This window comes from Acidovorax sp., from assembly GCF_027492855.1.
Taxonomy (GTDB): Bacteria; Pseudomonadota; Gammaproteobacteria; order Burkholderiales; family Burkholderiaceae_C; genus Acidovorax.
Genome location: NZ_JAPUDY010000026.1, coordinates 1 through 106,318, shown reverse-complemented (window position 1 = coordinate 106,318; position 106,318 = coordinate 1). Strand labels below are relative to the sequence as shown.

The window sequence follows — 106,318 nt, the reverse complement described above, 5'->3', positions numbered from 1 at the left end:
GGCCGCTGAACTTCAGCATGGCCGGCCAGAACAGCGTGTGGAAGGTGATGATGTCTTTGCCGATGAAGTGGTACTGCTCAAGCAGCGGGTCGGCCATGTAGGCGTCGTAGTCTTCGCCGCGTTGGTTCAGCAGGTTCTTGAGCGATGCGAGGTAGCCCACGGGCGCATCCAGCCACACGTAGAAGTATTTGCCCGGCGCGTCGGGGATCTCGATGCCGAAGTAGGGCGCGTCGCGGCTAATGTCCCAGTCGTCCAGGCCTTCACTGGTCGAGCCATCGGGGTTGGTGCGCACGCCAAACCATTCCTTGATCTTGGCGGCCACCTCGGGCTGCACATGCACGCCGTCCTGCGTCCAGGTGGTGAGGAACTCCACCGCACGCGGGTCCGACAGCTTGAAGAAGAAGTGCTCGGACGTCTTCATCACCGGCTTGGCACCCGACAGCGCCGAGTAGGGGTTGATCAGGTCGGTGGGCGCATAGACGGAGCTGCAGACCTCGCAGTTGTCGCCGTACTGGTCTTTGGCGTGGCAGCGCGGGCATTCGCCCTTGATGAAGCGGTCGGGCAGAAACATGTTCTTCTCGGGGTCGAAGAACTGCTCGATGGTGCGTGTTTCGATGAAGCCGGCCTTTTTCAGGTCCAGGTAAATTTGTTTGGACAGCTCGTGGTTTTCCGGGCTGTCGGTGTTGCTCCAGTTGTCGAAGGCGATGTGAAAGCCGTCGAGGTACTGCTTGCGGCCCGCTGCGATGTCGGCCACGAACTGCTGGGGCGTTTTGCCTGCCTTCTCGGCGGCGATCATGATGGGCGCGCCGTGGGCGTCGTCGGCCCCCACAAAGTTGACCGCGTTGCCCTGCATCCGCTGCGCACGCACCCAGGTGTCGGCCTGGATGTATTCCATGATGTGGCCGATGTGGAAGTTGCCGTTGGCATACGGCAGGGCGGTGGTAACGAAGAGTTTGCGGGCGGATGGCGTCATGAAAAGCGGCTTTCTCAGGCGGAACCGGTGATTTTAGGCGGTTGGCTGTGCCATGCTGGCGGGCATTCCAAATCTAACCAGGAGATAACACATGGGCAAAACATGGGCAAAACGGGTGGGATGGGGCGTAGGAGGCGCCGTGCTGGCGGTGGCGGCTTACCTGGCTTGGTGGCCCGTGCCCATACAGCCCGTGGCCTGGACCGCACCCGCCGCGCCGGGCTACCAGGGCGTGCATGCGCCCAACCAGCGCCTGGCGGGGCTGCAGATGATCGACCTGAAGGGCGAGGTGGGCCCCGAGCACATTGCGCTGGGCAAGGACGGCAAGCTCTACACCACGGTACTCAGCGGCAACATTCTGCGCATGAACCCCGATGGCTCGGGCCAAGAGGTGTTTGCCAACACCGGCGGGCGGGTGCTGGGGTTCGACTTCGATACGGCGGGCAACCTGATTGCGGCCGACGCGGTCAAGGGCCTGTTGTCCATCGCGCCCGACGGCAAGGTCACGGTGCTGGCCGACAAGGTGGGCGATGACCCCATTCGCTATGCCGATGCCGTGGTGGTGGCCCAGAGCGGCAAGATTTACCTGAGCGATGCCTCCACCCGCTTTGCGCCCAAGGACTGGGGCGGCACCTTTGAAGCCAGCGTGCTCGACATCCTGGAGCAGGCCAGCACCGGCCGCGTGATCGAATACGACCCAGCCACCCGCGCCACACGCGTGGTGGCCCGAGGCATCAGCTTTGCCAACGGCGTGGCGCTGAGCCAGGACGAAAAATCCCTGTACGTGAACGAGACCGGCAAGTACCGCGTGTGGAAGATTGCGGTGGATGCCAACGATCTGGACATCGGCCAGGTCAATGGCCGTACCAGCAGCAAGCCCAGCCCGCAGGCCAGCGTGCTGCTCGACAACCTGCCCGGCTACCCCGACAACCTGATGCGCGGGCGTGATGGCAAGGTGTGGCTGGGTTTTGCCAAGCCGCGCAACCCCACTATCGACAACATGGCGGGCAAGCCCTGGCTGCGCAGCCTCACGCTGCGCCTGCCACGTGTGCTGTGGCCTATCCCCAAGGCCTACGGCCACGTGATCGCGTTCACGGATGACGGCAAGGTGGTGGCCGACCTGCAGGACCCAAGCGGCGCCTACCCCGAGACCACGGCCGTCACCGAGACGGCCGACCGGCTGTATGTGCAGAGTCTGCACGCGCACGGCCTGGGCTGGCTGCCCAGACCGTAGGCAATTCAGGCCTCTGCGCCGTGGTGCCGCACCTGCACTTCGGCGCCGGTATCCGTCCAGCCGAAGAAGCGGCACACCTCGGCCCGCATGGCCAGGGTGTCGGTCCGGCCCAGGGCCATCAGCTCTTGTGTGTAGCCCGCCTCGAACAGCAGGTAGCTGGCCAGCGCCGCGCCGCGCACGTCGGCCATGTTGGAGGTCACGCCCAAAGCACCCAGCATGGTGCGCACGGGCCCTGGCAGGTCGCCCACGTGGCGCGCGGCCACGGCGTCCAGGCGCTGCGATGGGGCGATCACCAGCAGCTCGATGGGGCGCAGCGCGCTGTGCAGGCGCTTTTCCTCGGGGATGAGGGACAGGGTCTGGTTGATGCGCTGCACGCGCTCCACGTCCACCGCCAGGGCATCGAGAAAGATGTTGGACAGCGCGTGTCCGGCGATCTGCGCAAGGGTGGGATAGGTGGCCGTGGGGTTGGCGGCGGCGTCGCCCTTGGGTTCGTGCATACGACCGGCGCCGATCACCAGGATGCGCTCGGCCCCCAGGTGAATGGCGGGGGCGATGGGCGCCGACTGGCGCATGGAGCCGTCGCCAAAATACTCGACATGGTCGTCCACCTCGATGCCCTTGGCCGGAAAGATGAACGGAATGGCCGAGGACGCGAGCAGGTGCTCGTGGGTGATGCGGTCGCGGGCGGCTTTGCGCTGCGAGCGCACCCAGGGCTTCACTGGTTCGGCCGATTCAAAGAAAGTGACATGCTCGCCCGAGCTGTAGCTGGATGCCGTTACCGCCAGCGCCGTGAGGTGGCCCTGGCGGATGAGCCGGGGCAGGCGCACCAGCGGCACCATCTTGATCAGCAGTTTTTCGAGCGGCGAGTTGTCCAGCAGCGAGCGCGGGCGCATGCGCCGCCAGCGCGCCAGCGCCCAGCCCATCGACACCAGCGTGAGCCAGCGCGCGCCGCTGCGCATCACGCTGAGCGAGTCGGCGCCATACACCTGGCTGGCGTGGAACTGCCGCCACACACGCGCGATGCGGCGCACTGCACGGTCGAAGTTGTCGGCCCCGCAGGCCAGCGCAGCAGCGTTGATGGCACCGGCCGATGTGCCGGTGATGATGGGAAACGGGTTGGGGGCATCGCCCTCGCCACAGGCGTGGCGGATGTCGGCAATGGCCTCCAGCACGCCCACCTGGTAGGCGGCGCGGGCACCGCCGCCGGTCAGCAGCAGGCCGGTGGCTGGCGTCTGGGGCAGTGTGCCGGGGGTATCCGATGAAGAAGAAGGGGCTGTGGGTCGCATGGCGGGCGTTGCAATCTGATGCCCCGAGTGTGGAGGGGTGCCCCTACCGTTTCACGTGGGAAAACCCGCATGGAACCACACCGTGTGCAGCGGCGTTCAGCCCTTGAGCAGCAATTGCGCCACGGCGTCGCCCTGCAGCACCACGATGCCGTGGTCGCGCGCATAGATGCGGGCGTTGTCGCTGACCTGCCCCAGCGCCGCCACATACACCCCGGCTGGTGCATCGGCCGCCGCCATGGCCGCCTGCAGCTCGCGCAGGGGCTCCACGCCGTGGGTGGCGGCCTTCCAGCGCTTGGCGCTCACCAGCGTGGTCTTGCCGCCCTGGGTCAGGCGCATGTCGGCCCCGGGGGTACTGGCGCTGTTGATCCGCTCCACCGTGTAGCCCGCGCGGCCCCAGGCCGTGGCCAGGGTGTCTGCAAAGGTGCGCCAAGGCATGTTGCCCACGGCTTCCAGCATCTCGACGACCTTGGCCGGGTTGGGGGCGCGCAGTTGCTTCCAGGCGGCGATACAACCCACCACAAAGATGGGGAAACCGGCCAGCGCGCCCACCACGAAGTATTCCTTGGGGAGCAGTGCGCCTGCGGCCAGAACGATGATGCCGACCACCAAAAAGCTGATCCACCACGGCGAGCGCAGCAACATGGCGAACAGGGATTTGTCGGACATCTTGAATTTCACGGGAGACCTTTTTGGTGGAGAGCGACGGTGCAGTGCGGTGCGCATTGTCCTGCACTTACAGAGGTTGGAGCGCTTGGATAGACTACCCGCCCCACAGGAGTTATTTGCATGGCAGTCACCGAACAGGGCCTTTTGGCCGCACTTTCCAGCGTGCTGGACCCCCATACCGGCAAGGATTTCGTCAGCACCCGCGCGCTGCGCAACCTGCAGATCACCGGTGGCGACGTGGCCTTCGACGTGGAGCTGGGCTACCCCGCCAAGAGCCTGGTGCCCGAGCTGCGCCGCAGCCTGGTGGCCGCCGCCAAGGGCGTGGCCGGGGTTGAGAACGTCTCGGTCAACATCACCACCAAGGTCATCGCCCATGCCGTGCAGCGCGGCGTGCAGCTTTTGCCTCAGGTCAAGAACATCATCGCCGTGGCCTCGGGCAAGGGCGGCGTGGGCAAAAGCACCACCGCCGCCAACCTGGCCCTGGCGCTGGCGGCCGAGGGCGCCAGCGTGGGCGTGCTGGATGCCGACATCTACGGCCCCAGCCAGCCCATGATGCTGGGCATTAACCGCCGCCCCGAAAGCGACGACGGCAAGACCATGGAGCCGCTCGAAAACTACGGCGTGCAGGTTATGTCCATCGGCTTCCTGGTGGACCAGGACGAGGCCATGATCTGGCGCGGCCCCATGGCCACCCAGGCGCTGGAGCAGCTCTTGCGCCAGACCAACTGGAAAGACCTGGACTACCTCATCATCGACATGCCCCCCGGCACCGGCGACATCCAGCTTACCTTGAGCCAGCGCGTGCCCATGACCGGCGCCGTGATCGTCACCACCCCGCAGGACATCGCCCTGCTCGATGCCAAGAAGGGCATCAAGATGTTCGAAAAGGTGGGCGTGCCCATCCTGGGCATCGTCGAGAACATGGCCGCCCACGTGTGCAGCAACTGCGGCCATGTGGAACACATTTTCGGCGCCGATGGCGGCAAGAAGATGGCCGCCGAATACAACATGGACTACCTGGGCGCGCTGCCGCTCGATATGAGCATCCGCCTGCAGGCCGACAGCGGCAAGCCCACCGTGGTGGCCGACCCGGATGGCGATGTGGCCAAGATCTACAAAAAGGTGGCCCGCGACGTGGCGGTGAAGATCGCCCAGCAGGCCAAGGATTTTTCGAACAAATTCCCGACGATCTCGATCAGCAAGAACACGTGAGTTGGTTTTGCTATTAAATTAATAGCTGTTTGCGCTTTGTTGGTGGGCGCTAGTGGCTAAAAAGACCTAAAACCCATGAGCGAAAAGCCCGCTGGCCTGATGGATACCCCCGCCGGATATGCCGACTGGCTGGCCGATTTGAAGGGGCGCATCCACACCGCCCAGCAGCGGGCCACGCTGGCGGTAAACCGTGAGCTGGTGCTTTTGTACTGGCAGATCGGCCAGGACATCCTGCAGCGCCAGGCGGCGCAAGGTTGGGGCGCGAAGGTGATCGAGCGGCTGGCGCTGGATTTGCGTGCGGCGTTTCCGGACATGAAGGGGTTTTCTCCGCGCAACCTCAAATACATGCGCGCCTTTGCCGAGAGCTGGCCGGACGGGACATTTGTGCAAGGGGTGCTTGCACAATTGCCCTGGTATCACCAACTGGCGCTGCTCGACAAATTGCCTGGCCCGGGGACCCGGAAGTGGTACGCAGCCAAAGCCATCGAGCACAACTGGTCGCGCAACGTGTTGGTGATGCAAATCGAGTCAGGTTTGCTGGAGCGCAGCGGGGCAGCTGTGACCAATTTCCCCACCACGATGCCCAAGCCGCAATCTGATTTGGCACGCGAATCCGTCAAGGACCCGTACCGTTTCGATTTCCTGGGACTGACGGGGGAAGCCCAGGAGCGCGAAGTTGAGCATGCTCTGGTCAAGCACGTCACAGAATTTTTGCTGGAGTTGGGAGCGGGCTTTGCCTTTGTGGGCCGACAGGTGCTTCTGGACGTGGGCGGCGACGAGTTTTTTATCGACCTGCTTTTCTATCACCTCAAGCTGCGCTGCTATGTGGTGATCGAGCTCAAGGGCGGCAAGTTCAAGCCCGAGCATCTGGGCCAGTTGGGCTTTTATCTCACGGCGGTGGACCGCCAGGTCAAAAGCGAGCAGGACAACCCCACCATTGGCCTGCTGCTGTGCAAGACCAAGAACAAGGTGGTGGCTGAATACGCCCTGGGCGACAAGGCGCAGCCGATGGGCATTGCTGAATACAGGCTTCTGGAATCCCTTCCTGCAGAGCTGCAAACCAGCCTGCCGAGCATCGCTCAGATCGAGCGTGAACTGGCGGGCGGCGGTGCCCTGCCAGAGGCAAAGGCTTGACCCCATGAACCTGCTCACCTCCCTGCGCTACCTGGTGGCGCTGAATGAGCACCAGCATTTCGGCCGCGCGGCGCAGGCCTGCCACATCACGCAACCAGCGCTGTCCAACGCGCTGCGTGCGCTGGAGCGGGAGTTTGGCGTGGTGGTGGTGCGCCGGGGCCGCACCTTTGAGGGCCTGACGCCCGAGGGCGAGCGCGTGCTGGCCACGGCCCAGCGCATGCTGCATGAGCACCAGGTGCTCAAGCAGGCGCTCAGCAGCGATGCAGCCCACCCGCGCGGCACACTGCGCCTGGGCGGCGTGCCCACGGCCATGCCCATCCTGGCGCGGTTTGCGGCGCAGTTGCAGGCGCGGCATCCGGGTATCGTGCCCGTGGTGCTGTCGATGAGCTCGCAGGCGCTGGAGGCGGGGCTGGAGAACATTTCGCTGGACCTGGCCCTGGGCTACACCGACCGCATGCCTGCGGGTGGCGGGCCGCTGAAGACCTGGCCGCAGTATGTGGAGCATTACTTTCTGCTGCGCCGGGCGGCTCCGCTGGATGGGCCGCAAGAGCCACAGAGGCCCCGAGGCCGCAAGCTGCAGATCGGCGCCCCTGTGCACTGGGCCGAAGCGGCCCGCCTGCCGCTGTGCCTGCTCGCGCCAGAAATGTACAACCGCAGCCTGATCGATGCCGCGCTCCTGAGCGCGGGCGTAACGGTGGAACCCGCCATGGAGACCGACTCGGTGCTCACCCTGGCCCTGAGCGTGATAGCGGGCGGGCTGTGCAGCGTATTGCCGGGCGCGTTGGTCGATGTGGTGCGCGGTGACGACGAACTGGAGGCACGACCCCTCATCAGCCCGGTGCTCACCACGCCCATCGGTTTCCTGTCGCACCGCCAGGTGCAGCCCACGCGCGCGCTTGATGCGGCGCTGGCCCTGGCGCAGGATGCCCAGTGGCTGGAGCACGCCGCGGCGCACAGTGGATTGCTGGCTGCGGACCGATAGTGACTTTGGGTGCGGTGTGGGGATAAGATTAATTCGCAAAAAGAATGATTTTTTGAGAATTCATTTATTTTTCTGATCGATACATGTGCGTAAGCAATTTGACGCACGCGGCAACCCTGCCCGAAACTGCGTCAAACACCGCGTCCTATGCAGACGCTTTACAAGACAACGCAGCCCACGCACCCGGCCCATGAACATTGCTTCCGACCTTCCTATCGTCGCCACCCTGTCGGTCAACGACATGCGCGAACGCATTCGCCGCAAAAGCCACCTCAAGGGCCGCCAGCCCGAGGATGCCGCCATGGCCGAAGTGGCGCAACTGCTGGGCCCGCGCCCGGACGCGGGTTTTCGGCGCGACCTGCTCATCGAATACCTGCACCGCCTGAACGACCACTTTGGCGTGCTGCACGACCGCCACCTGGTGGCACTGGCGCGGCAGATGAACCTGCCGATGGCCGAGGTGTATGAGGTGGCCAGCTTCTATCACCACTTTGAGATCGCGCGTGGCGAGGGCGCAGAGGCCCCGCGCCTGGTGCTGCGCGTGTGCGACAGCCTGAGCTGCAGCCTGGCCGGTGCGCGCGAACTGCTGGCCGTGCTGCCCGAACGCCTGCGCGCCGCAGGGCAGGGCGATGTGCAGGTGCAGGCCGTACCCTGCGTGGGCCGCTGCGAGCAGGCGCCCGTGGCCGTGGTGCACCAGTGCCCGGTGCCGCGTGCCACGGTCGATTCCGTGCTGGATGTGGTGAATTCCAAGCCAATTAGGGCTGTAGCGCTTCATCCGCCTGGGCTGGTAGCTATCAATTTTGATGTTTCTGCGTTGGCCGAGAAAAGCGTTCCCGCGCAGCCGTACGTCATCAGCCCCGCCCACACCGACCTCAAAACCTACCGCGCCCACGGTGGCTACCAACTGGCGGCGGCGCTGGTCAACGGCGAGATGGAGGCCGAGGCCGTGCTCACGGCGATGGAGGATTCGGGCCTGCGTGGCCTGGGTGGTGCCGGTTTTCCCACAGGGCGCAAGTGGCGCATCGTGCGTGACCAATTGGCGCCGCGCCTGATGGCGGTGAACATCGACGAAGGCGAGCCCGGCACCTTCAAGGACCGCACCTACCTCGAGCGCGACCCGCACCGCTTTCTGGAGGGCATGCTCATCGCCGCCCAGGTGGTGGGCACCGAGGCCATCTACATCTACCTGCGCGACGAATACCACGGCTGCCGCGCGCTGCTGCAGGCTGCGCTCGACGACCTGCACGCCGAGCCGCCATGCCCCTTGCCGTACATCGAGCTGCGGCGCGGCGCGGGCGCCTACATCTGCGGCGAAGAGTCGGCCATGATCGAAAGCATCGAAGGCAAACGCGGTGAGCCGCGCATGCGCCCGCCCTACATCGCGCAGGTGGGCCTGTTCGGCCGCCCCACGCTGGAGCACAACTTCGAGACGCTGTACTGGGTGCGCGACATCGTTGAAAAAGGCCCGCAGTGGTTTGCCGGTTTTGGCCGCCATGGGCGCAAGGGGCTGCGCAGTTTCAGCGTGAGCGGGCGGGTGAAACACCCCGGCGTCAAGCTCGCGCCCGCAGGCATCACGGTGCAGGAACTCATCGACGAATACTGCGGCGGCATGCAGGATGGCCATCAGCTCTACGCCTACCTGCCCGGCGGCGCCTCGGGCGGCATCCTGCCCGCCCACCTCAACCAGATACCGCTCGACTTCGACACCCTGCAGCCCTACGGTTGCTTCATCGGATCGGCCGCCGTCATCGTGCTCAGCCAGCACGACCGGGCGCGCGATGCGGCGCTGAACGTGATGCGGTTTTTCGAGCACGAAAGCTGCGGCCAGTGCACGCCCTGCCGCGTAGGCACGGCCAAGGCCGCCACGCTGATGGAGGCGGGTGAGTGGGATGCCACGCTGCTTGATGACCTGGCGCAGGTGATGGGCGATGCGTCTATCTGCGGGCTGGGGCAGGCGGCGCCCAACCCCATTCGTAGCGTGCAGAAGTATTTTGCGCACGAGGTGGCTGCATGAACGCGCGCACCCTTCCAATCCCCGTGGGCGATATGACGGCTGAACAGGCCATCGTTTTTGAACTGGACGGCCAACCCGTCACCGCCCACCCCGGCGAAACCATCCTCAAGGCCGCACAGCGCCACGGTGTGGACATCCCCCACCTGTGCTACACCGACGGCCTGCGCCCCGACGGCAACTGCCGCGCCTGTGTGGTCGAGATTGTGGGCGAGCGCACGTTGGCCCCCAGCTGCTGCCGCGCCCCGGCGCAAGGCATGAAAGTGCAGGCCGCCAGCCCCCGCGCCCGCAAAAGCCAGCAGATGGTGGTGGAGATGCTGCTGTCGGACATGCCCGACAAAGGCTACCGCTGGAACGATGGTGAAAAAAATACTCCTGAATTGATAGCTGGTAGCGCTTATTCATCAAGCGCTAGCGGCCCATTTGATTCAAATATTTCAGCCACAGTGGGCCAGCACGGAGAGCTCAGCGCCTGGGCCAGCCGCATGGGCGTCGCGGTGCGCCCGGCGCTCAAAGGCCTGCGCCGCGAGCAACCCGCGCCCGACCTCAGCCACCCGGCCATGGCCGTCAACCTCGATGCCTGCATCCAATGCAACCGCTGCGTGCGCGCCTGCCGCGAGGAGCAGGTCAACGACGTGATCGGCTACGCCCAGCGCGGTGCCGAGAGCAAGATCGTCTTCGACCTGGACGACCCCATGGCCGAAAGCACCTGCGTGGCCTGCGGCGAATGTGTGCAAGCCTGCCCCACGGGTGCGCTCAGCGCCAAGACGCGCATCGGCTCGCAGGTGGTGGACCGCAAGGTGGACTCGGTCTGCCCGTTCTGCGGCGTGGGCTGCCTCGTCACCTACAACGTCAAGGACGAAAAAATCGTCAGCGTGGACGGGCGCGACGGCCCGGCCAACCATGGCCGCCTGTGCGTCAAGGGGCGCTTTGGTTTTGACTACGCCCATCACCCCGACCGGCTCACCATGCCGCTGATCCGCAAGCCCGGCGTGCCCAAGGAAGTGCGCCCCTACGGTGCCGACTGGCGCGACACCTTCCGCGAAGCGACCTGGGACGAGGCGTTGGACTTGGCAGCAGCCCAGCTCAAGGGCTTGCACGGCACACACGGCCCCAAGGCGCTGGCGGGCTTTGGCTCGGCCAAGGGCAGCAACGAAGAGGCTTACCTGTTCCAGAAACTGGTGCGCACCGGCTTTGGCAGCAACAACGTGGACCATTGCACGCGGCTGTGCCATGCCTCCAGCGTGGCCGCGCTGCTCGAAGGCGTGGGCTCGGGTGCGGTGAGCAACCCGGTGAATGACGTGGAGCGTGCCGAACTGATCCTGGTGATCGGCTCCAACCCCACGGCCAACCACCCCGTGGCGGCCACGTGGATGAAAAACGCCGCCCAGCGCGGCGCCAAAATCGTGCTGGCCGACCCGCGTGTGACCGACATCGGCCGCCACGCCTGGCGCACCCTGCAGTTCAAGGCCGACACCGACGTGGCCATGCTCAACGCGCTGATCCACACGGTGATCGACGAGGGCCTGGTGGATGAAGCCTTTGTGCGCGACCGCACCAGCAACTTCGACGCCCTCAAGGCCAATGTGATGGCCTGCAGCCCCGAGGCCATGGCCCCGGTGTGTGGTATTCCGGCCGAGACGCTGCGCGAGGTGGCGCGTGCGTTTGCGCAGTCCAAGGCGTCGATGATTCTCTGGGGCATGGGCGTGAGCCAGCATGTGCACGGCACCGACAACGCGCGCTGCCTGATCGCGTTGTGCGCCGTCACCGGCCAGATCGGCAAGCCCGGATCGGGCCTGCACCCGCTGCGCGGCCAGAACAACGTGCAGGGCGCAAGCGATGCGGGGCTGATCCCCATGATGTTCCCCAACTACCAGCGCGTGGACAACGCCGGGGCGCATGCCTGGTTTGAAGACTTCTGGGGTACCAAGCTGGATGAAGCGCCCGGCTACACCGTGGTCGAGATCATGCACAAAGCGCTGGCGCCGGACAGCGACCCGCACAAGGTGCGCGGCATGTACATCATGGGCGAGAACCCCGCCATGAGCGACCCCGACCTGAACCATGCGCGCCATGCGCTGGCCAGTCTGGAGCACCTGGTGGTGCAGGACATCTTCCTCACCGAAACCGCCTGGCTGGCCGATGTGGTGCTGCCCGCCAGCGCCTGGCCTGAAAAGGCGGGCACGGCCAGCAACACCGACCGCATGGTGCAGATGGGCCGCCGCGCGCTGAACCCACCGGGCGGTGCGCGGCCCGACCTGTGGATCATTCAGCAGATCGCCACGCGGATGGGGCTGGCGTGGGCCTATGAGGGTGAGGAGTCGGGCGTGGCCGCCGTGTACGACGAAATGCGCCAGGCCATGCAAGCCAGCATTGGCGGCATCACCTGGAGTCGGCTGGAGCGCGACTCCAGCGTGACCTACCCCTGCCTTGCCGAAGACGACCCAGGCCAGCCCATCGTTTTTACCGAGCAATTCCCCACGCCCACAGGGCGCCTCAAGCTGGTGCCTGCCAATGTGATCTCGGCCGCCGAGACGCCCAATGCCGACTACCCCCTGGTGCTGATCACCGGGCGCCAGTTGGAGCACTGGCACACAGGTAGCATGACGCGGCGCAGCGCCGTGCTCGATGCGATCGAGCCCATGGCCACAGCATCCTTGCACGGCGAGGAACTGGCGCGGCTGGGCGTGCAGCCCGGCACGATGGTGGGCATTCGCTCGCGGCGCGGCATGGTGCAGGTACGGGTGCGGCGCGACGACGGCACGCCGCGTGGCGCCGTGTTCATGCCCTTCGCCTACGTGGAGGCGGCGGCCAACTTGCTCACCAACGCCGCGCTGGACCCATTTGGCAAGATCCCGGAGTTCAAGTACTGCGCCGTGGCCGTCGAACTGTTGCCAGGCAGCAGTGCCGGAGCTTGAGGGCTTTGCGGGTATTGCCGCGCGTGGCCGCATGCCGGGGTAAAGTGGGTGCCCATGACAGAGCGCCCCTACACCGACGTTGCCGTGACCATGCGGTGCGAGCACATCGACAACCGCTGGCAGCCCTGGCGCTGGTCGCTGGCCGAGGTGGTCATCGACCAGCCCGCCTTTGGCACCGCGCCGCGCCAGTTGCTCAATGACGAGCGCGAACAGCGCTGGCTGTTTCCGGGCTTTCGCGTCGAACTGTTCCGCGACGACGCCGAGGGCTACCACCTCAACCTCACCTCGCCCGCGCCCTGCTGGTTTGTGATGTGGCGCCGCGATGAAGACACCGGTACCGGCGAGATCCCGCTGGCCCGCCCCGTGGCCGTGAGCCTGAGCTACCACGACGCTGGTCGCTGGCTGGACGCGCAGGAAACCGTCGAGCAGGTGCCCGCTGCCCCCGAGGTGGTGGAGGCCCTGCGCGCCTTCGTGGCCGAGCACTACCAGCCCGAGCCCAAGCGCCGTAAGCGCCCCGACAGCTTCCGGTCGCTGCAGGACCGGTTTGGCAACCCGGCCTCGGTGTCCACCGAGAAACTGCGCGGTGGCGGTACAGGGGGAGGCGGCCATGGCTGACGGATTCCTTGGGCGCTGGTCGCGCCGCAAGCAGGATGTGCTGGCAGGCAAGCCGGTCAAAGAGCCGCCAGCGCCTGCCGTAAAAGCACCTGTACCGGCACCCGCAGCGGCCACACCCCTGGCGGCGGGGGCGCAGGATGCCGCGCAGCCAGCTTCCGGTGACGGCGCCCCGGTGGTGGATGCGCTGCCAGCGCCTACTTTGTCAGACGCCCAGGCCCTTACACCCGCGTCAGACTTCAAGCCCTTTGTGGACCGTGCGGTATCGCCCGAGGTGCGCAACCTGGCGATGAAAAAACTCTTTGCCGACCCCCATTTCAACGTGATGGACGGCCTGGATATCTACGTGGGCGACTACACCCAGCCCGACCCGCTGCCGGAAGGCATGTTGCGCAAGATCGCCAGCGCCCACACCATGGGTTTTTTCGACCACGAGAAGAAGCCTGCAGAGGACGCGCTAGAGCCCCTGCCGGACGGCGCGCAGGCAATAGCCCCGGCTGCCACTCAGCCTCGGGATGATGCGGAGGCGGATGGTGCCGCAGACGTGGCACAGTCCGGGGTATGCAACGCTATTCCTAGCGCTTCCTCCAGCGAGCCTGAGGTGGCCGCCTGCTCCCCTGCCGGGGACGTGGCGGCCATGCCAGCCAGCCACAGCCACAATGACCACGACGCTCCTTTGCGACTGCAACCAGACGATGCCCCTCAACGCCAAAGCGTTGGGCGAGGCGCTGCATGAAGACCTGACCCTTCACTCCACCCTGTGTCGGCGCGACGCGGGGTCGTTTCAAAAAGCCATCCAGTCCGGGCAGGATGTGGTGGTGGCCTGCACCCAGGAACAACGCCTTTTTGGCGACCTGGGCCAGCAAACCGAGGGCGCGGTGTCGCCCATCCGCTTTGTCAACATCCGCGAAACCGGCGGCTGGAGCCGCGATGCCGCCAAGGCCAGCCCCAAGATCGCCGCATTGTTGGCGGCCGCGCGCCTGCCCGATCCGGAGCCCGTGCCCACGGTCACCTACAAGAGTGCAGGCCGTTTGCTCATCATCGGCCCGCTCGACCAGGCCGAGCAGGCGGCAGCCCTGGTGTCGGATGTGCTTGATGTCACGCTGTTCACCCAAGGCCCTGGCAATGCCGGTGGCGCCCAGGCCCGGCGCTACCCCGTGCTGGGCGGGCGCATCACCGGCCTTACGGGCTGGTTGGGCGCGTTCGAGCTGGAATGGGCGGCCGACAACCCCATCGACCTTGATCTGTGCACGCGCTGCAATGCCTGTGTGGCCGCCTGCCCTGAAAACGCGATTGGCCTCGACTACCAAATCGACCTGGCGGCCTGCCAGTCGCACCGCTCCTGCGTGAAGGTGTGCCAGGTGGCCGGTGCCATCGACTTCACCCGCGAGGCCACCGCGCAGACTGAGCGCTTTGACCTGGTGCTGGACCTGCGCTCGGCCACCGCCACGCCCACCTTCTTGCAGCACGCGCTGCCGCAGGGCTACTTCCGCTGGGACGGGCGCGACCTGTCGGCTCTGCTCAAGCTGCGCGAGCTGGTGGGGGAGTTCGAGAAGCCCAAGTTCTTTGCCTACAAGCAAAAGCTCTGCGCCCACAGCCGTAACGCCACTGTGGGCTGCAACGCTTGCGTGGACATCTGCTCAGCCGAGGCGATCAGCAGCGACAAGGGCCGCCAGCGCATCGTCGTCAACCCCAATTTGTGCGTGGGCTGCGGCGCCTGCACCACCGTGTGCCCCACGGGCGCGCTGACCTATGCCTACCCTAGCGCCACGAACCAGGGCACCAAGCTCAAAACCCTGCTGTCCACCTACACCGCCGCAGGCGGCAAAGATGCCGTGCTTCTGCTGCACAGCCAAGAGCGCGGCCAGGCGCTGGTGGAAGAACTGGGGCGTGCTGCCCAACTGAAGCTGGCGCACGGCGTGCCCGCCAACGTGATTCCGGTGGCGCTGTGGCACACCGCCAGCACGGGGGTGGACCTGTGGCTCAGCGCCGTGGCCTATGGCGCGTCGCAAGTGGTGGTGCTGGCCACGCACGAAGAGGCGCCGCAGTACCTCGATGGCCTGCAGGCGCAGATGGATGTGGCGCAAGCCATCTTGCGTGGCCTGGGCTACACCGGCACGCATCTGCAAATGCTGCGCGCCACGCACCCCACCGAGCTGGATGCCGCGCTGCAGGCCCTGGGCCAGACCCGCCAGAAGACCCCCGCCGTGGCCGCGCGTTTTGCCGTGGCGCAAGAAAAGCGCAGCACGTTGGAGATGGCGATCGATCACCTCATCGAGCAGGCCCCGATGCCGGTGGCCGACCGGCCCGAGGCCATTGCCTTGCCTGCTGCTGGCGCGCCACTGGGCGCCATTGAGGTCAACAAAGACCGCTGCACCCTGTGCCTGAGCTGTGTGAGCGCCTGCCCCGCCAGCGCGCTGCAAGATAACCCCCAGTTGCCCCAACTGCGCTTCATCGAAAAGAACTGCGTGCAGTGCGGCCTGTGCGCCACCACCTGCCCCGAAGACGCCATCACCTTGCAACCGCGCCTGCTGCTGACGCCCGAGCGTGCGCAACTGCGCGTGCTGAACGAGGCCAAGCCCTGGGCCTGCGTGCGCTGCAGCAAACCTTTTGGCACGGTGAAGGCCATCGAGGCCATGCTGGGCAAGCTCTCGGGCCATGCCATGTTCCAGGGCGATGCGCTGGAGCGCCTGAAGATGTGCAGCGACTGCCGTGTGATCGACCTGTATTCCTCCCAAAGCGAAACGAAAGTGACCGACCTGTGAGCGCCCAACCTGCTTCTTTGACGCCGCCCGGCGGCAGCTCCGCGCTGGACGAAGAAACCGCGCGCGCCGAACTCTATGGCCTGTTGTCGCAGCTGTACTACGCCGCGCCCGACCCCGAGCTGCTGTCAGCCCTGCGCGTGGCGGTGACCGAGGCACCCGCCGAGGGCGGTTTTTTGCAAGAGCCCTGGCAACAACTGGTGGGCACTGCCCGCGCATTGGATGGGGCGGTCATCACGCAGGAGTTCGATCGCCTTTTCGGTGGCGTGGGCAAGCCCGAGGTGTACCTGTACGGGTCGCATTATCTGAGTGGCTTTTTGAATGAAAAACCACTGGCCCGGCTGCGCACCGACCTGGACCGATGGGGGCTGGCGCGTGGCGACACCATGCCCGAAACCGAGGACCATATTGCCTATCTGTGTGAGGTGATGCGCTACCTGATTGCGGGTGACGATGTAGCTGTCTGCAACCTTACGAATCAGCGCGACTTTTTTGCCACACATCTGCAGCCCTGGGTGCTGTTGTTGTGTGATGCCTTGCAGGCCCATCCACAGGCCCGTTTTTATGCCGCATTGGCCCAGTTCACACGGGCCTTTGTATCGGTGGAGACCCAGGGATTCGACATGATGGAGTGACCTCAAAGGTCCGCAGAAACCCTGATGCGGGCGCTATAAAAGATGAGTGCATTAGTGGGAGGTGTAAAGCGCGATTGCAGGCTTTTACACACTGACATAGACTCGTATGAATTACGTTTCATAGCTGCCAGCCATTCTGGAGACAAGCATGCAGAACCGCCAGCCAAATTCTTCCTCACGCCGGAGCTTCTTTTCCGGTGCCGCCACCGTAGGGGCTGCTGCCGCAGCCGTCGTGGCTCTCCCCCAGGTTGTTCCCTCTGATGCCACGGTGTCTGAGCCTGCCCGCGTGGCGCCAGAAAAGGGTGGTGGCTACCACCTGTCTGCCCACGTCAAGCAGTACTACAAAACCACCCAACTCTGACAGCGGGGCGTTCCATGTTGCTCACCAAAAAGTCCTCCCACGCTGCGCAGGCCGTTTCGGCGTCTGCCTCTCCTTTTGTCCACAGCCTGCGCCGTGGCCTGTCGCAGGCCCTGCCCACCATGGACCGGCGCTCCTTCCTGCGCCGCTCTGGCCTGGGTGTGGGCGTCGGCATTGCTGCGTCGCAACTGACGCTGGTCAAAAAATCCAACGCCGCTGAAGGCGCCAAGGTCGGTATCGGCGACAGCAAGATCGAAGTGCGCCGCACCATCTGCAGCCACTGTTCGGTGGGCTGCGCGGTCGATGCTGTGGTCGAAAACGGCGTGTGGGTGCGCCAGGAGCCTGTGTTCGATTCGCCCATCAACCTGGGCGCCCACTGCGCCAAGGGCGCTGCGCTGCGCGAGCACGGCCATGGCGAATACCGCCTGCGCTACCCCATGAAGCTCGTCAACGGCAAGTACGAGCGCATCAGCTGGGACACGGCGCTGAACGAGATCACCGCCAAGATGCAGGAGCTGCGCAAGGCCAGCGGCCCTGACAGCGTGTACTTTGTTGGCTCGTCCAAGCACAACAACGAGCAGGCTTATCTGCTGCGCAAGTTCGTGAGCTTCTGGGGCACCAACAACTGCGACCACCAGGCGCGCATCTGCCACTCCACCACCGTGGCCGGTGTGGCCAACACATGGGGCTACGGCGCCATGACCAATTCGTACAACGACATGCAAAACAGCAAGGTCGCCCTGTACATTGGCTCCAACGCCGCCGAGGCCCACCCGGTGAGCATGCTGCACATGCTGCATGCCAAGGAAACCGGTTGCAAGATGATTGTGGTGGACCCGCGTTTCACCCGCACGGCCGCCAAGGCCGACGAGTACGTGCGCATCCGCTCGGGCACCGACATCCCATTCCTCTTCGGCCTGCTGTACCACATCTTCAAGAACGGCTGGGAAGACAAGAAGTACATCCACGACCGTGTCTATGGCATGGAAAAGGTGCGCGAGGACGTGCTGGCCAAGTGGACACCCGACAAGGTGGAAGAGGCCTGCGGCGTCAAGGAAGCGCAAATGCTCAAGGTCGCCAAGATGCTGCATGACAACAGCCCTGGCACCATCGTGTGGTGCATGGGCCAGACCCAGCACACCATCGGCAATGCCATGGTGCGCGCATCGTGCATCTTGCAATTGGCGCTGGGCAATGTGGGCAAGAGCGGCGGCGGCACCAACATCTTCCGTGGGCACGACAACGTGCAAGGCGCCACCGACGTGGGCCCCAACCCTGATTCGCTGCCCGGCTACTACGGCCTGGCCGAAGGTTCGTGGAAACACTTCGCCGCTGCGTGGGGTGTGGATTTTGAGTGGATCAAAAAGCAGTACGCAACGCCCGCGATGATGTCCAAGAACGGCATCACCGTTTCGCGCTGGATTGATGGTGTGCTGGAGAACAACGAGCTCATCGACCAGGACTCCAACCTGCGCGGCGTGTTCTTCTGGGGCCATGCGCCCAACTCGCAAACCCGTGGCCTGGAAATGAAGCGCGCCATGGACAAGCTGGACTTGCTGGTGGTGGTGGACCCTTACCCATCCGCCACCGCCGCCATGGCCGCCATGCCGGGCAAAGCCGAAGACTTGAACCCCAACCGCGCTGTGTACCTGCTGCCTGCGGCCACGCAGTTCGAGACCAGCGGGTCGTGTACGGCGTCCAATCGCTCCATTCAGTGGCGCGAAAAAGTGATCGAGCCGCTGTGGGAAAGCCGCTCGGACCACATGATCATGCACCAGTTCGCCGAGAAGCTCGGCTTTGCTGCCGAGCTGTCCAAGAACTACAAGATGCAGAAGGTCAAGGGCATGGACGAGCCCATGGTCGAGGACATTCTGCGCGAAATCAACAAGTCGGTTTGGACCATTGGCTACACCGGCCAAAGCCCTGAGCGTCTGAAGGCGCACATGAAGAACATGAACGTGTTCGACGTGAAAACCTTGAAGGCCAAGGGCGGTAAAGACAAGGAAACGGGCTACGACTTCACGGGCGACTACTTCGGCCTGCCATGGCCATGTTTTGGCACACCCGAGCTCAAGCACCCTGGTTCTTCCAACCTGTACGACACATCCAAGCACGTGATGGACGGCGGTGGCAACTTCCGCGCCAACTTCGGTGTGGAGAAAGATGGCGTCAACCTGCTGGCCGAAGATGGCTCGCACTCGCTGGGCGCTGAAATCACCACCGGCTATCCCGAGTTCGACCACGTGCTGCTTAAAAAGCTGGGCTGGTGGGACGACCTCAGCGACGCCGAGAAGGCCAAGGCCGAAGGCAAGAACTGGAAGACCGATTCCTCGGGGGGCATCATTCGCGTGGCCATGAAGCACGGCTGCCACCCCTTCGGCAATGCCAAGGCGCGGGCCGTGGTCTGGAACTTCCCCGATGCCATCCCGCAGCACCGTGAGCCTTTGTACGGCACCAAGCCTGAGCTGGTCGCCAAGTACCCCACGCACGACGACAAGAAGGCCTTCTGGCGCCTGCCCACGCTCTATAAGAGCGTGCAGGAGAAGAACGTGGCCGACAAGGCCTACGAGAAATTCCCGCTCATCCTGAGCTCGGGTCGCCTGGTCGAGTACGAGGGCGGCGGCGAAGAGACGCGGTCCAACCCCTGGCTGGCCGAACTGCAACAGGAGTCGTTCGTCGAGATCAACCCCAAGACGGCCACCGATCGTGGCATTCGCAACGGCGAGCGCGTGTGGCTGAGCTCGCCCACGGGTGCGCGCATCAATGTGCAGGCGCTGGTCACCGAGCGCGTGGCCCCCGATACCGTGTGGATGCCCTTCCACTTCTCGGGCCGCTGGCAGGGTGCGGATTTGCTCGCCTACTACCCCAAGGGCGCAGCGCCCGTGGTGCGTGGCGAGGCCGTCAACACCGCAACGACGTATGGCTACGACAGCGTGACCATGATGCAAGAAACCAAGACCACGATCTGCAACGTGGAACGCGCTTGATCGCGGAGCGAGGAGACACGACATGGCACGAATGAAATTTATCTGTGACGCAGAGCGCTGCATCGAATGCAACGGCTGCGTGACCGCCTGCAAAAACGAACACGAGGTGCCCTGGGGCGTGAACCGCCGCCGCGTGGTCACACTCAACGACGGTGTGCCTGGTGAAAAATCCATCTCGGTGGCCTGCATGCATTGCAGCGACGCACCTTGCATGGCCGTCTGCCCCGTCAACTGCTTTTACCGCACCGAAGAGGGTGTGGTGCTGCACGACAAGGACGTGTGCATCGGCTGCGGCTACTGCAGCTATGCCTGCCCGTTTGGCGCGCCGCAGTTCCCGTCGCAAGGCACGTTTGGCGTGCGCGGCAAAATGGACAAATGCACTTTCTGCGCCGGTGGCCCCGAGGCCCACGGCAGCCAGGCCGAGTTTGAAAAATACGGCCGCAACCGCCTGGCCGAAGGCAAGCTGCCAGCCTGCGCCGAAATGTGCTCCACCAAGGCCTTGCTGGCTGGCGATGGCGACGTGGTGGCGGACATCTTCCGCAACCGCGTGGTGCAACGTGGCAAGGGTGCCGAGGTGTGGGGCTGGGGCACGGCCTATGGTTCACAACAGGCAGGACAGCCTGCAGGAGGCAAGTCATGATGATCCAGCGTCTTGTTCCTACGGCCTTTATCGCCGCCGTTGCCCTGGTGGCGCTGACTGCCTGTGGTGAAAAGCCCCAGACGGGCGCAGGCATCCGTGGCGATGCACCGCTTTATGCGGGAACAGGCAGCAACTTCATGCAGCCCGGCTGGAAGCCCGGAGACAAAGCCAGCTGGGAGGCGGAACTGAAGGCACGCCAGCTGTACAGCCAGAACGAATACACCCGCACCCCCGCAGCGAAGTGAGGCCCGCCATGAAACACATCATGTGGTCCCTGGCGTTGCTGGCCGGCCTGGCCGGTGGGCCAGCAGGCGCCCAGGCTCCGGCGGCTGTGGATGCGGCCGCCGCACCCGCACCTGCAGCGGCCGGTGGCATCCAGAGCCAGAACATCTTCGAGGTCAAGCCAGACGCCGACGCCAATCCCCAATACGCCGAGCAAACCAACGGTGAACGCATGAAGGTGCAGCCCGGCAACAACGCACCCATGTGGCGCCAGGTGGGGCAGGGCGTGACGGGTTACAGCAGCCTGCCCAAAAGCGAAGCACCCGAGGCGGGCAACCTGATCCAGCCTTTTGTGCAGTATCCCGGCTCACGCGTGACCAATGCGGGCGAGGCCTGGCGCCAAGTGCGCAATCAGTGGATCATTCCTTACGGCGCTGCCCTGTTTGCCATTGTCCTGCTGGCGCTTGGCATCTTCTACTTCGTCAAAGGGCCGCTGGGGCATGCTCACCCTGAAGGGGCACCCGCCCGCCGCATCGAGCGCTTCACACCGTTCGAGCGCGCTGCGCACTGGGCCAACGCCTTTGCCTTTATTGCCTTGGCCATCTCGGGCATCGTGATGGCTTTTGGCAAATTTTTCCTGTTGCCGTTGCTGGGCAGCACCTTGTTTGGTTGGTTGACCTACGCGCTCAAGAACGTGCACAACTTCATGGGCCCGTTGTTTGCCGTGTCGTTGTTGGTGATCATCCTCACCTTCGTCAAGGACAACATCGCCAACCGGGCCGACTTTGTATGGCTGGCCAAAGGCGGCGGCATGTTCGGCGGCGGCCACCAGCAGGTGCCCTCGCACCGCTTCAACGCAGGCGAAAAAGGCCTGTTCTGGTGGGGCATCACCATTCCCGGCATCTTTGTGGTGGCTACGGGCCTGGTGCTCGACAAGCTCATCCCCGGTTTTGGCGACGTGCGCAGCGACATGCAGATCGCCCACATGATCCACGCCACCCTGGCCATCTGGATGATGGCGCTGATCTGCGGCCACATCTACATGGGCACGGTGGGCATGCATGGTGCCTACAAAGCCATGAAGACAGGCTATGTGAGCGAGGCCTGGGCCAAGGAGCACCACGAACTTTGGCTCGACGATGTGCAAGCCGGAAAAATCCCCCGCCAGCGCAGCGCCAGCGAGCCAGCGGCCGATGCTTCTGCTGCAGCCAAACCATCTGCGGGCCAGCCCGCGCAGGTATGAGATGAGGACACGCACCATGACGATGATGAAGCCACTTTTCTCTCGCCCCTCCGTGCTGGCGCTGTGCGCGGTCAGCCTGTGCACCTGGGCCACGCTCGCATCGGCCAAGCTGCCCGCACCTTCGCCTGAGGCCGCAGCCAAGGCCGCAGAAGCTGCCGCCAAGGCCGCCTGGGCGGGCAAGGTGGGCGGCTACCAACTGTGCCTTTCCCAAGACCGCGTAGCAGCCTACTACCGCAAAACCACCCCAGCGGCCAAGCCTGCTGCGGCAGGGCTTGCCGCTTGCGCGGACCCAGGGCCTTTTGCCTACACCCCACCTGCGGCCCAGCCCGCGCCACCGCCCGCAGCAGCAACAACAACGACACCGGCAGCAGCGCCCAAGTCCTGAGCGTTTTGTACCTGTTGGTCTGAAGGCCGCGCACGGTGTACTGTGCGCGGCTTTTTCATTGTGGGTGTGCACTAGCGGGCCTGTGTGGGCACCTGACCTCTACGGGCGGACCTTTCGTCGATGTCCCCTCACGACCTCATGCCTGCTCTCACTCCCCATGGAGCGGGAGTGCGTATATTTGCACCATGATCCAAGCTTCGCCTTCTGCTCCAACCGTTGTTGCTACGCCCGTGCTGCCACGCCTCACCCAAGCCCAGGCGCCCCTCACCCACCACGTGAACGTCATCAACGAACGGGGTGAAAGCGAGCAGTTGCAGATCCCCGCCGAGCGGCCCCTCACCATCTATGTGGACAAGCGCGAGCTGGTCACCCTCATGACGCTGGGCGCGCAGCCCGAGCTTCTGGTGCTGGGCTACCTGCGCAACCAGCGCCTGGTCGAGTCGGTGTTCGACATCGAATCCATCACCGTGGACTGGGAGGTCCACGCCGCCGCCGTGCGCACGCGCCACGGCATCGCCCGCATCGAAGAGCGCACCGCCAGCAAGGTGGTTACCACCGGCTGTGGCCAAGGCAGCGTGTTCGGCGGCCTCATGGACGAGGTGGACCGCATCGCATTGCCCGAGGCGCAGCTGACGCAGGCCCAGCTCTATGGCATCGTCAACGCCATCCGCCTCAAGGAGACCACCTACAAATCCGCAGGTTCGGTGCACGGCTGCGCCCTGTTCCAAGGCGAAGAACTGCGGACCTTTGTGGAAGACGTGGGCCGCCACAACGCCATCGACACCATCGCCGGGTGGATGTGGATGAATCCCGACAGCGATGCCGCACCCATGTCCGGTGCCGACAAGGTGTTCTACACCACAGGCCGCCTCACCAGCGAGATGGTGATCAAGTCCGCCCAGATGGGTGTGCCCATTGTGGTCTCGCGCAGCGGCATGACACAGATGGGCCACGCGGTGGCCCAGCAACTGGGCCTGTGCGCCATCGGGCGGGCCACCAACCGCCGGTTTGTGTGCTACAGCGGTGCGCAGCGGCTGGTGCTGCAGCCGGAGCTGGCGCAGCAGGCAGTGGTGCCTGTGGTCGGGGCGGGTGGTGGGGGTGATTGAGGGAGAAGGAGCTTTCGACCCATTGCAGTTATCGGCCCTAGATTGAGTGTGCGCGCTGACGGCTCTGTAGCGGACTCCTGCCCTTCGGCCCAGCTCAAACGATGAGCGATGTTTCAGAAACTGGTTTGGCTCGCGGAAAATTCACTCCTTGCGCGTTGCGGTAACCTAACGAGCTTCCATCACCACTACCTTGCGACCCGTCCCATGCTCACAACGCAACAGCCCGTGACCGTAGGACAACTCGCGCGCCAACTGCAGGCAGCCGATCGCGGCGGGCTCGAAATCGAGCTCCCCGCCGATGTGCAGTTCGATCCCCCCTTCACTCCCGGTGCGTCGGTCGATGGCGGCAAGTTGCGTTTCGCTCGCCTTGAGGACCGGAACTCGGCAGCGGCGTTGGATGTCTTGGCCGAGTTGGGTGATCCTCCCTTCGACGAGCAGGTAGTGTGGGCCGCAGCCTATGACCTGTGGCGCCGCGAGATTGGCAACACCGACATGGCTAGCGGAAGGTTCCTGGCGGCTGTCCACCCATGGGTCAGCGTCCTGCGCTTAGCGACGCCCCTCATCACGTGCCCGGCCGACGTCTTCGACGCCCTGCATCTCGTTGAGGCCACCCTGCCCTACCTTGAAGCGGTCGAACTGCCCGATGTGGTGGCGGTTTGCGATGCAGAGCAGCCGCACACGGTGAACGACCTCGCCGGCGGGGCCTTCTATCACGCGCTGTCGAGTTGGTTCGGCCGTAAGCCAGCTACTGCACGCGACATGGTCGAGCTACTGCTGGCACAGCCGTGCAAAACGCGTGGCAACCTGCTGGGCGCGGCCTGGATGGCATGGTTCGCATCGGACCCGCAGGCATCGGTCTCACGCCTGGTAGACGTAGACATACGCTCCGACTTGACCGAACTTCACGAGGTCACCTGCTGGATCGCCGGCCGTATGCTTACGGAGCCAAGCCTGTCGGCCGAGCTGGCACCGGCGCTGGAAGCATGCGTCCTGCTCCGGATAACCAACGAGGATGTCGTTCAGCGCCAGGCCGGACTGCGCGCTGCCAGCGCAGTCCTCCACCTGCGGCGCACCTTTGATGAAGCCTTGCGTGCACGCATCGCCGCAGGCGACCAAGATGCGGTCGGGTGCGTTGCGCAGTCCTTGTCACGCAACGACGGAGACTTGCTACAGGCAGGCATCTTCTTCGATTGGCTTCCGCTGTGTGTCGGGCTAGGCCATGGGTTCGACCGTGTAATAGACGAGCTGGACTACAGTCTCTCTCGGCTATTGCACACCGAGTCGGCACACGCCGAACCAGTACTTGAGTTCCTCGAAGCCTGGGTCCGCGCCCATCTCGGCTCGACAGTAGGCAAGCGTGAGTTCGCGGATCGCTTCGATGCGTGCACGCAGGCTCTGCGCTCCCATCCCCCGTTGCTAGCCCGCGTGTTCACCCGCTGGATGTTCGCCGAAGGCCAAGCTACTGCGAATGCGGCGGCGGGCATGGTCGCAGATGTGCGCTCCGATGGCCATACGGCGATCAAGTTTGATCGAGCGTTGCTCGACACTGCCACGGAGGCCGACCTGTTGTATGTGGTCAGGCGGATGCTTGGCTTCCTGATTGAGCCCAAGCAGATGATCACGTTAGCTCTGTCCTTGCTGGAATTGCGCAACGCAAAGGAGCGCGTATTGCCCTTTCTTCGTTGGGTTCTCTACGAAGAAATCGGCTATGACTACCCAGGAACAACGAGCGATGCACTAAAACAACGGGCCGCACATGAGACGGACAATGACGTGAGAGAACTGCTGGGCAGCATTGCAGCGCAGTTGGAGGCTGACATGTCGGCGCTGGAGACGCTCCCGCGCCTGCGCGAACTCAAAGTTCCGATGGCCCTGCGCCGAGATCTCGCTAAAGCCCGAGCGAAGGAGATGCAGAGTTCAATTCACGAGGCGCAGAAGCGATCAGTCTTTGCGCAAATCGTCACGCAGGTGCACATCAAGGCTGGTGAGACCAGCTTTCAGCACCATGGCGAATCGTGGACCGAGCCCATGCACTTTGCATCTCACTCTGTGTCGTTCGAGATGCCTCGGCGCGAGGTGCTCGATCCCGTTGGCAATGCCTATCGAAGACTGCAATTGCGCACAGCCAAGCGGGAGCTCACATGAATGCCAGTAACCCAATGCGTCTGGCGCTCTCGCACTACCTACGTACGCTGCGAGAGCGCGACGAGTTCGACCGGCTGCTGCCAGAACTGTTAACACAGATGGGGTACGTACCACTGGTCAAGCCCAAGGCCGGGGTGCGCCAATTCGGCGTCGATTTCCCGGCGGCAGGCCGATCTCTGACGGATGGCGTCAACGAGCTGCTGCTGTTCGTCATAAAGCAGGGCGACATCGGCCGGCGCACTTGGAGCGGGGATCCCAATGCTGTGCGTGAGAGCATGGAGGAGATCATCGATGTCTGGCTCGCCAGCCATGTGCCGCCCGAGTACAAAGACCACCGCAAAGTGATCGTGGTTGCAACCACAGGTGACCTTGGGCAGGAAGTGCAGCCCAACTGGGTGGGCTTTGCCACGCGCCATCCCCAGCTCAACTTCGAGTTTTGGGGTGCGGACGAGGTATCCGACTTGGTCGAGGCGCACCTGCTGAACGAACACCTCTTTGACGGCCAAGACCGTGCCGACCTGCGCAAGGCACTTGTGATGGGCGCCGACAGCGACTACCGTTTTGAGCATCTCTGCGGACTCATGCTTCGCCAACTGGGCATCGCGCCCGACGGCCAGTTGGATGGGAAAGGCGCTCAGCAAACCATCCCGGCACTCCTCAAATCGCTGCGCCGGGTCCACCTGGCTGCATTGGTGTGCTCACACTGGGCCGATGGCGAGAACGAGCGCCGCCAGGCGCTCTGGGTGATGGAGCGCACGCTGCTGTGGTGCTTCCATCGTGTCGTCCTGCAATCATTACAAGAGCGGCAGGACGTCCGTGAGGTAGTGGGAGATATCTGGCGCTCCTACCTGCAAGCGGCCAGCCGCTACTACGACGCTGTGGCTGCACACATCCGCGTAAAGGACGGCCTGTCGGGGTACACGCGGGAAGGCGCTGAGTATTCGGTGCTGCTACTCGAACAGGTTGGCCTCCTCGCTTCAATCGGGCTCTCGGCTGCCTTGATTGAGCCGGGCCAGAATGACGCGTGGCGGGCGCGCTCCAGTGAATTCGCGACTGCGCTTGCCGCCATGCTGCGCAACCACCAAGCGGCAGCCTCCCCGAGACTGGACGGACAAGTGATCGACATCTGTCTGGCGCTGGTGCTGTTCATCCAAACGGGGCAGCACGACCTAGCCCGTTGGTGGACTGCCGAGATCACGGGGCGCCTGAATTTCGTGTTCAGGATCGGCCGTATGTTCCCGGTGGGTTCCGACTCCCTCGACGATTTGGTCGAGCTTGAGGTGCGTGGCAACGACGAGTTCAAAGGCCTTATGCGCCGCCACTCGTGGCTACTGGCCACCATGGGGTCCTGGTGTGCGATGCAGGGCCAGGACAACGTATACCAGGGTCTCGCAGAGAGCCATGCCAAAGAATATCCCGATGTAGGCAGTCAGCTCTGGCATCCAACTGCCGATTGGGCATCAAACTGGTATTTTGGGCCAGCACACCAGGGAAGCGGTAGCACTGAAGCTCCTTACGCCTTGCCAGCATCTGCGCAAACTTTGCGCGACCGCATCGCGCAATTCAACGCAACTGGCCGCCTTAGATGGGAGGAAAACTCGCCAGCCCTGGCAATGGGCTTGTGGCCGATAGACTTCATCGCTTGTCGGCATTTCAGAACACCCCTGCCAGCATCGATGTGGTACTACCTAGACAGCCAACCGCCGCAGGGCGGAGAAGAGGTCATAGGGCCTCCCACGCTGTCTCTCTGAGATCCCGTGCGTTTAAGCACACCGGGCCGTACCTGCCAGGAGCAGCCACTCGATAATGGCTGCATGCAGCGCATTAAAAAAATCGACGGCGAACTCACGAAACTTTTTCGCGGCTTTGAGCAAACAGCGCAAGGCCTTGAGTTCGAGCTGTTGGGAGACCTCCTCCAAGTTGACTTGAAGTCCATCCAGTTTTCCGGGCTGTACTTCTTCGAAGTGTGGTCTATCCCCTATGGCGCCGCAATGCTTGATGACTGGCTCTCTTGCTTCACGGCGACGTGGGATCAAGAGGAATTCAAGAAGTCATCCGTGCCCTCGTGTCAGAAGGGTCGTATGGCGAAACACACGGCCGTTCATGAGTGGATGCCCCTGTACTTAGGCAAATCTGAAAAGCTCGGAAAGCGCGTCTGGGAGCACATCCATCTGGCAGCAGATAAGCGCACATTCGCCTTGAAGCTGAAAGCGCGCAATCTTCTAGAGGGCAATCGATATCGCCTGTCCGTGCTACGCCTGGACTTGGCGAACTATCCCGTGCTCGCGCCCAAGATCGAAGCAGCGCTCCGTCGAAAGCATTTGCCGCTTGTCGGACGGCAGTAGGAATTCATAGACTCTTGGTGGAGCTCTTGCCGGCCAAAAAAGCACGACTGCATTGGGTCGGCACGAGCCTGTCACTGCACGCAGAAGCGGTCTTCCGTGCAGGTACTCGGCTGACCACGCAATCGAGAGGCTTGTTCCGAGGGCGAAGTGGCTGTTTAAAACCGGCGACGTTCAACGGCTGGTGCTGGCGGATGCTGCCGTTCAGGCATTGGACCGTGAATGACTCAGATCAGCCTGAACCAGCCCTCCCAACCCCCCGTTCCGACCAGCAGCTATTCAGTCACCAGTTACCGCCCCCACAACCGTCATCCCCCAATGGCATGATGCGCGCATGAAAGACCTGAACGCCAGCAGTAGCAGCACCTGGGCCGACACCTTGCCCAGCCAGTGGGGGCCAGAACTTGCTCAGACTGAGATCGAAGTCCCGCTGAATCAGTCTCCGCAAGACCCGCCACCGCAACCGCTGGCCCGGCCCATGGCGGCTTCCGGGCGCCTTTCGCTGTGGGGCTGGATGCGTGAGGGCCTGCGCGCTTCGCTGTTTCTGCCGCCCCGCACGGCGGCGGCCGCGCCCACGCCGTGGCAGTTGTTGGTGCTGTCGTTGGTCAGCGGCGCCTTGCTGGTGGCGGCGGCGCGTCTGAATGTGGTGGGGCCTGCGCAGTTCAATCTGCGCGGCTGGCTTGCGCCGATGTGGAGCGGCCTGGTGCTGCTGTGGCTGGCCTGGTGGGCCATGGCGCCTGCACAGCGTGCGTCTGCTGCACCAGCAGTCTCGTCGGCGGCAGGTGTGCCCGCGCCCACGGGTGGGTTGGCCGCCTGGTATGCGCTGACGGCCTGGGCGCCGTTGGTGCCTACGCTGGGGCTGTATGCCACTTCGGTCACGGCCCTGCACTGGCCTGATTGGTGGAGTGGCCCAGTGGCGTCCATTGTTTTCTGGGTGATCTATGGTGTGCTGCTGGCGTGGGTGCTGGCCGCCTTGGTGGTGGTGAGCGCACGCTTCATTCGCTCGCGTGTGCGCACGGCGGCTTTTGCGGTGGCCATGACGGCGGTGATCGGGGTGGGGATGTGGCAGTTTCAGGACCAGCCCTGGGAGTTGGACGTGGAGGCCATGGCGGCGGCCTCTGCCGCATCCGGCGACGAGGCAGAAGCACACGAGCCTGTGCCGCTGGTGCTGACGCAGGCCGTGTTTGAGGGCCAGCAGGCGTTGTGGCTGCGGCAAATGGATGCGCTGGCGCCCGAGCGCCCTGGTGTGGTGGATGTCTATGGGCTGGTGTTTGCCCCGTATGCCGACGAAAACGTGTTCCGCCGCGAGAGCACCATGGTCAGCACCTTGCTGCAAGAGCGTTTTGATGCCCAGGGCCGGGTGTTGCACCTGCTCAACCATGCCGAAACCGCCCAAACCCATGCCTGGGCGACGCCCGAGAACCTGCGGCGGGCCGTGGCCGTGCTGGCTGCGCGCATGGACCGTGAGCACGATGTGCTGGTGGTCTATATGACCTCCCACGGGGCAAAGGACCATGCGCTGGCCGCTTCGCACTGGCCGCTGCAGGTGGAGCCCGCCACGCCCGAGATGCTGCGCGCGGTGCTGGACGAGGCGGGCATCCACAATCGGGTGATTGCCGTCTCGGCCTGCTTTTCGGGCGGCTGGATCGAGCCGCTGGCCACCGACAGCACCCTCATCATGACGGCGGCCGACGCCACGCACACCTCGTATGGCTGTGGCCGGATGTCGGAGCTGACCTTTTTTGGCCGCGCCGTGTTCAATGAGCAACTGCGCCAGACGCATTCGTTCACCGAGGCGTTTGCCAAGGCCGTGCCGCTGATTGCCCAGCGCGAGGTGGAGGCGGGCAAGGCCGATGGTTTCTCTAATCCGCAGATACGCGTGGGGGCGCAGATAGCGCCGGTCCTCCAGGCGCTGGAGCAACGCCTGGGAGCCATCGGCGTGGAGGCCGGTGCGCAGGCGCCTGCTGCTGTGGCCGCCCCTGGGGGCGATGCCCAGTAGTAGCCCAGTGGGCCCAGCGCCCTTGAACCCCGCCCCAAACACCCCACGGCCAGCCAGCCCGTTCGCTTTGCGCTAAGGTTCCATGCCATGAATCTGTCATTTTTGCGCCTTGGCTGGCGTACCCTGGCCCGGGACCTGCGCGCGGGCGAGCTGCGCTTGCTGATCGTGGCTGTCACGCTGGCGGTGGCGGCGCTCACCTCGGTGGGCTTTTTTGCCGACCGCCTGCAGGGCGGACTGCAGCGCGATGCCTTGCAACTGCTGGGTGGCGATGCGGTGGTGGCCAGCGACAACCCGACCCCGGCGCCGTTTGTGGACCGCGCCAAGGCGCTGGGGCTGCAGTCGGTGACCACGCTGGGTTTCCCCACCATGGGCCGCGCCAGCGACGCGCAGGGCGGTGCCAGCAAACTGGTGGCGCTCAAGAGCGTGCAGCCGGGCTACCCGCTGCGTGGCAGCCTCACGGTGGCCGATGCCCCCGGCGCGCTGGAGCAGCCTACGCGCGACATCCCCGCGCCGGGTGAGGTGTGGGTGGATGCCCCCCTGCTTGAATCGCTGAACCTCGCCATGGGCGACAAACTGCTGCTGGGCGATGCGCAACTGCGCATCGCGCGCATCATCGTCATCGAGCCCGACCGGGGTGCGGGCTTCATGAACTTTGCGCCGCGCGTGATGGTCAATGAGAGCGACCTGCCCGCCACGGGCCTGGTGCAGCCCGCCAGCCGCCTCACCCACCGCTTCGCCGTGATCGGCCCCGCGCCCGCCGTCAAGGCGTTCAGCGAGTGGGCGGCGGTCGAGGCCAAGAAACCCGAGGTGCACGGCGTGCGGGTGGAGTCGCTCGACAGCGGCCGCCCCGAGATGCGCCAGACGCTGGACCGTGCGCAAAAATTCCTGAGCCTGGTGGCCCTGCTGGCCGCGCTGCTGTCGGCCGTGGCCGTGGCGCTGGCCGCGCGCGGCTTTGCGGCCGAGCACCTCGATGCCTCGGCCATGCTGCGCGTGCTGGGCCAGAGCCAGCGCACCATTGCGGGTGCCTACACCACCGAATTCGCGCTGGTGGGGCTGTTTGCCAGCGCGCTGGGCGTGCTGCTCGGCTACGCGGTGCACCACGCCTTTGTGCTGCTGCTGGCGGGCCTGGTCGAGTCGGCCCTGCCGCCGCCCAGCCTGTGGCCCGTGGCGTTTGGTGTGGGCATGGGGCTTACGCTGTTGTTCGCCTTTGGCCTGCCGCCCGTGCTGCAACTGGCCCAGGTGCCGCCGCTGCGCGTGATCCGGCGTGACGTGGGCGGGCTCAAGCCCGCCTCGCTGGCTGTGTTGGGCGTGGGCATTGCGGGGTTTGCCGCGCTGCTGCTGACGGTGAGCAGCGACATCAAGCTGGGCCTGATCGCCGTGGGTGGCTTTGCCGGGGCGGTGGCATTGTTTGCGGGGCTGTCGTGGGTGGCCGTCAAGCTGCTCAGAAAGAGCGTGAATGAAAGTACCGCGCCGCGCTGGCTGGTGCTGGCCACGCGGCAGATCTCGGCGCGCCCGGCCTATGCCGTGGTGCAGGTCAGCAGCCTGGCCGTGGGGCTGCTGGCCCTGGTGCTGCTGGTGCTGCTGCGCACCGACCTGGTGGACAGTTGGCGCAAGGCCACCCCGCCCGATGCGCCCAACCGCTTCGTCATCAACGTGATGCCCGACCAGTCCGAGGCCTTCCAGCAAACGCTCAAGGACGGCGGCGTGGCCCGCTACGACTGGTATCCCATGATCCGTGGTCGCCTGGTGGCTGTGAACGGCCAGCCCGTGGGCCCCGACAGCTACGCCGACGACCGCGCCAAGCGCCTGGTGGACCGCGAGTTCAACCTTTCCAACGCGGTGGAGGCCCCGGCCCACAACCAGGTCGTGGCCGGGGCGTGGACGCCGGGCGAAGAGGGCGCCATCAGCGTCGAGGAGGGCATTGCCCAGACGCTGGGCCTGCAGATGGGCGACCGCCTGACGTTCGACATGGGGGGCATGCAGAACGAAGCGCGTGTCACCAGCCTGCGCAAGGTGGACTGGGGCTCCATGCGCGCCAACTTCTTTGTGATGTACCCGGTGGCCGAGGTGAAGAACGCACCGGTCACTTACCTGGCGGCCTACCGCGCGCCTGAGGCGCATGGCTTTGACAACGCCCTGGTGCGCCAGTTTCCCAACATCACCAACGTGGACATGGGCGCCACCATTGCCCAGGTGCAGCGGGTTTTGGAGCAGGTGATCCGTGCGGTGGAATTTCTGTTCGCGTTCACGCTCGCCGCCGGGCTGGTGGTGCTGTTTGCCGCCGTCACCGCCACGCGCGAGGAGCGCGCCCGCGAGTACGCCATCATGCGCGCCGTGGGCGCCCGCGCCAGCCTGCTGCGCCAGGTGCAGCGGGCCGAACTGGTGGGCGTGGGCCTGCTGGCAGGTTTTCTGGCCAGCGCGGTGGCGGTGGGCGTGGGCTGGGCGCTGGCGCGCTACGTGTTCGACTTCACCTGGACAGCCGCGCCCTGGGTGCCCCTGGCAGGCGCCGTGGCCGGTGCGGTGCTGGCGCTGGCGGCTGGCTGGTGGGGCCTGCGCGAGGTGCTGCTGCGCCCTGTGGTGGATACGCTGCGCCGCGCCGCAGAGTAAGTACGCCCCGTACCATCAATTGATATGAATTTGATAGCTGCTAGCGCTTGATATATAAGCGCTAGAGCCTGTTTTTATATGAATTCTGACGTAGACACAAACACCGGCGAAACAACCGCCGCCCCAGCCGCTGCCACGCCCTTCGACTGGATCGGCGGCGAAGAGCGCGTGCTCGCCCTCACCGAGCGGTTTTACGACCTCATGGACCTGGAGCCCGCCTATGCCGAGCTGCGCGCGGCCCATGGCAGCGACCTGGGCCAGGCGCGGCAGAAGCTGTTCTGGTTCCTCTGCGGCTGGTTGGGCGGGCCGGACCACTACCAAAGCCGCTTTGGCCACCCGCGCCTGCGCATGCGGCACATGCCGTTCTCTATCGGCGTCAAGGAGCGCGACCAGTGGGTGGCCTGCATGGACCAGGCCATGGGCGAGACGGGCGTGCCCGCCGAGCTGCGCACCCGCTTGAAGGAGAGCTTCATGGGCACGGCCGACTGGATGCGCAACCGGTAGACAGCAACCGGTTGCAAGCAGGGAGGTAGCGCTTCGTCAGACTTGGTGCTACCGTGGGCACCCTCTCGATCTGACGAAAGGTGCCCCAGCCATGAAAGCCCCCCTGATTTTCTGCACGGGCCTTCTGGCCTGCATGCTGTCGCAGGCCCAGCCCCAGCCCGCGTCACCCGCAGGTGGTGACACCTGGAGCAACGTGCCCAGCGCCTCGGACGACCGCTTCACCAACCCCAAGAGCAAGCTCTACGCCGGCCCCAACGGTTGGCACAACTTTGGCGAGGTGCGCGCCGAGGTTGCGGGCGCGGCGGGCAAGCGCTACGCCATGAAGACAGGGCTGAATTACCTGGAGACCCCCAAGTCCTTCGTGTTCGCCAGCAACTCGCAACTGCAGTTGACCGAGATGGATTTCGGCACCAACAAGCCCGCCCCCGGCGTGTATGAGGTGGGGGCCAAGCCCAATGCCGCCCAGAAGACGGCGGCGGTGTCGTTCATGGACTCGTCCGGCGGCAAGCTGCTGGGCTGGAAAAGCGCCGACAAGGCCGGCACCGTGACCGTGTCGCAGGTCAACGGCTACCTGTACTTCAAGGCCCGCGGCCTGCGCCTGGTGCCCGAGGGGCTGCACAACACCGGCGACCTCAAGCAGCCCATGGTGCTGGGTGTGGAGGGCGCGGTAGCACCTGAGCGATGAGTTGCTATATTTTGTATAGCATGTTGCGCTTGATGGATAAGCGATAGCGCCTGTTTTGTCTGATGGTTGGTGCTGACGCACATACCGGCGAAGAGCGCATGGGCGCCTTGACCGGGCGTTTTCGCGACCTCGTGGGCCTGGAGCCCGCCCATGCCGAGATCGCAAACACGTTCTGAGGGTTTCAGCCTTGCAACGAAAGGGTGGGTGAATGCTCTACCACGAGTCTCAGCGGCTTGGCCGCGCGACCATCGTTGGGTTTCTGGCCCTGACGCTCATCATCCTTTTCCAGCTGGGTTTCAGTGGCTGGACCTTGCACCGCATGCACAGCGAAATGAGCGTGACGCTGGTCAATCTTTCGGACATCCAGATCGAGTCGCTGGAGCTCAAGTCCACGGTGGGCGAGCTGCGCCGGTTTGAAAAAGACATTCTGCTGGCCGGGCGAGAGGACGCGCAAGGCTTGGCGACCGCAGAAAAGCGCTGGGCTGAAAGCCTGGAGCGAGCGCTTGCTCTGGTCGAGAAAATCCGCCTGGAGGGCAAGGCGCACGGAGACAGCGTTGCGATAGACGCCGCCGCCCTGGAGCGCGCCCTGACCGCCTACGGCCAAGGCGTGCAAGCGCTGGTGCCGGAGCTCAAGGCAAACGGCGATTTGACGGCGCAACAGGCCAACGCCAGGTTGTTGCCAGCTAAGCAAAGTGCTTACGCCCTTTCCGAAGAACTCGATCGCATCGTTGAAAAAGCCGAGGAACAGGAGCAGGAGGCGATCGCCCGCCTGGTGCACCAGCGCCGGTGGCTGATGGGGGCTTTGGGGGCCATCGGTGTGATCAGCCTGCTCATCAGCCTTGCGCTTGGGCTCAGCGTCACCCGCTCCAGCCTGCGCATCAGCCGCAGCCTGGAGCATCAGTCCCTGCACGACACGCTGACCGGCCTGCTCAACCGGCGCGGCTTGACCGCAAGCATGAATGCCTACCTTGCGCTGGGTGGTGCGCTGGCCTACGTTGACCTTGACCGCTTCAAACTGGTCAACGACCTGTGCGGCCATACGGCGGGTGACGATCTGCTCGTCGAACTCACCCAGAAAATCAGCACCGCCTGCCAGCAGCGAAATGCCCAGGTGGCGCGCCTTGGCGGCGACGAGTTCGCCATCTGGATGGGCGGGGAGACGACGCTGGAAACCATCCGTCCGCTGGCGCAAGAAATCGTGCAACTCATCGAAGCGCACCATTTCGTCTGGTTGGGGCAACCGATGCTTTTGGGGGCTTCGATCGGACTGGCCATGGCCCAACCCGGCGACCTGCACCGTGAAGCCATCGCCCGCGCCGACGCGGCCTGCCGCCTGGCCAAACAACCTGGGGGCGCCAAAGTGCTGGTCTATGAAGAGGCCGATCCGTTTTTGGTCAAAGCGCGCCAGGAGGAGCAATGGGCCGTGCGGCTGCCGCAGTTCATCCGCGACAACCGTTTTCTGCTCTACGGCCAGCGCGTGTTTTCGCTGCAGCCGCACCGCCCGGCTCAGCGTGGGCATATCGAGGTGCTGCTGCGCGGCCTGGATGACCAGGGGCACATCGTCAGCCCCATGACCTTCATCACCGCGGCCGAGCGTTTCAACCTGATGCCGAAAATCGATCGCTGGGTGATCGAGACGCTGCTCGCCAGCCCGCTGCATCCCGATTGTGATTACGCGGTCAACCTGTCTGGGCAGACCCTGATGGACAAAGACTATTTGCCCCACCTGGAGGCGCTGCTGCGCGCTTCGGGCCGTGCCCGGCAAATCAGCTTCGAGATCACAGAATCGGCAGCCATGAGCAGCATCGAAACGGCCAGGGATTACATCCGCAGGCTCAAGGTGCTGGGCTGCCGCTTCGCGCTGGACGACTTTGGCAGCGGGTTCTCTTCGTTTGCCTACCTGCGCGATCTGCAGGTGGACTACCTGAAGATCGACGGCAGCCTAGTGCGGATCCTTGGGCGGGACGCTGCCGATGCTGCGCTCGTCGAGGCGATCGTGCGGATGTCCCAGGCGCTTGGCCTTCAAACCATTGCGGAGTTTGTTGAGACGGACGCCATTGCCGCCCAGCTCACCAAAATGGGTGTGGACTACGGCCAGGGCTATGGCCTGCACCTGCCCGAGCCGTTGGCCGGGATAGGACCTGGCATGCCGCTGGCAGGGCGCGCGTAGTGGCGCGCGCAATGGTGTGATTTGCCCGCACGCATGTCTGCTGCGGCGGCAGCGGCAATCACCTTCTTGCGCCCCCGCTGGGCTGCAGCAGCACCACCAGCGCCCCCGCGCCGCCGTCCATGGGCCGGGCCTGCACAAAGGCCAGCACCTCGCTCTTTTGCACCAGCCAGCGCTGCACGCGGCTTTTGAGCACGGGGCTCTTGCCGGGCGAGCCCAGCCCTTTGCCGTGCACCACGCGCACGCAGCGCAGCCCTGTCTTGTGGGCGTGGCGGATAAAGTCGCCCAGCGCCTCGCGGGCCTCGTCCACGCGCAGGCCGTGCAGGTCGAGCTGGCGCTGAATGCTCCAGTGGCCGGAGCGCAGGCGGCGCGTGATCTCCACGCCGATGCCGGGGCGTCGAAAGCTCAACTGGTCGTCGGTGTCGAGCAGGGTGCTCACGTCGAAATCGTCGCTGATGGATTCCTGCAGCACACGTTCCTCATCCAGCCAATGCTGCAGGGGCAGCGGCTCGGGCGGTTCGGGGCTGTGCCAGTGCCGGTCGTGGTACTGGCCCTTGAGCGCCTGCACGGTGCCCACGGCGTCACGAAACAGGTTGCGCTCGGCTTGGTTGCGCCGCTGGGCCTCGCGCAGCAGGTGCTGGCGTTCGGCCTCGCGCTGCGCGGCCTGCGCCAACGCCTGGCGCAGCGGTTTCAGGTCTTGCAGCGATTTGGCTTTCACGATCATGGCGGCTACTACGACTACTGCTACTGCAGATACTCCACGGCGATGAATTGCGTGACCTGGGCAGGGTTGAAGTTGTCGTCGCTCACAAAAACCAGCACACGCGACCCGCTGGGCAGCGGCGGCCCCCAGGCCATGGCCTCGATGTTGTCGATGTGTTTCAGGCCCAGGTGGGCAAAGTCGGCCACCAGGGTCTTGGGGGCAGGGGTGTGGTTGCCGGGCGCCAGCGCGGCCAGGCCCAGGGTGTCGCTGACACCGGCCAGTGGAATGCGATACAGCCGGACCGAATTGCCCACGCCCAGCGTGTAGGAGCGCTCCAGCACCAGCAGGTGGTTGGGGCCGTCTGCCAGGATCTCGCTCACACCGTTGGTGGTGTAGCCGCCGGGCAGGGGGCTTTTGTGCGGCACGGCGTCGGGCTGGTAGGCGATCTGGCGCAGCACCCGGCCGTTGTCCGCATCGATGGCGGTGATGCGCACCGGCGCGCCGCCGTTGGCGGGCGTGGCGCGTGGGCCATCCTGCAGCCAGGGGCCTTCCATGGCGACCCAGGCGGTGCGGCCGTCGGGCATGAGGGCCAGGCCCTCCAGTGTGGCGTTGTCGCGCGGGCCGGTGCCTGCTGCCCTGCGGGGCTGGAACGCCTCGGGCAACGCATGGTCGCGCTGCAGCGCGCCATCGGCTGCACGTGTCGTGCGCAGTGCGGGGCCAAAGCCGCGCGCAAAGTCGCCCTCGCTGGTCCACAGAAAGGCCTGGCCGCCGGGCAGCCAGCGCACGGCCTCGGGGTCGGGTACATCCAGGCCATCGAGCGCGCGGCGCCTGGGCGGGTAGGGCTGGCCGCTGGGGCTGAGCAGGGAGGTGACACCCGTGAATCGCGGCGTGTCGAGCGTTTGGGCGGTGTAGTGGATGCGTGCGGTGTAAAAGCGCGCGTGGTCTACGTTGGATCGGTCGTCGCTCAGCAGGATGTAGCGGTCCTGCGCTGCGTCGTAGTCGATGCCGGAGAGGCCGCCCACGGTGGTGCCGTCAAAGTTCCAGCCCTTCTCCAGCGTGGCCTCGCCGATGAGGCGCAGGCAGGGGCAGGCCTGGGTGGGCAGCGGCAGGGGTGGCTGGGGCTCTGGTGCGGGCGCTACGCATGCCTGCAGCAGTGCAACGACAGCCAGCAGGGCCGCTGCAGCGAGGCGGGAGGCTTTCATATCAGGCCCTTCTCCGCCATCGACAGTGCCTGGCCCGGCGCCACGATGACGTGGTCGAGCACACGCACATCCACCAGCGCCAGCGTGCTTTTCAGGGTCTGGGTCAGGGCCTCGTCGGCGCGGCTGGGCTGCACGTTGCCGCTGGGGTGGTTGTGGGCCAGCACCACGGCGGCGGCTTGGTGGTGCAGGGCGCGCAGCACCACCTCGCGCGGGTACACGCTGGTCTGGGTGAGCGTGCCGCGAAACAGCTCCTCCAGCGCCAGCAGCCGGTTTTGTGCGTCGAGGAACAACACGGCAAACACCTCGTGCCCTTTGGCGGCCAGGTGCAACTGCAGGTAGTGCCTGACGGCGTTGGGCGAGTCGAACACCTCGCGCTCGCGCAGTTGCTGAGCCAGGGCGCGGCGCGCGAGCTCGAGCACGGCCACCAGCTCGGCGCGTTTGGCGGGGCCCAGGCCTTTGATGCGCTCAAGGTCGGCTGCGCTCGTGTGCAGCAGCCCGGCAATGCCGCCAAAGCCGCCGGAGACGGCGCCCGTGGCGGGGTCGATGCCGGGCGGGTCGAGCAGCTCTTGCGCCATCTGCAGCACGCCTTTGCCCACGATGCCTGTCCGCAGCAGGATGGCCAGCAGCTCGGCATCGGCGAGGGCGGCGGGGCCGCGCGCCAGCAGTTTTTCGCGGGGCTGGGCGTCGGAGGGCAGGTCTTTGAGGGGCATGGAGCAGGGTCTTTGACACCCGTCAGGGGGCAACGGGCGTAGGGCTTTGCCCGGTTTTCTACAATTGGGGCAGTTTATCGGGACTCTCATGACTACTATCGCCGCCCCCCTTCCTACCGTTCAGCCGGGTTCTTTCCTCACGCTGCACTACCGCCTGGCCGGTCCGGCGGGCGATGTGATCAACACCTTTGCCGACAAGCCCGCTACCCTGTCGCTGGGCACGGGCGAGCTGTCGCCCGCCGTGGAGCAGCGCCTTCTGGGCCTGGCCGAAGGCACGCGCACCACGTTTGAGTTGCCTGCGGGCGAAGCTTTTGGCGAGCGCAATGCCGACATGCAGCAATGGGTGGCGCGCAAGCTGATGAATGAGCTGGGCGACCCTGATGAAAAATACAGTGTGGGCGATGTGGTGCAGTTCCCCACGCCCGACGGGTTGGGCAGCTACGCAGGCGCCGTGATGCAGGTGCGCGACGATGGCGCGGTGCTGTTTGACTTCAACCACCCGCTGGCGGGCCAGCCGGTGACCTTTGAAGTGCAGTTGATCGGGATCCTGTGATGATGGTGATGCTGTCGCCGCAAGAGATTCTGCTGGCCGAGCCGCGCGGCTTTTGCGCGGGCGTGGACCGCGCCATCGAGATCGTGGAGCGCGCCATCCAAAAATTTGGCGCGCCCATCTATGTGCGCCACGAAATCGTGCACAACACCTACGTGGTGAACGACCTCAAGGCCAAGGGAGCGATCTTCATCGAAGAGCTGTCGGACGTGCCACCCGGCGCCACGCTGGTCTTCAGCGCCCACGGGGTGAGCAAGGCCGTGCAGCAAGAAGCCGTGGCGCGCGGCTTCAGCATTTTTGACGCGACCTGCCCGCTGGTGACCAAGGTGCACGTCGAGGTGGCCAAGCTGGCCAAAGAGGGCTACGAGTTCATCATGATCGGCCACAAGGGCCACCCCGAGGTCGAGGGCACCATGGGCCAGCTCGACCACGGCATCCACCTGGTGGAAGACGTGGAAGACGTGGCCCGCGTGCAGCCCGCACAGACGGAAAAACTGGCCGTGGTGACGCAGACCACGCTGTCGGTGGACGACGCTGCCGAAATCTCGGCCGCTGTGCGCGCGCGTTTTCCGAGCGTGCGCGAGCCCAAGCAACAAGACATCTGCTACGCCACCCAGAACCGGCAGGACGCCGTCAAGGTGCTGAGCCCGCAGGTGGATGTGGTGATCGTGGTGGGCAGCCCCACCAGCTCCAACAGCAACCGCCTGCGCGAGCTGGCCGCCAAGCTGGGCACCACGGCCTACATGGTGGACAGCGCCGACGAGCTCAAAGGCGAATGGTTCGACGGCCTGGCGCGTGTGGGGCTCACGGCAGGCGCATCGGCGCCCGAAATTCTGGTGCAACAGGTTATCGACCGCATCAAGGCGCTGGGCGCGGTGTCGGTGCGCAGCATGGCGGGCATCGAGGAAACCATCAAGTTCCCGCTGCCCAAGGGGCTCAAGATTGACGCAGCCACCGGCCTGGAGATTCGCCAGCGCACCCCCGAGACTGGCCTGGGCTCGCACTGACGGCAGCGGGTTTCAGGGCAGACGGAGCCCGATAGCGCTCTGAATGCTATAAAATTAATAGCTGCTAGTGCTTATCTATCAAGCGCTAGCAGTTATTTTTATTCAAATTCCCGATACATGCTGTCATAGCGGCATTGCTGGCCCGCTCCACAGGTCCAGTGGTGGGTCGGCCGCCACCGCGCGCAGGATGTCGGTGCGCGAGATAAAGCCGGAGAGCACGCCCACCTCGTCCGTCACCGGCAGGCCCGGCAGGCCGGTATCCAGCAGCACGGCGGCCACGCGGCGCAGTTCCGTGTCGGCCGATACCGTGGGTACGGGGCTCACCATCACCTCGGCCACCGGGCGGCGCGCCAGGTCGATGGCCTGCTTCACTGCGCCGGGCTCGGGCAGCAGGTCGAGCGGCGCCATGTCGGCACGCAGCAGCAGGCCAATCACGCGGCCCAGCGCATCTACCACCGGGGCCTGCGCCACCTTGTGCTCGGCCAGGGTTTGCCAGGCATCGTTCACGCGCGCATTCGGCTGCACGCTGAGCGCGCCGGGGGTCATCACGTCGCTGACGCGGGTCAGGGGCTGGCGCGCCAGTTGAGGGCCTTGCTCGGTCTGCGCGTAGGCGCTCACGGCGTCGTGCATGCGCAGGTTGACCACGGGCGGCGGTGGGGCGGCTTCGTCCGCCGCCGGGCGGGGCGGGGCCTGGAAGGCGGGCGCGGGCTCGCCCTGCGCGTCCAGCGCACGGGTGCGCAGCGCCTGGGGCCTTTGCACGCGCCGCACGGGCGAGATGTGCGACAGGTTTTCGGGGCCGCCCCGGTACATCTGCCCCGACGGGCCGAAGACAAAGAACATGTTTTCCTCCTGCAGGCAGGCCCGCGAAAGGCGTTCGCTGGGGGCTGAGCCATCCCATGTTATCGGCAGTTGCCGGGCGCGCCTGCAGCGGCTGTTGTATTGGTGTGTTGCGGGCAGCCCCTACACTGGCCCTTTCCTTTTTTCTGCCCCACGGAGTCCTTGCATGATCGACCGCGCCGCCATTGCCGCCGCCCGCCGCCAATTGGCCACCCAGCCCGACTTTTTGCGCACCACGCCGTTGATGCGCGTGTCCGGCCGATCCCTGGGCGTGGACTGCGGCGAGGTCTGGCTCAAGCTGGAGCACCTGCAGGTGGGCGGCAGCTTCAAGGCGCGCGGCATGTTGTACCGCTTGCTGGCCAACCCCGTGCCCGACAGCGGCGTGATCATCGCCTCCGGCGGCAATGCGGGCATTGCCGTGGCCGCCGCCGCCCAGGCGCTGGGCGTGCGCTGCGAGGTGTTTGTGCCCGAAGTCTCGCCCGAGGCCAAGCGCGCCCGCCTGCGCACGCTGGGGGCTGAGGTGGTGGTGACGGGCGCTGCATATTCCGAAGCATTCGAAGCCTGCGTGGCCCGCCAGAAGACCACCGGCGCGCTGCAGGCCCATGCCTACGACCAGCCCGAGGTGGTGGCCGGTGCGGGCACCTTGGCGCTGGAGATGGAAGAGCAGGGCGGCCGTCTGCCCGACAGCGTGCTGGTCAGCGTGGGCGGTGGCGGCCTCATCGGCGGCGTGGCCGCCTGGGTGGAGAGCCGCGCCCACGTGGTCGCGCTGGAGCCCGAACGCGCGCCCACCCTGCACGCCGCCCGCGCTGCAGGCCAGCCGGTGGATGTGGCGGTGAGCGGCGTGGCCGCCGACTCGCTGGGCGCGCGCCGCATCGGCGCCATTGGCTGGGAGATCAGCCAGCGCCACGTACACGACGCACTGCTGCTGCCCGACGAGGCCATCCGTGCAGCCCAGCTGTGGCTGTGGAAAGAACTGAAACTGGCCGTGGAACCCGCTGCCGCGCTGGGCCTGGCGGCCCTGCAAACAGGCGCCTACAAGCCCCAGCCGCAGGAGACGGTGGCCCTGATCCTGTGCGGCGCCAACTTCGACCCTGCAAGCCTCGCCTGAGCCGAGACCGACCACCCCTTTAAAATCCCACAATGCTAGATATTCTTCTCCTCCGCAAAGACCTCGACACCGCCATCGCGCGCCTGGAAACCCGCAAAAAGCCCCAAGCCTTCCTGGACGTTGCCGCCTTCCAGGCCCTGGAGTCCGAGCGCAAGACCCTGCAGACCCGCACCGAAGAGCTACAAGCCCAGCGTAACCAGTTGTCCAAGCAGGTCGGCATGCTGATGAGCCGGGGCGACAAGGACGGCGCCGAGGCCATCAAGGCCCAGGTGGCCGCAGGCAAGGTCGAGCTGGAGCAATCCGCCGCCCGCCTCGAGCAGATCCAGGCCGAACTGCAGGCCATGCTGGCGGCCGTGCCCAACCTGCCGCACGAATCCGTGCCCGTGGGCTCGGACGAGTCGGGCAACGTGGAAGTGCGCCGCTGGGGTTCGCCCGCCACCTTCGCCTTCGAGGTGAAAGACCACGTCGATGTGGGCACCCCGCTGGGCCTCGATTTCGACATGGGCGTCAAGCTCTCGGGCTCGCGCTTCACGGTGATGAAGGGCCCGATCGCCCGCCTGCACCGTGCGCTCAGCCAGTTCATGCTGGATGTGCAGACACAGGAGCACGGCTACACCGAGTGCTACGTGCCCTACGCCGTGAATGCCGACTCGCTCAAGGGCACCGGCCAGTTGCCCAAGTTCGAGGGTGATTTGTTCGCGGCCAAAAAGGGCGGCCAGGACGGCGAGCCTGTGCCCGACAACGCGGCGCTGTACCTCATCCCCACCAGCGAAGTGCCGCTGACCAACTTTGTGCGCGATGTGGTGGTGGCCGAGGCCGAGCTGCCCATCAAGCTCACAGCCCACACGCCCTGCTTTCGCTCTGAAGCGGGCAGCTATGGCCGCGACACGCGCGGCATGATCCGCCAGCACCAGTTCGACAAGGTCGAGATGGTGCAGATCACGCACCCCGACAAGAGCTACGAAGCGCTGGAAGACATGACCCGCCACGCCGAGGCCGTGCTGCAAAAGCTGGGCCTGCCGTACCGCGTGATGAGCCTGTGCACCGGCGACATGGGCTTTGGCGCCGCCAAGACCTATGACCTGGAAGTGTGGCTGCCTGCGCAGAACACCTACCGCGAGATCAGCTCGGTGAGCAACTGCGAAGCCTTCCAGTCCCGCCGTCTGCAGGCCCGCTTCAAGAACGCCCAGGGCAAGAACGAACTGGTCCACACCCTGAACGGCTCCGGCCTGGCCGTGGGCCGCACGCTGGTGGCAGTGCTCGAAAACTACCAGCAGGCCGACGGCAGCGTGACGGTGCCTGAAGTGCTGCGTCCCTATCTGGGCGGCATGGCGGTGTTGGCGCCATAAGGTTCGTGGTGGCGCCCGTTGCCGACGGCGGTTGATGTGATGAGGGATGCCATTTGCTGCGCTGGCGGGCTCGGTTCCTGATGGAAGGGCGCGAGCGGCGCGGCAGTATTCAGGCACCCCAACGCGGTTATTTGGTCACCGCGAACTTGCCCTTCATCAACCCGATGTGGCCGGGGAACGAACAGAAGAAGCTGTAGGCCTCGCCCACCTTGAGCTTCGACGCATCGAAGCTGACGGTGTCGCTCTCGCCGCCGCCGATCAGCTTGGTGGCCGCCAGCACGCGGGCATCACCGGGCTTGAGATAGCCCTTGTCCGCGCCGGCCGGGATCCCATCATTGGCCACGGCCTGCATGTCGGACGCTTTGACCAACACCCAGTTATGGCCCATGGCGGCCTTGGGCAGCTTGCCCGTGTGTACCAGCTTCAGCGTGACCTTTTTGCAGCTGGCGGGCACGCTCAGGCTTTCCTTGCTGAATTTCATGGCGTCCGTGCTCTCGATCTCGAGATCACACGGGCCTGCAATGGCGGAGCCAGCAGCAAACACAGAAGCGGCAACGACGATGTGTGCGAATCGCATGGTAAATATCCTTGGAAATAGTGAAGAGAGGCGATGTGTCTTTGGCGCGCAGAGACTGCTGGCTGCGCAAGATCGTGCCACCGGGCTCTTTGTTCACCAATGACTTGCGTCAAGACGCAGCTGGACGGCGCACAGGTGCGGGTGATTTCCATGGCCCGTCGAGGGGCCTTCTGGGAGGCGTATTGGCCGAGCGTTTGTCGTCCAAATCCTGCTATAATCGCAGGCTTCGACACACAGGAGAGGTGGCAGAGTGGTCGAATGTACCTGACTCGAAATCAGGCGTAGTAGCAATACTACCGTGGGTTCGAATCCCACCCTCTCCGCCAGTAAGCAAGCAAACAAGCGCCTTTCGGGGCGCTTTTTTGTTTCTATCTACCAATCTTTACACCATCAATGGCTCGCATTGCGATGGATCTGGTTGGACGGTACTGGACTTAAACCCGACGTGCCTGCTTCCGTTTGCAGCAGAGCTTCATCAACAGGCGCTGGGTCGACATCTCAATCTCTCTTGACTTCCTGGGGTCTATCCTTTTAAGATGAAAGCTCGTTGAGCAGACGTTCAGGTGTGTCTTCAAGGCACAGGCCAATACTCCGGACACAAAGGGCCGGAAGGCTCCGAAAACGTTTGAAAAACGTCCACACAAGGGGGACGAACTCGTCTTTATTGGCGTTGTTGGAGTTCGTCCCTATGGTTTGTGTAAGTTCATCTTTGGGCTCTCGTAATAGTGTCCCACTCAGCGTTGGCTCTGTACTCGCTGTGAGAGTTCCCGCCTCGGCTTTGCCTGTTGGCAAAGACATTGAAGCGTTGCCAGATGCGGCGTTTGCGGCTAGTTGTGAAAACTGCCCTCATGCTGAGCACGACGGTCGGCGCTCCAGACTCACCTCCCTTTTGCGCGTTAGTGAAGTCGCCAAAATTCTTGGCATTTCGCGTTCTACTATCTATGCGCAACTCCAGCAGCGTGGCGATCAACCGCACTCTGACTTCCCCCGCCCCATACGCCTGAACGCAGGCCCACGCTCCTCTGTGCGTTGGCGTGCCGATGACGTACAGGCCTGGATCGACTCTCGTCAACGCGCTCCGTAGCGCGCTCTCTTTTCCTCCGTCCCGACGTACCTGCCCCATCGACTGTGGGCTGGCGGAGCTTTGCATGCCAAAGCTCTGGGCAAGGCGAAGAAGTTCGTGCGTTCTGACGAATCGCCGGCCGCGTCGGATCTGTACATCCAACGCATGGGCGCAAGCATGAGCTTGAGTTGAAGAGGGGAGTTCATTGGCTGCCGTCGATGTCCACGGTACTGCCGATACCAACTGCGGAGTTTCTTAATTCGCGCAGAGATCCAGCTATCCGGAAATGCGAGCTAGCGCATGTACCGGCAACTTGCCCGTTTGCTTTCCAAGCGGCGGGCCACCTGAGGATTGAAAAATGTACGAGCGAAAGTACCACCCGAAAGTCCATCTTGAAATGGCCCCGAAGCTCCTACGGCATGCAGTTCACGCCGCTGACCTTCAAACTCAAGCGCCGATAGAGATCGCCTTGGTCTCTGCGCTGACTGCTATGGCGCTGTGCTGTCAAGGAGTGATCGACGTCAGGTCTCCCCCTGGTTTCCTGTCGCCTGTGAATCTGTTCTTTTGGGTAATCGCCATGTCGGGGGAGCGCAAGAGCGCCACTGACAAGCTATTTTTCCAACCCATCGTCGATCGGGAAATACTCGCTGAAGCACTCCGCGCGGCGCTGAAGGACCGTCATGAAGCTGCCTTCACAGTGTGGCTGATTCGACTGAAACAGTTAAAGGCGGACTTGGCGCAAGTTGTGAAGGCGGGCAAAGACTGCACAGGCTTGGAAGAGGCGATTGCTGAGCATCGCGGCACCAAGCCAGTGATGGAGATCCATCCCCGATGGCTTTATCACAATACAACCATCGAGGCTCTATTGAGGAATTTGCGCGATGTCTGGCCCTCCGCGGGGCTTATCAGTGCGGAGGGCGCGATCATTGCGAACAGTCGGGTAATGCAGCACTTGGGCTCGCTCACGGAGCTGTGGCAAGCGCCGGAGCTTATGCGAGTCGACCGTATCACGACGGGAGGCCTTTGCCTCCAGAGTCCTCATTTGACGTTCTCCATCATGACGCAGCGCGCTGTCTACGACGAGTTCATCCGTCGCAACGACGGTATGGCTGTGAAGATGGGGCTCACCTCTCGCATGCTGTTGTGCGAGCCGATTTCTCGCCAAGGTGAGAGGGAGGTCACCGTGGCAACTGCCGAGTCCACCCAAGCGCTTGAGGCCTTCCACGCCCGGACTGCTGAATTACTGGAGGAAAGCGTTGCCGCGATTAAAGAGCGCAGGCCTCGAAAGGTGGTCACTTATACCCCTGAAGCCGCACAGGTTTGGTACGACAGGGCTAGGGCTATTGAGTCGGATTTGCAGCCCGGGCGGTTCTTTCACGATATCCCTGGTTTTGCCTCGAAGATCGCGGAAAACGTTTCAAGAGTAGCGGCCCTTCTGCAATATTTCTGCAATGGAACCACTGAAATTGACGTTGATACCCTTCAGGCCGCTCGGGATATTTGCCAGTTTTTTGTGGATGAAATGAAAGAAATATCCACGCCATACGATCCTATGGAGAACGCTGCTATGTACGGGCAACTGCTTGAGGAATACTTGATTCGGTATCAGCGGACCACGCGCCGCACGGAGGTGGATATTAATAACCTTAAACAGTATGGACCGAACAGGATACGCAACAAGGAAAAGATGTGGATGGCTATCAATAATCTTTGTTGGTTGAACCGTGTCCACACCGAGCAGCGTGGACGCAGAACGGTTATCGTGCTTCATTGGGGCTACATCTAGTCGATAGGGCGTTGCTAAAGCCGCTATTAGCAGCTTTAGCAGCTCTTTTGGCCATGCTCAGGCGTCCTGTGTCCTTTTGGAAGGGGCGCTTGAACACAGTTTCGGATGTAAGTGATTTGATGAAAATTAGTATTGACGCTACCAATTTTGGAATTTTCTTCGTAATTCCTTAGACTATTTGGTGGACTATTTTGATAGTCTTGATTAATTTTCTGGGATTGTATGTTATGAATATTATTAAAGTAATAGACGATGGCCGTGTGAGTGCTAATGGTCAGATGAGAATGGCTGATGACTCTGCTAAAGAATCACTAAATGCAAGTGTTAAATTTCCTCTTCAGGAGGGGTTGGAGCTCAGCTTTGAGAATGCTTTACATTCCTCATTGTCGCCAGGTATTGTGATCAACGCAATAGATCACCAACTCTGCGATGGGCAGAAATCACGATCAATAGTGGAGATCGAGATTCGGTGGCTGGCTGAGATTCATGAAGCTGCAGTGAAGTGCAAAAGCAATAAGCGCAAGCTTATGGTTGGAAATAGGCTAAGTGCTCTTGGAGAACGGACTGCCTCTGGCTTCGCAAGCCTGCTGGTGGGTCAGACATGGCAGGGTGCTCATGATCGCCTCGCGAAGGTTCGCCAGCCTTACCTGCAGTGGGTCGCTAGGGCGTTCGATCGCCTGTGTTCCCACACGGCCCCTGATTTGCTGATTGACGAAGAGCGGGCCATCAGCCTTGCCCGACGCCTGGTCACAGAGATGGTTGGCCTATTGGAGAACAAACTTGTCCTGGCACGCCTCGATACGGTGCGCCGAGAGCATCAGCGAAAGCGCTCTGTCCTGGTTCAGCGTCTCGTTGCTTTCAAGCGAGCCTTCCCGAAACTGATGGTCCTACGCCTGGACCTTGGCTACGGTAAGGAGCACTCATCGATCTCGACGGATCGCATCATTGCTGATTGGGAGGCTCTCAAAGCCTTTATCACCACGAACTTTCCCAGCTACCTGCGCTATGTCGTCAAGCTTGAATATGGGCTGCAGAAGGGCGCCCACATGCATGTGCTGATGCTGTTCAATGGCGCAATGGTGCGTCAGGATGTGACCATTGCCAAGCTGATCGGAGAGCATTGGTCCAACGTGGTTACTGGCGGCATGGGTGTGTACTTCAACTGCAACGCAGCGCCCTACAAAAGCCGCTTTAGTTACTGCGGCGTGGGGGTGTTCAACAAGTTAGATGAGGCAACGGTGGCTGGATTTCAGGCGGTGGCCGACTACATCACCAAGCCCGATCCGTTCGTGACCTTGATGATGCCCAGTGAAAAGCGGTTTTACCGCGCACATCTGGCATTGCCAGAGAGAAGGCGCCGTCCGTGCTCCAAGGCAGCGGCTGTGGCAGCGTAGGTTGGCGTGAAGAGGAAAGGGCGCAACGCCCCTTCGTCCAAATTGTCAGATAGGACTCACGTAGCCCAATCCTCGCCGAAGACTTGTGCCTGTTGCAGGATCAGCTCCACAGCTGCCTCCTGCTGATCTGGCGGGTACTTGTACTTGCGCAAGACCCGCTTGACCATCAGTCGCAGTTTGGCCCGCACGCTCTCGCGCTCGCTCCAGTCCACACTCAGGTTCTGGCGCAGGTTCTCGGTCAGCTCATGGGCAATCTTCTTGAGGGTTTCGTCGGTGAGTTCTTTGACCGCTGATTCATTGGTGGCCAGGGCATCGTAAAAGCGCACCTCGTCTTCCGTCAGCCCCAGCAGCTCGCCCCGGCTCGCAGCCTCGCGGAACTTCTTGGCCATCTCGACCAGTTCTTCCATCACCTGGGCGGTTTCAATCGAGCGGTTCTGGTAGCGCTTGATCACGTTGCCCAGCAAGTCGGAGAACTTCTTTTCCTGCACCACGTTGCTGCCGAAGCGGCTCTTGATTTCGCCTTCGAGCAGACGTTCGAGCAGTTCCACCGCCAGGTTCTTCTCGGGCAGATTCTTCACCTGGGCCAGGAATTCATCATCCAGAAGACCAATGTTGGGTTTGTCCAGGCCCACGGCATCGAAGATGTCCACCACCTGGTCAGACACCACGGCATTGCTGATGATCTGGCGGATGGCTTCATCGCGCTGTTCGTCGGTGCGTTTTTTGGCGGTGATGTCGCGTTTGGTCAGGATGACTTTCACGGCCTGCATGAAAGCAACTTCCTCCCGCACCGCCTTGGCCTCGTCCAGGGTGCAGCACAGCGAGAAGGCTTGGGTCAGTGCCAGGGTGGTATCGGCAAAGCGGCGTTTGCCGTCCTTGCCGCCTTCTTCCCGGAGGCCCAGGATGTGGTTGGCGGCCCTTGCCAGGGTTTGGTGGCCCCCGGTGAGGAAGTCGCTGTAATCGCAGCCATGCAGCATGGATTGCAGGACATCGAGCTTCTCCATCAGCACGCTGTACGCCTCGCGGGCATCCACGGTGGGGGTGCCCCGGCCTTTGCTGGCGGTGTACTCCTTCATGGCGGCTTTGAGTTCATTGCCAATACCGATGTAGTCCACCACTAGGCCGCCTTGCTTGCCCTTGAAGACCCGGTTCACACGGGCAATGGCCTGCATGAGGTTGTGGCCCTTCATGGGCTTGTCCACGTACAGGGTGTGCACGCAAGGTGCATCAAAGCCGGTGAGCCACATATCGCGCACGATGACCAGGCGCAGCGGGTCCGCCGGGTCTTTGAACCGCTTTTCCAGGCGCTTTTTGACCTTGCCGTCGTAGATGTGGGGGCGCAGCAGGGCTTTGTCGCTGGCTGAGCCGGTCATCACGATCTTGATGGCGCCTTTTTCTGGATCGGGGTCTTGCCAGTCGGGGCGCAGCTTGATGATCTCGTTGTACAGGTGCACGCAGATTTCACGGCTCATGGCCACCAACATGGCCTTGCCGGTCTGGGCGGTGCTGCGCTCATCAAAGTGCGCCACCAGGTCAGCGGCCACACTGGCCACACGGGGTTCGGCCCCGACGATCTTTTCGAGGGCGGCCCAGCGGCTTTTGAGTTTGGCCTGCTGGCTTTCTTCCTCGTCCTCGGCCAGCTCGTCCACTTCGTCGTCAATGGCGGGCAGGTCTTCGTCTTTGAGGCGCAGCTTGGCCAGGCGGGACTCGTAATAGATGGCCACGGTGGCGCCATCTTCCTTGGCCTGCTGCATGTCGTAGACGTGGATGTACTCACCAAACACTGCTCGGGTGTCGTGGTCGGTACTGCTGACCGGGGTGCCGGTAAAGCCTACGAAAGTGGCATTGGGCAGGGCATCGCGCAGATGCTGGGCGTAGCCCGCCTGGTATTTCTCTTCGCCGGGTTTTCCTTTGAGAGTGGCTTTGAAACCATATTGGGTGCGGTGGGCTTCGTCGGCTATCACCACGATGTTGCTGCGGTCGGACAGCACCGGGAAGGTGTCTTCATCCTCCCCTGGCATGAACTTCTGGATGGTGGCAAAGATGATGCCGCCCGAGGGGCGGTTGCCCAGCTTGGCACGCAGGTCTGGGCGGGTCAGTGCCTGGATCGGCTGTTCGCGCAACAGGTCTTGGGCCAGGCTGAACACGCCAAACAGTTGCCCGTCCAGATCGTTGCGGTCGGTGATGACCACGATGGTGGGATTTTCCATCGCGGCTTCTTGCATCACACGGGCGGCAAAGCAGGTCATGGTGATGCTCTTGCCACTGCCTTGGGTGTGCCACACCACACCGCCCTTGCGGGATGCACCTGGCCGGGAAGCAGTCACCACTTCTTCGATGGCGGCACGCACCGCGTGGAACTGGTGGTAGCCCGCGATCTTCTTGACCAGCTGGCCGTCGTCCTCGAACAGGACGAAGTAGCGGATGTAGTCCAGCAGGTACTGGGGTGCCAACACACCACGCACCAGGGTTTGAAGCTCTTGGAACGGCCCCAGCGGATCGAGGTTCACCCCATCAATCGTGCGCCAGGCCATGAAGCGCTCGGCGTTGGCTGACAGCGATCCCATCAAGGCATCGGTGCCGTCCGAGATCACCAGCACCTCGTTGTACTGGAACACGTCTGGGATCTGCTCCTTGTATGTCTCGATCTGGTCGAACGCTTTCCAGATGTTGGCGTTCTCGTCGGCTGGGTTTTTGAGTTCCAGCAGCACCAGCGGCAGGCCGTTGACAAACAAGATGATGTCGGGGCGGCGGGTTTTGTGCGGGCCTTTGATGGTGAACTGGTTGATGGCCCACCATTCGTTCTTCTCGGGGTGAGCCCAGTCGATCAGGCGAACGAAGTCGCCGCGAGTCTCGCCATCCTTTTGATACTGGACGGGGACACCGCCCACCAGCAGCTTGTGGAATGCGCGGTTGGCCGACAGCAGGGAGGGAATACCCAAGTCTGTGACTTGCTTGATAGCGTCTTCGCGCGCAGCCACTGGGATGCCAGGATTCAGGCGGTTGATGGCTTCGCGCAGCCGAAAGGGCAGAACGACCTGGCGGTAGTCGGCACGCTCGGGTGAAGACCCATCGAAAGCGATGTCGGGGCCGTAGCGGTGGGTGTAACCCACGTCTTGCAACCAGGCCAGGGTTTCTTGTTCGAGTTGGTCTTCGGTCAAGGTGCGATTCCCTCGATGATTTTTTTGTTTGTACCTGTTGCATGCACTCGTGTGCGTAGAGTTGCGTATGGCATGCCTAGGTACGCGCCCCCAAGTAGCGCTTCCGCATCCATCGGGGCATCCAAGTCAAAGGGCAGCACCCAAAGCGACAGCCGCTCGTCGAAGTGAAAGGGCTTCAACGGCTCCCCGAACTGCTCGGTGCGCGGGTAAATAAGAGCCATGCGTCCGGCACCACCCAGGTATTTTTGCCCGTAGGCGTACAGCTGGTAAAAATCCGACTGGCTCAGGCCGTACTTGCCTGGACGGTCCGCCTCGTTCAGCAGCTTCCACTTGGTGTCTAGAACCCAGCGCTTTTCATTCTGGGTGATAAAGATGTCTGGCTCCAGTTGAAAGATCGGCGATCCATCGTGCATGCCCAGTGACTGGCTGCGTGCCGGAGTCCGCATTTCTACCTCTGGGGCTAGTGCGAGCCGCAGCCAGCGCGCCACATAGCGCTCAAACAGCTTTTCCATCGGAAACAGTAGGCTTAGGCCTTTGTAATCGCCCGACACTGCCAGCGGCATGTGCTGGTGCAAGATTAACTCGCACCAGGGCTTCACCGCCCGGTAGTGGGCCAGCAGCCGGTCGGTGCCCCAGGCCCGAAAGTCAAGAGCCACTTGGCGGCTAGCGGGTACCTCGTGCAGTCGAACACTCAACTCCTGCGCCAACCGCCAGTTATCAGGCGACTGCGTAGCTTGGCGCACGCGCTCTAGCGCCAGCTTGAGCAAGCGGTTCTCAGCCCGGTCTGGCCCATAGACATCGTGGCGCACATGAAAGTGTTGTCCCTTGCCCGGCGGCTGACGCAGTTGTGCGTTCAAGTTCAGCTGCCCTCGCAAGAACGGCAACTCATCCTCCACCCGCGCATAGTCCATGCGCAGGCCGTGGCTCACCAGCACATCCAGCGCTTGCAAAAAATGGTGCATTACCCACTCAGACAGCGGTGCATCAAACAACTGCAGCGCAGCCGGGCCCACTTCACGCGCAGACACATCCAGCAGAGCCAATAGCATCTTGCGCAGCAGTGCACGGGCTTCGGACAGACTGCCCCCTTCAGCATGGTGTTTCGGAACGATCTCGATTACCGTGCCGCAGGGCGTTTGCAGCACGCCCACATAGTTGTCCAGCTTCAACCGCTGCCGTCCCTCCACCTGCGCCAAGCGGGCCCCACCCCGAGAGAAGCGCTCGCTCAAATCGCACAGGTAGTCAAATGCCGTGGGGCTGATTTGCGCGCAGTCCAGCGACGGAGTGACTGCATCGGTGCACAGCCAGGCATGCTCGCGCACCCGCACGGGCTGGGGAGGCTGTTTCATGCCGGGTTAGGTGTCGCCAAGTTGCTATCGCTTGGGTTCACGCCGGAAACCATGGACGCAATTGCTTGCGCTGGCGTACTCTGCACAATGCCCCGATAGCTCTGTGCAATTACAAATGCCCCCACGTTGATGCGCCAACTTTGCGGGCTTCGTGCCACATTCGCATCAGGCCCCAACAGCGCAGCCACATCCACGCTGGAAGATTGAACAAACTGGTGCTCCTTGGCCTTCCGGTGGTCATTCAGCACCCACTGAATGCGCTGCCAGTCATCAAAGAAATACTCTTGCAGTAATGGCAGCACCTGATTGCGAAAGATGCTCCCTAACTGCTCCAGTGTTGCTGTCTTGCGAAGCGGCATAAAGTAGGCATGCCCCAGGCAATGGTCACGATCGAGTAATGCCTCAATGCGTTGGTTCATTGAGTGCAGCATCTGGCCCATGGTCACGCCGTCCAGGCCGGACACCGTCACATCGTCCAGCAGGTCAGGGCGCGGCGGCATCTCATGAAACACAAAGCGCCGCCGCAGCGCCACATCCAACCCCGTCAACGAACGGTCGGCCGTGTTCATGGTGCCAATCAGATAAACGTTTTGTGGAACGCTGAAGCGTGTTTTTGAGTAAGGCAGCACCACCTCCAAAGCCTCGTCAGCGCCAGTGCGTTTAGAGGGCTCGATCAGCGTGATCAGCTCGCCAAAAATGCGCGCGATATTTCCTCGGTTGATCTCGTCGATGATCAGTACACGTGAGTTGTCCGGCGGTACCTTTTTCTCCTGAGCTGCTCCCGAACTGATCAGTTGCTGCACCAGAGGGGCCAAGATGTTTTGATAGCCGTTCACCAAAAACGGCTCAAGGCCTTTGCCTGGCAATTTGCCAACAGCTTCTTTGTTCTTGATGTCTCCGATCGTGATGTCCCCGTCACGCACCGCTTGAGCCAAAACTTCCAACATAGCCCGCGCGAAAGGCAGTTGGTTACCGTTTGGCTTGGTGAGCATCACCACTTCATCAGTCACTTTCGTGACGACATACTCAGAATTCCCGACAGGCCCTAGAGGTAGCGCGCTTCCTCTTTCCGTGCTCGCACCGTCCAGTAGCCGCTGCAGCTTGTCTGCATCCACCGCACTCTGCTGCAATTGGTACAGCGTCATCTGGCTGAACTTTTTCTTCATCAGCTCGGTGTACGGCAGCGATGGCGAATAGGTACGCAGCCAACGCACACGCCGCATTTGGCTGTAGCCCTCTAGCGTCTCGTGCCGCTTGAACTCATAGTTACCGATGATTTCACCGATCGCCCGAAACTTCAAATTCCCATCCGTCACCACGATGAGGTGCCCAACGTCCATCTGGTTGACGAACGTCATCACGCTCGTCACGCCGTAATCGCGCTGTACGTTGTCGATGGAAATACCTGCTTGTTTGTAGCGGTCTGCAATGGCCTGCCGGGTGGTCGCTCCGGTGAAGTCCACCTGTGCTCCATAGCCCAACAAGATATAGCCGCCCTCTAGGCATTCGTCATACACCTCGGCATCGGTCCCTTGGGTATCGCCCAGCGACATCTTCCACACCTTGCGCCCTTGCACAGAAATGCTAGGCACATTCGTCAATGACTGGGGCGCCGCCAGCGCACGCGCTGTATCGCACAGTGCTTTGAAAACCCCATCTTCCACCTCGTATCGCAGCTGCTTGGTTTCTTCGTCTGTGGAGGCGCGTAGGCCTTCCACAAAATCCTCGTAGCTAAAGCTCTGGTGAAAAGTCACAAACCGCACACGCTCCGCATGGGCTAGCGCATCAAAGCGCTTCTTCAGTGTCTCGCGGTCACCCTGGTTCTGCTCCCAAAACGGCTTGTCCAAAATCTTCAGTGCCGCGTCAATCGTGGCGTAGGTCTTGCCCGTGCCGGGAGGGCCAAACAAAATCTGGTTTAAGGGCTCGCTCATGGGGGGCTCTTTCGACATGGTGGACGCGTTAGGCGCAGCGCCTATGGGCACAGTGCTCGCTAACAACGATGTGCCGTCTTGGCGCTGAAAACTCAGGCGGTACCGGTCATCGGCCTCTTTGTGTATGACTGCCCGATCACCTTCTTGCAACTGCGCCTTGGCGAAAACGCTGTTGAATCGCTCGCGTAGACGGTTGCGGTTGGCCTGTATCCAAGTTTGGATGGACTCGCCATGGGGCAAATGCAGCGTGAATTTGCGCTGCGGGGAAGCTTTCTCATCGGGGGCGATGCATTCGGGCGGAAACAACGCTTGCAGCTTCGGCACCTTCAAGTAGCCATTGCGAATAGCTCCGTGAGTTAGCAAGACCGAAAGCGTGGTGTCCGAACTATCGTAGTCATCGGGCCAGCAGGCTTCGCGGCTGGTCAGGGGCGGTACGCGAACGTCGCTGGATGCTGCGTCGGCCATACGGGCGGCGCCATCGGCATCCAGCAATTGCCAAGTGCGCCGTGCGGCAGCATCGCCGCCGTTTTGTGCATCAGAGGTGTTTTGTCGCACCCGAACACCCTGCTGTGAGCACTCCAACTCCAGCGCAACCACTGTTTGCCATACCTTGGGGTCATCGGTGCGTCCGGCGTGCATGGAGCCGTCGCGCGTAACCCACCAGTCTAGGTCCGACTCGTGCAGCGCCAGAACCAGTTGGCAAAACGCCTCGGTCTGCCCGGCCGCCTTCAGTTGATCTGCCAGGTTGGGCACGGCGGCAAAGTGTTCCAGCACCTCTTCGACATGGCGCGGGGGCGCCAAGCCCAGTGCAGGCGCGTACAGGGCTTTCATGAAACCTTGCGGCGTGATGCCAGGGCACAACTCGCGTGCCGCCTCAAAGTACGCCATGAGCTTGAGCATTCGCGCCACGGGCTGGTGCGCTGGGGAGATGTCCACCGCAGCACAACCCAGCGCGCGCAGAAAGTGCGCCAGATGGTCCGACGAACTGATGGGCAGCACCGCATCGGGCCAATACGCCGCGAGCAGCCGCAGCTTGCGCCCTTCGCCCATGGTTACTCGTGGCTCCACGCCAGCGCGCTGGTAAATCTGCGCATCGTCATCCACCCAGCGCAGGTCTAGCGCGGGGTCAGCACCGGCAATGACGGCATGCACCTTGAGCGTGTAGCGCAGCGCCTCGGCGTCAGGCAGGTCGCTCAGCTTTCGGTGCTTGTATACCGTGCCGTCTTTAGTAAAGTACAGCAGGTGCCCGCGTGCTGTGCCGGGCATGTAGCGGCCCAGCAGCGGCTCCAGCCCCCGCTCTAGCCACCAGCAAAAGGATGCACCGTCTCCCTTACCCACACAGTACGTGTCGAGTGACAAATCGGAAAGCGCTGCTGCCGGAAAACGCTGCAAGAAGCTCTGGTAATCCACTGCCTGCGTGGGAGACTGCTGAGCCTCGAGCCCCAGGCGCTGCAACTCGGCCACCAGACGGTCAAACACTGCATTGCGGTCCAAGGTCATAAGCCTATGTCCCCTGGATATTGAGCCAACAGTGCATGCACGAGTTTCAAGCAAAAAGTGGCTGTGGCGCTTACTGGCAAAGCGTTATTAGCTATCAAAATAGAGATGAGCATGGGTTGGATAGAATCAGTTAGCCATCGCATCGGCGGTGGGTGCCTGGGCTTCAGCCAGGCGCAACTGGCCGGAGATCAGGCGGGGGAGCAGTGTGTCGCGGAGGGTGGAGAGGGTTTGGGCTTGCGCTTCGTTATGGTTGATGGTGTCGCGCAATGCACTGGCATATGCATCGAACGCTGCAAGCACCTCCGCTGGAGCATCAGAAACGAGCAAGCGATACACGTTTTCTCTGTTCAGCCCAGGCACCGCCGCATCGGTATTCATGTCATGCAAGCCCAAAGTCTTTAAGAGCTGATGGCAATATGTCAGCGGACGCTTGGCTTTCACATAAAAGACCGTATCAATTGGATAAAACGGACGGCTTTCCCAATACAGACTTCCAACTGTGCCCTTACGCCCAACGATGATCGAACGACTATCAATCAGCGGTGTGTCGTGCCATCCCGTGACTCCGCCAGATCCATAGACAGGCACTGGACCAGGCTTACGGTTTTCTGCTTTGAGGGCTTTACCGTATGCAAGCTCCAAAAAAGAGTCCAAACGAACGGGTTGCCACCCTCTCGGCACCACCCCCAACTCCGACGCTTCAAACCCATCGGGAAACAGCGCTGCGGTGGCCTCATCCATGCCTTCGGGCGTGCGGCCTTCCATCTTGGCGCGCACGGGGTCGAAATCGACAAACCAGGACTTGAACAGTGCCTGGGCGATGGCTTCGAGGGTGGCGTTGGTTTCGCGCAGGAGGGTGATGCGGTCGTCGAGGCTATCGAAGAACTCCACGAGTTTGTCTTGTTCTGAATCAGGCGGAACAGGAACAGGAAAGTGGGCGATTGAATCGAAAGTTATTTGAGGAAACGTCCCGGACCTAGATTCGGCTATTCGCTGGAGTTCGTCCAGAGCAGCCTGATTGGTCAATACATGGTAAAGAAATCTTGAACGAACACGCCCCAAGCTTTCAATGACCATGAACTTCGTCGATACGACGTAGTTTGAGGTGTCAAAGTCAACGTAGGCGTATCTTCCATTGCCTGGGCGGATTTCCGTCAGAAGGATGTCGCTCTTCTTCAACGCCTTTTTCGCCTGTCCGGGCAACCCTTCGCTGTCTGAGAGAGTTCTGTGAAGGAATTTTCCACTCAGCACATCTCCCGTGTTGACAAAAACAACCTTGGGATGTTGTTTGAACGAGAAAGCTCTTGAGGCATTAATTGCCTCTTTTCCAAGCTCACTGATTTCCCACTCAGAACTCATACCCCAGCCCCCCCAGCTTCGCCCGAATCACCGCATCCAGCTCCGCACCCTTGGCCATCTGCTCGCCCAGCTTTTCGGTGAGCTTTTGCATCTTGTCTGCGAAGGCTTCGTCGTCGTCTTCCACTTCTTCCGCACCCACATAGCGGCCGGGGGTTAGCACATGGCCATGCTGGGCGATTTCGGCCAGGGGCACGCTGCGGCAAAAGCCTTTCACGTCTTCATAGCTGCCCGCGCCCGGCTCGCCGCGCCAGGCGGCCACCACGGCTTCGATGCGGGCAATCGTCTCGTCGGTCAACTCGGCTTGCACGCGGCTGATCATGCGGCCCTGTTTGCGGGCGTCGATGAACAGCACTTCGCCCTTGCGCGTTTTCTGCTTGGCCAAAAACCACAGGCAGGCGGGGATTTGGGTGTTGAAGAACAACTGGCCAGGCAGGGCCACCATGACTTCGACCACGTCGGCATCGACCATGGCGGCGCGGATCACGCCTTCGTTGTTCTGGCTGGAACTCATGGAGCCATTGGCCAGCACAATGCCTGCGCGCCCGGTGGGCTTCAAGTGGTGCAGCATGTGCTGCAACCAGGCGTAGTTGGCGTTTCCGTGGGGTGGGTCGCCAAACTCCCAGCGCGGGTCGCCTTCCAGGCTGCCGTGCCACCAGTCAGAGATGTTGAAGGGCGGGTTGGCCAGGATGTAGTCCGCCCGCAGGTCGGGGTGCTGGTTGCGGGTGAAGGTGTCGGCAGGCTCGCGGCCCAGGTTGTAGTCAATGCCGCGAATGGCCAGGTTCATGGCGGCCAGGCGCCAGGTGGTGGGGTTGGCCTCTTGGCCGTAAATGCTCACATCGCCCAGCTTGCCGCCGTGGGCTTCAATGAACTTCTCAGACTGCACAAACATGCCGCCCGAGCCACAGCAGGGGTCGTACACCTTGCCTTCGTGCGGGCTGAGGATGGCGACCAGGGTTTTGACGATGCTGGCGGGCGTGTAGAACTGCCCACCCCGCTTGCCCTCGGCACTGGCGAACATGCCCAGAAAGTACTCGTACACCTGGCCCAGCACGTCGCGGGCCACGGCGGGGTCGTCGCCAAAGCCAATGGTGGACACCAAATCGACCAGCTCGCCCAGCTTGCCGTCAGGCAACTGCGCACGGGCAAAGCGTTTGTCGAGGATGCCTTTGAGCTTGGGGTTCTCGGCCTCGATCAGCGTGAGGGCGTCGTCGATGCGTTTGCCAATGTCGGGCTGCTTGGCTGCGGCTCGCAGGGCCTCCCACCGGGCATCAGCAGGCACCCAGAAGACGTTGACCTCCTTGTAATAGTCGCGGTCTTCCAGCTCGGCGTCGATGTCGGCCGGGTCGGCATCGCCGTAGTAGTACTCGTCGTCGGGGTTGGTGAGGCGGGCGGTCAGCTCGGCGCGGCGGGCGGCGAAGGTGTCGGAGATGTATTTGACGAAGATGAGGCCGAGCACCAAGTGCTTGTATTCGGCGGCGTCCATGTTGGCGCGCAGCTTGTCGGCGGTGGCCCAGAGGGTTTTTTTGATGTCGTCGAGCATGTATTGGTCAGTGGTATGCAGCCGTGCTGCAAGTGGCGTAGCACTCAGGGCAGCTGAGGCATCGACGCGGTGTATTTGAATGTATCGCAGCGCCGACCTGCAGCCAATTGCATGTTGACCATAAACGCGCGGGCTTTTGGACAATGCGGACCGCGATCCGCGGCTACGACTTGCGCCAGTCAATCAGCCGTTCGCGTCATGGGCCGGTATCTATGCGGTCGCGGCCTTACCAACTGCGATGCACTGCTTCATCACTCATCCAGCGGAACGGGTGCTCACGTCGTGCGCGGAGCGAATATGGCAGTACCTCGTTGATCGCAGTCTCGACGTCGGCTCTTAAGGATCGGCCCGGTTTTCCTACAGTGCACGCGTTCACGATAAGGTCGCCGGGTCGGTATGCCTGTAGTAGTCGCTCCTGAAAATACACCTTCGCTCCATGGTCCCATGCCTCACGAAACACCTCGCTTCTGTAGCAACGCGTCGACTTTCCTAACGAGCACTGGTAGGGGACAGCGTTGATCAGATGGAGCAGGGGGTCAGCGTGATTCCAACCTTCCGGGATGAGCAATCTGACACGCTTGCGGATGTGGCGCCCCGTCACCCCATTTGCGGGCCAGGGCGTGTACGGCTGCCTGGACCCGTATTCATCGATGTGGGGTGACTCCAAGACGAGCAGGATGCATTGGACTTCGCTGCACCTTTCCGGCAGCGCCTGTGCCACCGAACTCCAGTCCCTCAGATCAGTTAGCTGTGAAATGCGGCCAACTAACCTGTCTGAACACTCACGTCGATCAAAGTTCGGTGTGGAACCCGGGCACACGCTGTGGACGGACCTCTCGAAATCAGCAGGAGTGAAAGCAGCGGGGGTTTTCATGGAGCGCAGCATGTCCCTTCATGGGCCGAAATCGAAGAATTGCGACCCTCGAGGATATGACTATCTCTCACGGATTCAAGACATGTGTACATGTGTGGACGCAGCCTGTCATCTGTGGCACGAGAGCTTCTGGCTGCGTTAAACGACATAGTCGTGCCTGGGCTTAGCGCTGCTGACCACCTTTGTTTAAGAACTCAATCCCCGTGCGTTTGACCAGCTCCTGATAGCTGATCGGTGGCCCAGCTACCTCACCCTCACGGTTCGCCTGCCAATGCGCCCAGGCCCGCTGTGTCGTGGCGTCGTACACCAGCTTGTAAAGGTGCGTCGGCACGCGCACACTGTTGTCCCCAATGCGCGGGCTGCTTTCGGTAAACACGGGACCAGTGAACACGAACACATCACCCTTGGCCCGCTTCACGTACTGGCGCGTGTCCTGCTCGATCTTGTTCCACGCTCCGCCGTTGTGCTGGGCGTTCTGCGGAACCATGTTTGCCAGGCTGAAGCTCTGGGCCATGGCCGTGGGCGTGGGCATATCCCCTGCAGGTGCCATGTGCCCGCGGCTGTAGCCTGAGTTCTTGTAGTCCTCCAGTTCTGCACGTTCAGCACTGGGCAGGCGTGCATCGGCAAAGAAGCGCTTGGCCCGCTTTTCATCGGCGTCTTCCATGCTTTGGCGGGTGAGCCTCTGGACGACGAAAACCGGCGTCTTCGTGCTGCCGCTGTGCAGGACAGCAAAAGCCTCGTAGCAAAGCTCGCGCAACCGCGGCTGCGGCGGAACTGCTGGAGGGGTACCGTTCGGGAAGAACTGGGGGCACTGCGCAAAGCTGGTGGGCTCCGGCGTGAGCAGTGCAGCGCTGTCGAATTGTGGAGACCGACCAAATGCAGAGTTGGCCGCACAGACGCTTGCGAGCGCCAGAACAAACACAGCGATACCGCGCGCAGGATGCCGATAAAAATGTTGGGAGTTCAAGAGGATGCGAATTGGGAAGAAAAGGGCTGCGCGAGCATAGGTCAGACGCACACAGCCCTTGTTTGACAACGTAAACAGGTCAGTGGTGGACAGCGAACCATGGTCGCCCAACCTGACAGTGCCACGACTGGTGCCTCAGAACGGCACCCGCTCCACATCGAAGTAGCAGCCTTCCGCATCACCAACATCCCGCAGCGCTGCCTGGCGGGCGGCAGCGCTGGCCTTGGCCCAGTGTTGGACCAGCTGCAGGTCGCCCGGCGACAGGATATCGGGCGGCGACGACTGCAGAGATTCCATGGTGTCCAGAGCAGCGGCAACGTTGTCGGGGCTGCCAAAGGCGCGTTCTAGTTCGGCCGCATATCGCGTCTCGATGCGCACCCTGTCGGCAGGGCGGAGATCAGAGGGGTAGTCATGCAGCGAAACGCTGTAGACGGTGTCGATGAGGTCCATGGGCTTGCTCCTTAAAATACTGTTTATATATACAGTACATGCCAGACGCAAGAGGTAAGAGCGCTCAAATCCAAGAGCCAAGTTGTCCTACTTGGACAGACCCCACGACAGGCCTACGATGGCCGCTCAGCAAACAGGAGCACGTATGTGCAACAGGTACACGCCCCCACACTTGCTCGACATGGAGCGGGAGTGGCACATCGGCAACCGCAACCCCATCCGCTGGTGGGACCCGGTTCTCTACCCACGGGGACAGGGTCCATTCCTGCGAAGAGCGAAGGACGATGCGGGGTACAGCCGCGAACTGGTGGTGGGCCAGTGGGGCCTGATTCCCTGGTTTGCCAAGGAGCCCAAGCTCAAGTACCCCACGAACAATGCGCGCAGTGAAGAAGTGCAGGACAAGGCCAGCTACAAGCACCCCTGGGCACGGGGTCAGCGCTGCATCATTCCAGCAGCGGACTTTGACGAACCCAACTGGGAGACGGGAAAGAACGTGTGGTGGAGGTTCCGCCGCAATGACGGCAGGCCATGGGGCCTGGCGGGGCTGTGGAACACCTGGACCGACAAGGCCACCGGCGAAGTGCATGAGAGCTACACGATGCTCACGATCAACGCGGATACGCATCCGCTGATGAGCAGGATGCACAAGCCTGATCCCAAGCTGCCCGCAGACAAGCAGGACAAGCGCAGCGTGATTCCGCTGGCGCCGGAGGACTACGACTTGTGGCTGGCGGGCACAGTAGGCGATGCCGATACGCTCCTCAGACTGGCATCTGTCGAGCTCTTTGCTACCGGTCCAGTCACTGCTTGATCCCGCAAGCAGAGGTCCTGGTGAAGGGACGGGTCTGTGTCACCGTCCATCGCAGGGCAATGCTATTAGGATGGAGGGTGAAAGTCAGGTAGAGGCTGATCTCCGACACTCGAACCTAACGCCTGAAAGTTCGCGTGTTGCGCAACTGGTCATTGGCCGAGCAGGGTCTCAAGCGACCGCTTTGTTGCTCAGACCGGTCACTCTATTGATGCGAGCCGGGCAAGGTAGCAGGAGCAACTGATCACACCAAGGATGAATTGGTTCTCCCGACCCGCTGCGGTCGGTGTTGATGTAGGCAACGATCCCAGAAAACCGTCCGAGAAACCGGGGGAATCCCACCCCGGATACTTGGCGGCACGGCTTATCGGAACCATTGCGAAGAGCATCCGCAGTTGGCCCGCGGGTCCGAAACACGTAGCCAAGGTCTTCTCAAAGAATTAGATCGGCCAGAACCATAGAACGTCCAAAAGCATTCTCTGGTGTGGTGACCTCATGGCTGCACCGAGCAGTGCGAAGCTGCCACATGAGCCGCTCAGTGCGATGCCTCGTAGTGTGCAAGCGGCTCATTACCATTTAACGCAACGAGCAAATTTTCAGCAGCCTGCAACTCGATGGCTCGGCGAACCTTCTTCACCGCCGAACCAATGTGGGGTGTGAAAACCGTGGAGGGGTGTTGCAAGAGTTCCGGATGAATCTGGCGTGGACGGTCTGCCAGCAGCCAGTCTTCCATCTCGTACACATCGGCGGCGTAGGCACCCAGGCGCTCGTCCTTGAGCGCCCGTGCCACGGCAGCCTCGTCCACAACCGAGCCTCGCCCAATGTTGACCAGGATCTGCCCCCGCCGAACACCTTCAAGCATGGTGTCATTGACGAGGTGACGCGTTACGTCCAGCAGCGGAACGGCCAGAATGACATAGTCGGATTGCGACAGGGCCTCACCCAGGCTCACCATGGTCAGGCGTTCGTCATCACCATGCGGGTCCACGCCCAGCAGTTGAGCGCACCCGAAGCCACAGAGACGGTCCACAATGGCCCGCCCAACGGCGCCAAGTCCGACGACCGCCACTATCGAGCCGTGCAACCCCATTCCGTACAGCTGGGGACGCCATCCTGCGTAGCTCTTGCGAACACTGACGTCACCTGCCAGCACATGGCGCGCGGCGGCGATGGCCAGCCCAATGGCGAGTTCTGCCGTGGGTTCTGTGAGCAGGTCAGGAACGAAGCTCACGCTGACACCGGCTTGCGCACATGCCTTGAGGTCAAAGTTGTCATACCCCTTCAGGGCGCAAGCGATGGTCTTGAGCCTGGGAGCGTGCAACAGGGTTCGCTGATCTACCCGGTCAGGCATGAACGCCATCATGGCGTCGGCGTCCTTCAGGTGGAGGTAAAGCTCTTCCTCGCTCCAGGGCTCAGGCCCTTGATTCATCACTACATCACCGGCGGATCGAAGACGCGCCAGAACTGCTTCATGGATGGGCTGCGTCACCACAATTTTCGGCATCATTACCTTCCTCTCTCTTTCTATTTCAGATGTTTGCGAAGCGCCGACCCAATGCCGTCGACCACGAGCACGCATATGAGGATGGACAGCAAAATGGCGGAGACTTCGTCGTACTTGATCAGGCGCAGAGCCGCCATGAGTTCAAAGCCAATGCCGCCCGCACCCACGATGCCCATCACTGCCGATGCGCGAAAGTGATATTCCCATCGGTAGATGGTGATGTCCGCCAACTGGGGCAAAACCTGCGGTAACACAGCATGGGTGATGACCTGAAACCGGCTTGCGCCCGCGGCCTTAGCGGCCTCCAGAGGTTTCGGGTCCACGTGCTCTATGGCTTCGGCGTAGAACTTGGCCACCATGCCCGTGGAATGCAGGGCCAACGCCAGCACACCAGGCAATGCCCCAAAGCCCACGGCCGCGACGAACAGAATGCCCAGGATGATTTCAGGCACAGACCGAAATGCAGCCAAGATGGTTCTGACGATTCGCCCAACCACCGCATTCGGCGCGGTGTTGGGCGCCGCCACCAGGGCCAGCGGCAACGACGCCAGAACGGTCAGCGCCGTGCCTGCGATCGACATGGCTAAGGTGTCACGCAATGGAATGACCCAGTGCTCCCAGCGCTCGAAATTCGGCGGCACCATCTCTGAGGCCAACTGCTGAATCGCTGGGCCGCCTTCGATGAAACGCTGCGCGTCAAAGAAGCCGGTGACATACAAAGCCACCACACAGACGAACAGAACGACACAGGCGGCGCCCAGCCGTTTGAGTCGCTGCTGTCCGTCGATGGCAACTATGGATTCCAAGGCTACCGATGTCATTTCATGCGTCCCAGATCAAGCTTGAGAATCTGTGCTGTGTCGCGAAGAATGTCGTAGGCCTTGTCATCGGTAGCGGCAAAGGCCTCGATACGGAATGATTTGAGAATCTCGGCGTCCTTCATCTGAAGAAAGGCGGCTCGGATGGCTTCCTTGAGCTCCGGCGTGAGATTACCTTGCATCGCAATGGGATAGTTCGGAATGGGTGCCGACAGTTCAAGTTGCACAATCTTGTTGGCATCCACCATGCCCTTTGCGATGAGGTTGTCCAGAATGGTTTTTGACAGAGCGCCGGCGGGAACCTGCCCTGCCTGAACAGCTCGGGCCACGGCATCGTGCGTGCCCAGGTGAACGGGGCGGTAGTCAGTCTCGCCGTTCAGTTGGTGGTTTTTAAGCAAGTGCGCGCGCGGTGCAAGGTGACTGGACGTCGAAGCCTGATCGCCAAAGCCAAAAGGCTTTCCACGAACGTCAGCCAGGGTCTTGACCGGGCCGCCTGCCGTGGCGATGAGAACCGACTGGTAGGTCGGCGAGCCGCGCTCCACGCCAACGGCAAATGGCTCAATGTTGGGCGCCTTGGACTTGGCAAGCACGTAAGAGAACGGTCCAAAGTAGGCGACCTCGATGCGGCCGAAGCGCATGGCTTCAATCATCGACGAGTAGTCCGTGGTCACCGTGACCTCGATTTCCTTCTTCAGGGTCTGCTCCAGATACCGCTTCAGAGGCTGTGCGTTCTGAATGATGGTGGCGGCGTTTTCGTCCGGCAACAGTGCAACGCGAAGCTTGGAAGGATTTTTGCCCTCGGCATGGGCGCCAAGTGGCAACAGGGCGGCCAAAGTGACGGCAGCGATAAATTGGAAACGGCGACGATTCAGCACGGTAAAAACTCCTTGGATTGAGAGGGGGAATCAAATTGACTGCCCATGTTGGCAGGTGACGACTTCGCGTACAGGGCAGACTGGGCTTCTTCCGTCAACTGCGCTGCTGTCCCGTCGAACACCACCTGGCCCTGGCGAAGGCCCACAATGCGGTCGGCGAACATGCGCGCGAGGTTGACTTGATGCAGACTCACGATGGCCGTGAGTCGGTCTTTCTTGCAGATGTCGTGAAGCAGGGTCAACACACTCTGCGCGGTCGCCGGGTCGAGGCTGGCCACCGGCTCATCGGCCAGCAGCAGGCGGGGCTTTTGCACCAAGGCACGCGCAATGCCAATGCGTTGTTGTTGCCCACCAGACAAGGTGTCTGCCCGTGCTAGGGCTTTCTCAAGCAGGCCTACGCGGTCAATGGCCGCCAGCGCCTCCAGCTTGTCAGCCTTGCTCCAAGGCCACAACGACGCCAGAGATCCGCGGGTGGCGAGCTTGCCCATCAACACATTGGCCAGCACGCTTTGCCGCCCGATCAGGTGGTGCTGCTGGAACACCATGCCGCAGTGGCGCCGATGCTCAAGAAGGTTGCGTTTTGAGACGGTGCCGCCCGGCAGATCGGCCACCGACACCTCTCCGTCTGTGGGGCTAACCAAGCCATTGATGCTGCGCAGCAGCGTTGACTTTCCCGCGCCCGACGCGCCCAGCAGCACAAGGAACCCGCCATGCTGTACCTCCAGCGAGGTGGGCGCAAGCGCTGTGTGACCATCGGCATAGGTCACCGTGATACCCCGCAAGCTCAGATGGCTCTCGCGAATTGCAGTTTTCATAGCTCGGTTTCATTTGTTGTGGTGCGCTAGACGCACACCAGGACTCAAGTGGTCAGAGGTATCTCTCGGGAAAGAGGAGGTTCTGGAAGAAACAGCTTCAGTGGAAGCACAGCTCAAGTCTGGGTGACCAAGGTGTCATGAATATGAAACTTTCATCCCTAAAAATGAGGGCACCCATAGATCACATCAATGTCTGGACTCAGCCTCCTCGCAGCCTTGAAGGCCTTTGACGCAACGGCCCGAGCCGGCAGCATGACCGCTGCCGCGAGAGTGCTCGCTATTCAACAACCGACTGTTTCTTCACACATACAGCGCCTGGAGGTCGACTTCGGCGTGGAGCTTTTTCATCGGCGCGGGCGGCGGCTTGAACTCACGTCCTTTGGACGCACTCTGTTGAACTACACCCGGCGTACCTTCAGTGGCGAGGAAGATGCGCACGCACTGCTCGCTGCTGCGAAAAATCAATACGTAGGGCGACTGGTCATCCATGCCATCGGGCCGCACAACGTGCTGCCCGTGTTGAAGCTGTTCATGAAACAGTTCCCCCAGGTCAACGTGGCTGTTGGCGTAGGCGACTCGCGAACCATCACCGAAAAGATTCTTGACTACCAGGGAGACGTGGGCATGGTGCTCAATCACGTCGCTCACCCAGATCTATTTGGCGCGGCTTACCGTACCCAGCGATTGGTGATATTCGGCAACACCCAACACTCACTCGCGCAACGGGCCACTCTCAAACTGCGTGATCTGCAGGGTCAGAGGTTCGTCATCCGAGAGGAAGGATCGACGACCAGACGCGTGTTTGAACAAGAACTAAAGGAGCGAGGCGTCGAGGTGCAGGTGGCTCTGGAGATGGGCAGCCGCGAGTCCGTTCGAGAGGCGGTGGCGGAGGGGCTGGGCCTAGGCGTCGTGGCGGAAACAGCCTACAGGCCAGATCCTCGCCTTGTTAAGTTAACTATTTCAGACACCAGCATGGCGACACAGGTGCACTTCATCTGTAGAAAGGAGCGGCATCAAGCTCCTCTGATCTCGACCTTCCTGGGTTTGGCGCATAGCGTAAGTCAGAAAATTGCCTAGGTATGGAACTTGGATTCCATGCAGCCGTGGGGCATGGGACCGAGGGGCAACTGTTCGCCTGTAGGCCGACTTAAGTTAAGGGTTGTAGGACGCCCGTAATCGCGCGGCGATCCCATCTTGACTGCGGGGCGCGGTCGTGTATCTGAATATGCGCTGTCAGGCTGACTGCCAGCGGTATGGCAGCAGCTCGCCGATCTGGGTGGCGGGCTGCATGGGCAGGCGTGCCATGACATCGCGCAGGTAGGCGTAGGGTCGTGCCCGTTCATGGGGAGACGTGTGCTAGACCATGACTGCAGCTCCCTCGATACCGGTCATCGATGCTGCCGCGCTGCTGGGTGAGCCAATGACAGCTTTGTGCCAGGCACCGTGAACTCAGGTCACGGCCGCGACCGACAGCAACCGCTGCAGAGCGGCTCTACGATCTGGCTGCTTCAGGCTGACTGCAGCCGGTCATGACACACGCGGCGAATGTCGGCGTTCATTGAAAGCCGCCGCCCAGGACCAAGCGCTGTACCCGGCTGCTTCACCCAGAAACCGGACCTTTGCCCACAACAGTGAGGACCAGCGGCGAGGTCATAGTGGCCGCGGTGACGCGCGCAAATATATGTTGGCGTCCCTTCGCCTCCATGCTACAACGCACGCCGATAGCAGCGGCGCCTTAGCTCCCAAACATTGGCGCCCATTAAAATCAACGCAAACATCTTCCAACCTCATGCGCCATTTAGTTATTCTCACAATCCTCGGGCTTTTGGCGCCGTTTTCATGGGCCCAGACACGTCCGGATTTGATCTATTACCAGTTCAACAACGCGGGCAGTTTGTCCGTCCAGAACGGAGCCATTTCTCCGGTTGGCACAAACCCCGCGCCTCTGCTGGGTGGGATGACGGTTGGTGGCGCAGGGCAGTTTGGCAGCGCGTTGGTGGGTGTTGGGGGAAACGGCGCCTCCCAGTATGTGAATACTGGCTGGGCAACCAATCTTCCTGCCACTGGGTGGACAATCTCCTTTTGGTACAACAACCTCCCAGATGACGGAGCCCTGAGCTACCTCGTTGGAGACGACTCAACAACCTTCCGAATTTTTAAAGGGGGAGTCGCCAATCCGGGGAACATGATTGTTCGAGGGACCGGGTTAATCGACACCACAATCAATGGCGCTCTGCTTGCGCAGCCCTCCGTAGTACATGTCGTCTACGATCCTACTGGGCCAACGCTTCGCACCTATGTCAACGGCGTGCCCAACAGTGCCATACCCCAGGCCAGTTTGAGCATCACATCACCTGGTCCGCTCAAGGTAGGCTCGTACGCCGGCGCTGTCTCGTTACCACCTAACGCACTCATGGATGAGTTTCGACTTTACTCGCGGCCGTTGGACGCGCCGGAAATCGCCTCAACGTGGAACGTTCAGTTCAGTGTGCCCACGAGCGCTGCGAGCACTGCGAGCATCCCCACCTTGTCGGAGTGGGCGCTGATCATGTTGGCAACCATCATGGCCATGATTGGCCTTGCGCGCACAAGGCGTCGCTGAGCCTTTACCAAGTAGCCCGCACTTAGCGGGCTTTTTTATGCACTCAAGCTGTGCACCCGCAGCGAGCGCAGCTGGCACGACACCACCGTGGACGCCATCGCGCGGCGCAACAACCTGACCCCGCGCGTAGACGCCACCCTGGCCGCCATCAAGGTGGCGCACATCGACCAGACCAACGAAAGCGATCTTCACTTTTTGACCCGCCTGGCCCGCCAGCACGACGCCGTGTGCACGGTCAAAAAAGGCCGCCTGGTGTTCCTGCCCGTCAACGGCACGCGCAGCAGCACGGGCGAGGAACTGGCCGCCATCACGCTGACCCGCGCCGCTGGCGACCAGCACCGCTATCACACGGCCGACCGCCACAGCTACAGCGGTGGCCTCAAGTACACCGAAGGCTTCACGCGGCTTTGGCCGTCCATAGGGACGGGAGCCGCCTTCCTGCTCAGCATTGGTCTGCTCAGCTGGGCCATGCGCGACCTCCCGGTTGGCACGGCCTATGCCGTCTGGGTGGGCATTGGCGCCGTGGGGACGGCCATCGTTGGGATGGCTTTTTTGGGGGAGCCTGCGACTGCAGTGAGATTGGGGAGCCTAGCGCTGGTGGCTGCAGGCATCGTGGGCCTCAAGCTGAGCTCCAGCGCCTAGGCTTCTTCCTGATGGGGCAGGGCAACTGTGCAATCCGTTTAATACAGTTGCTCAGCAGCAGGCGATTGCTGTGGCCCGACGAGGCGTGTGTCAGCCCGGCGAAGTGGACGTCCACTTGTCCGCCGGCAGCGGTCATTGATGACCGCTCGGCGCATGGCGAGTGGATGTCGGCTTTGTGTCCGAAACTAGGAAGCCAGCCAGCTTCTACGGATGACCGCACCCGCTGCGAAGCTGGCCCTTCCGGCGTTCCAGGACCATTAGCTGAGTGCCTCGCAGCTCGTCCTTGTAGCCACGAGCCTACAAGGTTTGACAGCTACATCAGTTCGAAAGGAGAAAGAACGCCGCAGAGCCTGCCCTGCTTTTCTTCGACAAGCCAAAGCCGCGTTTCCTTTCTCAGGTCATCCGCGAGGAGCTTTTGGACCTCATCCGTGGGGCCAACAACGGTAGCCTCCAGCAAGTCGAGCTCTTGGGCAGCTTCATCAATCGTGCGCGCGAGCGCCCCCGCCCAGTCCTTGCTGGCCAGCATGTACCTGGCGAGACCGTTCTCAGAAAGCAGCTTCCACCCATCCTTGAAGACAGGCAGAAATGAGAAGGAGTGCGTGAGCATCAGCTGCCGTGCGTACGCGACCGGCTGCCAAACTTCCAGCACGACGGGTGACTTAACCATGAAGTCCTTGACGGCCTGGCGAGGGAGTTGCTGTTCTTTCATGAGTGCCTCTTCTAGGCCGATACAGAGTTCGATGGCTGCTGCCGTCGCATGCCGTGCGAAGACACCGGTATGCATCGCGTCGTTCCTCGCTTTTTTAACCACCGCAAAAAGCGCAGAGAAGGTGCTGAAACGTCCAGGATGCGTCTCTGATAGTCGAGAAAGTACGACTGACGCATTGGCCAATTCAGCAAGCGCTTGCTCGTACTGGCCCAGGTTTTTCTTGCGGCCGAAAAGCCGTAGGCCTAGTGCCTCGAGCGCAAAACAGATCGCATCAAAGCCCTCGGCATCTGCCAGCGCAGCGTAACGGCCGGCACGCAGCGCATCGCGATGGTAGAGGCGCTCGTGCCATTGAAGCGTGGGAACATTCATCCGCGCGGTTGAAGGCCCTGCCGCAGGCCTTGATTTATTGACGATCAGTCAGTGTCGCAGATATAGGTAATACCTTTGAGCCATTCTCGATTGCATTGCCTCGTAGAGTGGCCCGTCGGGCCATCGCCCTGTAGCCGTAGGGAACGACTGCTTGATGCTGGACAGGGCGAGCACGCGTGCGCGCGGCCACTGGCCGCAAACGCTGCTTGCACGCCCGCAGTAGCCCCCGCGAACCCTACTGCCGCCGCCTGACAACGAGCGGGCACGCGCGGTTGCCGGGAGCAGGCGCGCTGGTTGCTAGCTAGATTCCTGGGTGCTGCCGGTCGCCAGCCGTCCGTGTTGTCGGCGCGGCCGTCCTAGATGTCGGCTGTGCGGTGCGGCGCTGAACTGGCAGTCCCGGCCAGAATCGGCCTCTCACCACCGTCAGCAGAGCAGCCGACTTACTTGGCAGCCTCAAAACCGGATTGGTCTAGTCCCACAACATTTCTGCCACTTGCGCATGAGCTCTTGTGCCGACCAAGATCGTCATCGGTGCGCTGCACTTCGTCTTTTGCGCGGGTCAGGGACGAGCGCAGATGTCTGAGTCAGGCTGGTAGCGGTCGGACAAGATTTGCCAACCGAGTAACCTTGGACTCAAAACAAGTCATTCGGCGGGTATTGCCTCTTGTGACTGCTCAACCTTCAGAACCAGTCGTTCATCCGGAATGAAGACCTCTCGCCATCTGATCGACCGCTTCCGAATCAACTGCACTGGCGGTTCCGACCCGTTGCGGTCTGCCGGCAATGGCCCTCATAGCTGGCATCCAGGTTGCAGCGGTCGGCAGGTTCTGACGCTGCAACTGCGCTCTTCCCAGTAAACTGTCCAACGGCTCGCGCGCCCGATCTTTCAAGCCGCTCAGGCACAGGGAGACCCGTCGGGTTTGTCGGATCTGTTAAACCTGTCATTCAATCAGTGCGTGACGCTACTGATTTGATTTCAAACATTTCAAACGCATTTTGGGAATGTCATGAGACTTTGTTTAACGGCAGCGGTTGTAGGCATCCGGCGCTTTGCCGTTTAAATAAGAGCTAGGCCTCATACACCCACTTATGTCGCGCTCCAAGCAGTTCGAACAGCGGATCGCCCGCATTCATCAGTTGCTTGAGGCTGATGGATGTGCTGTAACCTGGAATGATCGGATACCTGACCCAGACAATCCAAGCCAACCGCGCCAGGTCGATATCCTGATCAGGCGCGGCGATGAGGTTGTTCATGCCGAATGTCGGTCGCACAAGAATCCACAAGACGTCAAGTGGATTGAAGAACTTATCGGTCGGCGAGTGAGCCTTGCGGCGGACCAGATCATTGCCGTGTCAGACTCGGGCTTCACTGAAGGGGCTCGACTCAAAGCCGAGCGCCACGGGATCGTTCTTCGAAGTCTTCACGCAGTTGCAGATGCCGAGGTCGCTTCTTGGGGCAAGAGAACTGAACTTGAGTTTTGCTACTACAAGCTTTCACATGTTCAGTTTCAGTTGGAATTCGCCGGGCCTGCACCGTCGCCTGATCGAGTTGGTAGCTACTTGGCCGCTCAAACCAGTATCGTGTCTTCCGCGCTGAATGGGTCCAAGTACGTAATCAATACTATTTCCGACCCGTCATTTCCCCTTTGCATCCAAACCGAGCTGCAACCTTCTGCGCCGATCTACATAGACGGTGTTCAGGTCGTGACCATCAAGGTGCGCTACGAAGCGAATGAGATCAGGACTCGCCATCTTGTACCCACAGTCTTCAGTTATGGCGAGGCTCAATCGCATGGATCGACACAAGCTCTTGTCGAGACTCACGACGCTATGACAGTCGAGATCATCAAGTCGAAAGAGCAATGCCTCATACACATCGACCTCAGCACCCTGCCTCCGCCCGGAGTTGATGAAATCTTTGCAGGTGTCGTGTACTTCGAGCATGTTTGGAATCTGTCCATCGACAAAATGCTCCTGATTGGAAATCAAGAGCTCCCCGTGAAATTGTCTACGTTTGAGCTCGTGGTGCCGCACACCTTACAAGCGTCGCAATGAAGCCTAACCCCTAATTCCACCGGACCTCCTCCGGCGGCCGGTGAATACAAACGTTGAGCGACTGCTTACCCGTTTGATCGATGGCTGCTCCTGGCCGGTTGTGTGATTTCGCAGCCTGCCCTGAAAGCTGACCATGGAGCAAACCACCTGTCGCGTCGAGTGGCGGCAAATTGGGACTGCACGCGGGCGGGTGCTCCCGGCCAAAAGCGGGCAGTCAGGCTGATCCTGCGAAGAACGCCCAAGCGTCTGCTCCCCTCCAAAACCCGCCGGCTACTGTACTTCGGCATCTAGGCCGAAGCCGATATTCACGCTCAGCGGAAAGAAAGGCTGCCATGTGACAGCCTTCTGTCACTTAACGCACTTGCAGTCTGAACGGCAGCATACCCGACTGCCAGCCGTAGCGCGAGTCGTCCAGCAAGCATGTCCGAGGTCCGGGGGCGCCCCTATCAGGCCTACGGAGCCTCGATCGCCTCGTCGAGCTTGGTGACGGTCTCAAGCATGCGCCGAACTATCGCGGCATCGAACTCTTCCGCCCGGTCCTCTTCATGGGTTCCCTTATTCAGGTAGTTCCACTCGAGTTTGTGCTTCTCGCCGTATCCAAGCATCTCCCCCAGGTGCGGCACTGCTCCCTGGAACACGGTCACGTCATTCTTACCGAGAAACTGATGGAGCCCTGTCGCCAAGCTCATGAGGTCAGGGTCCCCCGGCCCCCTCATCCCGACACTTATCTGCGCCGACAGCTTCTTATTTGCAATCTTCTTCCAGAGACGGTTGAGTTCTTCTTCGAAGGCCTTCCGGACGTAACTCAGGGAGTCGCGTGTACGCCCTTCTTCGTAGCTTCGGGCCGCCACCGTGAGGTAGTGGCGGGGCGAGTCGAGCTTCACGGTGATTTTCTTGGCGGCGAATGGCACGAGGAAGTCGATTCGGGTCACCGTTTCCTTGTACTTCTTCATCGGCACGGCGTTCTCGAGGCGCTTCACGAAATCCTCACCGTGGGTCGTGACGATGAGTTGCCTCTTGCCGACCACTTCCGGATTCAAGATGAGGTCGATGATCGCGCCCCGGTGCTCGTCGTCGATCGAGTTCACGACATCGTCGAATATCAGGAACGGAAGGCGATCCCTGGTGATCTTCGCCAGCAGAATCGCGAGCCCGAGGCATCGAATGTGACCTTCGCTGAGGACCTGGAGCGCGTCGCACCTGTCCCCGTTTTCGAACTCGATCTCTATCCTCTCCCCGGCGGCCGTCGGCAACCTCAGGGACTTGAGCCTGTCGGAAGGGTGGTCGTTCTTGTTTATCTCGTTGTAGAACTTGAGCGTCTTCTCGTTGAGATCCGCGGCCAGGGCCAAGGGCAATCCGGCGTTGTAGGCCAGGAGCTTCCCGCGGAGCGAGACGTAAGCGATGCTGTAGCTCAGGTTTCTCGCGACTCCCGGTTTCTCCGCTTCCGCCTCCCTGATGAGCTCGTCATTCTCCAGGTTGAAATTCTCGATAGCCTGCTTCGCCTCCGTCTCGCTCTTTGCGTTCGCAGCAACGAGGGTCGAGATAGCTACGATTTCCTCAAGGTCCTTGGAGATCGCGAGGTTATCGTCCTCAAGCTTCTTAATTGCGGCTTTGGATTGTTCGACCTTCCCGTTATGAGTCGCAGTCGCGTCCTTCAGCGCCTGAAGGAGCTCGCGCTTTGCCGGCACGGCTCGGAGGACGGTCTCGATACTCGCTGCATCCTTGGCGGCGGAAGCCTCGGCGCTGAACGAGCCCACTTCGGGCGCTCCGACGAACCCGACAGCTGCGGCGGATGCTGGAAGCTTGGCGATTTTCGAAAGCAGATCCCGCCAGCCGAGGTTGAGTGCTTCCCGGATTTCCTTGATGCGCCCTTCGGCCCTCAGGGCGGCTTCGAATTGCGTCAGCTTTTCCTCCGCGTTGCCGTACGGATCGACCGGAACGGCGAGTCGACCGTCGCGGTAGAGTTCAGAGGCGCACGCGGGACATTCGTTCCCGAACCTTTCGCGGTTCGCCAGAATCGCGCCGTAAAGGTCCCGAAGGGAAAGTTGGCCCTTGTACTGGTTGAGGAACCCTTCAGATTCCGTCTTATCTTTGATGAGCCGGAGCAGTCCCTCGGCGTCGGCCAGGATGCCGTCCGTCCCGGGATCAGCGGCCGTTTTAAGATTCTGCAGACGGCCGATTTCGGTGTTGTTCGCCTTTTGCTTGCCGCCGTTGCCTTCGGGGCCGATTAGGACTGCCTTGATCTCCTCGAGGTCCTTGCACCCCAGATATTTCGCGAGCAGCACGGCGCCTCGCGTTTCGGCGGTTTTGGCTTTCACCGGGAGGCTTGCGAGGATCGCCTGGTGTCCGGCGATGCCCTTCGCCCGGTCCGCGAGATCCTTCCCCTTTTTTCCGACGCAGTCCAGGTAAGGGTCTAGGCTCTCGTTGAACTGGGTTGCGAACGCGTTGAACTCTTCCAAGCCGAATAGCGCAGCCAACCGCGCCTGCTGGGCGGCCGGGGTATTGGCCGACACCCGCGCGAATCCGTCTATCCGGTTCTTTTCGATGAAGCAGAATTCAAAACTTTGGGGGTCCGCCTTCACTTCGACTCCCTTCTCCTTCGCGGTATCTCCATACAGAACGGGTTTCGCCGACTTCCTCGATGTTGCATTCCTGATGTAGTCCGAGACGGGGATCCGCTTCGAATCCGCTTCGTGGATCGAGGCGAGCAATCCGTATTCGAGCGCCTCGCAGAGACTCGACTTTCCCGTCCCGTTCGGCCCGTAGACGAACGTGTATGGGTTTTTGAATTCGAAAGTGTGCTTCTCGGAAAACCCACGAAAGTGCTCAACCTCCACTTTGGTAAGCCGGACGATCTCGCTCTCGTTGGCGTTTGCTTCGTCGGCCGTGATTTCGAGTGCCGGAGGCGCCGCCTCCCCCTTGTCGACGATCAGTTTCGCCAAGACTCTCCCACGCCGACCTCCAGCCGTTCCGACTGCCGCGATTTCATCGAATCCCGCCAGCATCAGGTTGGCCAGCTTTTTCTCGTGTTCGGACAGAGTCGGGGCCGACTTAGCCAAGAAGCGTTTGAATTCGACTAGGGACTTCGACATGTCCATTCTCAGAGCGGTTGTTATCGGTTATGCGGTCGGGCGCGGGCTATCGGCACGGTGATTCCATTCTATGGCCAGGTATTTTTTGGGAAAGCCGTGTTAAACGTTTTGCGGAAGACGGCGAGGTGTCAAGCGACGACGTTTAGCCCGTAGAGGACACGTAACCCGATACCGTCGCCTGTCCACTTCGACCCAGGTCCTGACGGATAAGAGCTGGGCTCTCCGTCCGCTCGACTCAGTTTCCTGCCATTGGGAGCCTAAACCGACGAACGTCCGGCTTGGGTCGAAAGCGCGAGTTGGCGCCGGGCAGAAGTAGTCAGCGGTGCGGCGCTGACTACAGCGCACAAGTTCTTCGGCCGCTAAACCTTGTGTAGCTGACCTTCGTGCGTCCTGCGGTCGCAAAGTCCAGCGACCGCTTTGTGGTTATTAGCGTGAGTTCGGCCAGCAGCAACGACGGACTCCAACCGCTGCATTCCAGTCATTCCCCGGATGCCGAGCACACAAAGTCATCTCACTAAGTTGAGTGACGAAGGTTCAACTTTGGTGCCCAGGCGAGCGCTGGCGAAAGCTGCACGGTGCGATAAAACTGGTTAAGGAAGGATGCCCGATCCGCAGCTTGCATCCCCGTCTGCATCATCAGCGTCTCGCGCAACGGATGATGGCTACCGATCATGTGTTCATTGCGCTGGTGCAGACGTTCAAGGAGCCCGAGCGTTGGGATCCGGTCGAACTTTCCATCCGCTCCCCGATTACAGGTAGGGCAGGCAAGAACCAGATTCCACACTCCATCGAGATTGATCCCAGGATGCCCCTGCTTGAGGCGGTGGGGAAAAAAGTGATCGACATCCGCGTTCGTTCGCTCGCCCAGCAACTGGAGATCGCGATGGCAATAAAAGCACCGGCCCTTCTGATAGCCGTTCAGCGCTGCGCGGCTACTTGTCACAGCACGGCGGCGCTGCGCGCCGTCTACTGTGAATAACTCGTTCAAGGTTGCGTCGTGATGCACCGCCAACAAATTCGCTGAAATTCCAAGGTTCCAGGCGGTCTCAACCAGACGCCAGCGCGCATCAATCTCCGGGCCTAGGTTGTAAGTCTGCGTACCGGCCAGAAGCTTGCCGAATTCGTCGGTGATCCGGATGCCCCCAGTGGCCCGTCGCTCATCCGTATAAAACTGGTGGTGAACCGCAGCGGACCCCACGACGTGAAACGCATCGATGACATTCGCGAACCCGTGAGCGACCGTCGCCCGAACCAGTCGGTCGTGATCCTGGTCTTCGTTGAATGCCAAGCACGCCTGAATGATCGCCCGTTGCGCGTCGTGATCTGCTTGGGAGCCACGGCAAGATGTTCCGCTATGGAATTCGCAAAGTGTGGCGCCAGTTCCTCCAAACGCACCAGTTGCCCAGACTCAGGTCTCAGCTTCAAGAGCGCCTGCGCAAGGGCGAACTTATAGCTGGCGGTATTTCTGCCGTAGAGGATGACACCACGCCAGCAATCTTCTACCGTCGGCGTGCTGGGGATGAAGGGCTCAATTGCCACTGCGCTTAATTGCCCGAAAGCTGCATGAGAACGGACGTCCATTCCACTTGGTCGCGACCGAGGCTGTCACTGTTGTTCCATTCTTGAACGAAGCTGAATCCTGCGCTCTGACAGAGGTGTCGCAGATGTCCAGAAGCATCCGGAATGAAAAGTCGGCCTGCAGCATCTCTATGGTCATCAGCGCTCGCGTCGTCACGCCGGGTCGGTACCGAGTAGAGAAAGCGGCCTCCAGGCTTGAGGCAGCTGCGCACAAAATCGATCGCCTCATGCTGCATGTGCACAGGGACATGCATAAGGACCGCCGAGCAAAGAACTCCATCGAACTGTCCGCCGAACGGAACCTCGCAACTAGGCAGCTCACCTAGACGGATCCGGCCTACCAACTCGGGATGGAAACGTTGGGCTTGCGCGATCAGTTGTTCAGAAGCGTCCAAGCCGTAGACGTCGCGGCCGATAGAGCACAGCAGCGCCATGTCCCTGCCCGATCCACAACCCACGTCCAAGACGCGGCCGCCAGGAGGAAATGCCGCGTCGAAATGAACCGACATCCCGTTCACGATGGACTCGTACCGTGACGCAACGTCGGCAGCATTGACTGAGTAGTAGGCGAGGGTCTGAGGATCCATAGGTGTTCGATAGGGGCCGTTGAGGATAAGGCTCTGTGGCCGACCTATTTTTCGCTATTCTGGCGGTCTACCGCACAGAGGAAAAACGAATGGCGTATTTGGAAACTGAGGTACCCGACTTCGCAGTGCCAAGCTTGAGGTGCCTTTCAGGAACGGGGAGCGAAGCCGCGCGGTCTGTGCTGGAAGCGGACTTGGCGGAGAGTTATAGGTCCAGTGCTTTCATAAACACAGACTGGGACGAAGTGCGCAGGATGTTCGACTCAGGCCACACGATCTGGTTTGGGTCATACACGATCGCTCTGGACGATGCCGTTGGAGAAATCGCAGCCATATCCAGCGTGATCGCTGATAACGATATCCACAAGATCTCCCGCGCCGTCGTTGTGATGACTGGTAGCAATGACCTGCTAGGTCTCCCGGGTACCAAAGCTATGTGCGCGGCTCTTCGCGACGGCTTGGGATTTGAGCGATGGACTTTCGGAGTGGTGCACCATGGTGAACTGTCAGATCGAGTACGAGTGACACTGTTGCTTGAGGCCCCGCAGTCTTGAAGGACCCGTGGCGGGTAACTCACTTGGATGAAGCCGTCGCGAAATTTTCGACCGATTCGTGAAACGATCCGCTAGCGATTTTTGCGCTTGGATTGCCCTTAGGCGTAAGCAAACTCGCCGCCTCGTGCCGACTTGTTCGAAGTGGTCACGCAGCGGCCTTCAAGACATCTTGTCCAAAGACTCGAGGCGAAAAAAAGAAGCCCTCGAACCAGAGACCAGGCCACAGCCCAGTCCCTTTCTCCGAAGAGCCATCAGGCTCCGTCACCGCAGTCACTACCCAGCCTGTCGGCACATCGCCAGCGCTTTCACAAAATCCATCTGCAGCGTTTGCATCGGAATCGCTCGGTCATTCATGAAGTCCTGCAGATTCTTCAAGTCATAGCGCGTGCCCACCTTCTGCGTGGCGCACTCACAGTCCTTGTCGCTCACCCCACCTTCCTTGCAGCCCTTCATGAGGATGCGCTCTCCTTGTGAGCCAGAGCACCCCACGAGAGCCAGCGCCAGGCCCATCAAAACCAACATACCGATCCCTCGGGCCCAGCCCGCCATCCCTGCCAAAACTCCGCGCGTCATCACCGATTGCATAACCCCTCCTTGATTTAGAAAACATGCGCCCCCGACCATGCAGGGGTGCCCACTACTTTGCAGACCTGTTCAATGCAGTTCAGCGCTTGCCACTGTTTGCCATCCCGATCAGCAGCCACAGCGCCAGCACTCCCAGACCAAACCAGAAACCCAGCGTGGAAAAGAACAGGTAGACCATCAAACACCCCAGAATCAGCTGGGCCAGAAACGCCATGGCGTTTGCTCCTTTCCGGCCTCAACTGGCCATTACGAAGGCGACCATCGCCACGATCAGAAGGCCGCCAATGAACTTGCCCAAACCAGGCAGGACCATCACAGGCCACACCAAGCCCTGACCCAGGTGATACGCAAAACTCCGGTAGGGCTGATCACCCCAGTAGTGGGCATAGACCGCATACAGCAGCCCGATCAAGAAATACCCCACCAACATCCAACGAACCCACGCAATGCGTTTCATCCGAACTCCTCTCGGAAAATGCGAAGCAAACTCCGTCAATGAAAACGTGCGGAGACGATCTTTCTGACCGTCAGCCGCCCTCAAGATCCAAGCATCAGGGCTTTAAGGGGTAGCGATTCCAGGCCTCACGCAAAGCGAACTCATAGGCCGAAGTCAGAACTTCCCCATCCTTTGCCGCCTGGTCAAAGACCAGTCGCGCGGTGACCGGGACCTCGATCGTTTTATCGGCCAGCACCAGGTCGATCCGTGATGCAAGATAGATGGGCTCCTTGCCTTGCATCACCCACTGCGAAACCTCCCTGACCCCTTTGACATTCGCCCATTGACGCTCCAGCGCAGCAAGCTCTGCTTGGGCGTCCTTGCGTTGCTTGATGGCCGCTTGCTCTCGCGCCACCTTGTCCTTCTCAGCACGGGCAGCGTCCTGCTCAGCCCTCGACTGCGTCATCTCCATCTGCGTCTTGAGGTTCGCGATTGCGCTCTGTTGATCAGAGATCTGGGTCTGTGCGGTCCGGATCAGCACATTCTTGTCAATCTCCAGATCGCGGGGCTCGTTCTCTTTGATCGCTTTCGCGCAGCCTTTCTGAAAACTCTGCATGAAGCCAGAAAGCGCTCGACTCAGAGAACTGGCGTCCACATCGCGGCATGACGCCAGCGTGATCCCCTGGATGCGAGTGATATCCCGCTGCAGGTTCGCGATCAGTTCTTGCCGATTGGCGAGTTCATCCCTCTGGTTCTGGCTGACCTCCTGGGTGAACTTGGACTGATGCTTCGCAATCTCTGCGAAACCCGCATCGTGCTGCGAAGCGCCGCTAAAGCGGTCTTGTGCGCTCTTGACCGATAGCGCGTGCAGTCTTTCCAGATAGGCCGCGCCGCCTGCCGACTCGCAGGTGTACTCCACGACACTGCGATCACGGGTGTCCTTGAAACTCTTCCACTCCACACTGGAGCAAGCCTTGCGCTTGTCCAGCAACTGCCCCACCGTAAATTGCGACCATCCGGTCATCCTGCTTTCCTTGACCACGGATACATCGCCCGCAAAACACCCCGCCAACATGACCGCACCACCCAAGCTCAAAGCCGTTGATAAAAAACGCATGACTCCCACTCCCTGGTAGATAAAAGAAAAACCCAACACAAACAAAAAACCGCCACCGCACCCACAGCTCAAACCACTGAGCAAGACCCAAAGGTGAAGCAAACTCCGTAGATGCAAATAAAGCAAAACCGCATCCTCCTGCGGTGTCTGCCAAACCCACGCTCCCAAGCCAACTGCCCGATCCAGGCAACGTGCGCGAAGTCCTCGCGTACTGGATGCGGGTGCTGCGTGTAGAAAAAGGTTGGTCCCAGGAACGCCTGGGCCTGGAGTGCGAACTCGATCGGACCTACGTCTCAGCAGTCGAGCGCTGCCGTTGGAACGTTTCCCTGGCCAACATCGAGCGCATTGCAGTAGCCCTGGGCGTTGAGCCCTGGACCCTGCTCAAACCCCCGGAACCGGCCCGTAAGCCCGCTCGCAAGTCCGTACGCAGCAGCCCTGCAAAAAGTTGATCCCCCGACAGGAGATCACCCCCTTCACGTCGAAGGAACCGGTTTGCCCTCGCGCGTCAGTGAACCCTGCTGGTAGATGAACTCCAGCACCTTTCGAGCCGCCTTGCGCTGCTCTTCCTCAGGTTCAAAAGGGCCTGCAAACCCCACCATCCGGATCACCAGTTTCTCGGCCTGGTTCGGCTTTGTCTGCACCTCGGCAGACACCAGATCCGAGCAGGATCCGAACTGCGGAGAAACCTGCACCCCTTGAGCCGATACCGCCATCACGCGAAACAGGGCAGGGCAGGCTGTCCCTGAACCACTTTGCAGCAGCAGAACATCCTCAGCCCCCAAAGACGCATGCCGCACGATCAGCACCGGCTCGTCTGGGGCCGGCACAACCACTTGCCCGTTCAGCAGGACTGAAGAATCATCTTCTTTGATCACCACGTCGCCGAACCGGGTCGTTACCTTGGCTTGTGGCTCTTCCAGACCCGACTCCATCCGGGCCGCCCCGGCATCGATCAGACCCAGCCATGCTGAGGGCGATACGCTGAAACCCAGCTTCGCCAAAGCTACCGTTGAAGGCGCCTGGCTGTCCATAGGTCTGGCCCGCACCCCTTCGACCAGACAAGGCATGTCCTGCGCGCATTGCGAGAGGATCCGCTGACCCAGCGGAGAGTCCGGATCAAAAACAAACGCGATGTGATCCCCTGATTCAGGGCTCACCTCGATCAACGCGGCCTGGGTGCCACTGCGGTCCAGTACCCCGGCGATCTCCAGGAATCCGGACACCGTCTGAACCGGCAACTCCGGCGCTTGTACCTCCACAGCCACCTTGCGTTCGCATCCCGCCATCAGCGCCGCTGCTGCGATGGCAGTGCAGGACGCGGCTAGCCAGCGCAGGACCTGCGCTCTTGTCCCCATTGGTTTCATTGAACCCCCTCTTTAGATGTAAATGATATGTGATGCAAACGCATCCATTGAACGTGAAACAAACCCCGCCGGTTGACCCCGGCAGACCCACTTCCCGCAATCCAGATTGCTGAACGGGCAGGGACGAAGGAGTAGCTGCGAGATCTTTGCCGCAGCTCGGCCGCCATCGTGTGTGCTCCTCCACATGGGGCGTGACATCCCTGCCCGTAACCAGCTGACGTCAAAGAGTCAGCTGCAACTTCTACGCCTTGTTACGATCAACCAGGACGAATTAATACCTGATCGAACAACTTGCGCGCTGCCATCCCCTTGAACCCGTCCACTGCCTCCAACCGCTGCGGCTACTGCGGCGCCACGAGCTACCACCGGGTGCTCGCCCGCGACGACGCCGGAGTCATGCGCTACACCGAAGCCCTGCGGTGCACAGGTTGTGGTCGCGAATACGCCAACCTTCAAGTCTGGCGCCGGGGCGGAACACAATAGGCGACCAGCCCACCCATTGCAGCAGCCGACTGAGGCCGAGGCGACCCCAGGTTCGCGTAGAGTGACGCCTGCGCCTTCCTGTCCCTGCGAGGGCACGATTCGCCTCCCTACCCACCCTCAGCACCGACCCCTCTCACGCACACCCGCATGACCAGCTACGCCGAACTGCTCAATCAGAAAAAACTCCTCGACGAACAGATCGCCAACGCCAAGAAGGCCGAGTCCGAACAGGCCCTCCAAACCGTTTTGCAGCTCGTTCAAGAGTTCGGCTTCACCGCCCAGCAAGTCTTCCCCTGGAAGCCCCAGCCCAAGAAGGTCGCTGCCAAGTACCGTGATCCCGATACCGGTGCCACCTGGTCTGGCCGGGGCAAGCCGCCCCAGTGGATTGCGGGCAAGGACCGTGCGCCGTTTGTGATCGGCTGAGCTTCCTGGGGATGGTTCTGCAGACCTCCGAAGCCAAAGAGATCCGAGGCGCACAAACCCGATGACAAGCGACTCGTTGCCCCCAGAGCTCACAGCTCCTGCGATCCAGCGCGATGTCCAGCGCCTGCTTGGGCGCTGCATGGTGCGTATTCAGCAGTACGAACACACCCTGAAGGTCCTGCTGGCGCACCATGAAATCTCTGGTCCGGTGGACACGCTTGCAGACCAGGCGGCCCAACGCGCACAGAAACTGTCTGGCCAGACACTTGGACAGTTAGCGAATCTGCTCTTCGGCTCGTTCGTTGTCCCCGAGGGGTTTGAGCGTGAATTGCTGCCCGAAGACAATACACCCACAGATCGGGCGTCCTTCGCTCGCGGGTTTCGGATGACCATGCAATCTGAACAACTGGCGCAGACCAAGCTAGCGGTTCAGGAGTTGGTAGATCTGCGCAATGAACTGGTTCATCATTTGTTGGCCCGGTTCAACCTGGGGGATGAGCAAGGCTGCACGGATGCCATCGCCTACCTGGAAGACTCCTACTTGCGCATTGATGCTCGTTACCAGGAGCTCCGAGGGTGGATGTGGACCATGCACAAAGCTGCAGAAGCCATGGCTTCCTTAGTGCAGTCAGAGGCATATCTCGATTTGCTTTTTAACGGTATCAATCCCGACGGCAGCTTCGAGTGGTCGCACACCGGCATCGTGCGGGCATTGCGCACGCAGGTCCAAACGCTTGCTGGAGACAACTGGGTAGCGCTGGAAACCGTCAAGGCTCAGATGCTTGCGCATCATCCAGACCAAACCCCTCAGAAGTACCGCAGCGGCACTTGGCAGCAGGTGCTGTCTGAATCGGGCGAGTTCGATCTCGAATATCGCCGCGAATCCGACATAGCCCCCAAAAAGCCTTGGGTCCGCTTGCGTCCAGAGCGCCCACTCCGAAGTGGAGCGAAGGAACGCAAGCCCCCAGGACGGGGCCCAATGACACCCCTGCTGGATCAGATCGACGGACCTGAATAGCAAGTTCAGCAGTCACCCGTGCAGGGTCGGCACGATAGCGATCGCCGCACTCACCATCCCGCAGTCCAAACCTCCCTCCACCGTACGCGCCGACCAGACAGCACGAAACTCCGCGACCCGCGCTGCTGCCTTGTGGTGTGGATATGCCCCAGGAACCAGACGTTGGTTATGCCCCAAGCCCCATGCAGGGTGCACCCGGGTATTCAGGACCAAAAGCCCGGAAGTCCCTGCGCACACCGCACTGCCTGAACCATCATCCAAGGGTCTCCAAGGCCCCTCCACCCCCACCACCAGCATCCATTGAGGCGCCGGGCAGGGCAGGCGAGGGGATCCCTGAACGTGCCTGGCAATGGACTGCCAGAGCAGCACCACCAAGCCACCACGGTGAACCGCCTCGTGGGATAGCGCCAGCAAGTTGGAAGGTTCCTGCTCCCAGACCAACTGAGCATTGAACCCCGGCAGGAGCCGCTGCGCATGGCGCAGCAACCCCTGTGCACTGACCACCGTCGGAACACTGACACGCTTGCCAGTGAGCAACGCAACCGCTTGCTGCAATGCCACCGCACCCGTACGACGCGGCAGCACGCGATCCCACACAAGAAGTCCGGGAAGCACTCTGTGTCCTGGTTCATAACCCTCACCGCAGCGGTAACTGGGTACCGTGTCCATCACCAGTCCCACGACGTACCGGCGGACAAGCCCTTCATACGCTTGCATGAGAGGCTCCAGGAACCCCCGTTGCCGTCACGGTTGCACGGCTGACCATCGCCTCCTGCCGACGATGCAGCTTGCCACGCAGCGAAATCGGCTCAGGCGCTCGCTCCACCCCTTCGTCTCCATCCCCGCCCACATTGGCGTCTGGATAAAACTCCTCCACGATGCCAGCGCCTTCTTCCTCCGATTCCTCAAACTCTCCCAGCGCCAAGCCCTGGCGTGCCGCTTCATCGAGCGCCGCCTGATCCAGACCCAGTGCAACCTGTTGCTCGCGCTCTTGCCGCGCCAGTGCCACGACCTGGGCCAAGCTGTTACCCGCTCTCAGTGTCAGATCGACGTAGTAAATCGGCGTGCGATGCGACAGCGTGGTGGATTTACCGCGCAGGCGAAGCTCCAAGGGTAGGCCCGCCAGCAGTCCACCAGACACCGCAAACAGGTACCGCAGGCGAGCCGATATTGTCCGAATGCTGTTGAACCCTGTCGTCCGAAACACAAAGCTTCCCAGCTCGTCATCTCCCACAGCTGCTCCTGTAGCTCCAGCACTCCCTGTGGCTGATTCCGTCTGCCCATAGCTACCGGTATCCACACGCACATGCAGCCGCCCATACGGCTTGCAGTTCCCATCCTGGGCCAGTGCACATGAGACCGGCGAAGGGCAGGGTAGGGACTGCATCCCGGAAATCGTCACCCGCTTGCAGCTGTCCCCATCCCCCACACACAACGGCCTGCCGGTCGCCCGGTCAAACATCGTGTAGTTAGCCCCCAGGCTCAGATCCGGATCGTCAAACAGCAACCGCACCGGAATGCTGCGCAGCTTCGCACCGGGATCCTTGCGCAGTTGGCTATCCGCTGGATGCAACACCCACCCGTCCTTGTTCTGTACCTGGCTGGTGAGCGTGAACTCATCGTCCTTCTCGGGCAGGCGACGCCCGTTCTTCTCCACCACCCGACCAATCGCAATGCGCCCGATCACGGGCGGCGTCAAAGCCAAACCTTTGAGCATGTGAATCTCCTTGTTGAATGTGATGAATGCACCCCCCAAACAGAACCGGCTTCACCGTTGCCGATGAAGCCCGTCCGAGGGAATGCATGGAATAAAAATGATCCCGCCTCACGTTTGCACCAGAAACCGCCGACTCCCCGGCTTTGATACCGTGTAGGTCTGCGCGATCTCCGGCATCTCCTTGGCCAGCCGCGCTGTGTCCAGCGTGCTGCCATCCTTGCTGCGCTTGAAACTCACTTCCCCGCCATCGAACACCGCACGCGAGGCATCACCCATGCGCTGCTGAATGGATTGCTTGAGCTGCGCTTCCAGCGCCGACTGGGTGGCCAACACCTGGCGAACGGCAAGCAGGTCCGAGAAAACTGCGCCCATCGTCAGGTCCTCGCGAAGGTCCAGGGTGATTCCGGTATCCCGGGGGTATAGCGCCCGCAAGGCCCGGTCTGCTGAATCCGAGCCATCGGCCGGAGGCTGTTCATCCCGCTCGACATAGCCCCAGAACTCTCGCTCCAGGGAAATGAGCTGGGTGATCAACTCCTCATCGCGATCGATCCGGAACACCTGCAGTTCCTGGCCGCCCAGCAGCACCGCCACATCCGCAGCCTGTTTGCCGGTCACGGCCAACTGATGCTGCACCTGCAGTTGCACGTACTCCGGCACCCCATCGCGCCAGAGCCAGGCACCCTGAAGTCCTGCGGTCTTGCACTCGAGCAACTGGACATCTGGTGCCCCAAGCACCTCCCGGTCGATGTTGGCCAGCATCCAGGAATGTTCGGGATGCTGCAGCACCGCATTGATACGCCGTACACGGTTGCCCGTGCGGCGCGTGTAGTGCGCAGCCACGATGGGCTCCAGGAGAGATCCCCAGTACATCGGACTTTGATCGTCCGCACCCCCATCGCCCGGTGGGGCGGTGGGAGCACGACCGGTCTTCTCCATCCACAACTCCAGCTGCGACTGGTAGGGATTGAGCCCGACAGCCGCTGCCGCATCTGAACTGCCGATACCACCCTTGCGCACCTGCAACCACTGATCGCGATCCAGGTCTTGGGTCTTGACCAGCCTGAGGGCCGGGCGGGGTTTGGTGGAGGGAGTCCCCACCGGTGAAACAACAGGTTGAACCATGCTGACTCCTAATGTGAAAGAAACGAACACCAGCACTACGCCCAAAACAAAAGACCCCGGTCCACTGAAGGAGCCGGGGTCTATGCCGTGAAGAGCGATGCAGGTGGGTGAATGGATAAATCGCAGAATGAAAATCAGTCGAACCGCTAGAGCATCAGACCCAGTCACGACGCCAACTGCAACGCCTGCTCCAGCGCCCGCTGCTTGAGGGTGGCCCCCTGACCAAACCAGGCACTGTCCAGGCGGTACTCCTGACTGCGCGCCCGGCGCTCGTGGTCCACGAACTCAGTGACGGCGCACAGCAGACCCCAGGCCGTGCCCTTGGCGGCAGCCAGCTCTGCACCCCGGCCCTGGCCTTCGTACATGGCTTGCACCTTCTTGAGGGCACGCTCATTGGTGAGACCTGCAGACGCATCCGCATGCCCATCGCTCTGGCACAGCACCTTCAGGAAGTAGTTCATGGACTCATGGCTCTTGACCTTGCGCTCGGACAGGGTCTTCATCCTGTACATGAAGCCGTCCCATTGCGAGACGGCGATCCCCAACTGCTTCTTGACCGCCTGCGCATCAAAGCTGGTGCTGTGGGGCACCTTGATCGCACTCGACGTTCCAGATAGGGCAATCGAGAGGGTGTTGTTGCAGACCACCCGAACGGTAGTGGGTGTGGCCGTGGTGGCTAGCGTCCCATCGCAGGACGTGGCCAACAGCAGATAGCCATTGACCACATCGTTGCCCTTGAGCGCCGAGGACTTGCCAGTACGGGCGAGGGCCCAGAACTTGCGCCCGGCCTTCAGGACCCCGGCGGTCTCCAGCTCATACCCAGAGACTTCCGTCAGATCCCGGTAGAACTCCAGCACCTGCTTGGGCTGCACGACCTGGTAGCGGGCACTGACCACCGACAAAGGGGCCTTGGTATCGCTGCGGTACAGCACCTTCTGGTCGGGGAACTCCATGGGTTCGCCATAGAGGTTCGAGACAGAAGACGCAGCGCTAGATCCAGAACCAGTACCGGCCTGCGTGGCCATGTAGCGCACGGGGGTCTCGCGGATGGTCCAGTCCATGCCCGCTTCACGGGCCCAGACATCGATGGGTTGTTTGGCGGGCAGTTGTTGACCCAGGTTGTGCCAGGGGGTCTCACCGACATAGGCCATGGTTTGAACGAGATGTGCCATTGAAATACTCCTTGTAGAAATGGAAGAAAGAACGAGAAAGCGAAAGAACGAACGAAAGAAAGACCAGACGAAAACCGCTCACCCACGGATGCACCACTGCGCGTCTCCAAAGAGCGCACAGCAAGGACAAAGAACCAGGGCAGGGGGGACGAGAGGAAGAGAGAAAGGACGCGCGAGACCGAGAAGTCAGCAGGACGGAAACAGCCCATGCACATCAGTCACGTGGACGGCTAAAGGTATGTCCGCACTCCAGACAGCGGTAGTTGGCGAGGCAGTTCTGATCGACGGCTTCACCGATCTTGCTGCCCACTTCGCAGCCGATGGCGCCGCCCACCAGGCCACCGAGGGCGGCACCGGCGAGACCGCCCAGGACGGTCCCCGCAGGACCGGCGAATGCGCCGAAAGTAGCGCCCAGTCGGGCACCGCGCAGTGCACTCGCTGCGCCGCTGGCAGCGCCTGCGAGTGCGCCGACAGCACAGCCGGTATTGCGACCGAGGTCGCGGGATTCCAATCGTGGGGATTGGCATTGGGGACAGGTGAGCATGGAAATCTCCTTGAAAGAACATGCGGGTTGAAGAACCAGGGAACCAAGACAGAAAGACCAACCGGCAGCACCAAAGCAAAAGCCCCGGGTGCGTGAACACACGGGGCTGAAGAGGGCCGGTAGACCGGAGAGCAGACCAGCAGAAAGACAGCAAACTCCGACCATGACGGCATAAAGCCCGGCAGCTCGAGATGAGCTGGCCGGGCTTTATGGGCGTTGGACCGCAGCCAAAGGGCAGACGGTGGTCAGGTCACAGGGGTGATATGTGACTGAAGAAATTTAGGATCGAAGGAAAGGAGATCTCCTCAGGCCCAAATGCGGCCTTCCAAGGACTCTGCAAAAGGAGTCAAGCCACGAAGGGCTGCGATTGGGCGTTTGATGAAGGTACCTCTTTGGTGCAAACGCATTGCCGCACGGAACGCACTATGGAGATGGTCTGCAAGGACTGTTCCTTATCGCGGACGGCAAAGCAATGGCGGCCGTACTTGCCCTGGATCACGCGGATTTGTGCATCAGATGCTGGATGCTGAGGGGTTTGCTGGGCGCTCTGAATCAGGCGCCTGATCTCGTGCTGATCGGGATCAGAGATCGATTGGCCAGGCTGATGGCGGTGCAGGGCCGGGTCGAGCTGGTGGGGGAGGGGCAGGGGCGAGTCGTCGTCATCGAGCAGCGCCAGGTCATTGTTCAACGCGCCGAGTTCGGGCTGCGGCGTGGTCACCGCCGTCAGCTCCGGCTACAGGCGGGGACCGCCTTCATGGGCGGCCATGCCGGCCATGAGCGCGGGGCCCGGTGCGGTCGTCGTCATCGGTACCGCCAGTCCTCGCCAGTCGTCCGATCGCAGCGGTGGCGCATCGGGGTAGGGGCCTGCCGCCAACACGGGAGGCGGCAATACGCGGCGCTGGAAGTTCGCGTCGGCGTAGTAGCGCAGCTTGCGGGCCTTGACGGGTGGCACGCTGGAGACCATCACCACCGCCTCGTCGGGCGGCAGTTGCATCACCTCGCCGGGGGTGAGCAGCGGACGTGCCGTCTCTTGCCGCGAGACCATCAAGTGACCCAGCCAGGGTGCCAGTCGGTGGCCGGCGTAGTTCCGCTGGGCGCGCAGCTCGGTGGCCGTGCCCAGCGTCTCGGAAATGCGCTTGGCGGTGCGTTCGTCGTTGGTGGCGAACGTCACCCGCACGTGGCAGTTGTCCAGGATCGAGTGGTTCTGGCCGTAGGCCTTGTCGATCTGGTTCAGGCTCTGCGCGATCACGCGGGCGCTTCCAGAAGCACCTTGCGTGGACATGTTGATGAGGGAACCACGTCTCTGGGCAAATACTCTAGCTCTTGGATATGTTCAGCGTCGTAGATCGGATATCGCTGAAAGCTGATGTCAGCAAACGCCTTGTGTCGCCAGCGCAAAACTCTGCCCAGTCTTGCATCATCTTGCGTCGTTTGTCCAATGCATCGCCGCGGCGGTATGCAGCTTCTACTTTGTTGTTCAGGACGTGAGCCAACGCTTGCTCCGCGATATCCCGAGGGTGGTTGGTCAGTTCACCTGCCCAATCGCGGAACGTAGAGCGGAATCCGTGGGGCACTGCATCCACCTCCATGCGACGCAGTACAGAAGTCAATGCCATATCCGAGAGAGCTTTCCCGCTTTCGGTTGAAAAGACCAAATCAACATCCGCCCTCTTGGGGAGCTTTTTCAGAATTGCCAGCGCGAAGCTGGACAGGGGCACGCGATGCTCTTTGCCTGCCTTCATCCGTTCAGCGGGAATTGTCCAGACGGACGCCTCAAGGTCGAACTCATCCCATCGAGCACCTCTCACCTCACCACTTCGTGAAGCGCAAAGAATCGCAAACTCCAGCGCACGCGCAGCAAGACCTTCTCGGCGACGAAGCGCATTCATGAACTCAACCATCTTGGCGACTGGAAGTGCGCGATGGTGTTCAACCTTCTGGATCTTTCCGGGGGCGGGCAGCAACTTGTCGAGGTGGCCCTTCCAGCGTGCTGGGTTGTCGCCGGTCCGATATTTGCGAACCGTGGCCCAGTCGAGCACGCTCTCGATACGTCCACGCAGGCGTGTGGCAGTCTCGGTCTTGGTTTTCCAGATGGGCTCCAGAACCTTCAATACGTGGTCTTGTCCGACATCCTGGACGAGAAGATCTCCGAGGTGTGGGTATGCATAGGTTTCCAGGGTCGCACTCCACTGCGCTCGGTGCTTCGGGTTCTTCCAACCCTCGCCATGGGCCTCGATATAGGCAAGAGCTGCCTGTTTGAATGTCTTCTGCGTTGCCTGCTGCGCCTTGAGGCTGCTGGCGATTGCCAGACGCTGCACGATGGGATCGATACCTTGGTCAATCTGCTCTTTGGCTGCGCGGGCCTTCTCCTTGGCTTTGGCCAAAGGCACTTCCGGAAAACCGCCAAGACCCATGTGCCTGCGTTTGTTTCCCACCATGGTTCGTAGGACCCAGGACCTTGCGCCCGACTCCACCACGTACAGGTAGAGGCCCGCCACGCCGCCCACCGCATGGTGTCCCACCTTCGTCAGGCGTCCAACTTCCAACGCCGACAGTTCTTTCGCTTTGCGTGCCATCTTTCGAATCCCAAAGTCACATCCATAACGTCGGTAAGCTCGTCAAAGAGCTTTCTGATGTGAAATTGTGCCGCTTTTTTATCCGCCATGGTATCTACCATAAAAGATCCGATTGAATCAGATTTGGCTGGACTGCTTTGGACTTTGGAAACGATGTATTTCTGAAAAAACCTATATAAATCAGTGGTCTATGTCATTCGTCTGGACTGATTTGGACTTCATTGGAAGTTCGGCGGACGGACACCCTCTCCGCCAGTATCCAAAGGGTTTGCTGCTATGAAAATAGAAGCAAACCCTTTCTGGTTTTTGGCATTCAACTGCGTGCCGTCCTGCCTCCATGTTGCGGGTTTTCGCCCTGGTTGGCTGCCCAGGGGCGGTGTCTGCGCATTCGATATTCGGGTTGACTGGCATTCGGGCCGTTGGAGCGTCGCGCGAAAATGGTGGCCGCGCGGCTTGCGCCTGATGCTTTGAAAGAACCCAGCATGTCCCAAGAATCTCCCCTGAGCAGCTCTCCCATCCGCCTGACCCAATACAGCCATGGGGCGGGCTGCGGTTGCAAGATCAGCCCGCAGGTGCTGGGTGTGATCCTGGCCGGTAGCGGGGCGCAGCACCTGGACCCTCGGCTGTGGGTGGGCAACACATCGCGGGACGATGCCGCCGTGTATGCGTTGGATGACGAGCGCGGTGTGGTGTCCACGACCGACTTTTTCATGCCCATCGTGGATGACCCTTACGATTTCGGGCGCATTGCCGCCACCAATGCCATCAGCGATATCTATGCGATGGGTGCCGATCCGCTGATGGCGATTGCCATTCTGGGCTGGCCCGTGAATGTGCTGCCGCCAGAGGTGGCGCGTGAGGTGGTGCGTGGTGGGCGTGCGGCGTGCGATGTGGCGGGGATTCCGCTGGCCGGTGGGCATTCGATTGATGCGCCGGAACCGATTTTTGGCCTGGCGGTGACGGGGGTGGTGGAAAAGCGCCACCTTAAGCGTAACGACACGGCCACGATGGGCTGCCGCCTGTATCTGACCAAGCCGCTGGGCATTGGCATTCTGACTACAGCCGAGAAAAAATCAAAGTTACGCCCGCAGGATGTGGGTGTTGCGCGCGACCTGATGTGCACGCTGAACACGCCAGGGGCCCGGTTTGGCCGCCTTGGGGGTGTGAAGGCGATGACGGATGTCACCGGCTTTGGTTTGCTGGGACATCTGGTCGAAATGGCCGAGGGCAGCGGCCTGAGTGCATTGATCGACTACGCTGCCGTGCCCCGCCTGGCCGGGGTGGACCACTACATGAACCAGGGCTGTGTGCCCGGCGGAACGCTGCGCAACTTCGACAGCTACGGCGCCAAGATTGCACCGCTGACCGAAGAGCAAAAGCACCTGTTGTGCGACCCGCAAACCAGCGGCGGGCTGCTGGTGGCTGTGAGCCCTGAAGGCGAGCGTGAGTTTCTGGATGTGGCTGCCTCTCTGGGCCTTGCGCTGCAGCCCATTGGCGAGTTGACCGAGCGCCACGCCTTTGCCGTCAGGTTGCGCTGATGCGGGTCAACCTGTCGGACTACCGGCACATCTTTTTGAACGATGTGCCGATGATGGATGTGCGCGCGCCGGTCGAGTTTGTGCAGGGTGCGTTCCCCGGCGTAGTCAACCGCCCCTTGATGGACGATGGCGAGCGCCAGCAGGTCGGCACCTGTTACAAACAAAAAGGCCAGGAGGCCGCGATTGCGCTCGGGCACCAACTTGTGTCGGGTGCAACCAAGCAAGACCGCATCGGTGCCTGGGCTGAGTTTGCGCGGGCGCACCCGGAGGGTGTGCTGTATTGTTTTCGGGGAGGGCTGCGCTCCCAGATCGTTCAGCAGTGGCTGAAAAACGATGCGGGCATCGACTACCCCCGCGTGTTGGGTGGCTACAAGGCCATGCGCAGTTTCCTGATTGAGACCACGCAGATGGCTTCAGCGCAGTGCAGCTTTGTGGTGTTGAGCGGCCTCACCGGCACGGGCAAGACCGAGGTGATCATGCAACTGGCGAATGGCCTGGACCTGGAGGGGCATGCCAATCATCGGGGCTCCAGCTTTGGCCAGCGCGTCAGCGGGCAGCCCGCGCAAATCGATTTCGAGAATCGACTGGCAATTGATCTGCTCAAGAGGCGTGAGCAAGGGCTCGGGTCTTTCGTGCTTGAAGACGAGGGGCGGCATGTGGGCAGTTGCTCTGTGCCGCTGGAGCTTCGACTGCGGGCGGAGCGGGCGCCCATCGTGTGTCTTGAGGATAGCTTCGATGCCCGCGTCGAACGCATCGTGCAGGACTACGTGGTGCAGCAATGTGCGGATTTTGTGGCGGCCCATGGTGACGCGGCTGGCTTTGATTTGTTCGCGGCCCGGTTGCAGGAAAGCCTGGACAAGCTCGCCAAGCGGCTGGGCGGAGACCGGCACCAAGGGCTGCGTGCCACCATGCAGACGGCACTGGCGCGGCAACGAAGCCATACAGACCTTGCCCTGCACCGTGAGTGGATTGCGGCGCTTATGCGCCACTACTATGACCCGATGTACGCCTACCAGCGCAAAAGCCGGGCGGACCGGATCGTGTTCCAGGGTGACAGGCAGGCCGTGCTGGCCTATCTGCGGGCTTTACCGGCCCATCCTTGATGGGCTAGCTGGCGCCATCGTCGCCTTGCGGGGTGTTGTCATCGCTGCGTGGCAGCACCAGCCGGAACTCCGCGCCGCGTCCTGCGTCGCTGTCCACCTCCAGGGCGCCCCCGTGGCGTTGCACCACGGTGTGCACCAACGCAAGGCCCAGGCCCACCCCCTGGACTGAAGGGTGGCTGCGGCCGTGCAGTCTTTGATAAGGCGTGAACAACTGGCCTTGCAGTTCAGGGGCAATTCCAGGGCCCTGGTCACGCACCGACAGCACCCAGTGGGTGCCGCGCGGGGCAATGGAGCATTCCACCGCGCCGCCCTCCGGGCTGAATTTGATGGCGTTGTTGATCACGTTGGCCAGCGCGCGGCCCAGCAAGGCGCGGTCCCCCAGGCACGGGGCCGTATCGGGGGCGTCGGTGGTGCGCACCTGCACCCGGCGGTCGCGGGCCAGGACCCAGAGGTCATCGGTGGCTTCCGCCAGCATGGTGACCAGGTCCAGCGGCTCCATGCGGTATTCCTGGGCCTGGGCGCTGGCCAGTTGCACAAAGCTTTCCGCCATGCCCAGAGATGCCTGCGCATAGCGCTCGATACGCAGCATCAATTCCTCGTCAGACATGCGGCCTGGGTAGACCCTTTGCATCTCCAGCAGCGTGAGGATGGACGCGTTGGGCGCGCGGATGTCGTGTGAAATGAAGTTCAGCGCCTGGTCGCGCTGTTGCAGGGCGCGGCGCATGTCAGTGAGATCCACCAGCGTCAGCAGCCAGCCCGCATTGGCCAGGTCGGTGAAGGGCTTGCATTGCATCAGCAGGCTGCGGTTGTGTTTGTCGCGTCCTTCGCTTTGCATTGGCAGAGTGCGGTTGCGCAGATGTTCCTTGGTGATGAGTGGCTGGCCGGTGTCCGCCTGCACCAGATCGGCGAGCAATTCGACCACGGACAAGCCCTGTAGCGAAGGCTGTGCATCGCCGCCCAGGTGCTGGCGGGCTGCCAAGTTGGCCAGCAGGATCTGGCCCTGGGTGTCGCAGACAAGGCTGGGGGCTGGCAGCTGTTGCAGGCTCTCGCTCACAAAGTGGTGCAGGTCGCGCAGTTGGCGTGATGCCCGCTCGACGGCGTTGATGCGGCGTTCCAGAAAATCAGCGGAATCCCCGATCCGTTTGCGCAGCCGCATTGACAGGCCTTCGCGCTGCAGGTTTTCCATCTCCAGCCCCAGAAAATGTGCGGCCGCGTTCAGGCGTCGCCAGCTCCACAACGGGTAGGCCAGCATCAGCCCCAGAAAAGCGGCGGCTGGCGCAAACTGCAGGCCCGCCCACCAGGGCAGGCACACGCTCAGCAGCAGGGTTGTGATGCCCAGCCCGGCACTTGTCAGCAGCGCAGCCAGAGGGCCCGCGAGCAGCAAGGCCAGCAAGGCTGCAGCCACGGGCGCCAGGTTGAACGCGGTGTTGAGTGCGCGCGACGCGGGCACGATCTGTTCGCCCGACAGGTGCGCATCCAGCACGTGGGTCACCACCTCGACGCCTGGCATCAGGCGGGACTGCTGGCTGACGGGGGTGGCAAACATGTCGCCCAGGCCCGATGCAGCCGCGCCGACCAGCACGTATTTGCCTTGGAAAGCATCGGCAGGCACCGCACCGCGCAACACGTCGATGTACGAATACGTGGTGAACCGCGAGAGGCCGCCTGCGTAGGCGATCAGCGTGCGGTCCAAGAGCGCCCAGGGTGCGCCATCGGCGGCGCGAGCGAGGGGGCGAGGGCAGGGGCGTGTTCCGGGTTGCTGTGCCTGCGCAACGCATTGCATCGCTGTGCTGAAGTGGGGCCACGGGGCGGTGGCGGGGCCTTCGCGCAGGTACAGGCTGCGCACCACGCCGTCGTTATCGGGGGCCACATGCACGTGGCCAAGTTGAGCGGCTGCCTGGGCAAAGGCCGGCCAGGGCAGATCGGTTGCATTGCTGGTAGGGCCATAGCCGCGCCGCAGCACGGGCAATACCACCCGCCCACTGCGCTGAATGGCGTCAGTCAGTAGCAAGTCGTCCTCGGGGTAGTCGAGATCGGCTTCGTTGAACAGCACGTCCATGCCGATCGCACGCGGGTTGTGTGCCGATAGGCGGGAAATCAACTCGGCATGCAGAGCCCGGCGCCAGGGCCAGCGGCCGATGGCGGCAATACTGGGGTCATCGATCATGACGATCACGATGTCCGGATGCGGTGCGCGGGTGATCAGGCGCAACCCTGCATCCTGCACGATATGGTTCACCCGGCCCAGGCTCTCCGGAGGGCTGAGCCAGGCCACCAGCCCCAGCAAAGCGATGGACAGAGTGGCCCATTCCAGATGGCGTCGGCGACGACGGCTGTGCGCGATGCTCAGCATGGCGTGGTGTACGGCGCGCCTGGCAGGTCTTGCTGGCCGTCCTGTCCGCTCAAGGGCGGCCTACCGGCGCGCCACTGGAGGTGGACACCGGCAGGCCACTTCCGGTGCGGATGCCGGTGCCTACGCGGATCTGGCGCGGTGGGGAGAACTCGCTTTCCAGGCCGCTGGGGTCCAGCACCTGGATGCGCACCAGGTATTCGCCCGCGGGTAGGTTGCTCGCGGTCCAAGTGGGTGCGTCGAGCACATTGTCTTGGACCAATTTGGCGAAGTCCGGGTCTGCGGCGGCGGCCAATTGCAACCGAAACCGCTGGCCAATTCGGCCGGGCCAGTGCAGGCGCACAGTGGGATCCCCGTCTTCAGCCTGCATCGATTGCTGCGACAGGGTGACCGGGCGGGCCGCCACGGTGAAGGACTGCGGCGGTGCAAAGGGGCCTTGGTCGGCCTGCCCGTCGGGCAGCTGCTGCAGGCTGGCAATGCGCCAGAAATAGGTGCCCAAAGGCAATGTGCCAAGGGGCATTCGGCATGCGGTCAGGCGCTGTTCGTCCCGCAAGGGTGTGGTGAACTTTGCATCGGCGGCTACCTGCACGCGGTACCAGCGTACGCCAGAGACGTCAGTGCAACGCAGTTCAGCCGATCCACTGGCAACCACGGCATCGGGCGCGGGGGATTGGTAGAGCGGCGCCACGGGCCGGGTCTTGACGGTGAACGGTTGCACGGCGGGCTGGCCTGCGATTCCCGCGTCATCCACGGCCCGCACCGCGAGGTAGTAGTGGCCATCGTCCAGCGCCTTCCAGCGCAAATTCCCATTGGCGAAGTTGCCATGGCGCAGGACCTGGGTGAATGCGGTGTCCTGTGCTACCTGGGCCACGTACCGTGCTGCTCCGGGCGCCTCCGGGATGTCGATGGCGAGCAAGCTTGCGTCGCCCAGCAGGGCGGGCACGCCCGAGGTATCGGGCGGCGGGAGCAGTGCGCGCGTTGCGCCCACGGTGCCGTCAGCTGCCACGGCCAAGCCCTGGCCCGGCGCCAGCAGGGATGTGGAGGCCGTCAGCGCTGCCGCCGGGCGGCTGTCGGTGTCGCGCCGGGACTGCACGGCCACCGATCCATTAAGCACCGATGCCGTGGTTTGGCCCGAATCCATCATGGCTACGCTGAAGCGGGTGCCGCGCACGCTGGTCACCGCCAGCGGGGTGCGAATTTCAAGCCGGGGTGGAGACACCGCGTTGGGAGTGACGGTGGATTCCACGCCGCCTTTGTGCATTTCCATGACCGACTGGGCGCTACCTGCGCGGCCACGCCGGCGCAACTGCCGCAATTGCAGCTCGGATTGCGCCTGCACCCGGACCACGGTGCCATCGGCCAGCTTGACCGTTACGAATGCATCGGGGCCGACGAGGAGCGTGGTGCCTTCCTCCAACTGCTGGTTCTGTGTGATGGGAGTGGGCGTTTTGCTGGACCGCCCCTGTGCGGTGGCGGTGCCTTGCACGAATTGCACGGTGGCGGATTCGACGGGTTGTAGGCGCACCGGTATCCATATCACTGAGCCCAACGGCAGTTGCCGCGGGTTGGCCACCTTGTTGCGGGCCTGCAGCAGCGGCCATTGCCGGGGGGCGTCCAGGTAGTCTCTGGCCAGTTTTTCCAGAGTGTCGCCCTTCTTGACGACGTGAGCGATCTCGTCTGCTTGGGAAATGTCGGGGTCGGCTTGTGCGCCCCGGCTTGCGAGGCCCGTGGTGGCCGCCAGGACAAGCGCCGCAACGGCGCAGGGAACTTGGCGGATGGACGGGGTGGTGATCAAATCAGGTCTCCTTCATGCGGCCTGCAACCGGCGGGCGCCACGTGTATGGTGGCGCCTGCCGAGCTCAGCTCTTGCGCGGGGCTTCGACAGCTTCAAAGCGATAGCCTACGCCATACACCGCCGTGACGAAAAAGCCGTTGGCGGGGCGCAGGTCGAGCAGGGTGCGCAGGCGCGAAATGTGGGTGTCCAGCGAGCGCGACATGACGTCGGCCACCTGGCCCCAGACGATTTCCTTGAGGTGGTCGCGCGACAGCAGCCGACCCATGTTTTGGAACAGAAACAGAGCGAGGTCGTACTCGCGGTTCTTGAGCTCCACGGGCGTGCCATCCATTTCGATGGACCGGGTTTCCTGCAGGAACCGGTAGCGGCCAAACTCCAGCACGCCGCCAGAGTTGTCGGGATAGGCACGGCGCAGCAAGGCGGCCACGCGTGCATTGAGCTCGCCAATGCGCACGGGCTTGATCATGAAATCGTCGGCCCCGCTTTCCAGGCCCTCGACGATGTCGCGTTCTTCCTGGCGGTTGGTGACGAACAGAATAGGTAATTGGGCCGCCACGTTCTTGCGCACCCATCGCACCACCTCGGGCCCCGTGGTGTCTGGCAGGTGCCAGTCCACGATCAGCAAGTCAAAAGTTTCGCGGCGCAGCGTGCGCAGCAAATCGGCACCCGTCATGTGCGTGTGGCAGACATGGCCCATCGCCTCTGTGGCCTGCTTGATCAGATCCAGCTGAAGCGCATCGTCGTCCAGAGCGGCTATGCGCATGTTTCTCCCCGTCGAAAATGCAGTCGCAAATTATTTGCGACATCTCTCAACCAGAGTAGCAGCCTGGTGATATTTAGGATGGTGGGTTAATACTTGTTGACTTTCTGTGGTTTACAAGGAACGCCGGTGCTACCACGGCGTTGGCTGTCATCAAGGGGGCTAGTCTGGCAGGGGCGGTTGCGGTTGCGCGATCTCCCGCACAAGCCGCATCCCAACCAGCGGATAGCGTGTTTGTGGCGTGTTCCAGTTGCGGTAGCCACAACGGGCGTAGAACGGCCACGTGTGCCACGAGCCGCCCCGTCGTACCCGCACATTGCCGTCGTCCGGGCCCTGTGGGTCGTTGCGCGGCGAGGTGGCGTAGTAGTTGTCTCCGTGCCAGTCTGCCACCCATTCCCAGGCATTGCCCAGCATGTCGTGCAGGCCGAAGGCATTGGGGGCGTAGCTGCCCACTGGCGCGGTGAAGACATGGCCATCGTTCCCTTTGAGCGCATGCTGCTGCCAGCGAGGCCACAGAGGCGCGGTCTTCTGGTCAAAGGTATTGGCGGCCATCGCCAGGCCCTGCGGGTCGTTGCCATGGGGGTAGAGGGTGCGCGTGCCTGCACGGCAGGCATATTCCCACTCGGCCTCGGTGGGCAGCCGGTAGTGGTGGCCCTCGGTGCGGCTCAGCCAGCGGGCCAGGGCCTGGGCATCGTTCCAGGTGACGTTGACGACCGGGTGGTCCGCACCCTGCGCAAAGCCCGGATTGCGCCATGAGTACTGGAGTGCGCGGCCCTCAAAGGCATCGCCGCGCCGGGTGGTGGCGGGGTCGTATTGTGGGTTGTAGCCATAGCCGCCCGTGCCATCGGCTTCTGGCTCGGGCTGGTAGCCCGAAGCCTCGACGAACCGCCGGAACTGCCCGACCGTGACCTCGTGCTGGCCCAGGTAGAACGCTTGGCTGATATGCACCTCGTGCGCGGGCACCTCGTCGACCAGTTCTGTGAAGCGTTTGGTTTCCAGAAGGGGGTAGGTCTGTGCCAGTGTTTCCACGGAAGGGAGGCCACCCATCCAGAAGGTGCCAGCAGGCACTTGGACGAACACCATGCCCAGGCTATTGATCCATGTCATGGATGCGGGGGGCTCCACCGTCGGCGTGTGCTGGCAACCCGCCAGCAGCGCGGCGATGGCCAGCACGGCCCCGCAGCCGCCCACGGGGCGGGGTGATGCGGGGTGGTTGGCGGGTATCAAGGTTTGTCGGGCAGTTCGCTCACGCACTCAAAGACCAGGCGCGATCCGTCGTTGCGCAACAGTTTGGCGTGCAAGGCCATGCGCTGGCATTCGCGCGTGGCGGCGGCGTATGCCTGAGAGGTGTCCGGCCCGTACACCGGCACGCTGAAGGTGCGGTCCCGGCCCGAAGCCATGGGGCCGGAGGGGTGATAAGGGTTGTTGGTGGCGTTGCAGCCCGCCAGCAGGGCGAGCGCAGAGACCGAGGCAAACAGCAGCTTCATGGGTTCTCCAAAACAGGTTCAAGCATTCAGTTTAAGGCGGCGCTGGGCTTTGAAGGTAGGTGCTGTGTCCACATTGTTTTTTCAGCGTATCCCCGATGTGCAGGCGAATGAGGGCGCAATACAGTGTGCGGGATGGCATCGCTGCGTCGATGCGTGGGGCAGCTGAAAGGGGCGGAATGACGAGCTTGCGGGCACCGGCCATACAGGACGCCTGGCGCACCTTGGCGCTGCGGATGCTGCTTGCGCTGGGTTTGCTGGCCCTGCTGCACGCGCTGCCGGTCTGGACGCCACTGCAGCGGCTTGAATACGATCTGCTGGCCAGCCTGACCGCCCCAGCGCGGCCCGATGCAGGCGTGCTGGTGGTGGGGCTGGACGAGCCCAGCCTGGCTGCGCTGAACCTGAGCCCGCCCCTGCCGCGCCGCCTGCATGCGCAACTCGTGGATGCGGTATCTGCCGCAGGCGCAGCCGCCCTGGGCATCGACATGCTGTTTGCGGCACCCCAGTCGCCAGAAGATGACGCGGCCCTGGCTGCCGCGCTGCAGGGGCGCATGCCGGTGGTGCTGGCCTCGGCCGAGGTGGCGGTACAAAGCTCGCAGGTTGCGCAGTACCGGCAGGCCATCCCCACCGTATTCCCCCAGGCCCGCCAGGGCAGTGTGGCGGTGGAGATGGACGATGACGGTGTGCTGCGCCGCGCGCCCGTGCACGGCGAAGCCCTGTGGCGCGTGCTGGCAGAGGCTGCCGGGCGTCCATTCACCCCGCCGCCGCAGGGCGCGCTGCTGCGCTACTACGCCCCCGAAGTGGCGTTGCCCTATGTCCATTACACCCAGGCGCTGGAGCCCGCCAGCGCGCTGGCGCCGGGCGCCCTTCAGGGCCATGTGCTGCTGCTGGGGCAGAACACGCCGGTGGACGGCGTCGATCAGTTCAACACCCCCTTGCGCGCACTGGGCGCAGCCACCCAGTCGGGCGTGTTCGCGCATGCCACGGCGCTGATCAATGGGCTCACGGGCGACTGGATCGTGCCGGCCCACCCTGTGGGGCCGGTCTTGCTGGCGGTGCTTGTGGTCGGCATGGTTGCGGTGTTGACGCGCCGCTGGCGCGGCTGGCGGGCGCTGTGGCTCAGCGCCTTGCTGGCGATTCTGGCGGTGGCGGGTGGGGTGTGGGCCTTTGCCGAGGGCGTGTGGTGGAGCACACTGCCCACGCTGGCAGGCCTTGCGCTGCACTTCAACGTGGGGGCGGCCGACAGCTACTGGCGTGAGCACCGCCGCCGCGAGCAACTGCGCGCAAACTTCGCGCGCTATGTGCCGCCCGCCGTGGTCGATGCGCTGGTGGCCGAGAGTGCAGCCCCGGCCTTGCGGGGCGAGCGCAAGGTGCTCACGCTGCTGTTCTCCGACCTGGCCGGGTTCACGGCCGCCAGCGAGCGCCTGCCGCCCGAGGCCGTGGCCCAGGCGCTCAACGCTTATTTCTCGCGCATGACGCATGCCGTGCACCAACACGGCGGCACGCTCGACAAGTTCATTGGCGACGCCGTCATGGCATTCTGGAACGCACCCTTGCCCGAGCCCGCCCATGCAGCCCGCGCCCTGGCCTGCGCCCAGGCCATGCAGGCCGAAATGGAGACCCTGCGCGCCCAGTGGCAGGGCACACCGTTTGCGCAGGTGCAGTTGCGCATCGGCCTGCACACGGGTGAGGTGGCAGTGGGGCACTTGGGCTCGCACGAGCGCTTTACCTACACCGCCGTGGGCGATGCCGTGAACACCGCCGCGCGGTTGGAAGGGGCGAACAAGGCGTTTGGCAGCAGCATCCTGCTGTCGGGCGCCACGCGTGACGCTTTGCCTGCGGGCGACCCGCAGCGCGCGCAACTGCTGTGGCTGGATGCCGTGGTGCTGGCCGGGCGCAGCGCGGGGGTGGATGTGTACACCCTGTGCGACGACCCGGAGCTGGTGGCTATCAGTCTCGCGCTCCATGGCCATCTGCAGGCGGGCCAGTGGGCGCAGGCGCTGCAGTGCTGCGCCCACTGGCGCGCGCGGGCCGCCGCACATGTGCCGCAGTGGCTGGCCCATGCCGATGCCTTGCAGGCCCGCTTGCAGGCGCAAGCCGCTGCTGCCCCAGCGTCTGACTCCCCCATGGCGTTCAGTGCCCGTGCGCTGGACAAAACCTGATCGCATCCTTCCGCTATCCAGAAAGGTCATGCTATGCCCACCACGCCCTCGTTGCCCCCATTTCGCTGTGCCTGGGTGACACCGCTGGGCATGGCCCTTGTGGCCTGGGGTGCGCCGGGCGCCTGGGCCCAATGCGCGGGTGCGCCCCCGGCGCCAGGCGCTGCGGCAGCGCAGATCGTGGCCTTGGCGGGGCAGGGCCAGACGCGCGCGCCGGGCACCGAGCCCTGGCAGGCTGCTGCGCTGGCCCAGCAACTGGGGGCAGGCGCCGACATGCGCACGCTGGCACTGTCTTCAGCAGCCTTGCTGCTGGCCGACCGCACGCAGATCCGCATGTCGGCCAATGCGCAGTTGCGGCTGTGCGAGTCGCACGCCACCCGCACCTTGCTGGAGCTGGCCGCTGGGCGCCTGTGGGCCCGCACCAAGAAGACCCCGGCCACGCTGCAACTGCAGACCCCCGCCGCGCTGGCCGTGGTGCGCGGCACCGACTGGGATGTGGAGGTGGATGCACAGGGGCGCACCACACTCACCGTGCTGTCGGGGCTGGTGGAGCTGTCCAACGCCCAGGGCAGCGTGCAGTTGGGCCCTGCCGAGCAGGGCTTTGTGGAACAGGGGCGGGCACCTGTGAAACGGGTGCTGGTCAATCCGCGTGAGCGCGTGCAGTGGGTGGCGGCCTATCCAGAGGACGCAACGCGTTGGGCGGAGTTTCACCAGCCCGGTTTGGCCGGGCCGTTGGCCGCCGTGCGTGCCGAGCTGCAGTCTGGGCAATGGCCGCAGGCACGTGTGCGGCTGCTGGCGATGCCTGCGGCGGGCGAGCATGCTGCGGTGGCAGCCTTGGTGCTGGCTGATTTGGACGTGTTCGACGGTCAGCTCGATGCTGCGCAAAACCGCCTAGGCCAGGCCTGGCAAGGCACGCAAGACCCACGCATCGCCGCGCGCCGGGCCGAGTTGCTCATGGCGCTGGACCGCCAGACCCAGGCGCGTGCGTGGCTGGATACCACGCGGGCCGCCGCACCCCTGTCGGCCCTCCTGCTGCAGGCCGATGCCGACTGGCACCGGCTGGAGGGCAACGCCGACGCCGCCCTGGGGCTGTACCGCGAGGCCGTTGCCCGCGCCGAGGGCGACGCGCAGCGTGCCGCCGCCCTGTGGGGCCTGGGGCGCGCGCTGCAAGAGCGGGGCGACCTGCGCGCGGCCCGCGTGGCCCTGGCGCAGGCCGTGGCCCTGGCGCCCGACCACCCCGCCTACCGGGGCGAGCAGGCTACGGCCGCCATCGAGGCCCTGCAACTGGCCGATGCCCGTGTGGAGCTGGACGCCGCGCTGGCCCAGGCGGGCGACGACTACGTGAGCCTGGCCGGGGCTGGTCTGCTGGCCCTCAAGCAGGGCGACGCTGAAACGGCGCGCACCCAGTTGCTCAAGGCCCTGGTGATCGAGCCGCGCTACGCCCGCGCCCAGGTCTGGCTGGCGGTGGCCGAATACACGCTGGGCGAGCGCGCCGCCGCACTCGATTCGCTCGACCGTGCGCGCCTGGCCGACCCCCGCGACCCACTGCCTTGGCAAATCGAGGCCATGCTGCGCAACGACAGCGGCGAGCCCGTGCAGGCCATCGCCGCCGCGCGCGAGGCGCTTGCGCGGCTGCCCTACCTCAAGTCGCTCAACCCCCTGGCCTCGGACAGCCAGGGCTCGGCCAACCTGGGCAAAGCGCTGGGCGACTTCGGCATGGAGCACTGGGCGCGGGCCTATGCCAATGCCTCGTACTACCCGCTGTGGGCGGGCAGCCACTTCTTTCTGGCCGACCGGTATGAGAGCGATTTCAGCCGCCGCTCCGAACTCTTTCAGGGCTACCTCACCGACCCCACAGTGTTCGGTGCCAGCGACAAGCGCGCCCCGCTGATGCTGACTACCGGCAGCGAATGGACCGTGGGCGCCAGCGCCGAGCGCAACCCGCTGCGCCACAACGCCACGGTGGACGCGGGCCACCGGGGCCTGGCCGCCAGCGGCATGCCCGTGGCCTGGCTGGTGCGCGCCAACGACGTGCAGATGTGGCCGCGCGAGGGGCCGCCGTCCACGCGCTACCGGCTGTCGTCCCCCGGCATCGACCTGGCGGTGGGCGCCAAGCCCACCGAAAGCCTTTCGCTGTTTGCGTTGTATGGCGACACCACGCTGCGCTACCGTTTTCCCGACGGGCTCGGCTTTGGCAACGGCATCACCTTTACCGGCGGGGCCGAGACACGCACGCGCCGTGCCGACGTGGGCGGCGCCTGGCGCTGGTCGGCCGACAGCCAGACCTGGCTCAAGGTGCACGGCGCGCGCCAAACGATGGGCCTGGTGCTGGACGACGCGCGCTGGGGCCCGCAGGACTACGGCTACACCAGCGACGAAAAAGGCGTATTCCTGCGCCACACCACGCTGTGGGGCGCCCACCGCCTGAGCGCAGGCTGGGAGCGCGTGGACCGCGACAGCGGCAGCGCCATCACTGATTCACAGATCACCACGCCACGCAAGAACACCGAGCGCTACAGCATGCCCTGGGTGGCAGGCGAATGGCGCACGGGTGCCTGGAGCTGGATGGCCGAGGCCTACTGGCCGCGCCTGGCCGTGCAGCAGAGCGACCGCTATGCCGACACGGCCACGGGCCAGGACCTGCTGGCACCCATTGAGGACGGCGCCACGCACCGCCGCCGCCTGCTGCCGCGCGTGGGCGCCAGCCTGCGCATAGCGCCCGGCCGTGCGTTGCACTGGGCCTACCAGGAGAGCCTGCGCGCGCCTGGTACGCACACGCTCGCGCCGGTGGCCACGGGCGCCATCGCGGTGGACAACCAGTACCTGCTGACCGGCAGTTATGCCCGCAAGCATGCCGTGCAGCTCGATTGGGAGATGACACCCTCCACCTTCTTCGGCGCCAGCCTGTCGGGCCAGCGCATCAACAACCTGGCAGCGCGCAATGGGCGCCTGTTCGCGCAGGAAACCTCCGCGCTTTTCGACAACGTGGCCTCCATCGCGCCCGTGGTGCTCAACGCGCAGACCTCGCTCAATACCTATGAGGAGACGCCGGTTTTTGGCCAGGGACATCTGGCGCAGGCCAGCGTGTCGGTCAACCATTTGCTCTCGCCGCGCTGGAGTGTGCTGGGCAGCTACATCCACACCGATTCGCGCAACACGGGCGCGGGTTTGGCGGGCCTGCAACTGCCCGGTTTTGCGCGCCATGTGGTGCTGGGCCAGACCACCTGGCGGCACGAGGGCCGCAGCTTTTCGTTGCTGCGCATGACCTGGCGCGGCGCGCGCTACCGCGACGAGGCCAACACCGTGCTGCGCGCGCCGGGCTGGAGCCTGGCGCTGGGCCATGGTTGGGAGTCGCTGGACCGGCGCTGGAGCTTTACCGGCACGGTGCAGACGGGCCTGCGCCATGGCGAACGGCCCACGCTGTGGGCGCTGGTGCGCTACCGGGATTGAGGCAATTTTTGGCCGCTAGCGCTTATTAGATAGGCGCAAAAAGCTATAAAAATAGGAGCAAACCCTGAATGATGAACCAGGGATCAGCGATCAGGCCGCCGCTGCTTCGGCCAGGGCCTGCAGCGCGGCGGCTACTTCGGCGGCCTCCACGCCGTCTACCGGGGCCAGGCGCGGCGCCAGGGTTTGCAGCGCGGCGCCGGTGCCGTCCTTTTGCAATTGCGCAATCGCCTGCCCGGCTTCCTTGGGTGCGTCGAAGCCCGTGCTTTGCAGCAGCAGGCGGCCATCGGCTGCCACGAGCTTGAAGTAGAACTTGCCGTCCGCCTCGCGGTACTGCTTGAACGCGGGCAGGGCGGCCTTGGCGGCCTTCACGGGCTTGGCTGCCGTGGTGGCCTGCGCCAGGCTGCGCAGGCCCACCGCAGCGCGCAGCTCGCGAATGAACGGCGTGGCCAATGCACGGGCGCGCTCGGCGCCGGCCAGCAGGGTCTGCTCGATGCGGGCGGGGTTGTTGATCAGCTCTTCGTACTGCGCGCGCATGGGGGCGATCACCTGGTCTACCCGCTCCAGCAGCAACTGCTTGGCGTCGCCCCAGGCAATGCCGTCCGCGTAGGCGCGGCGCAGGGCATCGGCTTCGTCGTCGGTGGCAAAGGCGCGGTAGATCTGGAACAAGGCGGAGCCCTCGACCTCCTTGGGCTCGCCGGGTGCGCGCGAGTCGGTGAGGATGGAGCCGATGAGCTTTTTGAGCTGCTCGCGCGAGCTGAACAGCGGGATGGTGTTGTCGTAGCTTTTGCTCATCTTGCGCCCGTCCAGGCCGGGCAGTGTGGCCACGTGCTCGTCGATGGCCGCCTCGGGCAGCACGAAGTGCTCGCCATACAGGTGGTTGAAGCTGGC

At 62.6% G+C, this 106,318-nt stretch carries 83 protein-coding genes, 1 tRNA gene and 4 pseudogenes; 47 read left to right on the top strand and 41 right to left on the bottom strand.

What is annotated here, in order from left to right; translation table 11 throughout:
• Positions 1 to 973: methionine--tRNA ligase (gene metG / locus Q0105_RS05145; RefSeq protein WP_298209414.1), on the bottom strand; the 973-nt coding region annotated here is incomplete at its 3' end.
• 91 nt (positions 974 to 1,064) lie between these two features.
• Here metG and Q0105_RS05140 point away from each other — a divergent pair.
• Positions 1,065 to 2,204 carry an SMP-30/gluconolactonase/LRE family protein gene (locus Q0105_RS05140; RefSeq protein ID WP_298209412.1) on the top strand — a complete coding sequence of 380 codons (1,140 nt, stop codon included), beginning with the start codon at positions 1,065 to 1,067 and terminating at the stop codon, positions 2,202 to 2,204.
• A gap of 5 nt (positions 2,205 to 2,209) precedes the next feature.
• On the opposite strand, the gene Q0105_RS05135 is transcribed toward Q0105_RS05140, so the two are convergent.
• Both Q0105_RS05135 and Q0105_RS05130 read right to left on the bottom strand, forming a co-directional pair.
• A complete protein-coding gene (locus Q0105_RS05135) occupies positions 2,210 to 3,490 on the bottom strand; it encodes a patatin-like phospholipase family protein (RefSeq protein ID WP_298209410.1) in 1,281 nt (426 codons plus the stop codon).
• 96 nt (positions 3,491 to 3,586) lie between these two features.
• Positions 3,587 to 4,156, bottom strand: a complete 570-nt coding sequence (locus Q0105_RS05130; protein WP_298209408.1) for a restriction endonuclease — start codon at positions 4,154 to 4,156, stop codon at positions 3,587 to 3,589.
• Positions 4,157 to 4,276: 120 nt separating this feature from the next.
• On the opposite strand from Q0105_RS05130, the gene apbC reads away from it, so the two are divergent.
• The 24 genes from apbC to Q0105_RS05010 all read left to right on the top strand — a co-directional run bounded on the left by apbC (position 4,277) and on the right by Q0105_RS05010 (position 35,815).
• The gene (apbC, locus tag Q0105_RS05125) at positions 4,277 to 5,368 is read left to right on the top strand and encodes an iron-sulfur cluster carrier protein ApbC (RefSeq protein WP_298209406.1); all 1,092 of its coding nucleotides are present in this window, start codon (positions 4,277 to 4,279) and stop codon (positions 5,366 to 5,368) included.
• Between the two features lie 75 nt (positions 5,369 to 5,443).
• The gene (locus Q0105_RS05120) at positions 5,444 to 6,502 is read left to right on the top strand and encodes a PDDEXK nuclease domain-containing protein (RefSeq protein WP_298209404.1); all 1,059 of its coding nucleotides are present in this window, start codon (positions 5,444 to 5,446) and stop codon (positions 6,500 to 6,502) included.
• A gap of 4 nt (positions 6,503 to 6,506) precedes the next feature.
• The gene (locus tag Q0105_RS05115) at positions 6,507 to 7,484 is read left to right on the top strand and encodes a LysR substrate-binding domain-containing protein (RefSeq protein WP_298209402.1); all 978 of its coding nucleotides are present in this window, start codon (positions 6,507 to 6,509) and stop codon (positions 7,482 to 7,484) included.
• A gap of 190 nt (positions 7,485 to 7,674) precedes the next feature.
• Complete coding sequence (locus Q0105_RS05110; RefSeq protein WP_298209400.1) at positions 7,675 to 9,498, top strand: NADH-ubiquinone oxidoreductase-F iron-sulfur binding region domain-containing protein; 1,824 nt, start codon at positions 7,675 to 7,677, stop codon at positions 9,496 to 9,498.
• Positions 9,495 to 12,413 (top strand): formate dehydrogenase subunit alpha, encoded by a 2,919-nt coding sequence (gene fdhF / locus Q0105_RS05105; protein ID WP_298209398.1) that lies wholly within the window; start codon positions 9,495 to 9,497, stop codon positions 12,411 to 12,413. The genes Q0105_RS05110 and fdhF overlap by 4 nt, the downstream gene beginning before the upstream one ends.
• 54 nt (positions 12,414 to 12,467) lie before the next feature.
• Positions 12,468 to 13,028 carry a DUF3305 domain-containing protein gene (locus Q0105_RS05100; protein ID WP_298209396.1) on the top strand — a complete coding sequence of 187 codons (561 nt, stop codon included), beginning with the start codon at positions 12,468 to 12,470 and terminating at the stop codon, positions 13,026 to 13,028.
• A complete protein-coding gene (locus Q0105_RS05095; protein ID WP_298209394.1) occupies positions 13,021 to 13,761 on the top strand; it encodes a DUF3306 domain-containing protein in 741 nt (246 codons plus the stop codon). Before Q0105_RS05100 ends, Q0105_RS05095 begins: the two co-directional genes overlap by 8 nt.
• Positions 13,721 to 15,790: a 4Fe-4S binding protein gene (locus Q0105_RS05090; RefSeq protein ID WP_298209392.1), complete on the top strand. Its 2,070-nt coding sequence runs from the start codon at positions 13,721 to 13,723 to the stop codon at positions 15,788 to 15,790. Before Q0105_RS05095 ends, Q0105_RS05090 begins: the two co-directional genes overlap by 41 nt.
• Positions 15,787 to 16,422: a molecular chaperone TorD family protein gene (locus Q0105_RS05085; protein ID WP_298209390.1), complete on the top strand. Its 636-nt coding sequence runs from the start codon at positions 15,787 to 15,789 to the stop codon at positions 16,420 to 16,422. The genes Q0105_RS05090 and Q0105_RS05085 overlap by 4 nt, the downstream gene beginning before the upstream one ends.
• A 148-nt stretch (positions 16,423 to 16,570) precedes the next feature.
• Positions 16,571 to 16,783 (top strand): formate dehydrogenase, encoded by a 213-nt coding sequence (locus tag Q0105_RS05080; protein WP_298209388.1) that lies wholly within the window; start codon positions 16,571 to 16,573, stop codon positions 16,781 to 16,783.
• Positions 16,784 to 16,797: 14 nt separating this feature from the next.
• Entirely contained in the window at positions 16,798 to 19,767 is a 2,970-nt protein-coding gene (locus Q0105_RS05075) for a formate dehydrogenase subunit alpha (protein WP_298209386.1), read from the top strand.
• 22 nt (positions 19,768 to 19,789) lie between these two features.
• Entirely contained in the window at positions 19,790 to 20,407 is a 618-nt protein-coding gene (fdh3B, locus tag Q0105_RS05070) for a formate dehydrogenase FDH3 subunit beta (RefSeq protein ID WP_094291273.1), read from the top strand.
• On the top strand, positions 20,407 to 20,652 hold the full coding sequence (locus Q0105_RS05065) for a hypothetical protein (RefSeq protein WP_298209426.1): 246 nt from the start codon (positions 20,407 to 20,409) through the stop codon (positions 20,650 to 20,652). Before fdh3B ends, Q0105_RS05065 begins: the two co-directional genes overlap by 1 nt.
• A gap of 8 nt (positions 20,653 to 20,660) precedes the next feature.
• A complete protein-coding gene (locus tag Q0105_RS05060) occupies positions 20,661 to 21,872 on the top strand; it encodes a formate dehydrogenase subunit gamma (RefSeq protein WP_298209383.1) in 1,212 nt (403 codons plus the stop codon).
• 16 nt (positions 21,873 to 21,888) lie between these two features.
• Complete coding sequence (locus tag Q0105_RS05055; protein ID WP_298209381.1) at positions 21,889 to 22,257, top strand: hypothetical protein; 369 nt, start codon at positions 21,889 to 21,891, stop codon at positions 22,255 to 22,257.
• Positions 22,258 to 22,442: 185 nt separating this feature from the next.
• Positions 22,443 to 23,363: a formate dehydrogenase accessory sulfurtransferase FdhD gene (locus tag Q0105_RS05050; protein WP_298209379.1), complete on the top strand. Its 921-nt coding sequence runs from the start codon at positions 22,443 to 22,445 to the stop codon at positions 23,361 to 23,363.
• Positions 23,364 to 23,567: 204 nt separating this feature from the next.
• Positions 23,568 to 25,508 carry a hypothetical protein gene (locus Q0105_RS05045; RefSeq protein ID WP_298209377.1) on the top strand — a complete coding sequence of 647 codons (1,941 nt, stop codon included), beginning with the start codon at positions 23,568 to 23,570 and terminating at the stop codon, positions 25,506 to 25,508.
• Positions 25,505 to 27,259 carry a hypothetical protein gene (locus Q0105_RS05040; protein ID WP_298209375.1) on the top strand — a complete coding sequence of 585 codons (1,755 nt, stop codon included), beginning with the start codon at positions 25,505 to 25,507 and terminating at the stop codon, positions 27,257 to 27,259. Before Q0105_RS05045 ends, Q0105_RS05040 begins: the two co-directional genes overlap by 4 nt.
• A 63-nt stretch (positions 27,260 to 27,322) precedes the next feature.
• Positions 27,323 to 27,853: a hypothetical protein gene (locus tag Q0105_RS05035; protein ID WP_298209373.1), complete on the top strand. Its 531-nt coding sequence runs from the start codon at positions 27,323 to 27,325 to the stop codon at positions 27,851 to 27,853.
• A 331-nt stretch (positions 27,854 to 28,184) separates the two neighbouring features.
• Positions 28,185 to 29,849, top strand: coding sequence for a C13 family peptidase (locus tag Q0105_RS05030; RefSeq protein WP_298209371.1), 1,665 nt, complete (start codon positions 28,185 to 28,187; stop codon positions 29,847 to 29,849).
• Positions 29,850 to 29,936: 87 nt separating this feature from the next.
• Positions 29,937 to 32,456 (top strand): FtsX-like permease family protein, encoded by a 2,520-nt coding sequence (locus Q0105_RS05025; protein WP_298209369.1) that lies wholly within the window; start codon positions 29,937 to 29,939, stop codon positions 32,454 to 32,456.
• Positions 32,457 to 32,534: 78 nt separating this feature from the next.
• The gene (locus tag Q0105_RS05020) at positions 32,535 to 32,960 is read left to right on the top strand and encodes a group II truncated hemoglobin (RefSeq protein ID WP_298209367.1); all 426 of its coding nucleotides are present in this window, start codon (positions 32,535 to 32,537) and stop codon (positions 32,958 to 32,960) included.
• Positions 32,961 to 33,051: 91 nt separating this feature from the next.
• A complete protein-coding gene (locus tag Q0105_RS05015; protein WP_298209365.1) occupies positions 33,052 to 33,645 on the top strand; it encodes a hypothetical protein in 594 nt (197 codons plus the stop codon).
• A 208-nt stretch (positions 33,646 to 33,853) separates the two neighbouring features.
• Positions 33,854 to 35,815 carry an EAL domain-containing protein gene (locus Q0105_RS05010; RefSeq protein WP_298209363.1) on the top strand — a complete coding sequence of 654 codons (1,962 nt, stop codon included), beginning with the start codon at positions 33,854 to 33,856 and terminating at the stop codon, positions 35,813 to 35,815.
• A gap of 58 nt (positions 35,816 to 35,873) precedes the next feature.
• Here the strand turns inward: Q0105_RS05010 and Q0105_RS05005 are convergent, their stop codons facing one another.
• The 3 genes from Q0105_RS05005 to radC are packed head-to-tail and all read right to left on the bottom strand — an operon-like array spanning position 35,874 to position 38,427.
• Positions 35,874 to 36,536, bottom strand: a complete 663-nt coding sequence (locus Q0105_RS05005) for a Smr/MutS family protein (RefSeq protein WP_298209361.1) — start codon at positions 36,534 to 36,536, stop codon at positions 35,874 to 35,876.
• Positions 36,537 to 36,556: 20 nt separating this feature from the next.
• On the bottom strand, positions 36,557 to 37,717 hold the full coding sequence (locus tag Q0105_RS05000; RefSeq protein ID WP_298209359.1) for an esterase-like activity of phytase family protein: 1,161 nt from the start codon (positions 37,715 to 37,717) through the stop codon (positions 36,557 to 36,559).
• Positions 37,714 to 38,427, bottom strand: coding sequence for a DNA repair protein RadC (gene radC / locus Q0105_RS04995; protein WP_298209357.1), 714 nt, complete (start codon positions 38,425 to 38,427; stop codon positions 37,714 to 37,716). The genes Q0105_RS05000 and radC overlap by 4 nt, the downstream gene beginning before the upstream one ends.
• Positions 38,428 to 38,515: 88 nt before the next feature.
• Between radC and Q0105_RS04990 the strand changes: the two genes are divergently transcribed.
• Both Q0105_RS04990 and ispH read left to right on the top strand, forming a co-directional pair.
• Positions 38,516 to 38,980 carry an FKBP-type peptidyl-prolyl cis-trans isomerase gene (locus tag Q0105_RS04990; protein WP_298209355.1) on the top strand — a complete coding sequence of 155 codons (465 nt, stop codon included), beginning with the start codon at positions 38,516 to 38,518 and terminating at the stop codon, positions 38,978 to 38,980.
• 8 nt (positions 38,981 to 38,988) lie between these two features.
• Positions 38,989 to 39,984, top strand: coding sequence for a 4-hydroxy-3-methylbut-2-enyl diphosphate reductase (gene ispH, locus Q0105_RS04985; protein ID WP_298209424.1), 996 nt, complete (start codon positions 38,989 to 38,991; stop codon positions 39,982 to 39,984).
• 123 nt (positions 39,985 to 40,107) lie between these two features.
• Here ispH and Q0105_RS04980 read toward each other — a convergent pair whose 3' ends face one another.
• The gene (locus tag Q0105_RS04980) at positions 40,108 to 40,824 is read right to left on the bottom strand and encodes a CBS domain-containing protein (RefSeq protein ID WP_298209353.1); all 717 of its coding nucleotides are present in this window, start codon (positions 40,822 to 40,824) and stop codon (positions 40,108 to 40,110) included.
• A gap of 163 nt (positions 40,825 to 40,987) precedes the next feature.
• On the opposite strand from Q0105_RS04980, the gene Q0105_RS04975 reads away from it, so the two are divergent.
• Both Q0105_RS04975 and serS read left to right on the top strand, forming a co-directional pair.
• Positions 40,988 to 41,929 carry a threonine/serine dehydratase gene (locus Q0105_RS04975; RefSeq protein ID WP_298209351.1) on the top strand — a complete coding sequence of 314 codons (942 nt, stop codon included), beginning with the start codon at positions 40,988 to 40,990 and terminating at the stop codon, positions 41,927 to 41,929.
• A 32-nt stretch (positions 41,930 to 41,961) separates the two neighbouring features.
• Positions 41,962 to 43,278, top strand: a complete 1,317-nt coding sequence (serS, locus tag Q0105_RS04970; RefSeq protein WP_298209349.1) for a serine--tRNA ligase — start codon at positions 41,962 to 41,964, stop codon at positions 43,276 to 43,278.
• A 127-nt stretch (positions 43,279 to 43,405) separates the two neighbouring features.
• Here serS and azu read toward each other — a convergent pair whose 3' ends face one another.
• The gene (gene azu, locus Q0105_RS04965; RefSeq protein WP_298209347.1) at positions 43,406 to 43,855 is read right to left on the bottom strand and encodes an azurin; all 450 of its coding nucleotides are present in this window, start codon (positions 43,853 to 43,855) and stop codon (positions 43,406 to 43,408) included.
• A 236-nt stretch (positions 43,856 to 44,091) separates the two neighbouring features.
• Here azu and Q0105_RS04960 point away from each other — a divergent pair.
• The 4 genes from Q0105_RS04960 (at position 44,092) to Q0105_RS04945 (ending at position 48,098) form a co-directional block, all read left to right on the top strand.
• Positions 44,092 to 44,181: transfer RNA gene (locus tag Q0105_RS04960), tRNA-Ser, on the top strand.
• Between the two features lie 362 nt (positions 44,182 to 44,543).
• Positions 44,544 to 44,939, top strand: a complete 396-nt coding sequence (locus tag Q0105_RS04955) for an AlpA family phage regulatory protein (RefSeq protein ID WP_298209422.1) — start codon at positions 44,544 to 44,546, stop codon at positions 44,937 to 44,939.
• Between the two features lie 337 nt (positions 44,940 to 45,276).
• A complete protein-coding gene (locus Q0105_RS04950; RefSeq protein ID WP_298209345.1) occupies positions 45,277 to 46,704 on the top strand; it encodes a YfjI family protein in 1,428 nt (475 codons plus the stop codon).
• Between the two features lie 227 nt (positions 46,705 to 46,931).
• Positions 46,932 to 48,098, top strand: a complete 1,167-nt coding sequence (locus tag Q0105_RS04945; RefSeq protein WP_298209343.1) for an inovirus-type Gp2 protein — start codon at positions 46,932 to 46,934, stop codon at positions 48,096 to 48,098.
• 56 nt (positions 48,099 to 48,154) lie between these two features.
• On the opposite strand, the gene Q0105_RS04940 is transcribed toward Q0105_RS04945, so the two are convergent.
• From Q0105_RS04940 to Q0105_RS04910, 7 genes are all read right to left on the bottom strand, one after another.
• On the bottom strand, positions 48,155 to 51,259 hold the full coding sequence (locus Q0105_RS04940) for a type I restriction endonuclease subunit R (RefSeq protein WP_298209339.1): 3,105 nt from the start codon (positions 51,257 to 51,259) through the stop codon (positions 48,155 to 48,157).
• Positions 51,256 to 52,608, bottom strand: a complete 1,353-nt coding sequence (locus Q0105_RS04935) for an McrC family protein (protein ID WP_298209337.1) — start codon at positions 52,606 to 52,608, stop codon at positions 51,256 to 51,258. Before Q0105_RS04935 ends, Q0105_RS04940 begins: the two co-directional genes overlap by 4 nt.
• Entirely contained in the window at positions 52,605 to 56,039 is a 3,435-nt protein-coding gene (locus tag Q0105_RS04930) for an AAA family ATPase (RefSeq protein ID WP_298209334.1), read from the bottom strand. Before Q0105_RS04930 ends, Q0105_RS04935 begins: the two co-directional genes overlap by 4 nt.
• A 126-nt stretch (positions 56,040 to 56,165) precedes the next feature.
• The gene (locus tag Q0105_RS04925; protein ID WP_298209332.1) at positions 56,166 to 57,398 is read right to left on the bottom strand and encodes a restriction endonuclease subunit S; all 1,233 of its coding nucleotides are present in this window, start codon (positions 57,396 to 57,398) and stop codon (positions 56,166 to 56,168) included.
• Complete coding sequence (locus Q0105_RS04920) at positions 57,388 to 58,938, bottom strand: class I SAM-dependent DNA methyltransferase (RefSeq protein ID WP_298209329.1); 1,551 nt, start codon at positions 58,936 to 58,938, stop codon at positions 57,388 to 57,390. The genes Q0105_RS04925 and Q0105_RS04920 overlap by 11 nt, the downstream gene beginning before the upstream one ends.
• A gap of 1,037 nt (positions 58,939 to 59,975) precedes the next feature.
• A complete protein-coding gene (locus tag Q0105_RS04915; protein WP_298209420.1) occupies positions 59,976 to 60,656 on the bottom strand; it encodes a DNA/RNA non-specific endonuclease in 681 nt (226 codons plus the stop codon).
• A 258-nt stretch (positions 60,657 to 60,914) separates the two neighbouring features.
• Positions 60,915 to 61,229 carry a hypothetical protein gene (locus Q0105_RS04910; protein WP_298209327.1) on the bottom strand — a complete coding sequence of 105 codons (315 nt, stop codon included), beginning with the start codon at positions 61,227 to 61,229 and terminating at the stop codon, positions 60,915 to 60,917.
• A gap of 145 nt (positions 61,230 to 61,374) precedes the next feature.
• Between Q0105_RS04910 and Q0105_RS04905 the strand changes: the two genes are divergently transcribed.
• The gene (locus Q0105_RS04905) at positions 61,375 to 62,040 is read left to right on the top strand and encodes an SOS response-associated peptidase family protein (RefSeq protein WP_298209325.1); all 666 of its coding nucleotides are present in this window, start codon (positions 61,375 to 61,377) and stop codon (positions 62,038 to 62,040) included.
• Between the two features lie 532 nt (positions 62,041 to 62,572).
• Here Q0105_RS04905 and Q0105_RS04900 read toward each other — a convergent pair.
• The 4 genes from Q0105_RS04900 to phnC are packed head-to-tail and all read right to left on the bottom strand — an operon-like array spanning position 62,573 to position 66,049.
• Positions 62,573 to 63,544, bottom strand: a complete 972-nt coding sequence (locus Q0105_RS04900; RefSeq protein WP_024815576.1) for a phosphonate dehydrogenase — start codon at positions 63,542 to 63,544, stop codon at positions 62,573 to 62,575.
• Between the two features lie 17 nt (positions 63,545 to 63,561).
• On the bottom strand, positions 63,562 to 64,362 hold the full coding sequence (gene phnE, locus Q0105_RS04895; protein ID WP_008903165.1) for a phosphonate ABC transporter, permease protein PhnE: 801 nt from the start codon (positions 64,360 to 64,362) through the stop codon (positions 63,562 to 63,564).
• The gene (gene phnD / locus Q0105_RS04890) at positions 64,359 to 65,234 is read right to left on the bottom strand and encodes a phosphate/phosphite/phosphonate ABC transporter substrate-binding protein (RefSeq protein WP_024815577.1); all 876 of its coding nucleotides are present in this window, start codon (positions 65,232 to 65,234) and stop codon (positions 64,359 to 64,361) included. Before phnD ends, phnE begins: the two co-directional genes overlap by 4 nt.
• A complete protein-coding gene (gene phnC, locus Q0105_RS04885) occupies positions 65,228 to 66,049 on the bottom strand; it encodes a phosphonate ABC transporter ATP-binding protein (RefSeq protein ID WP_035242057.1) in 822 nt (273 codons plus the stop codon). Before phnC ends, phnD begins: the two co-directional genes overlap by 7 nt.
• Before the next feature lie 189 nt (positions 66,050 to 66,238).
• On the opposite strand from phnC, the gene Q0105_RS04880 reads away from it, so the two are divergent.
• Positions 66,239 to 67,126 (top strand): LysR substrate-binding domain-containing protein, encoded by an 888-nt coding sequence (locus Q0105_RS04880; protein ID WP_086926349.1) that lies wholly within the window; start codon positions 66,239 to 66,241, stop codon positions 67,124 to 67,126.
• Between the two features lie 156 nt (positions 67,127 to 67,282).
• Here the strand turns inward: Q0105_RS04880 and Q0105_RS04875 are convergent.
• Positions 67,283 to 67,378 (bottom strand): annotated as a pseudogene (locus Q0105_RS04875) (transposase domain-containing protein); the annotation flags it as partial.
• A 460-nt stretch (positions 67,379 to 67,838) separates the two neighbouring features.
• On the opposite strand from Q0105_RS04875, the gene Q0105_RS04870 reads away from it, so the two are divergent.
• The 3 genes and pseudogenes from Q0105_RS04870 to Q0105_RS21550 form a co-directional block, all read left to right on the top strand.
• Positions 67,839 to 68,651: an IPTL-CTERM sorting domain-containing protein gene (locus Q0105_RS04870; protein WP_298209316.1), complete on the top strand. Its 813-nt coding sequence runs from the start codon at positions 67,839 to 67,841 to the stop codon at positions 68,649 to 68,651.
• A 48-nt stretch (positions 68,652 to 68,699) separates the two neighbouring features.
• Positions 68,700 to 69,011, top strand: a pseudogene (locus tag Q0105_RS21555) (contractile injection system protein, VgrG/Pvc8 family); the annotation flags it as partial.
• 6 nt (positions 69,012 to 69,017) lie between these two features.
• Positions 69,018 to 69,293 (top strand): annotated as a pseudogene (locus tag Q0105_RS21550) (SMR family transporter); the annotation flags it as partial.
• A 313-nt stretch (positions 69,294 to 69,606) separates the two neighbouring features.
• On the opposite strand, the gene Q0105_RS04860 reads toward Q0105_RS21550, so the two are convergent.
• Entirely contained in the window at positions 69,607 to 70,371 is a 765-nt protein-coding gene (locus Q0105_RS04860; RefSeq protein WP_298209313.1) for a hypothetical protein, read from the bottom strand.
• Between the two features lie 1,089 nt (positions 70,372 to 71,460).
• Here Q0105_RS04860 and Q0105_RS04855 point away from each other — a divergent pair.
• Entirely contained in the window at positions 71,461 to 72,426 is a 966-nt protein-coding gene (locus Q0105_RS04855) for a restriction endonuclease (protein ID WP_298209312.1), read from the top strand.
• A 452-nt stretch (positions 72,427 to 72,878) separates the two neighbouring features.
• On the opposite strand, the gene Q0105_RS04850 is transcribed toward Q0105_RS04855, so the two are convergent.
• The 7 genes from Q0105_RS04850 to Q0105_RS04820 form a co-directional block, all read right to left on the bottom strand.
• On the bottom strand, positions 72,879 to 75,518 hold the full coding sequence (locus tag Q0105_RS04850; protein ID WP_298209309.1) for an AAA family ATPase: 2,640 nt from the start codon (positions 75,516 to 75,518) through the stop codon (positions 72,879 to 72,881).
• Positions 75,519 to 76,032: 514 nt separating this feature from the next.
• On the bottom strand, positions 76,033 to 76,806 hold the full coding sequence (locus Q0105_RS04845) for an HNH endonuclease domain-containing protein (RefSeq protein ID WP_298209307.1): 774 nt from the start codon (positions 76,804 to 76,806) through the stop codon (positions 76,033 to 76,035).
• Between the two features lie 256 nt (positions 76,807 to 77,062).
• Positions 77,063 to 77,683, bottom strand: coding sequence for a class I SAM-dependent methyltransferase (locus Q0105_RS04840; protein ID WP_298209305.1), 621 nt, complete (start codon positions 77,681 to 77,683; stop codon positions 77,063 to 77,065).
• Between the two features lie 824 nt (positions 77,684 to 78,507).
• Complete coding sequence (locus tag Q0105_RS04835) at positions 78,508 to 78,756, bottom strand: hypothetical protein (protein ID WP_298209303.1); 249 nt, start codon at positions 78,754 to 78,756, stop codon at positions 78,508 to 78,510.
• A gap of 142 nt (positions 78,757 to 78,898) precedes the next feature.
• Positions 78,899 to 79,033, bottom strand: coding sequence for a hypothetical protein (locus tag Q0105_RS04830; RefSeq protein WP_298209301.1), 135 nt, complete (start codon positions 79,031 to 79,033; stop codon positions 78,899 to 78,901).
• A 21-nt stretch (positions 79,034 to 79,054) separates the two neighbouring features.
• Positions 79,055 to 79,276, bottom strand: coding sequence for a hypothetical protein (locus Q0105_RS04825; RefSeq protein WP_298209299.1), 222 nt, complete (start codon positions 79,274 to 79,276; stop codon positions 79,055 to 79,057).
• Between the two features lie 94 nt (positions 79,277 to 79,370).
• Positions 79,371 to 80,372, bottom strand: a complete 1,002-nt coding sequence (locus Q0105_RS04820; protein WP_298209297.1) for a hypothetical protein — start codon at positions 80,370 to 80,372, stop codon at positions 79,371 to 79,373.
• A 143-nt stretch (positions 80,373 to 80,515) separates the two neighbouring features.
• On the opposite strand from Q0105_RS04820, the gene Q0105_RS04815 reads away from it, so the two are divergent.
• Entirely contained in the window at positions 80,516 to 80,821 is a 306-nt protein-coding gene (locus Q0105_RS04815) for a helix-turn-helix transcriptional regulator (protein ID WP_298209295.1), read from the top strand.
• Between the two features lie 24 nt (positions 80,822 to 80,845).
• Here the strand turns inward: Q0105_RS04815 and Q0105_RS04810 are convergent, their stop codons facing one another.
• On the bottom strand, positions 80,846 to 81,736 hold the full coding sequence (locus tag Q0105_RS04810; protein WP_298209293.1) for a hypothetical protein: 891 nt from the start codon (positions 81,734 to 81,736) through the stop codon (positions 80,846 to 80,848).
• A gap of 309 nt (positions 81,737 to 82,045) precedes the next feature.
• On the opposite strand from Q0105_RS04810, the gene Q0105_RS04805 reads away from it, so the two are divergent.
• The 3 genes from Q0105_RS04805 to Q0105_RS04795 all read left to right on the top strand — a co-directional run bounded on the left by Q0105_RS04805 (position 82,046) and on the right by Q0105_RS04795 (position 83,660).
• Complete coding sequence (locus Q0105_RS04805) at positions 82,046 to 82,219, top strand: hypothetical protein (RefSeq protein WP_298209292.1); 174 nt, start codon at positions 82,046 to 82,048, stop codon at positions 82,217 to 82,219.
• 147 nt (positions 82,220 to 82,366) lie between these two features.
• Complete coding sequence (locus Q0105_RS04800) at positions 82,367 to 82,642, top strand: H-NS histone family protein (RefSeq protein ID WP_298209290.1); 276 nt, start codon at positions 82,367 to 82,369, stop codon at positions 82,640 to 82,642.
• A gap of 61 nt (positions 82,643 to 82,703) precedes the next feature.
• On the top strand, positions 82,704 to 83,660 hold the full coding sequence (locus tag Q0105_RS04795; RefSeq protein ID WP_298209288.1) for a hypothetical protein: 957 nt from the start codon (positions 82,704 to 82,706) through the stop codon (positions 83,658 to 83,660).
• A gap of 703 nt (positions 83,661 to 84,363) precedes the next feature.
• On the opposite strand, the gene Q0105_RS04790 is transcribed toward Q0105_RS04795, so the two are convergent.
• The 6 genes and pseudogenes from Q0105_RS04790 to Q0105_RS04765 form a co-directional block, all read right to left on the bottom strand.
• The gene (locus Q0105_RS04790; RefSeq protein ID WP_298209286.1) at positions 84,364 to 85,377 is read right to left on the bottom strand and encodes a phage capsid protein; all 1,014 of its coding nucleotides are present in this window, start codon (positions 85,375 to 85,377) and stop codon (positions 84,364 to 84,366) included.
• Between the two features lie 108 nt (positions 85,378 to 85,485).
• On the bottom strand, positions 85,486 to 86,499 hold the full coding sequence (locus Q0105_RS04785) for a lambda-exonuclease family protein (RefSeq protein ID WP_298209284.1): 1,014 nt from the start codon (positions 86,497 to 86,499) through the stop codon (positions 85,486 to 85,488).
• Positions 86,500 to 86,663: 164 nt separating this feature from the next.
• A complete protein-coding gene (locus tag Q0105_RS04780) occupies positions 86,664 to 87,671 on the bottom strand; it encodes a DUF932 domain-containing protein (RefSeq protein WP_298209282.1) in 1,008 nt (335 codons plus the stop codon).
• A gap of 214 nt (positions 87,672 to 87,885) precedes the next feature.
• Positions 87,886 to 88,215 carry a hypothetical protein gene (locus tag Q0105_RS04775; protein WP_298209280.1) on the bottom strand — a complete coding sequence of 110 codons (330 nt, stop codon included), beginning with the start codon at positions 88,213 to 88,215 and terminating at the stop codon, positions 87,886 to 87,888.
• Positions 88,216 to 88,822: 607 nt separating this feature from the next.
• Positions 88,823 to 89,503: pseudogene (locus Q0105_RS04770) on the bottom strand (type IV secretory system conjugative DNA transfer family protein); the annotation flags it as partial.
• Positions 89,504 to 89,531: 28 nt separating this feature from the next.
• Positions 89,532 to 90,791 (bottom strand): site-specific integrase, encoded by a 1,260-nt coding sequence (locus Q0105_RS04765; RefSeq protein ID WP_298209278.1) that lies wholly within the window; start codon positions 90,789 to 90,791, stop codon positions 89,532 to 89,534.
• 482 nt (positions 90,792 to 91,273) lie between these two features.
• On the opposite strand from Q0105_RS04765, the gene selD reads away from it, so the two are divergent.
• Both selD and mnmH read left to right on the top strand, forming a co-directional pair.
• Complete coding sequence (gene selD, locus Q0105_RS04760; RefSeq protein ID WP_298209276.1) at positions 91,274 to 92,329, top strand: selenide, water dikinase SelD; 1,056 nt, start codon at positions 91,274 to 91,276, stop codon at positions 92,327 to 92,329.
• On the top strand, positions 92,329 to 93,432 hold the full coding sequence (gene mnmH, locus Q0105_RS04755) for a tRNA 2-selenouridine(34) synthase MnmH (protein ID WP_298209274.1): 1,104 nt from the start codon (positions 92,329 to 92,331) through the stop codon (positions 93,430 to 93,432). Before selD ends, mnmH begins: the two co-directional genes overlap by 1 nt.
• Positions 93,433 to 93,436: 4 nt before the next feature.
• On the opposite strand, the gene Q0105_RS04750 is transcribed toward mnmH, so the two are convergent.
• The 5 genes from Q0105_RS04750 to Q0105_RS04730 form a co-directional block, all read right to left on the bottom strand.
• Positions 93,437 to 95,785 (bottom strand): CHASE2 domain-containing protein, encoded by a 2,349-nt coding sequence (locus Q0105_RS04750; RefSeq protein WP_298209272.1) that lies wholly within the window; start codon positions 95,783 to 95,785, stop codon positions 93,437 to 93,439.
• 49 nt (positions 95,786 to 95,834) lie between these two features.
• Positions 95,835 to 97,577, bottom strand: a complete 1,743-nt coding sequence (locus Q0105_RS04745; RefSeq protein WP_298209270.1) for a FecR domain-containing protein — start codon at positions 97,575 to 97,577, stop codon at positions 95,835 to 95,837.
• A gap of 64 nt (positions 97,578 to 97,641) precedes the next feature.
• Positions 97,642 to 98,340, bottom strand: coding sequence for a response regulator transcription factor (locus Q0105_RS04740; protein WP_298209267.1), 699 nt, complete (start codon positions 98,338 to 98,340; stop codon positions 97,642 to 97,644).
• 159 nt (positions 98,341 to 98,499) lie between these two features.
• Positions 98,500 to 99,444 (bottom strand): formylglycine-generating enzyme family protein, encoded by a 945-nt coding sequence (locus tag Q0105_RS04735; RefSeq protein ID WP_298209416.1) that lies wholly within the window; start codon positions 99,442 to 99,444, stop codon positions 98,500 to 98,502.
• Between the two features lie 116 nt (positions 99,445 to 99,560).
• Positions 99,561 to 99,824, bottom strand: a complete 264-nt coding sequence (locus Q0105_RS04730; RefSeq protein ID WP_298209265.1) for a hypothetical protein — start codon at positions 99,822 to 99,824, stop codon at positions 99,561 to 99,563.
• A 176-nt stretch (positions 99,825 to 100,000) separates the two neighbouring features.
• On the opposite strand from Q0105_RS04730, the gene Q0105_RS04725 reads away from it, so the two are divergent.
• The gene (locus tag Q0105_RS04725; RefSeq protein WP_298209263.1) at positions 100,001 to 101,983 is read left to right on the top strand and encodes an adenylate/guanylate cyclase domain-containing protein; all 1,983 of its coding nucleotides are present in this window, start codon (positions 100,001 to 100,003) and stop codon (positions 101,981 to 101,983) included.
• A gap of 33 nt (positions 101,984 to 102,016) precedes the next feature.
• Positions 102,017 to 105,430: a FecR domain-containing protein gene (locus Q0105_RS04720; protein ID WP_298209261.1), complete on the top strand. Its 3,414-nt coding sequence runs from the start codon at positions 102,017 to 102,019 to the stop codon at positions 105,428 to 105,430.
• 90 nt (positions 105,431 to 105,520) lie between these two features.
• On the opposite strand, the gene Q0105_RS04715 is transcribed toward Q0105_RS04720, so the two are convergent.
• A partial coding sequence (locus tag Q0105_RS04715; RefSeq protein ID WP_298209259.1) for a DUF1508 domain-containing protein occupies positions 105,521 to 106,318 on the bottom strand: 798 nt, incomplete at its 5' end.

What these genes read in the sequence shown, in the direction of transcription:
- Q0105_RS05050 (WP_298209379.1), top strand. Translation starts at nt 22,443, where the DNA reads ATGATCCAAGCTTCGCCTTCTGCTCCAACCGTTGTTGCTACGCCCGTG.
- Q0105_RS05110 (WP_298209400.1), top strand. Translation starts at nt 7,675, where the DNA reads ATGAACATTGCTTCCGACCTTCCTATCGTCGCCACCCTGTCGGTCAAC.
- Q0105_RS05135 (WP_298209410.1), bottom strand. Translation starts at nt 3,490, where the DNA reads ATGCGACCCACAGCCCCTTCTTCTTCATCGGATACCCCCGGCACACTG.
- Q0105_RS04975 (WP_298209351.1), top strand. Translation starts at nt 40,988, where the DNA reads ATGATCGACCGCGCCGCCATTGCCGCCGCCCGCCGCCAATTGGCCACC.
- Q0105_RS04855 (WP_298209312.1), top strand. Translation starts at nt 71,461, where the DNA reads ATGTCGCGCTCCAAGCAGTTCGAACAGCGGATCGCCCGCATTCATCAG.
- phnE (WP_008903165.1), bottom strand. Translation starts at nt 64,362, where the DNA reads ATGACATCGGTAGCCTTGGAATCCATAGTTGCCATCGACGGACAGCAG.
- Q0105_RS04905 (WP_298209325.1), top strand. Translation starts at nt 61,375, where the DNA reads ATGTGCAACAGGTACACGCCCCCACACTTGCTCGACATGGAGCGGGAG.
- Q0105_RS04825 (WP_298209299.1), bottom strand. Translation starts at nt 79,276, where the DNA reads ATGAAACGCATTGCGTGGGTTCGTTGGATGTTGGTGGGGTATTTCTTG.
- Q0105_RS05115 (WP_298209402.1), top strand. Translation starts at nt 6,507, where the DNA reads ATGAACCTGCTCACCTCCCTGCGCTACCTGGTGGCGCTGAATGAGCAC.
- Q0105_RS04840 (WP_298209305.1), bottom strand. Translation starts at nt 77,683, where the DNA reads ATGGATCCTCAGACCCTCGCCTACTACTCAGTCAATGCTGCCGACGTT.
- radC (WP_298209357.1), bottom strand. Translation starts at nt 38,427, where the DNA reads ATGCCCCTCAAAGACCTGCCCTCCGACGCCCAGCCCCGCGAAAAACTG.
- Q0105_RS04765 (WP_298209278.1), bottom strand. Translation starts at nt 90,791, where the DNA reads ATGGCACGCAAAGCGAAAGAACTGTCGGCGTTGGAAGTTGGACGCCTG.
- fdhF (WP_298209398.1), top strand. Translation starts at nt 9,495, where the DNA reads ATGAACGCGCGCACCCTTCCAATCCCCGTGGGCGATATGACGGCTGAA.
- Q0105_RS04730 (WP_298209265.1), bottom strand. Translation starts at nt 99,824, where the DNA reads ATGAAGCTGCTGTTTGCCTCGGTCTCTGCGCTCGCCCTGCTGGCGGGC.
- Q0105_RS04735 (WP_298209416.1), bottom strand. Translation starts at nt 99,444, where the DNA reads ATGACATGGATCAATAGCCTGGGCATGGTGTTCGTCCAAGTGCCTGCT.
- Q0105_RS05095 (WP_298209394.1), top strand. Translation starts at nt 13,021, where the DNA reads ATGGCTGACGGATTCCTTGGGCGCTGGTCGCGCCGCAAGCAGGATGTG.
- Q0105_RS04990 (WP_298209355.1), top strand. Translation starts at nt 38,516, where the DNA reads ATGACTACTATCGCCGCCCCCCTTCCTACCGTTCAGCCGGGTTCTTTC.
- Q0105_RS04800 (WP_298209290.1), top strand. Translation starts at nt 82,367, where the DNA reads ATGACCAGCTACGCCGAACTGCTCAATCAGAAAAAACTCCTCGACGAA.
- Q0105_RS05055 (WP_298209381.1), top strand. Translation starts at nt 21,889, where the DNA reads ATGACGATGATGAAGCCACTTTTCTCTCGCCCCTCCGTGCTGGCGCTG.
- selD (WP_298209276.1), top strand. Translation starts at nt 91,274, where the DNA reads ATGTCCCAAGAATCTCCCCTGAGCAGCTCTCCCATCCGCCTGACCCAA.
- Q0105_RS05075 (WP_298209386.1), top strand. Translation starts at nt 16,798, where the DNA reads ATGTTGCTCACCAAAAAGTCCTCCCACGCTGCGCAGGCCGTTTCGGCG.
- Q0105_RS05090 (WP_298209392.1), top strand. Translation starts at nt 13,721, where the DNA reads ATGCCCCTCAACGCCAAAGCGTTGGGCGAGGCGCTGCATGAAGACCTG.
- Q0105_RS04870 (WP_298209316.1), top strand. Translation starts at nt 67,839, where the DNA reads ATGCGCCATTTAGTTATTCTCACAATCCTCGGGCTTTTGGCGCCGTTT.
- Q0105_RS04955 (WP_298209422.1), top strand. Translation starts at nt 44,544, where the DNA reads ATGGTTTGTGTAAGTTCATCTTTGGGCTCTCGTAATAGTGTCCCACTC.
- Q0105_RS05130 (WP_298209408.1), bottom strand. Translation starts at nt 4,156, where the DNA reads ATGTCCGACAAATCCCTGTTCGCCATGTTGCTGCGCTCGCCGTGGTGG.
- azu (WP_298209347.1), bottom strand. Translation starts at nt 43,855, where the DNA reads ATGCGATTCGCACACATCGTCGTTGCCGCTTCTGTGTTTGCTGCTGGC.
- Q0105_RS04795 (WP_298209288.1), top strand. Translation starts at nt 82,704, where the DNA reads ATGACAAGCGACTCGTTGCCCCCAGAGCTCACAGCTCCTGCGATCCAG.
- Q0105_RS04980 (WP_298209353.1), bottom strand. Translation starts at nt 40,824, where the DNA reads ATGTTCTTTGTCTTCGGCCCGTCGGGGCAGATGTACCGGGGCGGCCCC.
- Q0105_RS05035 (WP_298209373.1), top strand. Translation starts at nt 27,323, where the DNA reads ATGCAGCGCATTAAAAAAATCGACGGCGAACTCACGAAACTTTTTCGC.
- Q0105_RS04820 (WP_298209297.1), bottom strand. Translation starts at nt 80,372, where the DNA reads ATGCGTTTTTTATCAACGGCTTTGAGCTTGGGTGGTGCGGTCATGTTG.
- Q0105_RS05100 (WP_298209396.1), top strand. Translation starts at nt 12,468, where the DNA reads ATGACAGAGCGCCCCTACACCGACGTTGCCGTGACCATGCGGTGCGAG.
- Q0105_RS05005 (WP_298209361.1), bottom strand. Translation starts at nt 36,536, where the DNA reads ATGATCGTGAAAGCCAAATCGCTGCAAGACCTGAAACCGCTGCGCCAG.
- Q0105_RS05040 (WP_298209375.1), top strand. Translation starts at nt 25,505, where the DNA reads ATGAATGCCAGTAACCCAATGCGTCTGGCGCTCTCGCACTACCTACGT.
- Q0105_RS04950 (WP_298209345.1), top strand. Translation starts at nt 45,277, where the DNA reads ATGTACGAGCGAAAGTACCACCCGAAAGTCCATCTTGAAATGGCCCCG.
- Q0105_RS05120 (WP_298209404.1), top strand. Translation starts at nt 5,444, where the DNA reads ATGAGCGAAAAGCCCGCTGGCCTGATGGATACCCCCGCCGGATATGCC.
- Q0105_RS04775 (WP_298209280.1), bottom strand. Translation starts at nt 88,215, where the DNA reads ATGCTCACCTGTCCCCAATGCCAATCCCCACGATTGGAATCCCGCGAC.
- phnC (WP_035242057.1), bottom strand. Translation starts at nt 66,049, where the DNA reads ATGAAAACTGCAATTCGCGAGAGCCATCTGAGCTTGCGGGGTATCACG.
- Q0105_RS04930 (WP_298209334.1), bottom strand. Translation starts at nt 56,039, where the DNA reads ATGACCTTGGACCGCAATGCAGTGTTTGACCGTCTGGTGGCCGAGTTG.
- Q0105_RS05015 (WP_298209365.1), top strand. Translation starts at nt 33,052, where the DNA reads ATGAAAGCCCCCCTGATTTTCTGCACGGGCCTTCTGGCCTGCATGCTG.
- ispH (WP_298209424.1), top strand. Translation starts at nt 38,989, where the DNA reads ATGCTGTCGCCGCAAGAGATTCTGCTGGCCGAGCCGCGCGGCTTTTGC.
- Q0105_RS04910 (WP_298209327.1), bottom strand. Translation starts at nt 61,229, where the DNA reads ATGGACCTCATCGACACCGTCTACAGCGTTTCGCTGCATGACTACCCC.
- Q0105_RS05045 (WP_298209377.1), top strand. Translation starts at nt 23,568, where the DNA reads ATGCTCACAACGCAACAGCCCGTGACCGTAGGACAACTCGCGCGCCAA.
- Q0105_RS04720 (WP_298209261.1), top strand. Translation starts at nt 102,017, where the DNA reads ATGCCCACCACGCCCTCGTTGCCCCCATTTCGCTGTGCCTGGGTGACA.
- Q0105_RS04785 (WP_298209284.1), bottom strand. Translation starts at nt 86,499, where the DNA reads ATGGTTCAACCTGTTGTTTCACCGGTGGGGACTCCCTCCACCAAACCC.
- Q0105_RS04945 (WP_298209343.1), top strand. Translation starts at nt 46,932, where the DNA reads ATGAATATTATTAAAGTAATAGACGATGGCCGTGTGAGTGCTAATGGT.
- Q0105_RS04750 (WP_298209272.1), bottom strand. Translation starts at nt 95,785, where the DNA reads ATGCTGAGCATCGCGCACAGCCGTCGTCGCCGACGCCATCTGGAATGG.
- Q0105_RS04920 (WP_298209329.1), bottom strand. Translation starts at nt 58,938, where the DNA reads ATGCTCGACGACATCAAAAAAACCCTCTGGGCCACCGCCGACAAGCTG.
- Q0105_RS04780 (WP_298209282.1), bottom strand. Translation starts at nt 87,671, where the DNA reads ATGGCACATCTCGTTCAAACCATGGCCTATGTCGGTGAGACCCCCTGG.
- Q0105_RS04725 (WP_298209263.1), top strand. Translation starts at nt 100,001, where the DNA reads ATGACGAGCTTGCGGGCACCGGCCATACAGGACGCCTGGCGCACCTTG.
- Q0105_RS05060 (WP_298209383.1), top strand. Translation starts at nt 20,661, where the DNA reads ATGAAACACATCATGTGGTCCCTGGCGTTGCTGGCCGGCCTGGCCGGT.
- Q0105_RS04860 (WP_298209313.1), bottom strand. Translation starts at nt 70,371, where the DNA reads ATGAATGTTCCCACGCTTCAATGGCACGAGCGCCTCTACCATCGCGAT.
- Q0105_RS04900 (WP_024815576.1), bottom strand. Translation starts at nt 63,544, where the DNA reads ATGATGCCGAAAATTGTGGTGACGCAGCCCATCCATGAAGCAGTTCTG.
- Q0105_RS05030 (WP_298209371.1), top strand. Translation starts at nt 28,185, where the DNA reads ATGAAAGACCTGAACGCCAGCAGTAGCAGCACCTGGGCCGACACCTTG.
- Q0105_RS05140 (WP_298209412.1), top strand. Translation starts at nt 1,065, where the DNA reads ATGGGCAAAACATGGGCAAAACGGGTGGGATGGGGCGTAGGAGGCGCC.
- Q0105_RS04935 (WP_298209337.1), bottom strand. Translation starts at nt 52,608, where the DNA reads ATGAAACAGCCTCCCCAGCCCGTGCGGGTGCGCGAGCATGCCTGGCTG.
- serS (WP_298209349.1), top strand. Translation starts at nt 41,962, where the DNA reads ATGCTAGATATTCTTCTCCTCCGCAAAGACCTCGACACCGCCATCGCG.
- Q0105_RS04810 (WP_298209293.1), bottom strand. Translation starts at nt 81,736, where the DNA reads ATGAAACCAATGGGGACAAGAGCGCAGGTCCTGCGCTGGCTAGCCGCG.
- Q0105_RS05010 (WP_298209363.1), top strand. Translation starts at nt 33,854, where the DNA reads ATGCTCTACCACGAGTCTCAGCGGCTTGGCCGCGCGACCATCGTTGGG.
- fdh3B (WP_094291273.1), top strand. Translation starts at nt 19,790, where the DNA reads ATGGCACGAATGAAATTTATCTGTGACGCAGAGCGCTGCATCGAATGC.
- mnmH (WP_298209274.1), top strand. Translation starts at nt 92,329, where the DNA reads ATGCGGGTCAACCTGTCGGACTACCGGCACATCTTTTTGAACGATGTG.
- Q0105_RS05065 (WP_298209426.1), top strand. Translation starts at nt 20,407, where the DNA reads ATGATCCAGCGTCTTGTTCCTACGGCCTTTATCGCCGCCGTTGCCCTG.
- Q0105_RS05080 (WP_298209388.1), top strand. Translation starts at nt 16,571, where the DNA reads ATGCAGAACCGCCAGCCAAATTCTTCCTCACGCCGGAGCTTCTTTTCC.
- Q0105_RS05025 (WP_298209369.1), top strand. Translation starts at nt 29,937, where the DNA reads ATGAATCTGTCATTTTTGCGCCTTGGCTGGCGTACCCTGGCCCGGGAC.
- Q0105_RS05000 (WP_298209359.1), bottom strand. Translation starts at nt 37,717, where the DNA reads ATGAAAGCCTCCCGCCTCGCTGCAGCGGCCCTGCTGGCTGTCGTTGCA.
- Q0105_RS04740 (WP_298209267.1), bottom strand. Translation starts at nt 98,340, where the DNA reads ATGCGCATAGCCGCTCTGGACGACGATGCGCTTCAGCTGGATCTGATC.
- Q0105_RS04830 (WP_298209301.1), bottom strand. Translation starts at nt 79,033, where the DNA reads ATGGCGTTTCTGGCCCAGCTGATTCTGGGGTGTTTGATGGTCTACCTG.
- Q0105_RS04850 (WP_298209309.1), bottom strand. Translation starts at nt 75,518, where the DNA reads ATGTCGAAGTCCCTAGTCGAATTCAAACGCTTCTTGGCTAAGTCGGCC.
- Q0105_RS04925 (WP_298209332.1), bottom strand. Translation starts at nt 57,398, where the DNA reads ATGAGTTCTGAGTGGGAAATCAGTGAGCTTGGAAAAGAGGCAATTAAT.
- Q0105_RS04835 (WP_298209303.1), bottom strand. Translation starts at nt 78,756, where the DNA reads ATGTTGGTTTTGATGGGCCTGGCGCTGGCTCTCGTGGGGTGCTCTGGC.
- apbC (WP_298209406.1), top strand. Translation starts at nt 4,277, where the DNA reads ATGGCAGTCACCGAACAGGGCCTTTTGGCCGCACTTTCCAGCGTGCTG.
- Q0105_RS05020 (WP_298209367.1), top strand. Translation starts at nt 32,535, where the DNA reads ATGAATTCTGACGTAGACACAAACACCGGCGAAACAACCGCCGCCCCA.
- Q0105_RS04880 (WP_086926349.1), top strand. Translation starts at nt 66,239, where the DNA reads ATGTCTGGACTCAGCCTCCTCGCAGCCTTGAAGGCCTTTGACGCAACG.
- Q0105_RS04790 (WP_298209286.1), bottom strand. Translation starts at nt 85,377, where the DNA reads ATGCTCAAAGGTTTGGCTTTGACGCCGCCCGTGATCGGGCGCATTGCG.